112 protein-coding genes, 1 tRNA gene and 1 riboswitch (2 of these 114 cut by a window edge) are annotated in these 112220 nt (G+C 65.4%); of the genes, 50 read left to right on the top strand and 63 right to left on the bottom strand.

Annotated elements, in window-relative coordinates:
- The 3 genes from VCS63_RS05415 to serA all read left to right on the top strand — a co-directional run.
- A protein-coding gene (locus tag VCS63_RS05415; protein WP_323878793.1) for a heavy metal sensor histidine kinase crosses the window boundary here: on the top strand, positions 1-447 show its 3' end. The gene continues 954 nt to the left of window position 1, outside the view; 447 of the gene's 1401 nt are visible here — the last part of the coding sequence; the start codon falls outside the window, past its left edge; the stop codon is at positions 445-447.
- A 74-nt stretch (positions 448-521) separates the two neighbouring features.
- A complete protein-coding gene (locus VCS63_RS05410) occupies positions 522-980 on the top strand; it encodes a DUF411 domain-containing protein (RefSeq protein ID WP_042795498.1) in 459 nt (152 codons plus the stop codon).
- Between the two features lie 169 nt (positions 981-1149).
- The gene (serA, locus tag VCS63_RS05405) at positions 1150-2349 is read left to right on the top strand and encodes a phosphoglycerate dehydrogenase (RefSeq protein ID WP_063639348.1); all 1200 of its coding nucleotides are present in this window, start codon (positions 1150-1152) and stop codon (positions 2347-2349) included.
- 52 nt (positions 2350-2401) lie between these two features.
- On the opposite strand, the gene VCS63_RS05400 is transcribed toward serA, so the two are convergent.
- Positions 2402-3268, bottom strand: coding sequence for a LysR family transcriptional regulator (locus VCS63_RS05400; RefSeq protein WP_323878789.1), 867 nt, complete (start codon positions 3266-3268; stop codon positions 2402-2404).
- A gap of 149 nt (positions 3269-3417) precedes the next feature.
- On the opposite strand from VCS63_RS05400, the gene VCS63_RS05395 reads away from it, so the two are divergent.
- From VCS63_RS05395 to VCS63_RS05380, 4 genes are read left to right on the top strand one after another with little or no spacing between them, the layout of a single operon-like run.
- Positions 3418-3849, top strand: coding sequence for a VOC family protein (locus tag VCS63_RS05395; RefSeq protein ID WP_006386852.1), 432 nt, complete (start codon positions 3418-3420; stop codon positions 3847-3849).
- A 24-nt stretch (positions 3850-3873) separates the two neighbouring features.
- The gene (pxpB, locus tag VCS63_RS05390; RefSeq protein ID WP_063639347.1) at positions 3874-4605 is read left to right on the top strand and encodes a 5-oxoprolinase subunit PxpB; all 732 of its coding nucleotides are present in this window, start codon (positions 3874-3876) and stop codon (positions 4603-4605) included.
- On the top strand, positions 4602-5597 hold the full coding sequence (locus VCS63_RS05385; protein WP_238913054.1) for a biotin-dependent carboxyltransferase family protein: 996 nt from the start codon (positions 4602-4604) through the stop codon (positions 5595-5597). The genes pxpB and VCS63_RS05385 overlap by 4 nt, the downstream gene beginning before the upstream one ends.
- A gap of 13 nt (positions 5598-5610) precedes the next feature.
- On the top strand, positions 5611-6378 hold the full coding sequence (locus VCS63_RS05380; RefSeq protein ID WP_301881277.1) for a LamB/YcsF family protein: 768 nt from the start codon (positions 5611-5613) through the stop codon (positions 6376-6378).
- A gap of 21 nt (positions 6379-6399) precedes the next feature.
- Here the strand turns inward: VCS63_RS05380 and VCS63_RS05375 are convergent, their stop codons facing one another.
- Together VCS63_RS05375 and VCS63_RS05370 are read right to left on the bottom strand one after the other, a co-directional pair.
- Positions 6400-7101, bottom strand: a complete 702-nt coding sequence (locus VCS63_RS05375; RefSeq protein WP_042795502.1) for a GntR family transcriptional regulator — start codon at positions 7099-7101, stop codon at positions 6400-6402.
- Positions 7102-7211: 110 nt separating this feature from the next.
- A complete protein-coding gene (locus VCS63_RS05370; RefSeq protein WP_042795503.1) occupies positions 7212-7850 on the bottom strand; it encodes a trimeric intracellular cation channel family protein in 639 nt (212 codons plus the stop codon).
- A gap of 222 nt (positions 7851-8072) precedes the next feature.
- Here VCS63_RS05370 and VCS63_RS05365 point away from each other — a divergent pair, with 222 nt between their 5' ends.
- Entirely contained in the window at positions 8073-8942 is an 870-nt protein-coding gene (locus tag VCS63_RS05365) for a universal stress protein (protein ID WP_042795504.1), read from the top strand.
- A 57-nt stretch (positions 8943-8999) separates the two neighbouring features.
- Here VCS63_RS05365 and VCS63_RS05360 read toward each other — a convergent pair whose 3' ends face one another.
- The 4 genes from VCS63_RS05360 to VCS63_RS05345 all read right to left on the bottom strand — a co-directional run bounded on the left by VCS63_RS05360 (position 9000) and on the right by VCS63_RS05345 (position 13102).
- Positions 9000-10304, bottom strand: a complete 1305-nt coding sequence (locus VCS63_RS05360; protein ID WP_076817201.1) for a muropeptide transporter — start codon at positions 10302-10304, stop codon at positions 9000-9002.
- 47 nt (positions 10305-10351) lie between these two features.
- Positions 10352-10966 carry a methionine biosynthesis protein MetW gene (metW, locus tag VCS63_RS05355; RefSeq protein ID WP_042795505.1) on the bottom strand — a complete coding sequence of 205 codons (615 nt, stop codon included), beginning with the start codon at positions 10964-10966 and terminating at the stop codon, positions 10352-10354.
- Complete coding sequence (gene metX / locus VCS63_RS05350; RefSeq protein WP_063639345.1) at positions 10963-12222, bottom strand: homoserine O-succinyltransferase MetX; 1260 nt, start codon at positions 12220-12222, stop codon at positions 10963-10965. The genes metW and metX overlap by 4 nt, the downstream gene beginning before the upstream one ends.
- Positions 12212-12293, bottom strand: a riboswitch (SAM riboswitch). It overlaps the preceding gene by 11 nt.
- Positions 12294-12346: 53 nt before the next feature.
- Positions 12347-13102: a GntR family transcriptional regulator gene (locus VCS63_RS05345; protein WP_042795506.1), complete on the bottom strand. Its 756-nt coding sequence runs from the start codon at positions 13100-13102 to the stop codon at positions 12347-12349.
- Between the two features lie 184 nt (positions 13103-13286).
- Here VCS63_RS05345 and VCS63_RS05340 point away from each other — a divergent pair, with 184 nt between their 5' ends.
- The 5 genes from VCS63_RS05340 to VCS63_RS05320 all read left to right on the top strand — a co-directional run bounded on the left by VCS63_RS05340 (position 13287) and on the right by VCS63_RS05320 (position 17962).
- Entirely contained in the window at positions 13287-13568 is a 282-nt protein-coding gene (locus tag VCS63_RS05340; protein WP_042795507.1) for a UxaA family hydrolase, read from the top strand.
- Positions 13569-13595: 27 nt separating this feature from the next.
- Positions 13596-14771 (top strand): UxaA family hydrolase, encoded by a 1176-nt coding sequence (locus tag VCS63_RS05335; RefSeq protein ID WP_042795508.1) that lies wholly within the window; start codon positions 13596-13598, stop codon positions 14769-14771.
- A gap of 188 nt (positions 14772-14959) precedes the next feature.
- Complete coding sequence (locus VCS63_RS05330; RefSeq protein WP_063639344.1) at positions 14960-15970, top strand: Bug family tripartite tricarboxylate transporter substrate binding protein; 1011 nt, start codon at positions 14960-14962, stop codon at positions 15968-15970.
- Positions 15971-15987: 17 nt separating this feature from the next.
- On the top strand, positions 15988-16944 hold the full coding sequence (locus VCS63_RS05325; protein ID WP_323878784.1) for a hydroxyacid dehydrogenase: 957 nt from the start codon (positions 15988-15990) through the stop codon (positions 16942-16944).
- Positions 16945-16954: 10 nt separating this feature from the next.
- Positions 16955-17962 (top strand): Ldh family oxidoreductase, encoded by a 1008-nt coding sequence (locus VCS63_RS05320; RefSeq protein ID WP_063639342.1) that lies wholly within the window; start codon positions 16955-16957, stop codon positions 17960-17962.
- 11 nt (positions 17963-17973) lie between these two features.
- Here VCS63_RS05320 and VCS63_RS05315 read toward each other — a convergent pair whose 3' ends face one another.
- Positions 17974-18870 (bottom strand): AEC family transporter, encoded by an 897-nt coding sequence (locus VCS63_RS05315; RefSeq protein WP_042795511.1) that lies wholly within the window; start codon positions 18868-18870, stop codon positions 17974-17976.
- Between the two features lie 135 nt (positions 18871-19005).
- Between VCS63_RS05315 and VCS63_RS05310 the strand changes: the two genes are divergently transcribed.
- Entirely contained in the window at positions 19006-19305 is a 300-nt protein-coding gene (locus tag VCS63_RS05310; protein WP_082884474.1) for a helix-turn-helix domain-containing protein, read from the top strand.
- On the opposite strand, the gene VCS63_RS05305 is transcribed toward VCS63_RS05310, so the two are convergent.
- Positions 19295-19834 (bottom strand): hypothetical protein, encoded by a 540-nt coding sequence (locus tag VCS63_RS05305; RefSeq protein ID WP_042795512.1) that lies wholly within the window; start codon positions 19832-19834, stop codon positions 19295-19297. The two genes, VCS63_RS05310 and VCS63_RS05305, sit on opposite strands and share 11 nt — an antisense overlap.
- 60 nt (positions 19835-19894) lie before the next feature.
- Between VCS63_RS05305 and VCS63_RS05300 the strand changes: the two genes are divergently transcribed.
- The 3 genes from VCS63_RS05300 (at position 19895) to VCS63_RS05290 (ending at position 22994) form a co-directional block, all read left to right on the top strand.
- The gene (locus VCS63_RS05300) at positions 19895-20788 is read left to right on the top strand and encodes an alpha/beta hydrolase (RefSeq protein WP_174564774.1); all 894 of its coding nucleotides are present in this window, start codon (positions 19895-19897) and stop codon (positions 20786-20788) included.
- 32 nt (positions 20789-20820) lie between these two features.
- Positions 20821-22392 (top strand): glutamate--cysteine ligase, encoded by a 1572-nt coding sequence (gene gshA / locus VCS63_RS05295; RefSeq protein WP_063960451.1) that lies wholly within the window; start codon positions 20821-20823, stop codon positions 22390-22392.
- 80 nt (positions 22393-22472) lie between these two features.
- Positions 22473-22994 (top strand): lipocalin family protein, encoded by a 522-nt coding sequence (locus VCS63_RS05290; RefSeq protein WP_042795514.1) that lies wholly within the window; start codon positions 22473-22475, stop codon positions 22992-22994.
- 1 nt (position 22995) lies between these two features.
- Here the strand turns inward: VCS63_RS05290 and VCS63_RS05285 are convergent, their stop codons facing one another.
- The 12 genes from VCS63_RS05285 to VCS63_RS05230 form a co-directional block, all read right to left on the bottom strand.
- Positions 22996-23940, bottom strand: a complete 945-nt coding sequence (locus tag VCS63_RS05285) for a succinylglutamate desuccinylase/aspartoacylase domain-containing protein (protein WP_063639340.1) — start codon at positions 23938-23940, stop codon at positions 22996-22998.
- A gap of 50 nt (positions 23941-23990) precedes the next feature.
- Positions 23991-24980 (bottom strand): tripartite tricarboxylate transporter substrate binding protein, encoded by a 990-nt coding sequence (locus VCS63_RS05280; protein WP_323878778.1) that lies wholly within the window; start codon positions 24978-24980, stop codon positions 23991-23993.
- Between the two features lie 150 nt (positions 24981-25130).
- Complete coding sequence (locus tag VCS63_RS05275) at positions 25131-26045, bottom strand: LysR family transcriptional regulator (RefSeq protein ID WP_042795517.1); 915 nt, start codon at positions 26043-26045, stop codon at positions 25131-25133.
- Positions 26046-26076: 31 nt separating this feature from the next.
- Complete coding sequence (locus tag VCS63_RS05270; protein WP_042795518.1) at positions 26077-26961, bottom strand: alpha/beta hydrolase; 885 nt, start codon at positions 26959-26961, stop codon at positions 26077-26079.
- Positions 26954-27727 (bottom strand): GntR family transcriptional regulator, encoded by a 774-nt coding sequence (locus VCS63_RS05265; RefSeq protein ID WP_063639339.1) that lies wholly within the window; start codon positions 27725-27727, stop codon positions 26954-26956. Before VCS63_RS05265 ends, VCS63_RS05270 begins: the two co-directional genes overlap by 8 nt.
- A gap of 77 nt (positions 27728-27804) precedes the next feature.
- Entirely contained in the window at positions 27805-28497 is a 693-nt protein-coding gene (locus VCS63_RS05260) for an ABC transporter ATP-binding protein (RefSeq protein WP_042795520.1), read from the bottom strand.
- Positions 28484-29254, bottom strand: a complete 771-nt coding sequence (locus VCS63_RS05255; protein ID WP_042795521.1) for an ABC transporter ATP-binding protein — start codon at positions 29252-29254, stop codon at positions 28484-28486. The genes VCS63_RS05260 and VCS63_RS05255 overlap by 14 nt, the downstream gene beginning before the upstream one ends.
- Positions 29244-30230, bottom strand: a complete 987-nt coding sequence (locus VCS63_RS05250) for a branched-chain amino acid ABC transporter permease (protein WP_063639338.1) — start codon at positions 30228-30230, stop codon at positions 29244-29246. The genes VCS63_RS05255 and VCS63_RS05250 overlap by 11 nt, the downstream gene beginning before the upstream one ends.
- On the bottom strand, positions 30227-31141 hold the full coding sequence (locus VCS63_RS05245) for a branched-chain amino acid ABC transporter permease (RefSeq protein ID WP_042795523.1): 915 nt from the start codon (positions 31139-31141) through the stop codon (positions 30227-30229). Before VCS63_RS05245 ends, VCS63_RS05250 begins: the two co-directional genes overlap by 4 nt.
- Entirely contained in the window at positions 31138-32331 is a 1194-nt protein-coding gene (locus VCS63_RS05240) for an ABC transporter substrate-binding protein (protein WP_042795524.1), read from the bottom strand. Before VCS63_RS05240 ends, VCS63_RS05245 begins: the two co-directional genes overlap by 4 nt.
- A gap of 47 nt (positions 32332-32378) precedes the next feature.
- Positions 32379-33290 (bottom strand): fumarylacetoacetate hydrolase family protein, encoded by a 912-nt coding sequence (locus VCS63_RS05235; RefSeq protein ID WP_042795525.1) that lies wholly within the window; start codon positions 33288-33290, stop codon positions 32379-32381.
- Between the two features lie 87 nt (positions 33291-33377).
- On the bottom strand, positions 33378-34502 hold the full coding sequence (locus VCS63_RS05230; protein WP_042795526.1) for a cupin domain-containing protein: 1125 nt from the start codon (positions 34500-34502) through the stop codon (positions 33378-33380).
- A 197-nt stretch (positions 34503-34699) separates the two neighbouring features.
- Here VCS63_RS05230 and VCS63_RS05225 point away from each other — a divergent pair, with 197 nt between their 5' ends.
- The 6 genes from VCS63_RS05225 (at position 34700) to VCS63_RS05200 (ending at position 39533) form a co-directional block, all read left to right on the top strand.
- Complete coding sequence (locus tag VCS63_RS05225) at positions 34700-34945, top strand: hypothetical protein (RefSeq protein WP_042795528.1); 246 nt, start codon at positions 34700-34702, stop codon at positions 34943-34945.
- Positions 34946-35062: 117 nt separating this feature from the next.
- Positions 35063-35251 (top strand): hypothetical protein, encoded by a 189-nt coding sequence (locus VCS63_RS05220; protein WP_323878771.1) that lies wholly within the window; start codon positions 35063-35065, stop codon positions 35249-35251.
- A 29-nt stretch (positions 35252-35280) separates the two neighbouring features.
- On the top strand, positions 35281-35553 hold the full coding sequence (locus VCS63_RS05215) for a hypothetical protein (RefSeq protein WP_063639335.1): 273 nt from the start codon (positions 35281-35283) through the stop codon (positions 35551-35553).
- Between the two features lie 509 nt (positions 35554-36062).
- A complete protein-coding gene (locus VCS63_RS05210; protein ID WP_323878768.1) occupies positions 36063-36875 on the top strand; it encodes a gluconate 2-dehydrogenase subunit 3 family protein in 813 nt (270 codons plus the stop codon).
- Entirely contained in the window at positions 36868-38637 is a 1770-nt protein-coding gene (locus VCS63_RS05205; protein WP_323878766.1) for a GMC family oxidoreductase, read from the top strand. The genes VCS63_RS05210 and VCS63_RS05205 overlap by 8 nt, the downstream gene beginning before the upstream one ends.
- A gap of 23 nt (positions 38638-38660) precedes the next feature.
- A complete protein-coding gene (locus VCS63_RS05200; protein WP_323878764.1) occupies positions 38661-39533 on the top strand; it encodes a c-type cytochrome in 873 nt (290 codons plus the stop codon).
- Between the two features lie 54 nt (positions 39534-39587).
- Here VCS63_RS05200 and nadE read toward each other — a convergent pair whose 3' ends face one another.
- Positions 39588-40448: an ammonia-dependent NAD(+) synthetase gene (gene nadE / locus VCS63_RS05195; protein WP_104653881.1), complete on the bottom strand. Its 861-nt coding sequence runs from the start codon at positions 40446-40448 to the stop codon at positions 39588-39590.
- Positions 40449-40919: 471 nt separating this feature from the next.
- Between nadE and VCS63_RS05190 the strand changes: the two genes are divergently transcribed.
- Positions 40920-42089, top strand: a complete 1170-nt coding sequence (locus VCS63_RS05190) for a zinc-dependent alcohol dehydrogenase (RefSeq protein WP_323878761.1) — start codon at positions 40920-40922, stop codon at positions 42087-42089.
- A gap of 81 nt (positions 42090-42170) precedes the next feature.
- Here VCS63_RS05190 and VCS63_RS05185 read toward each other — a convergent pair whose 3' ends face one another.
- On the bottom strand, positions 42171-43070 hold the full coding sequence (locus tag VCS63_RS05185) for an MBL fold metallo-hydrolase (protein ID WP_164794186.1): 900 nt from the start codon (positions 43068-43070) through the stop codon (positions 42171-42173).
- A 25-nt stretch (positions 43071-43095) separates the two neighbouring features.
- Positions 43096-43929: an alpha/beta hydrolase gene (locus tag VCS63_RS05180; protein ID WP_323878758.1), complete on the bottom strand. Its 834-nt coding sequence runs from the start codon at positions 43927-43929 to the stop codon at positions 43096-43098.
- A gap of 372 nt (positions 43930-44301) precedes the next feature.
- On the opposite strand from VCS63_RS05180, the gene VCS63_RS05175 reads away from it, so the two are divergent.
- The 3 genes from VCS63_RS05175 (at position 44302) to VCS63_RS05165 (ending at position 46879) form a co-directional block, all read left to right on the top strand.
- Positions 44302-45180 carry an RNA polymerase sigma-70 factor gene (locus tag VCS63_RS05175; RefSeq protein ID WP_063639332.1) on the top strand — a complete coding sequence of 293 codons (879 nt, stop codon included), beginning with the start codon at positions 44302-44304 and terminating at the stop codon, positions 45178-45180.
- A gap of 120 nt (positions 45181-45300) precedes the next feature.
- Positions 45301-45735, top strand: a complete 435-nt coding sequence (locus VCS63_RS05170; RefSeq protein ID WP_323878755.1) for a cupin domain-containing protein — start codon at positions 45301-45303, stop codon at positions 45733-45735.
- A 139-nt stretch (positions 45736-45874) separates the two neighbouring features.
- The gene (locus VCS63_RS05165; protein WP_063639330.1) at positions 45875-46879 is read left to right on the top strand and encodes a LysR family transcriptional regulator; all 1005 of its coding nucleotides are present in this window, start codon (positions 45875-45877) and stop codon (positions 46877-46879) included.
- A 3-nt stretch (positions 46880-46882) separates the two neighbouring features.
- Here the strand turns inward: VCS63_RS05165 and VCS63_RS05160 are convergent, their stop codons facing one another.
- The 5 genes from VCS63_RS05160 to VCS63_RS05140 form a co-directional block, all read right to left on the bottom strand.
- Entirely contained in the window at positions 46883-47377 is a 495-nt protein-coding gene (locus VCS63_RS05160; RefSeq protein ID WP_175199959.1) for an Ohr family peroxiredoxin, read from the bottom strand.
- 20 nt (positions 47378-47397) lie between these two features.
- A complete protein-coding gene (locus VCS63_RS05155) occupies positions 47398-48153 on the bottom strand; it encodes an SDR family oxidoreductase (protein WP_063639328.1) in 756 nt (251 codons plus the stop codon).
- Positions 48154-48162: 9 nt separating this feature from the next.
- Entirely contained in the window at positions 48163-48642 is a 480-nt protein-coding gene (locus VCS63_RS05150) for a carboxymuconolactone decarboxylase family protein (protein ID WP_063639327.1), read from the bottom strand.
- A 187-nt stretch (positions 48643-48829) separates the two neighbouring features.
- Positions 48830-51352 carry a DNA ligase D gene (gene ligD / locus VCS63_RS05145; RefSeq protein WP_323878752.1) on the bottom strand — a complete coding sequence of 841 codons (2523 nt, stop codon included), beginning with the start codon at positions 51350-51352 and terminating at the stop codon, positions 48830-48832.
- A 2-nt stretch (positions 51353-51354) separates the two neighbouring features.
- Positions 51355-52260: a Ku protein gene (locus VCS63_RS05140; RefSeq protein ID WP_323878749.1), complete on the bottom strand. Its 906-nt coding sequence runs from the start codon at positions 52258-52260 to the stop codon at positions 51355-51357.
- A 141-nt stretch (positions 52261-52401) separates the two neighbouring features.
- Here VCS63_RS05140 and VCS63_RS05135 point away from each other — a divergent pair, with 141 nt between their 5' ends.
- Together VCS63_RS05135 and VCS63_RS05130 are read left to right on the top strand one after the other, a co-directional pair.
- The gene (locus VCS63_RS05135; protein WP_323878747.1) at positions 52402-53535 is read left to right on the top strand and encodes a DUF3182 family protein; all 1134 of its coding nucleotides are present in this window, start codon (positions 52402-52404) and stop codon (positions 53533-53535) included.
- Positions 53522-54280, top strand: coding sequence for an alpha/beta hydrolase family protein (locus VCS63_RS05130; protein WP_042795541.1), 759 nt, complete (start codon positions 53522-53524; stop codon positions 54278-54280). Before VCS63_RS05135 ends, VCS63_RS05130 begins: the two co-directional genes overlap by 14 nt.
- A 19-nt stretch (positions 54281-54299) precedes the next feature.
- Here the strand turns inward: VCS63_RS05130 and VCS63_RS05125 are convergent, their stop codons facing one another.
- The 5 genes from VCS63_RS05125 to VCS63_RS05105 all read right to left on the bottom strand — a co-directional run bounded on the left by VCS63_RS05125 (position 54300) and on the right by VCS63_RS05105 (position 57867).
- Positions 54300-54464 (bottom strand): hypothetical protein, encoded by a 165-nt coding sequence (locus tag VCS63_RS05125; protein ID WP_165609275.1) that lies wholly within the window; start codon positions 54462-54464, stop codon positions 54300-54302.
- Positions 54465-54524: 60 nt separating this feature from the next.
- Positions 54525-54788, bottom strand: coding sequence for a DUF1488 family protein (locus tag VCS63_RS05120; RefSeq protein ID WP_042795542.1), 264 nt, complete (start codon positions 54786-54788; stop codon positions 54525-54527).
- A gap of 305 nt (positions 54789-55093) precedes the next feature.
- Positions 55094-55729 carry a response regulator transcription factor gene (locus VCS63_RS05115; RefSeq protein WP_323878744.1) on the bottom strand — a complete coding sequence of 212 codons (636 nt, stop codon included), beginning with the start codon at positions 55727-55729 and terminating at the stop codon, positions 55094-55096.
- Complete coding sequence (locus VCS63_RS05110) at positions 55726-57555, bottom strand: hybrid sensor histidine kinase/response regulator (protein ID WP_323878742.1); 1830 nt, start codon at positions 57553-57555, stop codon at positions 55726-55728. The genes VCS63_RS05115 and VCS63_RS05110 overlap by 4 nt, the downstream gene beginning before the upstream one ends.
- 237 nt (positions 57556-57792) lie before the next feature.
- Positions 57793-57867, bottom strand: a tRNA-Arg gene (locus VCS63_RS05105).
- A gap of 232 nt (positions 57868-58099) precedes the next feature.
- Here VCS63_RS05105 and VCS63_RS05100 point away from each other — a divergent pair.
- A complete protein-coding gene (locus VCS63_RS05100) occupies positions 58100-59020 on the top strand; it encodes a c-type cytochrome (protein ID WP_042795545.1) in 921 nt (306 codons plus the stop codon).
- Between the two features lie 69 nt (positions 59021-59089).
- Here VCS63_RS05100 and VCS63_RS05095 read toward each other — a convergent pair whose 3' ends face one another.
- Genes VCS63_RS05095 through VCS63_RS05080 form a run of 4 tightly spaced genes read right to left on the bottom strand, consistent with a single transcriptional unit; the run spans position 59090 to position 62268 of the window.
- The gene (locus VCS63_RS05095; RefSeq protein ID WP_323878739.1) at positions 59090-60055 is read right to left on the bottom strand and encodes a tripartite tricarboxylate transporter substrate binding protein; all 966 of its coding nucleotides are present in this window, start codon (positions 60053-60055) and stop codon (positions 59090-59092) included.
- Positions 60056-60100: 45 nt separating this feature from the next.
- Positions 60101-60613 carry a carboxymuconolactone decarboxylase family protein gene (locus VCS63_RS05090; RefSeq protein ID WP_063639323.1) on the bottom strand — a complete coding sequence of 171 codons (513 nt, stop codon included), beginning with the start codon at positions 60611-60613 and terminating at the stop codon, positions 60101-60103.
- A 22-nt stretch (positions 60614-60635) separates the two neighbouring features.
- Entirely contained in the window at positions 60636-61457 is an 822-nt protein-coding gene (locus VCS63_RS05085; protein WP_301881240.1) for an SDR family NAD(P)-dependent oxidoreductase, read from the bottom strand.
- A 16-nt stretch (positions 61458-61473) separates the two neighbouring features.
- A complete protein-coding gene (locus VCS63_RS05080) occupies positions 61474-62268 on the bottom strand; it encodes an SDR family NAD(P)-dependent oxidoreductase (RefSeq protein ID WP_323878737.1) in 795 nt (264 codons plus the stop codon).
- A 91-nt stretch (positions 62269-62359) separates the two neighbouring features.
- Here VCS63_RS05080 and VCS63_RS05075 point away from each other — a divergent pair, with 91 nt between their 5' ends.
- Entirely contained in the window at positions 62360-63265 is a 906-nt protein-coding gene (locus tag VCS63_RS05075) for a LysR family transcriptional regulator (protein ID WP_063960469.1), read from the top strand.
- 16 nt (positions 63266-63281) lie between these two features.
- On the opposite strand, the gene VCS63_RS05070 is transcribed toward VCS63_RS05075, so the two are convergent.
- On the bottom strand, positions 63282-64106 hold the full coding sequence (locus tag VCS63_RS05070; RefSeq protein ID WP_063639319.1) for an IclR family transcriptional regulator: 825 nt from the start codon (positions 64104-64106) through the stop codon (positions 63282-63284).
- Between the two features lie 162 nt (positions 64107-64268).
- Here VCS63_RS05070 and VCS63_RS05065 point away from each other — a divergent pair, with 162 nt between their 5' ends.
- Genes VCS63_RS05065 through VCS63_RS05055 form a run of 3 tightly spaced genes read left to right on the top strand, consistent with a single transcriptional unit; the run spans position 64269 to position 67748 of the window.
- Positions 64269-65327 carry a GTP-binding protein gene (locus VCS63_RS05065; RefSeq protein WP_323878735.1) on the top strand — a complete coding sequence of 353 codons (1059 nt, stop codon included), beginning with the start codon at positions 64269-64271 and terminating at the stop codon, positions 65325-65327.
- Positions 65308-66741 (top strand): dihydroorotase family protein, encoded by a 1434-nt coding sequence (locus VCS63_RS05060; RefSeq protein WP_323879047.1) that lies wholly within the window; start codon positions 65308-65310, stop codon positions 66739-66741. Before VCS63_RS05065 ends, VCS63_RS05060 begins: the two co-directional genes overlap by 20 nt.
- 41 nt (positions 66742-66782) lie before the next feature.
- Positions 66783-67748: a Bug family tripartite tricarboxylate transporter substrate binding protein gene (locus tag VCS63_RS05055; protein WP_063639316.1), complete on the top strand. Its 966-nt coding sequence runs from the start codon at positions 66783-66785 to the stop codon at positions 67746-67748.
- Between the two features lie 98 nt (positions 67749-67846).
- On the opposite strand, the gene VCS63_RS05050 is transcribed toward VCS63_RS05055, so the two are convergent.
- From VCS63_RS05050 to VCS63_RS05035, 4 genes are all read right to left on the bottom strand, one after another.
- The gene (locus VCS63_RS05050) at positions 67847-69373 is read right to left on the bottom strand and encodes a 3-hydroxyacyl-CoA dehydrogenase (protein WP_175200519.1); all 1527 of its coding nucleotides are present in this window, start codon (positions 69371-69373) and stop codon (positions 67847-67849) included.
- 30 nt (positions 69374-69403) lie between these two features.
- The gene (locus VCS63_RS05045; protein WP_042795547.1) at positions 69404-70633 is read right to left on the bottom strand and encodes a CaiB/BaiF CoA transferase family protein; all 1230 of its coding nucleotides are present in this window, start codon (positions 70631-70633) and stop codon (positions 69404-69406) included.
- Between the two features lie 184 nt (positions 70634-70817).
- A complete protein-coding gene (locus VCS63_RS05040; RefSeq protein WP_042795548.1) occupies positions 70818-71966 on the bottom strand; it encodes an acyl-CoA dehydrogenase family protein in 1149 nt (382 codons plus the stop codon).
- Positions 71967-72011: 45 nt separating this feature from the next.
- On the bottom strand, positions 72012-72635 hold the full coding sequence (locus tag VCS63_RS05035; protein ID WP_042795549.1) for a TetR/AcrR family transcriptional regulator: 624 nt from the start codon (positions 72633-72635) through the stop codon (positions 72012-72014).
- Positions 72636-72815: 180 nt separating this feature from the next.
- Here VCS63_RS05035 and VCS63_RS05030 point away from each other — a divergent pair, with 180 nt between their 5' ends.
- Both VCS63_RS05030 and VCS63_RS05025 read left to right on the top strand, forming a co-directional pair.
- The gene (locus VCS63_RS05030) at positions 72816-73787 is read left to right on the top strand and encodes a nitronate monooxygenase family protein (protein ID WP_323878731.1); all 972 of its coding nucleotides are present in this window, start codon (positions 72816-72818) and stop codon (positions 73785-73787) included.
- A complete protein-coding gene (locus VCS63_RS05025; RefSeq protein ID WP_323878728.1) occupies positions 73784-74524 on the top strand; it encodes an enoyl-CoA hydratase-related protein in 741 nt (246 codons plus the stop codon). The genes VCS63_RS05030 and VCS63_RS05025 overlap by 4 nt, the downstream gene beginning before the upstream one ends.
- Positions 74525-74534: 10 nt before the next feature.
- Here the strand turns inward: VCS63_RS05025 and VCS63_RS05020 are convergent, their stop codons facing one another.
- Positions 74535-75368 carry an enoyl-CoA hydratase/isomerase family protein gene (locus tag VCS63_RS05020; RefSeq protein ID WP_013391155.1) on the bottom strand — a complete coding sequence of 278 codons (834 nt, stop codon included), beginning with the start codon at positions 75366-75368 and terminating at the stop codon, positions 74535-74537.
- 113 nt (positions 75369-75481) lie between these two features.
- Between VCS63_RS05020 and VCS63_RS05015 the strand changes: the two genes are divergently transcribed.
- From VCS63_RS05015 to VCS63_RS05005, 3 genes are all read left to right on the top strand, one after another.
- Positions 75482-76342, top strand: a complete 861-nt coding sequence (locus VCS63_RS05015) for an NAD(P)H-hydrate dehydratase (protein ID WP_323878726.1) — start codon at positions 75482-75484, stop codon at positions 76340-76342.
- Positions 76343-76462: 120 nt separating this feature from the next.
- Positions 76463-76696, top strand: a complete 234-nt coding sequence (locus VCS63_RS05010; RefSeq protein WP_323878723.1) for a hypothetical protein — start codon at positions 76463-76465, stop codon at positions 76694-76696.
- Positions 76697-77081: 385 nt separating this feature from the next.
- Positions 77082-78695 (top strand): ABC transporter substrate-binding protein, encoded by a 1614-nt coding sequence (locus VCS63_RS05005; protein ID WP_063639311.1) that lies wholly within the window; start codon positions 77082-77084, stop codon positions 78693-78695.
- 75 nt (positions 78696-78770) lie between these two features.
- On the opposite strand, the gene VCS63_RS05000 is transcribed toward VCS63_RS05005, so the two are convergent.
- Positions 78771-79721, bottom strand: coding sequence for a LysR family transcriptional regulator (locus VCS63_RS05000; RefSeq protein ID WP_233461699.1), 951 nt, complete (start codon positions 79719-79721; stop codon positions 78771-78773).
- Between the two features lie 240 nt (positions 79722-79961).
- Here VCS63_RS05000 and VCS63_RS04995 point away from each other — a divergent pair, with 240 nt between their 5' ends.
- The 10 genes from VCS63_RS04995 to dapD all read left to right on the top strand — a co-directional run bounded on the left by VCS63_RS04995 (position 79962) and on the right by dapD (position 90409).
- Positions 79962-80933: a succinylglutamate desuccinylase/aspartoacylase domain-containing protein gene (locus VCS63_RS04995; RefSeq protein ID WP_323878721.1), complete on the top strand. Its 972-nt coding sequence runs from the start codon at positions 79962-79964 to the stop codon at positions 80931-80933.
- 58 nt (positions 80934-80991) lie between these two features.
- On the top strand, positions 80992-82623 hold the full coding sequence (locus tag VCS63_RS04990) for an ABC transporter substrate-binding protein (RefSeq protein WP_175199966.1): 1632 nt from the start codon (positions 80992-80994) through the stop codon (positions 82621-82623).
- Positions 82624-82672: 49 nt separating this feature from the next.
- Positions 82673-83650 (top strand): ABC transporter permease, encoded by a 978-nt coding sequence (locus tag VCS63_RS04985; protein WP_042795555.1) that lies wholly within the window; start codon positions 82673-82675, stop codon positions 83648-83650.
- A gap of 6 nt (positions 83651-83656) precedes the next feature.
- Positions 83657-84574 carry an ABC transporter permease gene (locus VCS63_RS04980; RefSeq protein ID WP_042795556.1) on the top strand — a complete coding sequence of 306 codons (918 nt, stop codon included), beginning with the start codon at positions 83657-83659 and terminating at the stop codon, positions 84572-84574.
- Between the two features lie 298 nt (positions 84575-84872).
- Positions 84873-85856: an ABC transporter ATP-binding protein gene (locus VCS63_RS04975; RefSeq protein ID WP_042795558.1), complete on the top strand. Its 984-nt coding sequence runs from the start codon at positions 84873-84875 to the stop codon at positions 85854-85856.
- Positions 85853-86863, top strand: a complete 1011-nt coding sequence (locus VCS63_RS04970) for an ABC transporter ATP-binding protein (RefSeq protein ID WP_042795559.1) — start codon at positions 85853-85855, stop codon at positions 86861-86863. The genes VCS63_RS04975 and VCS63_RS04970 overlap by 4 nt, the downstream gene beginning before the upstream one ends.
- Complete coding sequence (locus tag VCS63_RS04965) at positions 86863-87768, top strand: prolyl oligopeptidase family serine peptidase (protein ID WP_042795560.1); 906 nt, start codon at positions 86863-86865, stop codon at positions 87766-87768. Before VCS63_RS04970 ends, VCS63_RS04965 begins: the two co-directional genes overlap by 1 nt.
- A gap of 38 nt (positions 87769-87806) precedes the next feature.
- Positions 87807-88937 carry a M20 family metallopeptidase gene (locus VCS63_RS04960; protein WP_063639560.1) on the top strand — a complete coding sequence of 377 codons (1131 nt, stop codon included), beginning with the start codon at positions 87807-87809 and terminating at the stop codon, positions 88935-88937.
- A 19-nt stretch (positions 88938-88956) separates the two neighbouring features.
- On the top strand, positions 88957-89325 hold the full coding sequence (locus VCS63_RS04955; protein ID WP_187639843.1) for a hypothetical protein: 369 nt from the start codon (positions 88957-88959) through the stop codon (positions 89323-89325).
- 100 nt (positions 89326-89425) lie between these two features.
- Positions 89426-90409: a 2,3,4,5-tetrahydropyridine-2,6-dicarboxylate N-succinyltransferase gene (gene dapD / locus VCS63_RS04950; RefSeq protein WP_042795562.1), complete on the top strand. Its 984-nt coding sequence runs from the start codon at positions 89426-89428 to the stop codon at positions 90407-90409.
- A 25-nt stretch (positions 90410-90434) separates the two neighbouring features.
- On the opposite strand, the gene VCS63_RS04945 is transcribed toward dapD, so the two are convergent.
- The 17 genes from VCS63_RS04945 to VCS63_RS04865 all read right to left on the bottom strand — a co-directional run bounded on the left by VCS63_RS04945 (position 90435) and on the right by VCS63_RS04865 (position 109527).
- The gene (locus VCS63_RS04945) at positions 90435-91055 is read right to left on the bottom strand and encodes a hypothetical protein (RefSeq protein ID WP_149063520.1); all 621 of its coding nucleotides are present in this window, start codon (positions 91053-91055) and stop codon (positions 90435-90437) included.
- Between the two features lie 136 nt (positions 91056-91191).
- A complete protein-coding gene (locus tag VCS63_RS04940) occupies positions 91192-92046 on the bottom strand; it encodes a class II glutamine amidotransferase (protein ID WP_042795564.1) in 855 nt (284 codons plus the stop codon).
- 107 nt (positions 92047-92153) lie between these two features.
- A complete protein-coding gene (locus VCS63_RS04935; protein ID WP_042795565.1) occupies positions 92154-94217 on the bottom strand; it encodes a UvrD-helicase domain-containing protein in 2064 nt (687 codons plus the stop codon).
- 207 nt (positions 94218-94424) lie between these two features.
- The gene (locus VCS63_RS04930; RefSeq protein WP_323878716.1) at positions 94425-96512 is read right to left on the bottom strand and encodes a primosomal protein N'; all 2088 of its coding nucleotides are present in this window, start codon (positions 96510-96512) and stop codon (positions 94425-94427) included.
- Between the two features lie 304 nt (positions 96513-96816).
- Positions 96817-97890: a uroporphyrinogen decarboxylase gene (gene hemE, locus VCS63_RS04925; RefSeq protein ID WP_323878713.1), complete on the bottom strand. Its 1074-nt coding sequence runs from the start codon at positions 97888-97890 to the stop codon at positions 96817-96819.
- A 175-nt stretch (positions 97891-98065) separates the two neighbouring features.
- Positions 98066-98932, bottom strand: a complete 867-nt coding sequence (locus VCS63_RS04920; RefSeq protein WP_323878710.1) for a hypothetical protein — start codon at positions 98930-98932, stop codon at positions 98066-98068.
- A 186-nt stretch (positions 98933-99118) separates the two neighbouring features.
- A complete protein-coding gene (locus tag VCS63_RS04915; protein WP_013391134.1) occupies positions 99119-99544 on the bottom strand; it encodes a F0F1 ATP synthase subunit epsilon in 426 nt (141 codons plus the stop codon).
- Positions 99545-99553: 9 nt separating this feature from the next.
- Complete coding sequence (atpD, locus tag VCS63_RS04910; RefSeq protein ID WP_042795567.1) at positions 99554-100954, bottom strand: F0F1 ATP synthase subunit beta; 1401 nt, start codon at positions 100952-100954, stop codon at positions 99554-99556.
- A 41-nt stretch (positions 100955-100995) separates the two neighbouring features.
- The gene (gene atpG, locus VCS63_RS04905; protein WP_042795568.1) at positions 100996-101901 is read right to left on the bottom strand and encodes a F0F1 ATP synthase subunit gamma; all 906 of its coding nucleotides are present in this window, start codon (positions 101899-101901) and stop codon (positions 100996-100998) included.
- 98 nt (positions 101902-101999) lie between these two features.
- Positions 102000-103541: a F0F1 ATP synthase subunit alpha gene (gene atpA, locus VCS63_RS04900; protein WP_042795569.1), complete on the bottom strand. Its 1542-nt coding sequence runs from the start codon at positions 103539-103541 to the stop codon at positions 102000-102002.
- A gap of 28 nt (positions 103542-103569) precedes the next feature.
- Positions 103570-104109, bottom strand: a complete 540-nt coding sequence (locus VCS63_RS04895; RefSeq protein WP_063639303.1) for a F0F1 ATP synthase subunit delta — start codon at positions 104107-104109, stop codon at positions 103570-103572.
- A gap of 12 nt (positions 104110-104121) precedes the next feature.
- Positions 104122-104592, bottom strand: a complete 471-nt coding sequence (locus VCS63_RS04890; protein WP_013391129.1) for a F0F1 ATP synthase subunit B — start codon at positions 104590-104592, stop codon at positions 104122-104124.
- A gap of 144 nt (positions 104593-104736) precedes the next feature.
- Positions 104737-104979 carry a F0F1 ATP synthase subunit C gene (gene atpE / locus VCS63_RS04885; RefSeq protein WP_003815363.1) on the bottom strand — a complete coding sequence of 81 codons (243 nt, stop codon included), beginning with the start codon at positions 104977-104979 and terminating at the stop codon, positions 104737-104739.
- 118 nt (positions 104980-105097) lie between these two features.
- Positions 105098-105979, bottom strand: a complete 882-nt coding sequence (atpB, locus tag VCS63_RS04880) for a F0F1 ATP synthase subunit A (RefSeq protein ID WP_042795571.1) — start codon at positions 105977-105979, stop codon at positions 105098-105100.
- Between the two features lie 84 nt (positions 105980-106063).
- A complete protein-coding gene (locus tag VCS63_RS04875) occupies positions 106064-106480 on the bottom strand; it encodes an ATP synthase subunit I (RefSeq protein ID WP_042797433.1) in 417 nt (138 codons plus the stop codon).
- A gap of 467 nt (positions 106481-106947) precedes the next feature.
- Complete coding sequence (locus VCS63_RS04870) at positions 106948-108498, bottom strand: DUF1254 domain-containing protein (protein WP_063961368.1); 1551 nt, start codon at positions 108496-108498, stop codon at positions 106948-106950.
- Positions 108499-108750: 252 nt separating this feature from the next.
- On the bottom strand, positions 108751-109527 hold the full coding sequence (locus tag VCS63_RS04865) for an enoyl-CoA hydratase (protein ID WP_006386761.1): 777 nt from the start codon (positions 109525-109527) through the stop codon (positions 108751-108753).
- A 31-nt stretch (positions 109528-109558) separates the two neighbouring features.
- On the opposite strand from VCS63_RS04865, the gene VCS63_RS04860 reads away from it, so the two are divergent.
- A complete protein-coding gene (locus tag VCS63_RS04860) occupies positions 109559-111337 on the top strand; it encodes a M61 family metallopeptidase (RefSeq protein WP_416379179.1) in 1779 nt (592 codons plus the stop codon).
- Positions 111338-111720: 383 nt separating this feature from the next.
- Here the strand turns inward: VCS63_RS04860 and VCS63_RS04855 are convergent, their stop codons facing one another.
- Positions 111721-112220 carry the 3' portion of a LysR substrate-binding domain-containing protein gene (locus VCS63_RS04855; RefSeq protein WP_063639300.1) on the bottom strand. 382 nt of this gene lie beyond the right edge of the window, so only the last 500 of its 882 coding nucleotides appear in the window; its start codon lies beyond the right edge, outside the window; the stop codon is at positions 111721-111723.

Here is a 112220-nt window from a genome sequence, read left to right as displayed (position 1 = left end):
GTGGCCGAATATTACGAAGCCACGTTGGAAGAAAGCGGCGTGCACTTGCGCTGCATGGGCGACGCCACCGTGGCCGCCAATGCTGGCCTGGTGAGACGCGCGCTGGCCAACCTGATCTCCAACGCCATCAAGGCCACGCCTCGCGGCGGCGAAATCGTCTTGGCCTGCTCGGCCTCGCCGGCGGGCGCCCGGGTCGAAGTGCGCAACCCCGGCCCGCCCATCCCGTCCGCCGACCTGCCCCGCATCTTCGACCGCTTCTTCCGTGCCAGCCAGGCGCGCGCGCCACGCAGCGAAGGCCATGGCCTGGGCCTGGCGATCGTACGCGCCATCGCGCGCATGCATGGCGGCGAGGTGGACGCGGCCTCGGGCGCGCACGGCACCGTGGTCGGCATCACGCTGCGCGCGCCGGAAGGCCATGCATCGGCCGAGATCATTACAAAAACGTAATGTGCAAGACAGAATCGGGTCACCCCGGTTCTTCTACAGTACGCTGGGATCCACTATTTCCGTTACGGAGCATCATGAACCTTCCCCGTCTCACGCGCCGCCTGGCTCTTGCCGCTGCCCTGTGCGCACCCGCCTTCGCCACCGCCCAGACGCCCGTCAAGGTCGAGGTCTGGAAGACCCCGACCTGCGGCTGCTGTGAAGATTGGGTCAAGCACATGCGCGACAACGGCTTCGCCGTCACCACCCACGACGTCCAGGACACTGGCCCCATCCGCCGCAACGCCGGCATGGCCAACTACGGCTCCTGCCACACCGCGGCCGTCGAAGGCTACGCGATCGAGGGCCATGTGCCCGCCAGCGACGTGCGCCGCCTGCTGCTGGAAAAGCCCGACGCCGCGGGCCTGGCCGCGCCCGGCATGCCGCTCGGCTCTCCCGGCATGGACGGCCCCGAATATGGCGGCCGCAAGACGCCGCACGACGTGGTCCTGGTGGACAAGCAAGGCGGCGCCAAGGTCTTCCAGGCTTATCGATAGCGCGCAATCCTCAACGTCCCATCCGGGCATCGTTCCTCCACGGACGATGCCCGATCCATTTGGACGCTTGAAACAATTCATCCACACCGCCTCAATGGCTACTCCTTGCACTGCAGCAAAAATGGGCCACAATCAATAAAACGGATTCCTCACCCACCCCCAGGCAGTCATGGCACAAATCGTCCTGTTCGAGAACATCCACCCGAGCGCCCGCGCTGTTTTTGAAGCCGCCGGCTACTCCGACATCGTCACGCATGCGGCCGCCTTGCCGGCGTCGCAACTGAGCGAAGCCCTGCGCGGCGCTCAGGTGGCGGGGATTCGTTCTCGCACGCACCTGGATGCCGCCCTGCTTTCCGGCAACCCCGACCTGCGCGTCGTAGGGTGCTTCTGCATCGGCACCAACCAGGTCGACCTGGACGCCGCCATGCAGCGCGGCATCCCGGTGTTCAACGCGCCGTTCTCGAACACCCGCTCGGTCGCCGAACTGGTTCTGGGCGAAGCCATCCTGCTGCTGCGCCGCATTCCTGAAAAAAATGCCCGCGTGCATCTGGGCCACTGGGACAAGAGCGCCGCGGGCGCCTTCGAGACCCGCGGCAAGACCTTGGGCATCGTGGGCTACGGCAATATCGGCTCGCAGATCAGCACGCTTGCCGAAGGACTGGGCATGCGCGTGGTCTACCACGACGTCGAAGCCAAGCTCCCGCTGGGCAATGCCCGGCCGGCCGCCACGCTGAACGACCTGCTGGAACAGGCCGATGTGGTGACCCTGCACGTGCCGGGCGGCAAGTCCACCCAAAACATCATGAACGCGGAAACCATCGGGCGCATGCGCCGCGGCGCCATCCTCATCAACGCCTCGCGCGGAACGGTGGTGGATATCGACGCGCTGCACGCGGCGCTGAAGTCCGGCCATCTGGCAGGAGCCGCGCTGGACGTGTTCCCGACCGAGCCCAAGGGCGCGGACGAGCCGCTGGCCAGCCCGCTGATCGGCCTGCCCAACGTGATCCTGACCCCGCACATCGGCGGCAGCACGCAGGAATCGCAAGAGAACATCGGCCGCGAAGTGGCCGAGAAACTGGTGCGCTTCCTGCAGGCCGGCACCACCAAGGGCGCGGTCAATTTCCCCGAACTTCCCTACCTGGAACCGGCCGGCGGCACGCGCATCCTGCACGTCCACCGCAACGCGCCGGGCGCGCTGGGCACGCTGGACAACCTGATGGCGCAGCACGGCCTGAACATCGTCAGCCAGACCCTGCAGACCCGCGGCCAGATCGGCTACGTGATCACCGACGTGGAAGGTGAAGTGAACGACGTGGTGATGTCCACGCTGCGCAGCCACCCCATTACGGTCCGCTGCGACCGCCTGTAAGACACGCTGTCGCGATACCACCGCGGGCGCTCTCAGGGGCGCCCGCGCCGCTTCAAGGCACCGCGGCCGCCGCCGCCAGGCATTCCGCCATTTTTTCGTGCACGCTGCCCGCATCGAAAGGCAGGCGCCCGATAAGCCCTATCTCGCGGTGGAAGGCCGCCTCGCCCAGCGGCAGGAGCCGCAGGCCCGACGTATCCAACCGCCGCAATTGCGGCAACAGCGCCACCCCCAATCCCAGTCTCACCATATTGGCGATGGCGTCGATCTCGTCCAGTTCCACGGCTTCGCGCACCGTAATGCGCTGTTTCTTCAGGAACAGGTCCACCACGCGCCCGCCGAACGAGGCGCGGTCGTAGCGGATGAAGGGTTGTTCCGCCAGCAGCTCGCGCCAGGGCGCGACCGGCATGGATTCGGGTATTGCCAGCATCACGGGCTCGCGCAGCAGAGGCTGCCAGCCAAGCTCGGGCGGCAGTGCAAAAGGCGGTTTGATCAGCATGGCCATGTCCACCTCGCCCGCGTCCACCTGACCCAGCAGCGCCAGCGACACGCCAGGCACGATACGCACGCGTACGTCCGGGTAGACCGCGCGGAACCCGCCCAACGCGCGCGCCAGCAGGTCCTGCTGCACAGACGCAATAGCGCCGATGCGCAGCAACCCGCTGACGTGGCCCGGCCCGCCGGCAGTGACCATGCGCTCGGCCATGGCAACCAGCTCTTCGGCCTGCGGCAGCACTTCGCGGCCATGGGCGTTGAGCACGGCGGCGCGCGCGCTGCGGTCGAACAGCGGCCCGCCCAGGTAGTCTTCCAACCGCCGGATCTGGGCGCTGACCGCGGACTGGGTCAATCCGAGCCGTGTGCCGGCGCCGGTAAAGGTGCCGTCGCGCGCCACGGCGATGAAGGTCTTAAACTCTTTGATCACAATCAAATTTTTCGATGCTAAGTAGCAAAAAATATCGTTTTCCAATCAAAAAAACAATACCTAAACTATGCATCGATGCTAGGCCATCCGATCTTGCGACGGCCCGCAATCTGATTGATCATTTTCCTTTGCCTGACCCGGAGCCTTCCATGACCGCTCAAACCAACCTGCCGCCGTTCCACCTCGCCTTCCCGGTCCGCGACCTGGCCGAAGCCCGCGCCTTCTATGGCGAAAAGCTGGGCTGTCCGGAGGGCCGCAGCTCGCCCGAATGGATCGACTTCAACTTCTACGGCCACCAGATCGTCGCCCACCTGGCGCCCAGCGAATGCGGCCACAAGGCCACCAGCGCCGTGGATTCGCACAATGTGCCGGTGCGCCATTTCGGCGCCGTGCTTTCCATGGAACAATGGGAAGCAATGGCGAAGCGGCTGACCGACGCCGGCACCGAATTCGTCATCGAGCCCTACATCCGCTTCAAGGGTGAAGTGGGCGAACAAGCCACCATGTTTTTCCTGGATCCGTCGGGCAACGCGCTGGAATTCAAGGCGTTCAAGAATCTGGATTCCCTGTTCGCCAAGTAATCCGCTTCTACAGGTTTCGTGTCGTTGAACGCAATATCAGAACCTCCTTCTCCGGCCGAAACCACTTGGCGCATCCTGCCCCAGGGTGATCGCTGCCTGATCGTCTCCTTTGGCGACCAGATCGATGCCGCCGTGGGCAGGACCTGTCTGGCCGCGGCCAACAAGCTGCGCGACGCGCAGCTTGTTGGCGTGACCGACGTGGTGCCCTCGTTCGTTGCAGTGGCGGTGCACTACCGCCCCGGCGCCAGCGGCGGCCCCACCTATGCGCAACTGGCCGAACGCATCGGCGAGCTGCTGTCCGAAGGCATCGCCGCGGACGCGCTCGGCGGACGCGAGGTCGACATCCCGGTCTGTTACGGCGGCGAGCACGGCCCCGATCTGGCCGAAGTCGCCGAAGCCGCCGGCCTCACGCCCGAAGGCGTCATCCAGCTGCACAGCCAGCCGCGCAGCATGGTCTTCATGCTGGGGTTTGCGCCCGGCCACGCCTATCTGGGTGTGCACGACGAGAAACTGAATATCCCGCGCCGCGCCTCGCCGCGAACCGCGGTGCCCCGCGGCGCTGTGGCGGTAGCCAACCGCCAGACCGTGATCTACCCGAACCGGCTGCCCGGCGGATGGAACATCATCGGCGCCACGCCACTCAACATGTTCGATCCGGCCCGCGAACCCGCTGCCTTGCTGCAACCCGGCGACTCGGTCCGTTTCGTGCCCATCAGCCCCGAGGAATTCGACCGCATCCGGGAGGCCAGGCCATGAGCGTGACCGTTCTGAAGCCCGGCATGCTGTCCAGCTTCCAGGACCGCGGCCGCGAGGGCTACCAGCATCAGGGCATCCCGGCCGCGGGCGCCATGGACGAACGCGCGCACCGGCTGGCCAACGCGCTGGCCGGCAATCTGGACGAACACGCCACGCTTGAAATGACCCTGACCGGTCCGACCCTGCGCTTTGACGCGGCGACCTGTTTCGCGCTGGCCGGCGCCGACCTCGGCGCCACCCTCAATGGCCAGGACATCCCGATCCATCGTCCCCTGGTGGCGCGGGCCGGCGACACGCTGGCCTTCGGCGCCAAACCGGCCGCCGGCGTGCGCGCTTATCTTGCAGTGCACGGCGGCTTTGCGCTGCCGCGCGTCATGGGCAGCGAAAGCACCTATCTGCGCAGCGGTTTCGGCGGCTTCCAGGGACGCGCGCTGGCCAAGGGCGATCAGGTGCCGCTGCATGCTCCGCTCCCCCCGGACCGCGACCTGGACGCCCTGCAGGAAGCGCTGTGGAATCAGCGGGTCTATCTGCCGGCTTCTCTGGGGGCCAAGCGCCGCGAGCACATCCGCTTCCTGCCCGGCATGCATTGGGACGAATTCTCCGAGGCTACCCGCGAGGCCTTTGACGGCGGCGCGGAATTCCGCATCAGCCCGCAGTCCGACCGCATGGGCTACCGTCTGCTCGGCCCGGCGCTGTCCATGAGCCAGCCGCGCCAGATGCTATCGGAGGCCGCCTGCTTCGGCACCGTGCAGGTGCCTTCGGGCGGCGAGGCCATCATCCTCATGGCCGATCGCCAGACCACCGGCGGCTATCCCAAGATCGCGCAGGTCGCCTCGGTGGATTTGCCCGTCCTGGCGCAGTGCGCTCCCGGCCAGACCCTGCGCTTCCAGCTGATCGCGCTGGAAGACGCGCAGCGGCTAGACAGCGAGCGCGAACGCGCCTTCACGCAATTGCAGGACGCGCTGGCGCCATTGCGCGCGCTCCTCGCCTAGAAAGGAATTTGCCATGACCACCCGCATCGACATGAATTGCGACATGGGCGAAAGCTATGGCGCCTGGACCATGGGCAACGATGCGGCGGTGCTGCAGTTCGTCAGCTCCGCCAACATCGCCTGCGGCTTCCATGGCGGCGACCCCGCCACCATGCGCAAGACCGTGGCGGCCGCGCTGGCGCGCGGCGTGGCGCTGGGCGCCCATCCCAGCCTGCAGGATCTGGCTGGCTTCGGCCGCCGCGTCATCCAGATCAACCCTGACGAGGCCTACGACATCGTGGTCTATCAGATAGGCGCGCTGGCCGGCGTGGCCGCCTCGCAGGGCGCGCGCCTGCATCACGTCAAGGCGCATGGCGCGCTCTACAACATGGCTGCCAAGGACGAAGGCCTGGCGCGCGCGATCTGCCAGGCGGTCAAAGACGTGGACCCCTCGCTGATCCTGTACGGGCTGGCGGGCAGCAAACTGATCGACGCTGCCCGCGCCATCGGCCTGGCCGCCGCCAACGAAGTCTTTGCCGACCGCTCCTACCAGGACGACGGCTCGCTTACGCCGCGCTCGCGCGCGGGCGCGATGATTGAAGATTTGGATCAGGCGGTCGCGCAAGTGGTGCGCATGGTGCGCGAAGGCAAAGTGCGGTCGGTCGACGGCAAGGACGTGCCGGTCCAGGCGGACACACTCTGCATCCATGGCGACCAACCGAACGCGCTGCTCTTCGCGGATGGCATCCGCCGGGCGCTGGAACACGCGGGCATTGAAGTGCGCACGCCTCCGAGGGGCTAGCGTGCGCCGCCAGCGGCCGGCTCAGGCGCGGCCGTAGCGCGGCGCGGGCTCTTCTTCGTCCTGCAGCGAAGCGTAGCGGTACGCTTCCAGTACGCCCGGCAACACATCCGCCAGGTAGCTGCGCGTCATGCCGGCCGCGCGCTCGACATCGCGAACGGCCAGCGCCTCGATGACGCCGCGAGTGCAGACCTGGATCCCGGTGAACGGCATCGCCTGCCTGGCCAGCAGATAGCGCAGGGGCTCGATCTGTTCGTAAAGCTTGCTTAGCATGCTGGCCAGCGGGGTATTGCCCGTGCTGCGGGCCGCAGCCAGATAGAACTCGCACGCCGCCGCGATTGCGCCTTGCGCATCCCCCGCAGCCAACGCGGTCCCGATGGCTGCGTCGTGGCCACGCTGCTCGGCCAGCAAGGGCGTCAGGTCATCGACCTCCGCCGCCTGGCGCAGGCAATAGGATTCCAGCTCCGCGCGCAGCAGGTACAGATGGCGGATCTGCGCTTCGGTGTAGAGGGTGACACGGAAGCCCTTGCGCTGGATATGCGTGACCAGGCCGCTCAGTTCCAGCAGGCGCAGCGCCTCGCGGATCGGGCTGCGGCTGGTGCCGAAACGTTGCTCCAGTTCCTGCTCACGCAACGGCTGGCCGGGCCGGATCGTGCCGTCCACGATCAGTTCACGAATCTGTTCCTGTAGGAAATACGGAATCGTGGCGGGCGCTTTGACGTCCAATCGGCTCCCCTTGTACTGCGCGATGCATGGTATGAGACATGCTGAAGATACTAGAAATTTCTTGAAACATAAATAAGAAAATTGTTGCAGAGCGCCCTGCCGCCCTGCCTTCAGTCCCAATCGTCGCGGTACACGAACTTCGGCATCTGCCAGTTGAACCGCAGGGCCAGCAGGCGAACCGCCAGGCCCGCCGCCAGTGCGATCGGCACGGCGGCGTTGGCGGACAGCCCCAGGGCCTGCCCGCCCAGGTACAGGCCGCCTGTGACGAAGGACACGCTGGCGTAGAGTTCCTTGCGGAACAGCAGCGGCACCTCGTTGCACAACACGTCGCGCAGCACCCCGCCCGCGCAGCCAGTGATCATGCCGCTGATCAGCACCACCGTGACCGGCAGCTGCATCAGCTGCGCCACCTGGCAGCCGATGACGGTAAAGGCCACCAGGCCCAGCGCGTCGGCCAGCAGGAATAGGCTGCGCAGGCGCCGCATGACCGGTGCGATCAAGGCAGTGAAGATCGCGGCGCCGGCGGTCATCCAAAGATATTCGGGATGCACCACCCAGGTCAGGGGATAGTGCCCGAGCAGGACGTCCCGCAGCGAGCCGCCGCCCAGCGCCGTCACGCAGGCGATGATGCAGACCCCCATCCAGTCCATGTCGCGCCTGCCGGCCGAAAGCGCCGCGGTCATCGCTTCCGCCACGATGGCGACGAGATACAGCGTGTGCAGCAGAGCGGGCGACAGATCCGGGAACATGGGAAGGCGGGCAGTTGAACTGGCCCCATTGTATTAAGCCGGCGCCGCGGCGGGCGGCCATTGCCTGCGCGCGCGCCATCCCTTACCCTCGACTTTGCGTTGATATCTATCAAGTCCCCCTCCGCAAGGCCGCGGGACAATGGGGATGTGCCCGCGAGGGCGGAACGGCTGGAACGCACGCACGCGGGAGTCGGCGCTCTGGTCACAACCGGGAGAGAACGTATGACACAGCAAACTGGCCCCATCCTTCTAGCGACCGATCTGAGCGCGCGCGGCGACCGCGCCCTGGACCGCGCGCTGCAACTGGCCAAGGAACTCAATACCAAGCTCATCGTCCTGCATGTCATGGAATCCCATGCCACGCCGGCCCGCCTGACCACGCCCGTATGGCGACGCCTGTCGACGGACCACAAGGCCGTGGCCGAGCGCGAGCTGGCCGAAGACCTGGCGGCGGCCGACGTGCCGACAGAAGTCGTGGTGGTCAGCGGCGATCCGCTGGCCCGCATCATGGAAACCGCCGACAGCTACGGTTGTTCGCTGATCGTGACCGGCACCGCGCGCGATGAAACGCTGGGCCGCCTGCTGCTGGGAACCACGGTGGAAAAGCTGGCCCGCCAGGCGCGCCACCCCGTGCTGGTCGTCAAGACCCGCCCGCGCCGGCCGTACCGCGACGTTCTGGTTGCGACCGACTTCTCCGCGGGTTCGCGCCAGGCCCTGCGCGCCGCGCTGCAACTCGTGCCGAACGCGGACCTGACCCTGTTCCACTCCTACGACGTCCCATTCCAGGGCAAGAACGTGCCGGACGATGCGGTCACGCGCAACTTCTACAAGGCCGCGGAACAGAGCGCCCGCGAGTTCATCGCCGAAACGCCCGAACTGGCCCAGGTCCCCGCCCCCAAGGTGGTTCTGGAATGCGGGCAGCCGGAAACCGTGCTGTCGGAGTATTCGTTCAACCACCGTTCCGACCTGGTCGTGACCGGCACGCACGGTCGCACGGGCATCCTGCGCACCGCCATCGGCAGCGTCGCCGAACGCCTGCTGGAATCGCTGCCCAGCGACGTGCTGATCGTCAGGCTGCTCGGCGAGGAATAATCCCTTGCGGGCATGAAAAACGGCGCCTCGGCGCCGTTTTTTTATGGGATCCGCATCCTAGGCTTCGTCGCCCTGCTTCTCCATGGTTTCTATCGTGCCCCGCAACAAGTGCAGCAGCACCAGGCCGGGCAGCGCGATCACTACGGTCAACAGGAAGAAACCGGGCCAGCCCATGGCATTGACCAGCGGCGGCGTGAGCGGGCCGGCCAGATACGTGCGGCCCACGGCCGACAACGCCGACAGCAGGGCGAACTGGGTGGCCGAGAACCGCTGGCGGCATAGCGCCATCAACAGGCCGACAAAGGACGCCGTGCCCAGGCCGCCACACAGGTTTTCTATGCCCACCCCTGCCGCCATCAGCCAAAGATTCTTGGGGCTGACGGCGATCAGCCAATACGCCAGGTTCGACACCGCTTGCAGCAGCCCGAATGCCATCAGCGACCGGTACAGGCCCCAGCGCGACATGATCGATCCGCCGGCCAGCGCGCCGACAATGGTGGCGGCCAGTCCCAGCACCTTGTTCACCGTACCCACTTCCGTCGGCGTGAAGCCCGCGCCGCGGATCAGGAATGTAGTGGACAAGGCGCCCGCGAACGCATCGCCCAGCTTGTACAGCACGATCAGCAGCAGCACGGCCAACGCGCCACGCCGGGTGAAGAATTCGCGCAATGGCTCGCCCACGGCCTCGCGCAACGTGCGCGGCGGATTGGCGACGTTCTCGGGCTCGGGCGCCCAGAACGTGGCCAGCGTGCATAACAGCATCAGCCCGCCCATCAGCACGTAGGTATTGCCCCAGCCTATCCATTGGTCCGCGAGGATCAGCGCCAGCCCGCCGGACACGATCATCGCCAGCCGGTAGCCCATGACCTTGATGGCCGCGCCCGCGCCGCGCTCCTCCTTGCGCAGCACGTCCGTGCAATACGCGTCGAAAGCGATGTCCTGCGTGGCCGACAGAAAGGCCACCAGCACGGCCAGCAGCGCCAGGGTCTGCAACGCAGACGACGGCGACAATGCGCCCATGACCATGATGGCCACGGCCAGCAGCAACTGGGTCAGCAGCATCCAGCCGCGGCGCCGGCCCAGCAACGGCGGCGCATAGCGGTCCACCAGCGGGGCCCAGAGAAACTTGAGGGTATAGGCGCTGCCCACCAGGGTCAGGAAACCGATCTGCTGCAGCGGTACGTTTTCCACCGTGGCCCAGGCCTGCAAGGTCCCGCTGGTCAGGGCCAGCGGCAATCCGCTGGCAAAGCCCAGGACCAGCAAAGGGGCCACGCGGGGGCTGGTATAGACGTTGGATGCAACGGTAATGACGGTCTCCTGAAACACGCCGGCGCGCCGCTGGCGGCCACAGGCTTGCGGCATTTTAGGGCCTACCGGCCCGCGCTGCAGACAGGATGCGTGTCGGAATGTCAGGGCGACGCGAAACGGTACACCGCCAGCGTGCTGCGCCAGCTGGGCAACACCTTCACTTCACGCCCTTCGTTGAAGGTGGCGCGCTCGAGAATGCTGAGCTTCAATTCGCCGGCCAGCTGTTCGAAGTCACGCAGCGTGCACAGGTGGATGTTCGGCGTGTTGTACCACTGGTAGGGCATCTGGCCCGTCACTGGCATGCGACCGCGCAGGATGGCCCAGCCATGCGGCCAGTAGCCAAAGTTGGGAAACGACACGACGCCAAAGCGCGCCACCCGCGCCATTTCGCGCAGGATGTGTTCGGTCCGGTGCATGGATTGCAGGGTCTGCGACAGCACCACGGTGTCGAACTGCTTGTCGTCGAACAGCGCCAGTCCGTCTTCCAGGTTCTGCTGGATCACTTCGACCCCGCGTCGCACGCAGGCGATGACGCAGTTGTCATCGAGCTCGACGCCCGCGCCCCGCACCTGCCTGTGGTCGCGCAGATGCGCCAGCAGCGCGCCGTCGCCGCAACCCAGGTCCAGGACGCGGCTGCCGGGCTCGATCCAGCTGGCGATACGCGCCAGGTCGGGCCGCAGGACGCTGTGCGCGGGGCGGGGAGTCACGGGAGTCATGCGGAACGTCCTTCGGTCTGGGCGGCATCGCCGAGGCCGAGCTCGCGCGCGATGCGTTCGTAATAGCCGCGAACCACGGCGTGGTAGCGGGCGTCTTCCAGGAGGAACGCGTCGTGGCCATGCGGCGCGTCGATCTCCGCGTAGGTCACGGGGCTGGCATTCTTGAGCAGGGCGCGCACGATTTCGCGCGAGCGTTCCGGCGGGAAGCGCCAGTCGGTCGAGAACGACACCAGCAGGAAATCGGCCTTGGCCGGGGCCAACGCGCGGGACAGGTCGCCGCCGGTGGTACGCGCCGGATCGAAGTAGTCCAGCGCGCGCGTGATCAGCAGATAGGTGTTGGCGTCGAAATAGCGGGTGAACTTCTCGCCCTGGTAGCGCAGGTACGACTCCACCTCGAACTCGACGTCGTAGCCGTAGTGGTAAGCCCCGTTTTCGGCCGGCGAGCGCTGGGCGCGGCCGAATTTCTCGGCCATGTCGTCATCGGACAGATAGGTGATATGCCCGATCATGCGCGCCACCGACAGGCCGCGCCGCGGCACGGTGTCCTGGGCGTAATAATCGCCGCCGTGGAAATCCGGATCGGTGATGATGGCGCGGCGCGCCACCTCGTTAAAGCCGATATTCTGAGCCGACAGGCGCGGCGTGCTGGCGATGACCACGCAATTGGCTACCCGATCCGGCAGGGTGATGGCCCAGCTGAGCGCCTGCATGCCGCCCAGCGATCCGCCCATCACCGCCGCGAAACGGTCGATTCCAAAATGATCCGCGACCCGCGCCTGCGCGCGCACCCAGTCCTCGACGGTCAACACAGGGAAAGCGGCGCCCCAGGGCTTGCCGGTTTCTGGATTGATGCTGGCCGGACCGGTCGAGCCGAAGCAGGAGCCCAGGTTATTGACGCCGATCACGAAGAAGATATTGGTGTCCACGGGCTTGCCCGGGCCCACCATGTTGTCCCACCAGCCCACGTCGCTGGGGTTGTCCGCCGCCTGTCCCGCCACGTGGTGCGACGCATTCAGCGCGTGGCAGATCAGGACCGCGTTGCTGCGCTGGGCATTGAGCGTGCCGTAGGTTTCGACCGCCAGTTCATAGGCGGCCAGCGACTGGCCGCTCTGCAAGGACAGGGGCTCATCGAATCGGATGAAGGTGGGAGCGACGAGGCCGACCGAACCGGGATCAACGGAATCGGAAGTCGTGACGGGTGCGGGTACGAACCCGCTGGCCGAATCACCGGCCAAATTCTGGGCAGGAGTGGTCATACGGACCTCTTTAGCTGGATTTATTGGAAGGCGCCCGCAAGCGGATCAGGCAAATCGGCGCCGAAAAATTTTGTACTGCGGCAGGAATTCTAGCACTGCTTGAGCGGGACGCAGCGTCGGGCGCTCAGGCTCCAGCCTCCCAGGGCTCCTGTCCCAGGTACTCGTACCGCTCGGTGTTCACCCGCGATATGCGCCATTCCACGGCCTGCCGTTTATAGGAAAACGCCACACGGCGGATCTCCAGCAAGGGGCTGCCTTCGGCCACGCCGAGCGCCCGCGCCTGCATGCGCTCGGCCACGCAGGTGCGCAGCCGCTCGTCGGTGGCGATCACGTTCACGCCGAAGACGTCCTGGTACAGCGCATACAGCGTGCTGGCGCGGTCGCGCAGGTGCGCTTCGGTCATGCCCGGAAAGCACGATTCCGGCAGGCAGATTTCATCCATCATCACCACGTCCCCGTTGAGCGACAGCAGGTTGAGGAACTCGAACACCATGGCGCCGGCGGGCAGATTGAGTTTCTCGCGCGCGATGGCCGATGCCCGCACGCGGCGAAAACGCAGCAGTTCGGTCGCGGGATAGGACTTGTCGCCATCCTGGCGCACGATGCGGAAGAACTTGAAGAAATGATGGTTGCGCGTATGCACGGCCACATAGGTGCCGCGGCCCTGATGGCGCACCAGGATGTTCTCCGCCGCCAATTCGTCAATGGCCTTGCGCAAGGTGCCGATGGATACGCCGAAGCGCTCCGCCAGCAGTTTCTCGGGCGGTATCGCCTCGCCCTGCTTCCATTCGCCCTGCGCCAGCGCGGCCAGCACGGCCTGCTTGACCTGCGCATACAAGGGACTGCCCAAAGGCACAGTCGAGGACAGACTGGTATTCATGGATGCATCGCAAAAATCTGGAGTCCACAGTGTAGCGGCGGGGACGGAACCTGCTCAAGTCATACAATTCATATATATGATTTAGTTGACATGCACGAAACCGGGTCCTAAGATTTCCTGGCCGTAGTGATCCGCGCCCGCCGCCGTATCTGCCGGGCGCCCCCAGCCCAAGAGAGGAAGACAAATGATTCACGCCGTATTGCACGATGCCAAGGACACAGTGGCGGTCGCCGTGGTGGAAGGCGTCACCGCCGGAACGGAGCTCAACGCCTGGATCATGGATGAAGACAAGATCATCCATGTGCGCGCCTCGCAGGACATACCCATCGGTCACAAGGTGGCGATGAAGGACATGGCCGTGGGCGACACCGTCTTCAAGTACGGCGTCGACATCGGCCGCGTGGTGGAGCCCATCAAGGCCGGCCAGCACGCCCATGTGCACAACATCAAGACCAAGCGCTGGTAAGCCCTCCATCCCGCACAGGAATCCACCATGTCCATCATCAATTCCTCGACCACCTTCCAGGGCTACCGCCGCGACAATGGCCGCGTCGGCGTCCGCAACCACGTCATCGTCCTGCCCGTGGACGACATTTCCAATGCCGCGGCCGAAGCCGTCGCGAACAACATCAAGGGCACGATGGCCCTGCCTCATCCCTACGGCCGGCTGCAATTCGGCGAAGACCTGGAACTGCATTTCCGCACCCTGATCGGCACCGGCTGCAATCCCAACGTCGCCGCGGTGGTGGTGATCGGCATCGAAGAAGGCTGGACCAAGCGCGTGGTGGACGGCATCGCCGCCACCGGCAAACCCGTCATGGGCTTCAGCATCGAATTGCACGGCGACCACGACACCATCATGCGCGCCTCGCGTTGCGCCAAGGAATTCGTCCACTACGCCACGGCGCTGACGCGCAGCGAATGCCCAATCGCCGATTTGTGGGTGTCCACCAAATGCGGAGAATCCGACACGACGTCCGGCTGTGGCGCCAACCCTACCGTGGGCAATGCGTTCGACAAGCTGTATGCGTTGGGCTCCACCCTGGTCTTCGGCGAGACCTCGGAACTGACCGGCGGCGAACACATCGTGGCCGAACGTTGCGCCAACGACGCCGTGCGCGAGCGCTTCATGTTCATGTTCAACCGCTACCAGGCCATGATCGACCGCTGGAAAACCAGCGACCTGTCTGAATCCCAACCCACCAAGGGCAATATCGCGGGCGGCCTGACCACCATCGAGGAAAAGGCGCTGGGTAACATCCAAAAGATCGGCAAGCAATGCCGGGTGGACGGCGTGATCGACAAAGCCGAAATCCCCGATGGCCCCGGCCTCTGGTTCATGGACTCGTCTTCCGCCGCGGCCGAAATGGTCACCCTGTGCGCGGCTTCGGGCTATGCAGTGCACTTCTTCCCCACGGGCCAGGGCAACGTCATTGGCAATCCCATCCTGCCTGTCATCAAGATCTGCGCCAATCCGCGCACGGTGCGCACCATGTCCGAGCACATCGACGTGGATACCAGCGGTCTGCTGCAACGCGAAATCGACCTGAACCAGGCGGGCGACAAGCTGCTGGAATGCATGCTGGCCACCGCCAACGGCCGCTGGACCGCGGCCGAAGCGCTGGGCCACCGCGAATTCGTCCTGACCCGCATCTTCGAAAGCGCCTGATCGCGCCTGCCGTCCCCGGCGACGGCGCGTCCGCAATAACGCTCGCGGACGCGCCGCCCCGTCGTCAGCATCATCCCGCATCCCCCGCAGCATCGTCTCAAAACCACACCAGCAGACCTGGGCGATTTCCGCCGCGGCAGCACAGGCGGTTGCATTCCTACCCGGGCGCCACCCAAGGAGGAAGACAGATGAGTAGCGAACACGATCACCACCCCGACGCCGCGCAACGCCGGCGCCTGCTCGGCGCCCTGGGCGCCGCCGGACTCTGTGCGCTGGCGCCGTGGCAGCGCGCGCTGGCGCAGAAAGGCTGGCCCGAGCGGCCGATCAATTACGTCGTGCCTTTTCCGCCCGGCGGCCTGACGGACGTGGCCGCACGGCAGGTGGGCAAGGCCCTGAGCGACGCCGAGCGCTGGAACGTGGTGGTGGAAAACAAGCCCGGCGGCAGCGCCAACATCGGCGCGGCACATGTCTCGCATGCCGCGCCCGACGGCTATACCTGGCTGGCGATCACGCTTTCGCATGCCGCCAACGCCACACTCTTCGCCGGCAAGGCGGGCTACGACCTGACGCGCGACCTCACCCCGCTTGCGGGACTGGCATCCTCGCCCATCATGGTGGTGGTCAATTCCAAGAGTGACATCAAGACCATGGCCGATCTGGCGAAGGCCGCCCGCTCCAGATCGCTGTCGGCCGGATCCAGCGGCAACGGCACGCCGCCACACCTCACGTTGGCGCTTTATCAGAAGCTCACCGGGCTGCCGATGATGCACATCCCCTACAAAGGCGGCGCGCCCTCGCTTACCGACCTGATAGGCGGCCATCTGGACGTCGTGTTCTCCAACTATCCGGAATCGCTCGCGCATGTGAAGAATGGTTCGTTGCGCGCCCTGGCCATCACGACCCGCGAGCGCAGCGCGGACCTGCCCGACGTGCCGACCGTGAAGGAGGCTGGGCTCCCCGACCTGATCGTCGAGAACTTTACCGGTGTGCTGGCGCCGGCAGGCACGCCGCCCGAACTGGTGCAGCGCATTGGCGACGCCATCGTGCGCCAGATATCGCAGCCCGCCATGAAGCAGGCGCTGCTGCAGCTGGGCTTCGTGCCGCAGCCGCGCGGCCCGGCCGAGTTCGGCGCATACCTCAAATCCGAGGTGGATCGCTGGGCCAAGATCATCCGCGACGCCAACATCCAGATCGCCTGACGGAGGAGTTCCCGCCCATGCATATCCTTATCTCCGAGTTCATGGACGCGCCCGCAGTGGACGCGCTGCGCCAGCGGTTCGACGTGCGGTATGCGCCCGACCTGGTGGAGCAGCGCGATGCGCTGCTGGCGGCAGCGGGCGAGGCCGACGGCCTCATCGTCCGCAACCGCAGCCGGGTGGACGCCGCGCTGCTTCAGGCTGCCCCGCGACTGCGGGCGGTGGGCCGCCTGGGCGTGGGGCTGGACAACATCGACCTGGCCGCCTGCGCGGCCCGCGGCATCGCAGTCATACCCGCTACCGGCGCGAATGCGCGCGCAGTCGCCGAATACGTCGTCGGCACGGTGCTGATGCTGTTGCGTGGCGCCTATGGCTCGTCGGCCGAAGTCGCGGCAGGCGCGTGGCCTCGCGCGGCGCTTTCGCAAGGCCTGGAAGCGCAGGGCCGCACGCTCGGCATCGTGGGTTTTGGCGGCATCGGCCGGCTGACCGCGCGCCTCGCGCAAGGGCTGGACATGCGCGTGGCGGGCTGCGATGCGGCCCTGCCGCCGGACCACCCCACCTGGCGAGAATGCGGCGTCGCCGCCATGTCCCTGGATGATCTGCTGACCCATTCCGATGCCGTTACCTTGCACCTTCCGCTCACGCCCGGCACGCGGCGGCTGCTGGACGCCAACCGCATTGCCCGCATGCGGCCGGGCGCGGTGCTGATCAATACCTCGCGCGGCGGCATCGTGGATGAAGCAGCCTTGGCCAACGCCCTGCGAACGGGGCATTTACGCGGCGCCGCGCTGGATGTTTTTGACCAGGAACCGCTGCCCGCCGGGACCCCGCTGGCCGGTGCGCCCAATCTGATCCTGACGCCGCATATCGCCGGACTGACGCAAGAAGCCAACACCCGGGTTTCCGACATGGTGGCCGCCGGTGTGACAATGGCACTTACCGGCGGCGACGCGGTATGCGCGGCGCGCGCCTCCTGACGGGAAGGACATGGCTCACATCTATCTGGACGAATTGCAACTCCTGGCCGCGGCCGGCCTGGCCGCGGCGGGCGCCAATCCGGCAATGGCGGCCAGCACCGCCCGGGCGCTGGTCTACGCCGAAAGCCAGGGCCTGGGCTCACACGGCGTATCGCGCGTACCTTTCTATGCCGGCCACTTGCGCGCCGGACGCGCCATCGGCTCGGCCGTGCCGAGCATCGTGCACGAGCGCGGCGGCGCAGCCCTGATCGACGCGGGGTCGGGCCTGGCGTTCCCCGCTTGCGCGCTGGCCGCGGAACAGGCGACAGCACGCGCTCGCGAACACGGCGTATCCTTCGTCGGCGTCACCAACAGCCACCATTTCGGCGCGGCGGCCTATCACCTGGAAGCCCTGGCGGACGCCGGCCTGGTCGCGCTGGCGCTCAGCAATTCACCTGCGGCCATGCCCGCCTGGGGCGGCAAGCGCCCGCTGTTCGGCACCAACCCCATCGCCGCCGTATTCCCCCGCCGCGGCGGCGCGCGTCTCGTGATCGACCTGTCACTATCGCAGGTGGCGCGCGGCAAGCTCATGATCGCCGCCCGCGACAAGCAACCCATTCCGCTGGGTTGGGCGCTGGATGCCGATGGCCAGCCCACGACCGACCCCAAGGCGGGGCTGGAGGGCAGCATGCTGCCCGCGGGCGGCGTCAAGGGCGCGATGCTGGCGCTCATCGTCGAACTGCTGGTGTGCGCGCTGACCGGCGCGCACTTCGGCTTTGAAACGGAATCCTTTTTCGTCGACGAAGGCGGCCCGGCGCGCCTGGGCCAGGCATTCCTGGCCATCGATCCGGGCGCGCTGGCGGGCAACGGCGCCTATCTGGATCGCGTCGAAGCCCTGGTCGAGGCCATGCTGGAAGATGAGGACGTGCGCCTGCCCGGCGATCGCCGCCGCAAGCTGCGCGACGAGGCGCTCAAACACGGCGTGGACATTCCTGACGCATTGATGGCGCAATTGCGCGCCATGTCAGGCGCGGCCTAGCCGGCCCATGGTCAGATCCCGCGGCTGAACCACAGGATCACGGGCGCCAGCAATAGGAACGCCACCGTCGACACCAGCACGGCGCCGGCAGCCGTATCCCCGAGCGTGGTGTAGCGCTTGACGTACATGTAGCTGACCACCGCGCAGGGCATGGCCATCTGCAGACTGAGCGCGCCGGCCAGCACCGGCTCGAGATCCAGCGCCCACACCACTGCCAGCCCCGCCGCCAGGCCCACGGCCAGGCGGATGGCGGCGACCTTCGCGCCGTCGCGCAAGCCATTGGCGGGAATCAGGGCCAAGGCGTGGCCCAGGCTCAGCAGCATCAGCGGCACGGTCACCGCGCCCAGCATCCGAGTCGTCTCGATCAGCCACTCGGGCACCGGCACGTGCAGGACGCGCATGGCCACGGCGATCAGGGAAGCCAGCAAAATGGGACTCTTCCAACTGCCCTTGGTATTCACCCCGGGCAGCAGCCGCACCGCGATGGTGTGCATGACAAAAGAGCTCACCGCGAAAAACGCGACCGCCACCGATAGGCCCGCGTCGCCAAACGCCATCTGCGAAATCGGCAGTCCCAGGTTGCCGGCGTTGGGAAGGAAGGCGGTAGGCAGCAGCGTGCGCACGGGCAGTTTCCAAGCCTTGAGCAACAGCGCGCATACCAGCGCGCACAGCAGCAGTGCAAGCAAGGTGGCCACCGCCACGTCGGCCAGCGCCCGGTCGTCCAGATGTGTGGTGACGAAGGTGTGGAACACCAGGGCCGGCGTGGTCACCGACGTTACCAGCAATGTGATGAAGGAGCCCCCGAACGGAAGATCCCGCTTGCCCCAGTACACCCCTATGCCGACGCAAAACAGCAGGGGCAACATCAGGACTATCGCCGAAAAATAAAACTGCACGACAGCGGGCATGCGCGTATTCCGTTAAAGATATTCCGTGAGAGATAAGGGGACCGATGCGCCAAAGCATCATCGCTTGCCGGACGGCTGGCGCGAGCGGCAGCATCAGGCAACCTGTCAATCGCCCGGCTCTCGCCTTCAATCGCCATGTCAGCCACTGCACTACCTGCCACGCCTCCGCCCACCAACTCGGCGCTGAACCCAAACGGGAATCCGGCGCCGGGCCCCGTCCGCACCATCAAGCCGCTGTCGAAGCGCCAAGTGAGTTGCCTGCAATGGGCTGCCGTGGGCAAGACCAGCTGGGAAACCGCCCGCATCCTGGGCATAAGCGAAAGCACCGTGAATTTCCATCTGTCCAATGCCTGCGCCAAACTGGGCGTGCGGGGCCGGCGCGCCGCGGTGGTCATGGCCCTGCGGCTGGGCCTGATCGTGCATCTCACGGCTTGATCACGACCGAACGCAGGAATTCTTGCGCCCGTTCGGCCGGCAGGCTCTCCACGGTACCGGCCGCCACGGCTTCGATCAGCATGGTGTCGGTCACCCAGACCCGGGCCCGCAACCACCCTGGCTTGCCCATGGCCTTGCCCTGCACCTCGATGTCCTGTCCGTAAGGCGGCCATTCGTTGGGTGGCGGCGCCTGCATGTTGGCATAGAGCGAATGCATCAGCGCCATGCCCAGCGCCTGCTTGGCGGCCGGATCCTTCGCGATGTCGGGCGGCAGCGGCGCGGACCCCACGGCAAAGACCGCCTCGCCCACGGTGGCGCTGGTCAGGGTAAAACGCAAGGTATGGGTGTCCAGCCTGAGGTCGCGGGTGTCTGTCGTTACCCGATCCGGGAATGCCGCGCGCGCGTGGCCGTCCGCCACGTCCACTTCGCGCCAGTTGTAACTGGGCGAGCAGGCAGTGACCACCAGGGCCAGCGCGGCAATCGCGCCGGCTTTCTTGAACATGAAACGAAACAGCGATGAAATCGTCATTACCCGAGGACCTGGACTGTCTATTCATTTCGAGGAAGCCCGAAATTGTCGCCGATTTCGATGACCCCCGCGCCAGACGGCACGCCGCTGGCCAATTATGTCTGGCCCGCCGCCCCCAACGTAGCCCCGCCGATCGCCGGCCCGGGCACTCCCAGTATCTACCTGCTGCACGGACTTAGCGAGCATGCCGGGCGCTATGACCGGCTGGCGCGCTGGCTGGCGGCCCGAGGATGGGCCGTGGGCGCTCACGACCACCGGGGCCATGGCCGCTCCGGCGGGCGGCCGGCGACCCTGAGCCGCGAAGACGACCTAGTGATGGACGCCGTCGACCGCCTGCACGCCTGGACCCGCCAGCACGGCCGTCCGCCCATCTTGCTGGGCCACAGCCTGGGTGCCCTGGTCGCCGTGCGAATCGCCCTACGCCGCATGGCCGACATCGACGGCCTGGTGCTCAGTTCGCCTCCTTTTGTGGTGCACGTGCCCCCCTGGGTGCGGCGCACGTTGACCTGGATGTCCCTGCATGCGCCGGACCTGCGCGTGCCCCACGGATTGGCGCCAGCCCGCATCTCCCACGATCCGGCCGTGGTGAAGGCGTACCGCAGCGATCCGCTCGTGCGCCGCCATATGACCGGGCGCCTGGCCCGCTTCGTGGACGAAGGCGGCCGGGAATCCCTGCGCGAGGCCCCGCTGCTGGCCTGCCGCACCCTGTTGATGGTGGCGGGCGACGACTCCATTGTCGCTGCCGAAGGCAGCCGCCAATTCGCCCAGCGGGCGCCCGCGGAACTGCTGACCCTGCGTTGGTACGACACCGCCTGGCACGAGATTTTCAATGAAACCGCCCCCATCGCCGACCCGGTCTACGCAGACCTGGACGAGTGGCTGGCGCGCACCGCGCAGGCATTGTCCCTGTCCCCAGTATTGGCTCCCTCGGCACAGGAGGCCGGCACCCCGTAAAATCCGGCGACAGACCCAAACGAGAAGAACCCGTGACCGATACCGCCGCCAACCGCCTCTCCCGCCTGGAGGCCAACCGATCGCTGCTGACCCAAACCCTGCGGGGCATCGAAAAGGAAGGCCTGCGCGTGGACGAACAAGGCGTCCTGTCCCGCAAGCCGCACCCTGCCGGCCTGGGATCGGCGCTGACCAACGAACACGTCACCACCGATTATTCCGAATCCCTGCTCGAACTGATCACGGGCACCCACAAGGACGTGGATGCGCTGCTGGCTGAACTGACCAACACCCACCGCCACGTCTACAGCGTGCTGGACCATGAACTGATCTGGAATCAGTCCATGCCCGCCACGCTCCCGGACGAAGCCGACATTCCCATCGCCTGGTACGGCAAGTCCAACACCGGCATGCTCAAGCACGTTTACCGACGCGGCCTGGCCGTGCGTTACGGCAAGACGATGCAGTGCATCGCCGGCGTGCACTACAACTTCTCGCTGGCCGAAGACCTGTGGTCCGTGCTAGACACGCAGCCCGGCAGCGCGCAGGACCGCCGCTCGCGGGGCTACATCAGCCTGATCCGCAACTTCACGCGCTATTCCTGGCTGCTGATGTATCTGTTCGGCGCCGCCCCCGCGGTATCCAGCGACTTCCTGCGCGGTCGCGAGCATCCGCTGCAAAAGCTGGACGGCAGCACGCTCTATCTTCCCCACGCCACCAGCCTGCGCATGAGCGACCTGGGCTACCAGAACAAGGCGCAGTCGCAGCTCAAGCTCTGCTACAACGACCTGGACACGTTCCTGGGCCGCCTGTATGACGCCGTGACCCAGCCCTGGCCCGACTACCAGAAGATTGGCACCCATCGCGACGGCGAATGGATCCAGCTGAACACCAACGTGCTGCAGATCGAAAACGAGTACTACTCGAGCATCCGCCCCAAGCGCGCCACCGGCCGCTGCGAACGCCCGATCACGGCACTGGCCGAGCGCGGCGTGCAATATGTGGAAGTCCGATGCCTGGACATCGATCCGAACTCGCCGGTCGGCATCGACGCGCGCACCAGCCGCTTCGTCGATGCTTTCCTGCTGTTCTGCACCGCGTCCGACAGCCCCTTCTTCCCCGCCAACGGCTACTGCCAGCGCAGCGCCGACAACTTCTCGACCGTGGTCAAGGAAGGCCGCAAGCCTGGCCTGATGCTGGACCGCGAAGGCCAACCCATCGGCCTGACGCAATGGGGCCACGAACTGCTCGACCAGATCGCCCCCTACGCCGCGCTGTATGACTCGGCCCTGGGCGGCAGCGCCTATGCCGAGGCCCTGCAAGCACAACGCGCCAAGCTGGACCAGCCTGAATCCACGCCTTCGGCCCGTCTGCTGGCCTCGCTTTCCGACAGCGGCCTGTCATTCCACGACTATTCGCTCGAGCTCAGCCGCAAGCACGCCGACGCCCTGCGCGCGCAAGCCTTGCCCGCGGACCTGGCGGCCGCCTACCAGCAAGCCGCCGCGCAATCGACGGCGGAACAGCAACGCCTGGAGCAATCGGACACCGAGGATTTCGATACCTATGTGGCCCGCTATCACGCGGCGTTGAAGGCCCCGCGCAAATAAGGCGTATCGTTAGGGTTTTGATCCGCGCCGGCCGCCAGCGGGCGGCGTGGACCGCTCTGTCACATCAGGAGGTTTTCCCCATGCGCCGCACCGCAACATTCCTGTTGGCCTTGGCCACCAGCGTGGCGGGGATAGTCCATGCCGCGCCGCCGCCCATGCAGACCGTGGAATCGGTGGACTTGAAGCGCTACGCCGGCATGTGGTACGAGATCGCGAATTTCCCCATGTTCTTCCAACGCGACTGCGTGGGAGACACCACCGCCGAATACACCGCGCATCCCGACGGCACGGTCGGCGTGAACAATCGCTGCCGCACCAAGGACGGCGACATCGACTCCGCGTCCGGCACCGCCACGGTGGTGGAAGGCAGCAACAACGCCAAGCTCGAAGTCTCGTTCTTCAAGCCGTTCAAGGGCGATTACTGGGTGATCGGCCTGGATCCCGAATACCGTTGGTCGGTGGTCGGCACGCCGGACAGGAAATACTTGTGGATCCTGTCCCGCTCGCCGCAACTGCCCAAGGAAGAACTCGACAAAGCCCTGGACGCCGCCAAAGCCCAGGGCTACCAGCTGGACGAGCTGCGGTTTACCCCGCAGAAGTAACTCAGCCGGCGTAGTCCCGCGCCAGCCGCACCACCGTCACGCCCGGCTTCAACTGCCGCAGCGACGGCATGACCAGCGTGCACCGATCGTAAGGCGTCACGATGGGCTGGCCATCCGCCCAGCCCAGCGTGGAACCGGCTTTTTCGAGCGTCTCCAGCCCGGTCCAGGGCTCGGAGAAGCGCAAATCCATGGATGGCGCGACCACCGCGTCCGTGACTTCCAGCACGCGCTGGTCCACCGCGTCCGGCAACAGCCAGCCTGCCGGCACATCCGCGGCGTCGATCACGCCCGACTCCACCAGCATGCGCGCCACCATGTCCCGCGCCACGTCACGCGCAGCCAATTCGCCATGGAAGCCGCATTCGATCAACAGGGCACAAGCGTCTTCCCGCGCCGGATCGCCGAATTGGCCGAAATCCCGCATGCGCACGCCGTCCTTGTGCCCCGCGTCCACGATCACATGCTGCGGCGCTTTCAAGCGGCGCGCCAGCGCGATGTTGCGCGGCAGGATGCCCGTGAGCAGCAGGGGCGCGCCGGGCTCATGCATGGAATGCAGGTCCAGCAGCCAGTCCGCGCGCTCCACCCAGGGACGCAGCTCCGCGCCGCGCCGGCGGTCCGGCGTCGTGGGGTTATCCAGGCGTTCGGCGCTCCAGACGCGGTTCATGTCCTCGGCAACGAAGCGCGACGCATCGTGATTGGCGTGGTCGAAGCGGTCGAATGCATCCAGGTTGCAGAATGCCAGCGTCAGGCTGCCGCGACGCGGCCGCAGCCCCGCCGCCAGCAGGTCCTTCAACGCCCAGGCACCGCAAAGCTCATTGCCATGCACCAGCGCGGATACCATCAGTGCGCGCCCCGGAAGGCCTGAATCGAAATGCCACACGCCAGGAGTGCCGGTATTGCCGGCGCGTTCGGCGCTCAGGTCGGGAACGGGGAGCTTGAATTCCATGAATAGTTATCCGCTGTGATGCTGGGGTGTTGCGATGGTTGGGCTTCGCGTTACTGGGCTTCGATCTTGGCGGCCTTGACCAGCGCGCCGTACTTCTTGGTTTCCTCTGCCTGGTAGGCGGCCGGGTCCAGGCCCGGCTGCGACAGCACGCCACCGGCTTCCTGCATCTTGGCGCGGAACTGCTCCGACTTCAGCGTGTCGGCCAGCGCGCTGCGCAGCTTGGCGGCCACAGGCTCCGGCAAGCCGGCCGGACCATAGAGCGCGAACCAGACGCTGATGTCCACGGATTCGAATCCCGGTGTTTCCGCCAGGGCGGGCAGGTCCGGCGCCACCGGCGAACGCTTTTTCTCGGTAACGCCCAGCGCCACGATCTTGTCGGCGCGCACTTGCGGCAAGCCCGAGGACAGCACCAGCATGCCGTAGTCCAATTGGCCGCTCATCAGGTCGGTCACCAGCGGCGCCACGCCGCGGTACGGCACATGTTCGGCGCGCGTGCCCGTCGACTGATTGATCATCTCGCCCGCCAGGTGCAGCGTGGTGCCCACGCCGGAGGAGCCATAGTTGAAGCTTCCGGGCGCGGACGCGCGCAGTTTCTGCAGGTACTCCGCGGCGGTCTTCACGCCGGAGTTCTTGCTGGCGGCCAGCAGCATCGGCTGCGAGGCAATCACGCCCAGTGGCGAGAAATCTTTGACGCTGTCGTACTTGACCGCGTTGTTGATCATGCTGGCGATCACCATTTCATTGGTGGAGCCCAGCAGCAAGGTGTAGCCGTCCGGCGCGGCGCGGGCCACGCGCTGCGCGCCGATGGTGCCGCCGGCGCCGCCCACGTTCTCGACCACCACGCTTTGGCCCAGGCGCTTGGCCAGCTCCTCGCCAAACAGGCGCGCCGTCAGGTCCACGCTGCCGCCTGCCGGGTAGCCAACCACCAGCGAGACGGCGCGTTCGGGATACTCGGCGTGCGCGGAAGGCGCCGCGGCAAGCGTGGAAAAGGCACAGAGCGCGGCTAGCGCGCCACGCAACGGATGCAGGACGGATTTCATGGTTTCTCCCTGGGGTGCTGTGGTGGACGGCGGCGCCGTCTCATTCGAGGTTTCGGGAGCTATTCTCGAACGTACACCAGGGATATCTCGTGCTGAATCGACACATTACGGTGCTGATTCAGCACGGATGAGCCCCCTACCAGCCGGATCTCACGCCTTCCGGCTGGCGGTGGCTTCCCAGGCCGCTTCAGCCAGGTCGGCCAGGCGCGCCCGCGACCGGTACAAACGCACCTCGAAGGCAATTTCCTCGCTGCGGCCGCCCAGCGCAGCCAGCGAGCCCCGCCGGCAATCCGCCGCCACCATGGACCAGGGCAGCCAGGCCACCCCCAGGCCCTTGGCGACCGCGCCGTGCGCGGCATCCAGCGAGTCGCTGCGCAGGAACGGCGTCAAGGCGTAGGGCGTGGCTTCCAGGCGATCTCCCACGATACGCTCCATAGCCAAACCGCCCGCGTAGGTAATCAATGGCACGGATGCACCGCCTTCCTGCAACACATAGCGGGGACGCCCACGCGAATCTGCCTGGCTGACGGGCACCAGCTTGTCCGTGCCCAAGGTCATATAGCGGTAGCGCCCGGGGCTCAGCTGGACGGACAGGGCCGGGTGCTCGTAGCAGCACAGCAAATCCACCCGCCCTTGCTCCAGGCGAGCCGCCATGTCCTGCATCATGCCGGTGGACAGCTCGACCTGCGTGCCCTCGGTCAAGACCTTTGGAGCCCGGTGGCGCAAACGCGCGATCCAGTCCGCCACCAGCGTGCGGGCAAGGCTGCGGCCGGTGGCAATGCGCAGCACGGCCTCGCCGCCCGCGCCGAAGCTGCGGATGCGGTGGCGCACCTGCCCCATCTGCTCCACCACCTGCGTAGCGGTCTTCAGCAGGGCTTCGCCTTCGGCGGTCAACACCACGGGCAGGCGCTGGCGCTCGATCAGCGGCGCTCCTGCCCACGCCTCCAGCGCGCGGATGCGCCGGCCGAAAGCAGGATGCGTGACATGGCGCAGTTCGGCAGCACGCACGAAGCTGCCGGTCTGCGCCAGGGCAATCAGGTCTTCTAGGAGTTTCAGGTCGGCCATGGACGTAAAGCTTACGCCATCGGCCGGCCGTTCACTTGGCGCCCAGCCCCATCATCGCCAGGGTGGCGCGAGTCAGCTCGCTATCCGGGTCTTCCAGTTCGTTGACCAGATCGAAGTGGTTGCAGTGCGGCGTGGGAATGCGGGTGGACGTCAGTCCGGCAGCGTTCCACGCGGCCTCGTACGCAGCGGTCTGGTTCTTGAAACCCTGGGTCTCCAACCCACCCACCGCCAGCAACATGGGGCCGGCGCGCTCGGGCAGGTGGAAGATCGGGCTTTGGTGCGCCGCCTGTTCGGGCGTCAGTTGCAGCCAGGTATTCGGCAGGATGTCGCACAAGGGCCGCAGATCGAACAGCCCGCTGAGCGCCAAGGTGCCCTTGATTACATCGTCGGGCACGCCATAGCGCGCCGTCCAGCCGGGCGCGACCAGCATGCCCGCCAGGTGCCCGCCCGCGGAGCTGCCGCTGACGTAGATCCGGTTGGGATCCACGCCATAGGCCGCCACGTTGCGGTATAGCCAGGCCACGGCGGAGCGCACTTCCCGCACAACCTCGCCCAGCGTCGCTTCGGGCACGAGCGTGTATTCCAGGGTGGCAACGGCAGCGCCCGCGGCGTTGAAGGCCTCGGCCATGACGGGCGCGTCTTCCTTACGCTGTGCGCGCCAGTAGCCCCCGTGGATGAAAACGAACAGCGGCGCCGGCGCCTGCGAGGCCGCCGGCAGGAACAGGTCCAGTCTTTCGTCCTGCCCCATGCCGTAGCGCAGGTCCAGCACGCCGGGACGGCGCGTGCGCACGCGAGCAGACGACTCGGCATAGCGGCGCACGCAGGCATCGAAATCAGGCACCGATTCGCGCGCGTTGTACTGCACCTCGCGCTCGGCGATGGTGGGGAAGAAAAGGTCGATGTCGTGGTTATGCATGCCGGGCCTGCGATTTGGGCTGCGATTGGGGCTGGGAAATGATGCGTTCGATGAACTGCGCGGTCTTGCGGTAGTGCGCCGCCAGCATGGCGACCGAGCCTTCGACGTCCCGCGAAATCGCGGCGTCCAGCAGCTGGCGGTGCTCGTCGTCGACGTTGCGCTCCGGCCCGTACGCAGTGGCGCCGGCCCGCGCGGGGCGGCGATAGCGTTCGGTCTGCGCGTAGAGCTGGGTGGAAAGATCCAACAACCAGTTGGAGCGGCACGCGCCTATCAGCGCATGGTGGAACTCCAGGTGGCGCGCCTCCAGCAGTTCTTCCAGTTCTTCCGAAGGTTCGGCGGCCTGGTCGGCGCGCTGCGCGGCCAGGGTCAGCGCGTGGTATGCGCCCACCAGGCGCGTTTCCCAGGCGTCATCCGCATTGGCGAGCGAACGGCGCAAGGCGTCACAGTCGATCAGGATGCGCGTTTCACAGGCGTCCCACATTTCCTCGACCGATAAGGGCGCGATGCTGAAGCCGCGCGAGGTGGTGCTGATGACCATGCGTTCGCTGCGCAGCCGGTTGAGCGCCTCGCGGATAGGCGAAAAACTGCTGCCGTAGCGCTGCTTCAGCAATTCCAGCCGCAGGGACTGGCCCGGCGCAAAAGCGCCGCGCATGATGTCGCGCCGCAGCAGGCGGTAGACCTGCTCGGACAGCGTGATTTCTTCCACGCCGGCGCTCCCGTCCGATCCGGGATCGTCCTGGCGGGAAGCTTTTATTCTAGGCTTCAAGATGGTCTCCAGATGTCAGCGGCCAAGGCGCCGATCCGCGCGCAGGCGGCCCATTCTACTCGCGCCCTCCTGCCCGCTCATATGCCCAGGTAGCGCTGCGCCAGCTCAGGCTGGGCGGACAGCTCGCCGGGCTGCCCCGACCAGGCTACCCGGCCTTTGTCGACGATGTAGTGGCGGTCCACCAGCGTCGCCATTTCAGGCAGGTTCTTGTCGATGACAAGTATGGTCTGGCCCTCGGCTTTCAGCGCCCGCAGGCAGCGCCAGATTTCCTGGCGGATCAACGGCGCAAGCCCTTCGGTCGCTTCGTCCAGGATCAGGAGCTTGGGATTGGTCATGAGCGCGCGGCCCACGACCAGCATCTGCTGCTCGCCGCCGGACAGCGTCCGCGAAGATTGCCCCCTGCGTTCCTTTAACCGTGGAAACAGGGCGTAGACGCGCTCCAGATCCCACCCGCCCGGCGCGGCGCGCGCGGTCGCCACCAGGTTCTCTTGTACCGTCAGGGAACCGAACACGCGCCGGCCTTCGGGCACCAACCCCACGCCCAGCCGCGCCACGCCGCTGGGCGCGGACCGGCCCAGCGTCCGCCCGCGGAACTGCATTGCACCTCCGGTGGCGGGCAACATGCCCATCAGGGTCTTGATCGTGGTGGTCTTGCCCATGCCGTTGCGCCCGATCAGCGAGATCACCTCGCCTTCATTCGCCTCGAACGACATGCCGAACAGGACCTTGCTGGAGCCGTAACCGCCGGTCAGCCCTTCAACCTTCAACATGCTCTTCTCCCAGATAGGCCGCGCGCACCTCCGGATGCCGGCGCACTTCTTCGGGCGATCCGCTGAACACCACGCGGCCGTACACCAGCACGCTGATGCGGTCGGCCAGCGCGAATACCGCGTCCATGTCGTGTTCCACGAGCAGGATGCCGTAGTCGCCCTTCATGCCTTGCAAGAGCCGCGTCATGCGCGCCGATTCCTCGGGCCCCATGCCGGCCATGGGCTCATCCAGCAGCAACAGCTGCGGCGAACGCGCAAGTGCCACCGCCAGTTCCAGCTGCCGCTTTTCGCCATGCGCCAGGTCCGCCGAGCGCACGTGACGTCGGTCTTCCAAACCCACGTGCGCCAACCAGCGCATGGCCTCGGTCTTCAGCGCCGCGTCATGGCGCGGGTTGGACCAGGCCTGAAAGGCGCGGCCGCCCTTGAGCATGCGCGAAAGGATCACGTTTTCCAGGGCCGTGTATTCCTGGCAGAGCTCAGTGATCTGGAATGAGCGGCCCAGCCCCAGGCGCGCGCGCTCGAATGCGCGCAGTGCCGTCACGTCCTGTCCGTTCAGGTGGATGGTGCCGGAATCCGGGCGGATCTCGCCGCAGATCTGCGCGATCAAGGTGGACTTGCCCGCGCCATTGGGGCCGATGATGGCGTGGATCTCACCCGCGCGCACATCCAGGTCCACGCCATTGGTCGCCACCACCGCGTCAAAGGCCTTGCGCAGTTGCGTCAGGCGCAGCAGGCTGGCGCCGGCATCAATCGGCATGGCGTGTCTCCAGCAGTTTTCCAAAGAGCCCCTTCTGGCCCCACAGCACCACCAGCACCAGGATGGGGCCCATATACAGCAGCCAGTGCTCGGTCAGCGACGACAGCATCTGTTCCAGGCCCAGGAACACAGCCGCGCCCGCGATCGGCCCGAGCAGAGTGCCCACGCCCCCGAGGATCACGATGGCCATGAGTTCCCCGGACTTGGTCCAGGCCGCCATGTCGGGCGTCACCAGCCCGGCGTAATTGGCCCACAGCACACCGGCAAGACCCGTGCCTACCGCTGACAGCACAAAGGCGCTGAGCCGATACGGCGTGGGAGCCACACCCAGATTCACCGCGCGCCGTTCGCTCTGGCGCAGCGCCTGCAGCACCATGCCAAAACGCGAATTGGTCACGCGAATGCACAACAGCGTCCACAACGTCAGCACGGCCAGGCAAAGGTAGTAGAAGACCATGGGGCTTTCCAGGTTGACGCCGGGCAACTCGTTGCGCTGCGGAATCATCAAGCCGTCGTCGCCGCCATAGAACTGCAGCGATACCAGCACGAAGTACACCATCTGCCCAAACGCCAGGGTGATCATGATGAACTGCACGCCCCGCGTGCGCAGCGCCAGATAACCGAACAACCAGCCGGCCAGCGCGCATACCGCCAGTGCGATGGGCCAGACCACCAGCGCCGCATTGCTGCCCGCCCAGCCGAAGATCGGACCGGCCTCGGCCGTGTGGAAGGCGATGATGCCGACCGCATAGCCGCCCAGTCCGAAGAACATGGCGTGCCCGAAACTGACCATGGCGCCATAGCCGATCACCAGGTCCAGGCTGACTGCCGCCAGCCCGTAGATCAGGAAGCGCGTCACCACGCCGATCAGGAACGGCGAGCCCGAAGCCAGCGCCGCGGCCGGCAGCAGGATCAGCACCGCCAGCCCGCCGAGCCCCCAGCGGGCGCGGTTTGTAAGTGTGTATGCCATCTTCATCCTCGCGCCGGAAACAAGCCGCCCGGCTTGGCGATCAGGACAATCGCCATCAACACGTAGATACTGGCCGAAGCCAGGCCCGCCGCCAGCGGGTCGGCCGTTGCCGGCGAGAACATCGTCGACAGCAGCTGCGGCAGAAAGGCGCGCCCAAGGCTGTCCACCATGCCTACCAGCAATGCGCCGGCCAACGCGCCGCGCACCGATCCCACTCCGCCGATCACGATGACCACGAAGGTGGTGATCAGAATGCGTTCGCCCATGCCGATTTCCACCGCCAGCAGCGGCGCCGCCATGACGCCAGCCAGCCCGCACAGCAGGGCGCCCAGGCCGAACACCAGCGTGTAGAGCTTGCGAATGTCCACGCCCAGCGCATCGACCATTTCGCGGTCGTCGGCGCCCGCCCGGATCAGCATGCCGATACGCGTGCGGTTGACCAGCCACCACAAGCCCACGGCAACCAGCGCGCCGATGGCGATGAAGGACAGACGGATCAACGGATACTGGAATCCTGGCGCCAGCGTGACCGCGCCCTCCAGGAACGTGGGGATGCCCACGAGCGGCGGACGCCGGCCGAATATCAGGCTGACCGCCTCGTTGGAAAACAACAGCAAACCGAAGGTGGCAAGGACCTGGTAAAGATGGTCCCGCTTGTACAGCTTGCGTATCACCACCACTTCTACCGATATGCCGTACAGGCCGGCGCCCAGCAGCGCCGCCAGCACGCCGGCCAGGAATGAACCGGTGGTGCCGATGGCATAGGCCGCGCAGTAGGCCCCCACCATGTAGAAGGAGCCGTGCGTCAGGTTGACCACGCCCATGATGCCGAAGATCAGCGTCAGTCCGGCAGCCAGCATGAATAGCATGGCGCCGAACTGCAGCCCATTGAGCAACTGTTCAAACAGGAGCGTCATGACGGCATCTTGCAGAGTTGCGCGTACGCGTCCTTGTCATCGGACACCAGTTTGCGGACCAGGTGCGGCGACAGGCCGCCGTCGCTGTCCTTCTCGATGCGCATCAGGTACAGGTCCTGGATCGGATGCTGGTTGGTGTTCATGCTGAACTTGCCGCGCAGCGATGCGAATTCCGGCTTGCGCAGCGCGGCACGAAACTCCGCCGCCTTGGACAGGTCGCCGCCGGTGGCCTTCAGGCCAGCCCCGATCAGCTGCGCGGTGTCGTAGGCCTGCATCGCGTAATCCGTCGGGACGCGGCCGTAGGCATCCTTGAACGCCTGCACGAAGGCCTTGGATTGCGCATTGTCGAAGTCCTGCGACCAGATGCCGGTGATGTAGGCGCCCGCCGAGGCGTCGCCCGTGGCCTTGATCATGCGCGCGTCCATCGAGAAGCTGGGCATCAGCATCGGAATGCTCTTGTTCAGTCCGGCCGCCGCGTACTGCTTGACGAAGTTGATGCCGGTCCCGCCCGGATGGAACTGGTAGATGGCGTCGGGCGCCAGCGAGCGCAGGCGCGCCAGTTCCACCGAGAAGTCCGATTGATCGAGCTTGGTGTAGATCTCAGCCACCACCTCGCCCTTGTAGGTGCGCTTGAATCCTTCGATGGCGTCGCGGCCGGCCTGGTAGTTGGGCGCCAGCAGCACGACACGCTTGTAGCCCAGTTCATTGGCCGCCACGCCGCCGGCCGTATGGAAGGCGTCGTTCTGGTAGGACGCCACGAAGTAATTGGGATCGCATTTTTCACCCGCGAAGTTCGACGGGCCGGGATTCAGGCTGACATAGAACGCGCCCGACTTCACCACGCTGGGCACGACCGCCGCCAGCACGTTGGAGAAATTCACGCCGGTATAGAGCTTGACGCCCGATTGCAGCAAACGGTCGGCCGCCTGCTTGGCGTTGGCGGGTTTCAGGCCGTCATCCTCGATTACCAGCTGCACGGGCACGCCGCCCAACTTGCCGCCTCCCTGCTTGATGGCAAGGTTGAACGCATCGCGCTCGTCTTCGCCGATGTAGCCGGCCGGCGTGGACAAGGTGGCGATGAAGCCGATCTTGACCGGTTCCGCGGCATGCGCCGCTCCCATCGACGCCGCGGCGCCCAGCGCGACGGACAACGCGGCGGCCACGCCGCCCAGTATCTGTTTCTTGATCATGTTTTCCCCTTGAGACTGCGTTGCCCGCCGCTGTGCGGCCGGGCGCGTTAAACGGCCACCACCGGATGGCGCAGCGTGCCGATGCCTTCCACGCAGGCCACCACCACGTCGCCCGGCCACAGCCATTCCTGCGGCTTGCGGCCCGCGCCCACGCCTTCCGGCGTGCCGGTGGCGATGATGTCGCCCGGTTCCAGCGTGATGCCCGCGCTGATGTCCGAGATCAGGAACGGCACCTTGAACAGCATGTGGCGCGTATTGGAGCCCTGCTTCTTCTCGCCGTTGACCGTCAGCCACAGGTCCAGCACCTGCGGATCGGGGATCTCGTCCGCTGTCACGATGCACGGGCCGAACGGCGCGTAGGTATCCTGGCCCTTGGAATAGATCCATTGGCCGGCGCGGCGGCAATCGCGCGCGCTCATGTCCAGCATGACGCTGTAGCCGAACACATAGGACAATGCATCGGCCTCGGCCACGCGCGAGGCGCGGCGGCCCATGATCACCGCCAGTTCCACTTCCCAGTCCAGCTGCTGCGTGATCTTGGCGTTGTGCTCGATGGCATCGCCCGGCCCGATGACGGTGGTGGGCGGCTTGGAGAAGATCACGGGCTGCTTGGGCAGATCGGCGGAAGTATCCAGCGTGCGGCTGGATTCCGCCACGTGCTCCACGTAGTTCAGGCCGATACCGAAGATGTTCTTGCGCGGGCGCGGAATCGGCGCCAGCAGTTTGACGTTTTCCTGCGGCAACGCAGTACCCACGGGCCAGGCCCCGCGATAGGCCTCCATCAGCTTGCTCGCCTGCGCCACGGCCACGGGACCCAGGTCGATGAAAGCCAGCATGTCGTCAGGCAGGTCTACGCCGCCAGCGCGGCCCAGCAGGGCCAGATCGATTACATAGCCTTCGGCCAGCGCGCCCAGACGGGCGGCGGCGGTGGGATGAGCGCGAAAAGTCACCAAGCGCATAGGAACTCCATAAATTCAGGACGAGTTGAGTCAGGCGCGCGAACGAGGTCCGCGCGGCGGAAAAGATTCAATAGGGACCGGGCGGCGCTAGATCAGCACTTGGTGGCCGTCGTTTTCCTTGACCGCTTCTTCGCGGTAAAGCGCCAGCGCACGCATCACGGGCAGGTCGTTGAAACTGAACAGGCAGGCATCGTCGTTGGACGAAAGATTGACGTGTTCGTGGATCGCCCAGGAAGGCACGCAGAAGATGTCGCGCTCGGTCCAGTCATAGCGCTTGCCGTCGATGATGGAATAGCCGCTGCCCTTGGCCACCTGGTAGATGAAGCTGCCGGTATGGCGGTGGGCCTTGGTATGTTCGCCGGGCCGCAGCAGTTGCATGCTGGCGCCGATGGTAGGCATGACCGGGCCGCCCGTCGCAGGATTGACGTATTCGAGCAGGATGCCGTCATAGGGACTGCCGGCGGTGGTGCGTGCATAGCGGCGCAGCGCTTCGTAGGTGGGCTCCCACTCGTACTTGAACAGGGGCGAGTACGGCTTGGTCCATCCGGATACCTGCGGCTTGAGGGCCGCATTGCCCCAGGCGGCGCTGGTGTCGTCCACGGGATAGGTCACGGTCTGGTTCAAGTCAGGATGCACGGCGTAAAAGCCCGCCTCCATCGCGTTGACCAGCGGAATGTCCAGGCCGTCCTGCCAGATACAGGTGGTGCCGTCTTCCGCCACGCCGTGCTCATGCCAGGTGCCATTGGGCGTCAACACGAAATCGTTCGCGCCCAGCGTCATCTTGTGGCCGTCCACCACGGTGTATGCGCCCCGCCCTTCCATGATGAAGCGCAGCGCAGAGTGCGAATGCTTGTGGGCGGAAGCCAGCTCGCCGGGTTTCATCACCTGCAGGCCCGAATACAGCCAGCCCACGGCGGCGGCCACGTCGCGCCGGCCGGGGTTGTTCAGGTAAATGACGCGCCGGCCCGCTTCTTCCGGAGAAACCAGTTCGGCGGACCGCAACACGTGGCCGCGCAGATCCTGGTAGCGCCATACCACCGGCACCGAGACCGAACGGGGCGCCCAAGGCTCGATCTTGTTCGCCACCGTCCAGAGGGCGCCGGTTTCCAGGCGCGCCAGCTCCTTGTAGTAGGCAACCAGCTCGGGCGAGTCGGCCACATTGGCTCGGCCTAAGGTTTCCTCGCGGTACGCGTCGTAGCGGTTCGCTTCCATCCCTTGCCTCTTTTTATAAAAATTTAAATATTTTCGAAAATAATAGAGGCGAGCTGAAAATCGGGCAACGAGCGCGTCCTAGGGGTTTTCCCAGGCCGCCTGAAAATTATTGGCGCAGCGTCGAACAATACTGTACAAAAACACAGTACAGCGTGATACATTTCGCTCGCCCAAAAACTGTCGTCCAGGAGAACCCTGTGTCAGAAGCTGCTCATCTCGTCCAATACATCGTCGTTCCCTACCGCGCTGCCGCCAATGGCGTCGCCCCCGGTGAAATCCGCCCCGCCAGCAGCGAGTTCGGCGCCATTCGCATCGCCAACTCCATGGCCTCCAAGTTCGCCGGCGTCGCGGCCTATGAAGTGCTGGTGGACAAGGAAACCGGCGACATGGAATCGCCGCGCATCCTGATGCAGATCGGCACCGTGCCCGCCCTGGACGACTGAAGCCGTCCCTGCGGTCGCCATGAGGCGCCGCAGCTGCGGCACGGCAATTGCTGCCCACCCGAGGAACGACGCTGCCCAGGCGCCAGCCTGCGCGTCCAACCTGAACGGGCCCGCCAGATGATCGTAGAAGTCTTCCAACGCCCTGACCTCTCCTGGGCGTTTCGCCGCATCGCCATGCTGGGCGTCCAGGAGGACGGCCAACGCTACGCATCCCGGGACGATGCCGCGGCGGCCGCGCAGGCGGCATATCCGGACGTGGCGATAACCCTGCGCGAGCCCGACACCGACGGCACGACACTTGCTTGACCGCATCTCCGTCACTAACGAGGGCCGCCATGCAAACCAGAGATCCAGTTCCCACCCCGACCGACGCCCGTGAACCTCTGTGGGAAAGACTGCGCCGTATCGATGACGCGCGCCCCGACTTTCCGGGCGAGCACGTCATCGTCTTCGGCGCCGGCGCCTGGCTGATGTTTACGGGCATGCGCAGCGGTCCCGGCTGGAAGGGCGTCATCCTCACGGCGTTGGGCACCGCGCTGGTCGGTCGCGCGGCCAGCGGCACGGGCGGCATTGCCAAGGCTGCCCGGATATTGAAGCGGCTGAGTTGAACCCCTGAGTACGAACCCTCACGGGTCGGTCGCGACCAGAATGTTCAACGCTGATCTGCGGTACCGCCGGACCCGGAAGATGCGCCCGAGCCCGGCGCCCCACCCTGCCCGGTCGAGCCCGTGGTCGCCCCGGTGGGGCCTTGGCTGCCGCGAGCGTCGGTTCCTCCCTGTTCTCCTCGGTCCCGCCCCTGCGCAGGGTTCGGGGAGTCGGCCGCCGGTAAATTTTTCCGCTCCTGTTCCGATTTCCCTTCCTTCCTCTGATGATGGGCGGCAGCGCCATCATCGGCGGGCCCCGCGCGCGAACCGGACTGCTTGTCCTGGGGCGGGGAATCCGGAGGAGCCGCCAGCGAGAGCGACGCTCCTCCTAGCAAAACAATGGCGATCGCGCGTAAAGTGACGGACATGGCTGACATGGGAGCTCCTTCAGGAGAATGGAGTGTTGCCCATGCAAACGCCGTGCCGGGCTCAACGCTTGCTGTAGCCGCCGCGAGTCCAACAAGGAGAACGGTATGAACGAGCAGCAGCCTGTCGTTCCACCCGCCAGTGAAGACGCGGGCGAAACCCCTCCGGCGCCGGGACGCCGCCACGTCCTCAAGGCCCTCGCGCTCGGCGTTCCGGGCGCGCTGGCAGTATCCGCGACGCCCGCCATGGCGCAGGGCTCGGCCTCCCCGCCACAAACTCCCGCCGCCGCGCCCGCGCCCTTGCGCTTCTTCAATGCGCAGGAGGCCGCGCTCATGGACGCCATCGCGTCCCGCCTCATTCCTGCAGACGAACTAGGCCCGGGCGCCAAGGAAGCAGGGGTCACTTTTTTCCTGGACGGCCAATTGGCGGGCGCCTGGGGCGCAGGCGACCACCTGTACCGCCAGGGCCCTTTCCAGACCGGCACGCCGGAGCAAGGCTACCAACTTTCCTTCACGCCGGCCGAGATGTATCGGCGCGGGCTGGCCGCTTTCGACGACGCGGTGCGCAAGAAGGAGGGCAAGCCCTATGACCAGCTTGCCCCAGACGTGCAAGACGCGTGGCTTGCGTCGATGCAGAAGGGCGAACTCGATTTCGACCCATTGCCCGCGGAAGTGTTTTTCCAGGCCTTGCTGGAAGGCACCATGGAAGGCTTCTTCAGCGACCCGCTGTATGGCGGCAACAAGGATATGGTCGGTTGGAAACTCGTGGGCTTTCCGGGTGCGTATGCCAGTTTCTCCAACGACATCGAACGGCATGGCGTGATCTGGCGGGGAACGCCCGTGTCCATCGCGCAGGCTCGCGGGCACCACCATGCGCCGGGCGGCGAAATGCCCCATAAACAAGGAGGTGGCCATGGCTAAGACGATGCCCGCGGTGGACGTGGCCATCATCGGGGCGGGCTGGACCGGCTCGATCATCGGCAAGGAACTGGCCGCCGCCGGCCAGCGGGTGCTGGTCCTGGAACGTGGCGAACCGCGCTGGCCATCTCCCGACTTCCAGGGACCCAATGTCCATGACGAACTCAAGTACACGCGCAGACATGCCCTGCACCAGAACACGGCCAGCGAAACCTTCACCTTCCGCAACCACGACGGGCAGACCGCCTTGCCGATGCGGCGCTGGCAATTCGCCTATCCCGGAACGCACCTGGGCGGCGCGGGCAATCATTGGTCGGGCGCGTACTACCGCTTCGATCCCACCGACTTCAACATGCGCAGCCATTACACGGAACGTTACGGCGCGCGGATCTTCGACAAAGACCTCACGTGCCAGGACTGGCCGCTGAGCTACGACGAACTCGAGCCGTACTTCGACCGCTTCGACTATCTGATCGGCGCGTCGGGACAGGCAGGAAACATCAAGGGCCAGAAGCAGGAAGGCGGCAATCCCTTCGAACCGTGGAGGTCGCGTCCCTACCCCAATCCGCCCATGAAGGTTCCGTACGCACCCGCTCTGTTTGGAGAAGCGGCGCGCAGCCTGGGCTACCACCCGTATGTGCAGCCGTCCGCACTCTGTACCCGGCCCTATGTAAACACCGAAGGCCTGCAAATGAGCGCCTGTGTGTATTGCGGCTTCTGCTCGAACTTCGGCTGTGAGCACTACGCCAAGGCGTCGCCCCAGGTATGTGTGTTGCCGGTGGCGCTCAAAATGCCGAATTTCGAACTGCGCACCGGGGCCCATGTGCTGCGCGTGGAACTGACACAAGACAAGAAGCGCGCCAGGGGGGTGACTTACGTGGACGGCGCCGGCACTGAAGTTTTCCAGCCGGCCGAGGTTGTCGTGCTTTGCGCGTTTGGCATAAATAATGTCCGCCTGCTGCTGCTATCCGGCATTGGCGAACCTTACGATCCGCAACGCGACACGGGCGTGGTGGGACGCAACTACACGCACCAGACCACGTCGGGCGTCAATCTCTTCTTCGACGAATCGTTCAACATCAACCCCTTCATGGGCGCGGGCGCCGTGGCGGTCACGATGGACGACTTCAGCGCGGACAATTTCGATCATGGGCCGCTGGGATTCGTCGGCGGCGGCTACCTGCAGATCCAGGTAGTCAGCGGAGCTCCCATCGGCTACCACCCCGTGCCCAAGGGCTCCGCCGCCTGGGGCAGCGCCTGGAAGCAGGCCGTCAAGCGCTATTACAACCATTCGGCGTCGATCACCATTACCGGCTCCGCGCAGCCCACGCGCGGCAGCTATCTGAGCCTGGATCCCACCTACCGGGACGCGTGGGGCTTGCCCCTGCTGCGCGTCACCTATGATCTCCCGGACAACGACATCCGCATGTCGGCCTTTCTAACCGAACGCGGCGACGAAATCGGCCGCGCGATGAAGGGCGTGCAGCGCACGGAGCCGGGTCCGCGCAAACGCCCCTTTACCGCCGCGGCATACCAATCGACGCATCTGACCGGCGGAGCAGCCATGGGAGCCGACCCGCGCACCAGTGTGGTGAATCGCTATGGCCAGACCTGGGACGTTCCCAATGTGTTCGTCACTGGCGCGGCGCTGTTTCCCCAAAACTCCGGCTACAACCCCACGGGCACCGTCGGCGCGACGACCTACTGGATCGTGGAAAAGATCAAATCCGATTATCTGAAGTCGCCAGGCCCCCTCGTGACCTGAGCGACGTAGCCGGGGTGACCATCATGGGCATGCCTGTACGCAGCTATGTAACCTTAGGCCTGATCGTGGCCGCACCGCTGATCACGCTTGTCGCCACGTTCTATCAGATGTACGGCCAGGGTGGCGACGGCTCGATCGCGCCATCTCGAGTGGAGCAACCGCCCGCTCCCCCGCCCGTGCAAAGTGCTGCGCCTGCCGCCGCCCCGGCGGCGGCGCCAGCTGCGGCCTTGCCTGCCGTTGTGCCTCCCAAGCCGAGCACGCCGGTTCCCGGCCGCAGTGCCTTGGACTTTTCCGTGCATCGCCCGGCATGGGAAGCCGCTCTGCAGCGCGCCAATGTCGACGCCGGCAAGCAGCTGGCCCAGGCAGGCAAGGCGGGCGTGCAGGCTTGTGTCGCCTGTCACGGACCGGCCGGCATCACGCCATTGGGCGGGGCCGTCCCCAATCTCGCGGGACTGAGTTCCGATTACCTGGCAAAACAGCTATGGGACTTCCGCGACGGTAGCCGCGAGCATCCATTGATGAGCGGAATCGCCAAAGGCCTGTCGGACGAAGAAATCGCGCACCTGGCGCGCTACTACGGCGGACTTCCAACGAGCGGCCTGGGCCCGGCCCAACCCGACACGGGCCAACATGAGGCCGCCCTGCGCCTGGATACGCTGGGCGACGGTCCGCGCGCGCTCCCTGCCTGCGCCAATTGCCATGGCCTGCAGGGACGCGGCGAAGGGCCTTTGCTGCCTCGCCTGGCGGGCCAGCCCGCGCCTTACTTCGTGGATCAGATGAACGCGTTTCGGTCCGGGCTGCGCAAAAACGATGACGTAGGCGCCATGCGAGCCTTTGCGCAGCGCCTTACGCCGGACGAAATCGGCCAACTGGCCCGCTATTACCAAAGCCGCTAGGCACGGAATAAACCCGCCCGCCATGCCCAAAGACGCAGGACGGCACGCCACACGTCAAACGCGCGCGCTTGGCGCCTGCGGCGTCGGGGCAGGCTGGCGCTTGTGCGCCGAGGCGTCGAATAGACGGATCAGGTGCTCAGCCACCGCCTGCTCCACGGGCCGGCCCTCCAGAAAGTCGTCTATCTCCTGGTAGGTCACGCCCAATGCCTCTTCGTCGGAACGCAAGGGGCGCAGCGTTTCCAGGTCAGCGGTCGGTGTCTTCATGACGAGACTCGATGGTGCTCCGAGCGCGGCGGCCATCTCCCGCACGCACCGTTTGGTCAAGCCGCTCAGCGGCATAACGTCGGCCGCGCCGTCGCCGTGTTTAGTGAAAAAGCCGGTCAGCATCTCCGCGGCATTGTCGGTCCCGACCACCAGGCCGCGACCCGCGCCTGCAATCGCGTACAGCGCCATCATTCGTTGCCGCGCCTTCATGTTGCCCACAATGAAGTCTTCGGCCTGCTCGCCCCCATATTCGATGGCCGCAGCCTCCAACGCCATGCGCAGCGCATCCACGGCCGGCTGGATATTGATGGTCAGGCGCCGGCCTGGCGCTATGAAATCCATTGCTTGCCTGGCGTCCTGCTCGTCGCTCTGCGTACCATAAGGAAGACGCGCCGCGACTAGCGTGCAAACGTGCCCGGATGAGCGCAGCCGCTGCACGGCGAGTTGCGCGATCCGCCCCGCTACTAATGAGTCCACCCCTCCGCTGACGCCGATCACATAGGCATCCTTGCGGGCCGCGAGCAAGCAATCGGCCAGGAACACTGTCCTGCGCTCCAACTCTGCATCGATATCGCAGTCGGGGTTCACCCCCAGGTAGCGCGCGATCTCGTCCCGGCGCGCCTCGGTTTCCGCCAGCATGGCTTGCTTCATATGGGATCTCCCCTGCTGCCTGTACCGTCTCCTGCGCCTCGCGGCGCTGGTCCCAATTGCAATTCCCAGCCTGAACGCGGCCTCTGCGGAACGCATCTTGTTGCGCGTTGCGCTCGACCGCGCCCGATGCCGGACACCCGCTGATTTGCCCGGTGCGCACTGCCTCCGCCCGCGAACTCGCGCTCCAAGGCGCAAGATTCATGCCCGCGGACTTCGCCCGGCTTGGCCAAAATGCCTACTGGGCGCCCGTGCTTGATGACGTACGGCGGGTCGTCAACAGGGCGGGGACGCCCCAGGCTGCGACGGGATTCCACCTGGGCAAGCGGGCGCCTGACGACGTCTTGCGCGCGCTAAGAACTCCCGCCTGCATTGTCCAGCCCTGCCTTGTTTATGGACCGGGCGGTCGGCCAGCGACGGCACGATAGTTGCTGCCTGATGCGCACCGTCAATACCTGACCACGGGAGCCTCCCATGAAAGCACTTTGCTGGCACGGCAAGCATGATGTCCGCTTCAACACTGTTCCGGATCCCATCCTGGAACACCCGCGCGATGCCATTATCAAGGTGAGCGCCTGCGCCATTTGCGGATCGGACCTGCATCTGTTCGACGGGTTCATGCCCGAGATGAAGTCCGGCGACATTCTCGGACACGAATTCATGGGTGAAGTGGTTGAAGCAGGCGCACAGGCCGGCAACCTCAAACCCGGCGACCGGGTCGTCGTTCCGTTCACCATTACTTGCGGCGAGTGCGAGCAGTGCAGAAATGGCAATTTCTCGGTGTGTGAACGCACGAACCGCAACGCCGACAAAGCCGCCAAGATGTTCGGCCACACGACGGCGGGCCTCTTCGGGTACACCCATCTCACAGGCGGGTATGCTGGCGGCCAGGCCGAGTATGTCCGGGTTCCGTATGCGGACTCCACGCACATCGCCGTTCCCGAACAGCTGTCCGACGAACAAGTCCTGTTCCTTGGCGACATTCTCCCCACGGGTTGGCAGGCTGCGAAGCAATGCGACATCGAGCCCTCGGATACCGTGGCGGTCTGGGGTGGCGGTCCCGTGGGGCAAATGGCTATCCGCAGCGCGCTGCTGTTGGGAGCCAGGCAGGTGGTCTGTATCGAGACGGTTCCCGAGCGGCTCGCCATGGCTCGCGAAACAGGCGCGGTGACCATCGACTTCTCCAGCGAAAGCGTGGTCGACCGCCTGCGGGACCTTACCAGCGGCAAAGGGCCGGAAAAGTGCATCGACGCCGTGGGCATGGAATCGCACGGGGGCAGCTCAATGGAGTTTCTCTACGACCGCGTCAAACAGGCAGTCGGCGCGGAAACGGACAGGCCGCATGTACTGAGGGAGATGATCTATGTGTGCCGGCCAGCGGGCGTCCTTTCCGTTCCTGGCGTATACGGCGGACTGATAGACAAGATTCCATTCGGCGCGTCGATGAACAAGGGCCTGACGTGGCGCATGGGCCAAACACACGTCCGCCGGTGGACGGATGAACTGCTGCGCCTGATCGGCGAAAGGAAGATTGATCCCTCCTTCGTCATCACGCATCGTGCCCGGCTGGAAGCCGGCGCGGATATGTATAAGACCTTCCGGGACAAGGCGGATGGATGCATCAAGGTGGTGCTGACCCCCTGATGCGGGTTCGCGCCTGGATGCAGCGCGATGTGCGGGTAGACGCTGCGTCGACGCGCGCCAGGTCCACCCGCAACGACGCGGTCAAAAATCCCAGATCACGGGCACCCAACGAAAGGCGTCGCCATCGACCGCGACCCGGCCCACGGATGGGAACGGCAGATGGGCCGCGACCAGCAGCCCGCGATTTCGGGCCAGCTCCTGGAACAGGCCGATGCGCACGCGGGCAGATTCCTCGGGATCGTGTTCGAATCCGTTGTGCCATTCGGGATGGTCGAATGCGACGGGGAACATGGCGTCGCCGGCAAAGGTCAGGCGTTCACCTCCCGAGATCAGGTCCACCACGCTGTGCCCCGGAGTGTGCCCGCCAGTCAGGCGGACAATGACGCCCGGCGCCACCTCATGCCGGTCCTCGAAGAGGCGCAGCCGATCGCGGTATTCGTTGTAGAAGCTGGTGGCCGTGGACCTGAGCACTGCAGGCACGGGCTTGGGCATGACGGTGTGCGAAAAGTCCGGCGAAGTCCAGAATGCCACTTCGGTGGCGGACACATGGATGCGCACGTCCGGACGCAGACGTTCCTTCACGCCCGGCACCAGCAATCCACCCACGTGGTCCATATGCATGTGCGTGATGATCACATCGGTCACGGACTCCAGCGCAATCCCCGCGGACTCCAGCCGTTGGGGAAACAGCCCGGCGCGCGGAAAGCCCGCGAACTGTCCTCCCAGCCCCGCGTCGATAAGAATGGTCTGGTCTGCGCTGCGAGCCACCATCACGTTCAGCGGCCAGTCGAAAGCGTCGGGGGGCATGAACATGTGCTCCAGCCAAGCCGCGAGGTCGGAGGGGTCGGCGTTGGTGGCCATCGTCGCGGTCGGCAGGGGCAGCACGCCGTCGCTGACGACCAGCGCGTCGATGTCGCCGATCTGCAGCGCGTAGCGCGAGGGAACCAGATCGATGGATTCGGTGTTTTCAATGGCAAGCATGGCGATATCTCCAGGAAGGCGCCCGTCAGGCGGTGGCGCGGATGAAGGCAAGCAGGTCGGCATTGATACGGTCCTGCATGGTGGCGGTGAGCCCGTGCGGCGCGCCCGGGTAGTAGATTTCCTTGGCGTTCGTTACCAGGCGCGCGGCCTTCTTCGCCGAATCGTGCACCGGCACGATCTGATCGTCCTCCCCATGCATGAACAGGGTCGGGACGTCGATCTTTTTCAGATCCTCGGTAAAGTCGGTTTCCGAAAATGCCTTGATGCATTCGTAGGCGTTCTTCTGACCGCTTTGCATGCTCCACAGCCAGAACTGGTCCAGCATGCCTTGCGAGACCTTGGCGTCGGGACGGTTGGCGCCATAGAAGGGAATGGCCAATTCCTTGTAGAACTGCGAACGGTCTCCCGCCACTCCCGCACGGATGCCATCGAAGACCTCGATCGGCAGGCCCTCCGGATTAGCGGCGGATTTCAGCATCACCGGCGGGACTGCGCCGATGAGCACCGCCCTGGCCACGCGCTTGCTGCCGTGGCGGCCGATGTAGCGCGCCACCTCGCCGCCGCCCGTGGAATGCCCGATCATGGTGATGTGCTTCAGGTCCAACGCCTCGATCAGTTGCGCCAGATCGTCGACGTAGCCGTTCATGTCATTGCCGGTTGACGGCTGGGAGGAACGGCCGTGGCCACGGCGATCGTGCGCAATGACCCGAAAGCCGTTGCTTGCCAGATAGTGCATCTGCCCATCCCAGGCGTCCGCATTCAGCGGCCAGCCATGCGAGAAGGTGACGACGGGGCCGTCGCCCCAGTCCTTGTAGTAGATCTGCGTACCGTCATTGGTGGTGTAGGTATTGCTGGTCATGGTCGTGCTCCGGTTGGGTTAGGCGCTGCGTCGGGGAAGCAAGTGAGGCCATGGTAGGGGCGGGGTTTCATGGCCGGTAGGCATGCAGCGGGAAGCACGCTGTTGTGCGACGCGCACCAATGCGCATCGATGCGCGCCAGCAGGGCAGCCCCCCACGCGCGCTCTGCCGATGACCCGCCGACCTTGCACACCGGACCGCGCAAAATCCGATTGTTGTCACGCAGACAACACCATGCGTCCTTACGCAGCCCCCGCGCCGCCACCCGCCGGGTGCTCTGGCGGCCGGCGCTTTACACGCTTGTCCTGCCCGGAGCGCTGCGGCAAAATAGCCTGCCCTCCCCGCCCCCTTTCCCCTAGGCGTTGGCCCATTCCATGACCGGCTCCGTGACCCTTTTCGACCGCCACCGCCCTCGCCTCTACGCGATCGCCTACCGCATGTTGGGCTCGGTGGCCGAAGCGGAAGACATCGTGCAGGACGCGTGGCTGCGCTGGCATGGCGCCGACACCGCCGAGATTGAGAACCCCGAGGCCTGGCTGGTCACCGTGACGACCCGCCTGTCCATCGACCGTCTTCGCGCCGCCAAGGCCGAACGGGAGAACTACGTGGGGGTCTGGCTGCCAGAACCAATGTTGATGGCGACGCCCTCCACCCCCGAACAGATCCACGAACTTGCCGATGACGTTTCCGTGGCGTTTCTGTTCATGCTGGAGCGCCTGTCGCCGGATGCCCGCGCAGCCTTCCTGATGCGCGAGGTATTCGACGCTGAGTACGAGGACATCGCGCACACCCTGGACAAGACCCAGGCAGCCGTGCGGCAACTGGTGCGGCGAGCCAGGCAGCAATTGCGCCAAGGCACCCCGCGCGAGGCGGTGCCGCGCGCGACGCTGCACCGGCTGCTACTGGCCTTCGCAGACGCGATGCAGCGCAGTGATTTCCACGGCCTGCACGCATTGCTGAGCGACGACGCCGAACTCATCGGCGATGGCGGCGACAAGGTCACGAGCTTTGCCAGCCTGGTGGGCGGCAAACGTCTGGCGCAACTGTTCTACGCCGGCAAGAGGCGCTACCGCGATGCGCTGAGCACCGAAGTGGTCGAGGTGAATGGGCAATGGACGCTGCTGCGTTTCATCAACGGCGATCTTGAATCCGTGCAGTCCTATGAAACGGACGGCGAGCGCCTGACCCGGGTCCTGGTGCAACGCAATCCGGACAAGCTGGCACGCGTTGCGGCCGCCCTGGCGCAACGTTGACGCCGTCCCTGCGCCGGCTTTGGTGCATGGCGGGCAACATGGTGGTCCCTTGCGCGGGTCTACCGCCGCGCCACCGCCACTTCTACGATGGACCTGTCACCACTCTTGCCAGGACAGGCCATGTCGACACTCACCAAACTTGCTTTGTCATTGATCGCCGCCGGCGCGCTGTTCGACCAGCCTGCCCATGCTGCGTCGCATCACGGAACGCCCGCCGGCAAGCCGGCCGACCCGATCGTTACGGAACTAATGAACAAGGACTTGCCGGATATTCCCGGCAAGGACGCCCTGATGCTCGTCGTCGACTATCCGCCTGGAGCGGCCGACCCCTTGCATCGCCACGATGCCTCGGCCTTTGTCTACGTACTTGAAGGCAGCATCGTCATGCAGGTCAAGGGCGGCAAGGAAGTGACCCTGACCCCGGGCCAGACCTTCTATGAAGGCCCCGACGACATCCATACCGTGGGCCGCAACGCCAGCCAGACCAAGCCCGCCAAGTTCGTGGTCGTGCTGATCAAGAACAAGGGCGCGCCCGCCCTGATCCCCGTCAAATAAGGGACAGCCCTACCCTGTATTGGCCAGCCTCGGGCGCCCTATGCCCGCGCTGGCCAGATTTTTTTTGAGGGCAGCGTCACAAAATCGAACGATCCAACGTCTTAGGAGGAGGATCAACCAACTCGCGGCACTGCCTACCATGCCCACACCCATTCCAGCACCCTCGGTTATCGCTCCCGCAAACGGGCCGGACTCCCTGGCCGACAGTTTCGCCACCAGCTACGCAGGCGTCATGGCCTTCATGGCGGTCGCCGCCGAAGGTAACTTCGCCAAGGCAGGCGACCGTCTGGGCATAGGCCGCTCCGCGGTGAGCCGCAGCGTGCAGAAGCTCGAAGACCAGCTAGGAACCCGGCTTTTCGTGCGCACCACACGCAGCACTTCGCTCACCGCGGAAGGCAAGCGCTTCTATGAGCAATGCCATCCCGGCGTGGAGCGGATCATCCAGGCGCTGGACGACATGCGCGACCTGCGTGAAGGCCCGCCCACCGGCCAGCTGCGCGTCTGCTCTACCGTGGGCTTCGGCCGCAAGGTCGTCGCGCCCCTGCTGCGGGAATTCCGGCAGGCCAATCCGAACATTTCCGTGGAACTGCTGCTGGACGACGGCCCGACCGACTTCACCACGGACCGTGTCGATGTGTCGTTCCGCAATGGCCGCATGGAAGACAGCCAGGTGATCGCCAAGAAAGTCATTCCGATGCAGATGATGCTCTGCGCCTCGCCCGCCTATGTCGCCAGGCACGGACTGCCGGATAGCGTGGACGCGCTCTCGGGCCACGGTTGCGTGAATTTCCTGCTGGCATCCGGGCGCGTGTACGAATGGGAATTCAAGGTTGGCGGCCAGCTGCGCAAGTTTGCGCCACCCGCCATGCTCACCTTCAACGATGCCGATCTCGTCCTGCAGGCCGTGCTGGACGGCCATGGCCTGGCGCAGATGGCCGGTTACCAGGTCTGCGAACATCTGCGCGCCGGCACCTTGGTGCCGTGCCTGCCCCAGTACGCGCCCGACGACCGGGGACACTATCTGTGCTTTCTCAGCCGCCAGCATCTGCCGGCGCGCATGAGGGTGTTCATCGACTTCATGACGGAACGCATCCGCGCACAGGATCTTCAGATCATCGACAGCCTGCTGCTGAAGCAGGCCTGAGCGCTATTGGGTCAGCGCCACTACGCTGGCGATCCCGCCCTGGGTCATCTTGGAGTACGGACACAGGCGTTCCGTATTGCGGACCAGCTCCTCGGCAATGGGGGTGGGCACGCCTGGCAGATGGATATTGATATCCGCTGTCAGCGCGAACAAACCGTCGACGGGGTCACGCCCGAACGAGATCGTGGCCGTTACCGAGGCATCCGGGATAGCCACGCCGGCGCGCTCCGCGAGCATGGCGAGCGCGCCGTGGAAGCACGCCGCATAGCCGGCGGCGAACAATTGCTCCGGATTCGTGCCCCCGCCCGTGCCGCCCAGTTCCACCGGCAGGCGCAGGTCCACGATCAGTTCGCCGTCGTCAGAGATCGCCATGCCAGACGCTCGTCCGTGCGCCGCCTCCCCGCCACGCACCGTCACGCTGGTCGTGTACAGAGGATGGAAATCCTCGCCCCGGTACTTTTCCAGGAGGCTCTGGGGAGGTGGCCGCAGTTTGCTCATGTGGGTCCCGGTGCCTGCCGCTACTTGCTTGCGCCCGAACGGCTGAACCAGGTTTCGAAGTCAATCTTTCCCAGGCGCGGACCGGGTCCCGGCACCAGCGTTTCGTCGTCGAGCAGCGCGCCGAAATAGCGCGCGCCGGCGTCCGCCCGCACGGTGCGTGTGTCGCCGGTTCTTTCCATGTAGCGTTGCGCCAGCTGCGCCAGACGCACCCGCTCCGGACCGGCGATTTCCACAATACCGTTCACCGGTGGAGCCAGCGTGGCGTCGGCCATTGCCTGCGCGACGTCATCGGACGCGATCGGCTGGACGTAGGCCGGCGACAGCCGCACCTCCGCGCCCTCCGTTCCCGACTGCACTATGCCGCCGAGGAACTCGAAGAACTGAGTGCTGTGCACGATGGTGTAGGGAATTCCAGCCGCCACGATCAGCTCTTCCTGCGCGATCTTGCCGCGGAAGTAGCCGCTTTCAGCCAGGCGGTGCGTGCCGACCACCGACAGCGCGACGTGGTGGCGCACGCCGGCGCGCGCCTCTGCGGCCAGCAGGTTGCGCCCCGAAGTCTGGAAGAATTCCAGCACGGCCCGGTCTTCGAACGAAGGAGAATTTGCGACGTCGACCACCGTATCGACGCCGGCCAGCGCGGTGGCCAGGCCTTCGCCGGTGAGCGTATTGACGCCAGTGGCGGGCGACGCGGCAATCGCTTCGTGGCCACGCTCATTGAGCAGTTTCACGAGTTTGGAGCCGATCAGCCCCGTGCCGCCTATAACCAGGATTTTCATGACGGTTCCTTAGTTGAACTTGGCTTTGTCCAGGCCGTACGCCTTGTCGGCCGATCCCGGCACGGTGCGGAAACCCACGTTCAAGCGGTTCCAGCCATTGATCGCCATGACCGCGAAGCTGAGGTCGGAAATCTCCTTCTCGGACAACTGCGCGCGCACGCGCTCGTAGACGTCATCGGGCACCCCGTGCGCGCCCAGCGTGGTCAACGCTTCGGTCCAGGCCAGGCAGGCGCGCTCACGCGGCGAAAATTCCGTGGATTCGCGCCAGATGGCCACATGGTGCAGGCGCAGCTCGCGCTCGCCGCGGATCTTGGCCTCTTTCACGTGCATGTCCAGGCAGAAGCCGCAGCCGTTGATCTGGGAAGCCCGGATCTCGATCAGGGACAGGATTGATTGCTCGATCGACCCCGACTTCAACAGCATGCCGAATTCGACGAATTTCTTGAACAGCTCAGGCGATTGCGCGTACGCATTCAGACGTTGACTCATGGTGACTCCCTCGATTGGTTGACATGTGCAGGCTGTGTTGAACCGGGTTCGGTGCATGCCTGAACTACAACCAAATCGTAGGGCTGCGTGCAAAGCGGCAGAAGCCCCGGGCAAGGGATCATGATGTTGCCTCAATGGCACCAATCCGCGGCTGACGGCATGCCGTCGCGCGCCGCCAGACTCGTCATCAGGCTTTGACGCCCAGCTGCTTCATGGCCTTTCCGATCGCCTGGGGCGCGTAGTCATCCCACGGATCATTTCCCACATCGAGGCGGGTGTGGATATTGGCTATGGTCCATTGCGCCGACCCTTTGAGTCCGTCCAGCTCGGTCCAACGGACAGGAACCGATACCCCCAGCCCCGGCCGGGCGCGGGCAGACCAAGCTGCCACCGTCGTAGCGCCGAAGCCGTTGCGCAGATAATCGGCGAATATCTTGCCCACGCGGTTCTTGGGACCGCTTTTCGCGACGAACAGCTTCGGCAGCGTTTGCGCCAGATGGCGCACCATGGCTTCCGAGAAGTCCTTGACGGCGTCCCAGCCGTACTGCTTGCGGATGGGCACGACAACATGCAGGCCCTTGCCGCCGCTGGTCTTCAACCAACCGCGCAGGCCGAGTTCCTGCAGCAACACGCGCACCAGCTCCGCGCCCTGCTGGACGGCCGGCCAGTCCACCCCTTCTCCGGGATCCAGATCAAACAGCATCCTGTCCGGCTTGCCGATCGAACTCTTGACCGCGTTCCACGTGTGGAACTCCACGACGTTCAGCTGGGCGGCGGCGAGTATTGCCGCTTCGTTCGAAATCTCCATCAAGGAGGGATGCCCCGGATAAAGGCGCTCCGGCAACGCAATCACCCCGGGAATGGGGGACTCCGAATGACGCTGGAAGAAGTGCTCGCCCTGGATGCCCGCGGGTGCCCTGACAAAGGACACGGGACGGTTGCGCAGATGCTCCATCATCAGCGGGGCCACCAGTCCGTAGTAGCGAGCCAGATCGAGCTTGGTGGCTCCGGAGGAAGGATCGATCACGCGATCGGGATTCGAGAGCTTCATTCCCTTCGGCGCTTTTGCCGCGCCCTCTTTCCTGTTTTTCTCCGGATCTTTGCGCGCGGAAAGCTTGTCGGCTGGCATGGGCACCTCGCGAGTGATCTTCTTTGGTGGTTTATCGGTTCTCAGGCCCCGGAAGGTCGCGTGGCGCACGTGGCCGTCGCTGGTCCACTCTCCGAAGGAGACCTCGCCCACCAGCGTGGGGCGTACCCAATGAACCTGCCGCAGGGCCCGCGGCTTTCCTTTGGTCAGCGCGCTGGCCGGCTGCTCGATGCCGGCCAGCTTGCGATGGAGTTCGAGCAGCGCCTTGTCATCGAACCCGGTGCCGACGTTGCCCGCGTAGCGCAGCCCCCCGTCAGGCTCATGCACCGCCAGCAGCAAAGCGCCAAAGCCCTTGCGGCTGCCCTTGGGATCGGTATAGCCGACGATGACGAACTCCTGCCGCTGGGTGCATTTGAGCTTGATCCAGTCGTCCGTGCGTCGGGACACATAGGGCGCGGACAGGCGCTTGCCGATGATGCCTTCCAGGCCCAACCTGCATGCCGAGGCGACGAGGTCTCCCACCGGCTTGTCGAAGGCCTCGCTGAACTTCACGTGCTTGCCCTTGCTTCTTGCGACGACCTGCCGCAGAAGTTCGCGCCGTAGCTTGAGCGGCTCGGCCCGGATATCGCGCCCCGCAACGTAGGGCAGGTCAAAGGCGTAGTAGACGATATCCGCGGTGCCTGCGGCATCGAACGCGTTCTGCAAGGCCTGGAAGCTGGGCACGCCTTCATGCGTCAGCACCACGATCTCGCCATCGATCCAGGCGGTGGCGATCTCCAACGCCGCCAGCTCCTGGGCCAGGCGGGGCATCTTGGCGGTCCAATCGTGGCCGTTCCGGGTGAACAACGCGGCCTTTCCGTCCTCGATCCTTGCCAGGATCCGGTAGCCGTCGAACTTCATTTCATATGACCAGTCTTCGCCACCGCGCGGCGCACCTTCGACCAGGGTCGCCAGCTGAGGCTTGAGCGTTGCAGGCAGGGCAGCTGCCTTGCCGGGCAAGGCAGCAACGGGTTCCACCTTCTCGGAACTGCGGGCCTTGGGCTTGCCAGGCGCCCGCGTTCCCGTGTTTTTGGCACGCAAAGGCACGACACTATCCGGCAGCTCGTCCACCACACTGAAATCCTGGTCCGGCCGCGCGTACTCGTCGCTCTCCTTGATCAACAGCCAGGGCGGCTGCCGGTCACTCTCTTTGCCCTTCATGCGGATCAGCGCCCAGCGCCCGCGCAGCTTCACGCCATCCAGCGTGAACTTCAGATGACCTGCCTTGTATCCCTTCCTGGGGTCGCCTATCGGCGTCCAGCGGCCCTCGTCCCAGATGATTACCTTGCCGGCCCCATATTGGCCCTTGGGGATGGTGCCTTCGAACTGGTTGTAGGCGATGGGGTGGTCTTCGACCTGCACTGCCATGCGTTTGATCGCGGGATCGAACGACGGCCCTTTCGGCACCGCCCAGCTTTTCATCGCCCCATCCAGCTCCAGCCGGAAATCATAGTGAAGGCGGCTTGCCCAATGCTTCTGAATGACAAAAACCAGGCCGGCGTCGCCGGATTCCCCGCCTCCGGCGGGTTCCGGCGTGACCGAGAAATTGCGCTTCTCGCGGTATTTTTTAAGGCTGTCCACCATCGCTAGGCCGCCTTCTTCGCCTGCCTGGCGGTCTTGGCGGCCTTCTTGGCGGGCGCCTTCCGGGATGAGGTGCTGCGCGGGGCGGCCTTCTTCGACGCGCGTCCCTTGGTGGCGCCGCCTCGCAGGCTGCGTTGCAGCAGATCGGTCAGATCGATCACGTTATCCGCATACGCCGGCGCTTCTTCTTGAGGCTCGATCACCGTTTCCGTCTTGCCCGCCTTGACCTTCTGTTCCACCAGTTCCATGATGGCCGCCTTGAATTCGTCCTGGTATTGAGCCGGATCCCAAGCGGCCGACATCTCGTCGACCAGCATCTTCGCCATCTTCAATTCCGACGCGGTGGGCGACATGCTCTTCGCGCCGGCCTTGGGCAGATCCAGGCCTTCCACGGACTTGACCTCGTCCCCCCAGCGCATCAGGTTCAGGACAAGCGCGTCCCCTACCGGAATCAGGGCCGCCAGATGCTGCTTCGTCTGGATCACGACCTTGGCAATGCCGATCTTTCCGCTTTTCACCAGCGTGTCGCGCAGCAGCGCGTAAACCTTTTGCCCCTTGTTGATCGGCGCAACATAGTAGGGGCGCTCCAGATAGACGAACGAGACCTCCGCGGCCTCGACGAATTGCTGGATTTCGATGGTTTGCGTCGTACGCGGATAGGCCTCCGATATTTCCTCAGGAGAAATGAGGACGTATTGCCCGTCCTCGTACTCGACGCCTTTGACGATGTCCTTGGATTCGATTTCCTTGCCCGTGCGCTTGTTGATGCGCTTGTAGCCGACGGGATCCATCGACCTGCGGTCCAGCCAGTCGAAATCCACCCCCGATTCGGTCGTGGCGGTGTGCAAGCCGACGGGGATGTGAACCAGGCCGAAGGTAATCGCGCCTTTCCAGATGGTTCGCATGGCCATGAGCATTCCTCCCTGGTGATGCGCGCCGCGGCTTGCCTGCAAAGCAGGTGCGCCACGGCGCTGCGGCGGGACAGACAACGCAGCAATTACCGTGCCCGGATCGAACTCCTGCCGGGCACGCCGCTTGCTGGGCTGCCTGCCATGACTTCCTTACCCAATCCCCGCGCGGAAGGCATCGTGGCCGCCTTCCCCAGGCGCGCGCAGGCATCCGAACACGACGTGGCCTCCCAGGACGCCCTGGCGTCCCGCTTGGCAGCGCTGCTGGGCCGCAGCTACGTGCCCGGCTACCGCCCCAGCCGCCATCGCGGTGGGCCAACGCCTTATTATGTGCCCGATCGCAGCATTGTCGGCGCGGCCCGCGCTGCCGTGCTGGGCATCAATAGCAGCGCGGATCTCTATGGCGGCGTAGTGCCACACGCCTTCGTTGCCACCAAATCCATCAGCCACGGCTTGGTGACGCCCCGCGCCCGCTGCCCTGCAGGCTGGGCGTCGGCGCTGCCGGACGCGCTGCACGATGTCGTCCTGGAAGGCTATACGGCTTTTTGTCCCGAGGACGCGCTGGCGGCAGGCCAGCGCCTGCTCTCGCGTGGCGCGGTGCGTGTAAAGCCCGCGGATGCCACCGCCGGGCGCGGACAGGTGGTGGCCAAGGACCTGGAGGGGCTGCGGGCCGCCGTCGCCGCGCAATCCGCGCGGCTGATGGAGCGGCTGGGCCTGGTGCTTGAGGAAGACCTGGAAGAAATCGAGACCTACAGCGTGGGCTGGTCGAAGGTGGGCAAGCGGGAAATCGCCTATGTCGGCACCCAGTCGCTCACCGACGACAACCAGGGGAACCAGGTATATGGAGGTTCCACGCTGCGCGTGGCACGCGGGGGCTTTGACGCTTTGCGCGCGCTGGATCTCGGCGATGACGAGTATCGCGCCATTGATCTCGCATGCCGTTACGACGCGGCGGTTTCTGCGGCATACCCGCAACTGATCGCCTCACGGCGCAACTACGACGTGGCGATCGGGCGCACCGCCAATGGCAACGCCCGCGCCGGCGTGCTGGAACAATCCTGGCGCGCCGGCGGCGCAAGTATCGCCGAGCTTGCCGCCATGCAGGCATTCGCCCTGTCGCCGGCTTTGATGGAGGTACGCGCCGAGACCCGGGAACGCTACGGCGCAGGAGAACCCGTGCCCATAGCGCAGCGGTTGGTGTTCCATGGAATCGACAGCGCCGTCGGCCAGATCAGCAAATCGGGAGGCATCGTGGAGGCGGAAAATGGCGGCGCATAGCACTCCGACCTCCCTCGAGGTGGACGACGTTTCCCTGGAGGCCACCTTCCTCACCCCGGAAGACAAGGTGCCCGGCGTGCTGTTCATCCACGGCTGGGGCGGCAGCCAGGAATTCGACCTGTCCCGTGCCAAGGGCATAGCGGCGCTGGGCTGCGTCTGCCTGACTTTCGACCTGCGCGGCCACGCTGGCACACGAGCCCAGCAACTCCAGGTGACCCGCGAAGACAATCTGCGCGATGTCGTGGCGGCCTACGACAGGCTGTCCCGGCACCCTTCGCTGGATTCCGGCTCGATCGCCGTCGTCGGCAGCAGCTATGGCGGCTACCTGGCCGCCCTGCTCTCCACGATGCGACGCGTGCGTTGGCTGGCGCTGCATGTCCCCGCGCTGTATCGCGACGATGAGTGGCTGGTGCCCAAGAACCAACTGAACCGCGACACGCTGCGCGCCTACCGCAGCGCCTATGTGCCGCCGGAAGAAAACCGCGCATTGAAGGCGTGCACCGATTTCTCCGGCGATGTGCTGCTGGTGGAAGCCGAGAACGACATCTACATCCCGCATTCCACCATCATGAGCTATCGCTCCGCCTTCCGCCGCTCGCACTCCTTGACCCATCGGATCATCGACGGCGCCGATCACGCCCTGACGGAAAAGCCGGCGCAACGCGCGTACACCTCGATCCTGGTCAACTGGGTAACGGAGATGGTGACGGGCGCGCGGGTGGGCGAGCGCCAGCGCGAGTTCTAGGCAGGGGCACACCTGGCCGCTACTGTAGCCAGCGCGACACCACGCCGACCAGGAACAGAATGGCGACGACAAGAATCCAGAAAGCAAGCAGGTGCCAGGGGCCGCGTTTGCTACGCGGCGTCCGGATCGTCTGGGTTTCGGCCTGACCGGCTTCCGGCGGACGGGGATCTTCTGACGAATTCATGGCTATTCCTTAACGCCCGACGGCGCGGTTGAATTGCATGCACAAGCGAGTGGCCTGGGTTCAGCGCTCCTCGAAATCGCCTGCCCCCAGCTCGATTCGTTCTTCGGAGGGTACCCATTGCGCCCGGTGTGCAACGTCCCTCACCGCCTGGGCCGCGCCTTCGAACGCTTGCAGCAGCTCTGGTGCGCTGTCATCCTTCGCGCCGAAACGGCGTCTGAGGACATCCCCCGAAATTTCGAACGGCCGCGTGACGCCCGCCGTTTCCAACTCGAAGAGAATGGCGTCGCCCTGCACGCGCGCCTTGGTTTCCTTGGTGAATTTCATTGCAAGCTCTCCTAGGTAACGCCATGGGCCTGGGATAGGTGAACACCTCGATACAGCCGACGGCGCTAGCGGACCTGCAGCAGGTGGCATTCCCGAGCCGCTGCCCTCCCCCGAGAGCCGCGGGGCCTAGCGCCATCCTCTCCCGCCTGGCGCCGCGCCATGACCTACGACTAAAGACCGATGCGCGCGTACCGGTACGCTGCTGGAATACCCCGATCAGCGCGCCGATGCGGAACCTCGGATCCAGGCCCTGAGCGATGAGGAAATCAAGGTGGGTAGCGGTGGCGTGGGGAACCAGCCCAAGCCTACTTCCCGGCCACGCCGCCGCGTCGCGCCACTAGCGTCGCCTGCGTGCGATTGAGCACGCCCAAAGTGCCGAGAATGGCCGACACATGCGTCTTGACCGTTTTCTCGGTCATGTTCAGCCGCTCTGAGATCTCCTTGTTGCGCAGTCCCTCGCACATCAGGCGCAACACCTCGCTCTGGCGTGGCGTCAGGGCGCGCAACAGGGCGGCGTCGTCCGACGCGCCCACGGCCGGCGCCGCCGCTGATACCACGCGCGACAAAGGAGCCGCCGCATCGTTGACGGCATTCAGCGCAGCGGCCAGCTCCTGGCAACTGGCGGACTTGTTCAGGAAGCCTTGTGCTCCGGCTTCCATCGCCTGGCGCATGTCCTCGGGGTCTTGGGAAGCCGACAACACCAGGATGCGCAATCGCGCCCGACGCTGGCGCAAGCGCTTGAGCAGGTCGGCGCCAGCCATATCGGGCAGATAGAAGTCCATGATGACGTGCTGGATCGACGCGTGCTGCTCCAGCACCTCCAGCGCTTCCTGGCCGTTGGCCGCAGAATGGATCGCCAGGCCGGGCACGGCGTGGCCCAACGCCATGACCAGCGCTTCGCGGAACATGGCGTGGTCGTCGACCAACAGGACCGCCATCATTCGACGCCTCCCGCCAGGGACGCCGCTTCCTTGGCATGCAGCAAGCTGGTCACGTGCTCGCGCAGCGCCTGCACCTGCACCGGCTTGTGCAACAACGGCACGCCACGGGCGGCGGCCTCGGTCAGCCGCGCCGGATCGGTGTCGCCGCTGACCAGCAAAGCGGGCAGGTCCGGATCGTTGTATTCCTCTCGCAGCCGTTCGATCACGTGGATACCGGTCTCGTGCTCGCGCAGCCGGTAATCCGTCACGATCAGCTCAGGACGCTCGGCCAGCGGCAGCACACGCTCGAACAGCGCATTGCCGCTGGTGGCTGCGACGACGCGGCAGCCCCAGCTCTCGAATAGCATGGACAGGCCCGCCAGATTCTGCGCGTCGTCGTCCACCAGCAGCACCAGTTTTCCGCGCAGGTTGTCTTCGGACGCGGGCGCGGGCGCCGGTCTGGCGCCCGCAAGCGTGGCCGACAGCGCCGCCCCGGCCGATTCCGAAGCCGGAACCGCCACCGAGAACACGGTGTAGCGGCCCTCTTCCGAGCGCAGCATCAGTTCATGGTTAAGCAGCCGGGCGGTACGGCGCACGATGGCCAGCCCCAGCCCCAACCCCTTACTGCGGTCTCGCTCGGGATTGGCCAGTTGATGGAATTCCCAGAAGACCCGTTCCTGCTCGGACTTCGGAATGCCCGGGCCGTTGTCCCAGACTTCCATGCGCAAGCGATTCCCGATCCGCCGGCAACCGACCAGCACGCGACCGCCCTCGGTGTGCACGATGGCGTTGCTGATCAGGTTGCGCAACAGGCGCTCCAGCAGCACCGGATCCGACCGCACGCTGGCCGCGCAGGGACGCACACGCAGCCTTATTCCCTTTTCGCTGGCTTGCGGCGCGTACTCCGCCTTCAGTTGGTCCAGCAGCGGCTGCACCTTGAACGTCTCGAAGCGGGGTTCGATGACGCCCGCGTCCAGTCGCGACAGATTCAGCAAAGCGTCGAACAGATGCCCCATCGCGGACAACGCGCTGGTGATGTTGTCGACCAGGTAGCGCCCGTGCCGGGACAAAGGCTCGTTCGCCAGCAGCCCCAGAAACAGATTGACCGCATGCACCGGCTGACGCAGGTCATGGCTGGCCGCGGCAAGAAAGCGCGACTTCTCCAGGTCACTGCGTTCGGCGGCGGCCTTTTCCTGGCGCACCTGCTCCAGCAGCGCCAGGTTTTCATAACCCAGGCGCAGCGCGTCCAGATGGGTGCGGTTCATGCGGTGGATAAAGGCCAGGGTCGCAACCAGGTACGCGAGGCCGCCCGTCACGAGCGCAAGATGGATGGCGGACGGCTGCGCCGCCAGCGCGATGAACATGGGCGCAAAAGCCGGCACCTCGAACGCATACATGACGGGCAGCAGCATGTAGTTCGAATAGATGGCGCCCGTGCCCAGCCCGAACAGGATGACGATGAAGAACAGCTGGTATTCCAGCGGCACAAAAAACGTCCAGTAGGCAAAGGGCAGCCCCCACAGAATGCCGGAGACCAGGTTGCCGATCAGCATCCGGCGCACCCAGCGCTGGGCCGCAGAGGGATCGGCGCGGTGGCGGTCATAGGCCACCACCGACGCCCACCGCAGGGCGCCCACTACCAGCGTCGCACCCAGCCACAGCAGGATTTCCAGTCCCGGCAGCACGCCGAACAACGCGAATGCGGAAAAGCTGGCGCTGATCAGCGACCCCGACAGCGCGAACGGAAAGCTTCGGCGCAAGGCATCGACCTGCACCTGGCGGATGCGGGCGGCATACGCCGAACCTGGCGGCGTGGAAGGGGATGTCGAGCCGGTGGCGGGCAGCAAGAGGGTGAGATGCTAGGGCCGAGGGAACCTCCCAAGCGGGGAGGCGCGGGTCGAAAGCGTGTGCGGATTTTAGTCCCATGCCCCCGCTCGGTGCGCGGCGGATCAACAGGAAAAAAAGTACGCAATTTGTGGTTCAGCGCACGGGCAACAGAGGGGAGATGGCCGGATTTGGCAGCCTGAACAGGCTCGGCCTGGGTCACGCAACGGGCATACGCCGCGCGCAACGCCTTGCATTGATGGCGCGCCCGACAGGAATCGAACCTGTATCAAGAGCTTCGGAAACTCTCATTCTATCCATTGAACTACGGGCGCAGCGCAAGGAGGCGGTATTGTACCCAGTTTTCGCGGAGTTGCATGAACAGGATCAAATCTTCCGGCAAACTCATCGAAAACCCGGTCAGTTGCATTGGACGGGTGTCTATGACACCGTTATATAATCCAGCGTTTGCTTGCAAGGCGGGCCGTCCATGCCGCCGACTTGTGCAGTACTGATTTTCTGTTGCCGCCGCCAGGCGCCCCCGGTACCCGTTAGCAGGATTTGGTCATGAGCAACGAGCAGGAACACATAGAAGAGCACTCCTCCCCCATCAAGACCCCGAAGCAACTGATCGTCACGATCGTCCTGTCTTTCGTGATCCCGATCGCCATCATCATCCTATTGGTGAACATGGTGGCTTCGGGCACCAAGGTGGGAGCCGGTTCGGATTCGCTGTCCAACGAAGCCGTCGCCAAGCGCATTGCCCCAGTCGCGGGTTTCGAGCTGGTTGACGCAAATGCCCCCAAGGTCTTCAAGACCGGCGAACAGGTCTTCGCCGCCGTCTGTACGGCCTGTCACACCGCTGGCGTCGCCGGCGCGCCCAAGGTCGGCGATAACGCTGCGTGGGCGCCCTTCATCACCGCCGGCTACGACGCCATGTTGAACGTGGCCCTGCACGGCAAGGGCGGCATGCCCGCCAAGGGCGGCAACCCCACGCTGTCCGACTACGAAGTCGCGCGCGCCGTGGTCTACATGGCCAACAAGTCGGGCGGCTCGCTGCCCGAACCCGCCGCCCCGGCTGCGGAAGGCGACAAAAAGGAAGCGGCAGCCGCTCCCGCCGCCGCAGCACCGGCAGCAGCCGCTACGGCCCCCGCCGCTCCAGCAGCGGCAGCACCGGCTGCCGCCGCGCCCGCGCCTGCTCCGGCCCCGGCCGCCCAGGCCGCCGCGCCGCAGGCCGCCACGGTCAATCCGGCCGGCGAAAAGCTGTACAAGAGCGTCTGCTTTGCCTGCCATGCCACCGGCGTGGCCAACGCCCCCAAGTTCGGCGACAAGGCCGCCTGGGAGCCCTACATCAAGACCGGCATGGACGCCATGGTGAAGGTCGCCATGCAAGGCAAGCCGCCAATGCCCCCGAAGGGCGGCGCGGCCAACGCCTCGGAAGACGATATCCGTGCAGCGGTGCAGTACATGGTGGATGCGGCAAAGTAAGATCCACCGCCCACGAAAAAAGCCCCTTGAGTTGCTCAAGGGGCTTTTTTTATATCGGGAACGCGCCGCTTACTCCCGGATCAAACCGATCGCTTTGGAAAACAGCGCCCGCTGCTCCTGCAAATAAGCGCCGTACTCCTGCGGGCTCAGCACGCTGACTTCCGCGCCTATCGAACCCAAGGACTTGCTCACTTCGCCGCCCTGCTCGGCGACGACCTTGCGCGCGGCCTGGTACAGGGCATCGACCACCTGGAGCGGTGTGCCCTTGGGCGCCATGAGGCCGTAGATGGTGGGACTGCCCACGTCATAGCCCAGTTCGCGCAGGGTCGGCACGTCCGGATAGGCCGCCAGCCGCTTGCTGCTGAAGACGGCCAAGGGCCGCAAACCGCCGGACTGGATATGCGCCTGGGCCGGACCCACCGCCGACACGGCGATGTCAGTGTGTCCGCCCAGCAAGGCAGTGACCGCAGGCGTGCTGCCCTGGAAGGGAATGTGGCGCAATTTGACCTTGGCTTCGGAAGCGAAGGTTTCGCCCAGCAAATGGCTGATGCCCATGGCGCCCGAGGTGCCATAGGAGATGGCATCGGGACGCGCCTTGGCGTCGGTCACCACGTCGGCCAAAGTCTTGTACTTGGACTTTCCGGACGCGACGATCATCATGCCACCCAGGGAAATTGCGGCCACCGGAGCGAAGGATTCTGTCGTGTACTTGATTTCCTTGTTGGCCAACGGGACCACGACCAGCGCCCCTGGCGAGCTGCCCACGATGGTATAGCCGTCGGGCGCCGCCGAGGCCGTGTACGCCGCGCCGATGCCGCCTCCCGCGCCCGGCTTGTAGTTCATCACGATAGGCTGCCCCAGGTACTGCCCCATCTTCTCGGTGATGGGCCGCAGCATCTGGTCGGTATCGCCCGGCGCGAACGGAATGATCAACTGCACCGGTTTTGCCGGGAAGCCGGCATGGGCCGGGGCGTTCAGGGCCAAGCCCAATGCAAGGAATGCGAACGCGCCGCTCATTCGTTTGAAGCTATGCATGCATGTCTCCTGGTTTTTTTATTTACCGCCTGTGCAACGAGCCGTTCATTCGTGGTCGATCTGTATGGCCTCCAGAAAACGCGACACCATGTTGTACGCAGCCACCGTGGCCGTGATCTCCACGATCGCGCGGGCATCGAAGGCGTCGCGGACGGCCGCGAACGTGGCGTCCCGGACCCGTATCTCACGCGTCATCTCATCGCAATACGCCATTGCCGCGCGTTCACCCGGGTCCAGCGCGCCGAAGTCGCCGCGTTTCAAGCCCTGCACCTGATCCTCATTGCAGCCCGCCTTCAAGGCGATCGGCAGATGTTGATCGAACTCATAATCGGCCTGGTTCAGAACCGCGACGCGCAGGATGAGCATCTCGCGCAGCTTGGGCGCAAGCCCGCTGTGCTGGCGTATTGCCGTGAGATAGGCCAGCCAGCCCTGCGCCACGGGCGGACTGTTGAGCAGCATCCGATAGAGATTCGGCAAGCCGGCCCGCTCCCGTTCGATGCGTTCGACCAGCGGCCGGATTTCTGGCCTGGTGATATCCGCATATTCAATTCGCGCCATCGTGTTTCTCCTCAGCTTGGTTTCAGTCGCAGCGGGCGCTCATGCCCCCGTCCACGATCAGCTCGGTCCCGGTGATGAAACGCGCCTCGTCCGAGGCGAGAAACAGCACGGCATTGGCCGTGTCCCGGCCATCCCCGGAAAGCGGTAACGGGATGCGGCGGCGACGCCGCTCCAGTAGGGCGTCGATATCGCCCTGGCTCTGCTGGCCGGCTAGGAAAGCATCGACCAGCGGCGTATGCAACTGGCCCGGCAGGACCGTATTGATGCGCACCCCCTTCTTGGCGTACTCCACACCAGCCACGCGACCGAACTGCATCACGCCCGCCTTGGCGGCCGCATAGCCGACCTGCGGCGCGCCGGTCCAGCGTATGGCCGAGGTCGAGGACACGTTGACCACGGCGCCGGCGCCCTGCGCCTCCATGATGGGCAGGACGTGATGGCACGTCGTGTACACCGAGGTCAGGTTCAGGTCGAGCTGCCTGTGCCAATCCGCTTGGGCAAGCGTCCCCGGACCGCCGGGAATGGGGCCTCCCACGTTGTTCACCAGTATGTCGATACGCCCATGCCGCCGCGTCACGGTTTCGACCAACGCGGCGACCTGCGCAGCGTCTCCCACGTCGCAGATGTGGGTTTCGATGCGGGACCTGTAGCGTCCAGCCAACTCCAGGGTCTCGGGCAAGGACTCGGGCCGCATATCCACCGCGACCACCACGGCTCCCTCCTGGGCAAACCGCACGGCGATCGCTCGTCCGTTGCCCCAGCCCGGTCCAACGCAACCTGCGCCGAAGATCAAGGCCACCTTGCCCACCAGGCGGCCGGCGTCCGCTTGTTCATGCATGTTCATCACGACTGTCCCTCGCTCAACGCGTCGCCATGGTGATGCCGCCGTCCACCACGATCTGCTGCCCCGTGATGTAGCGGCTCTCATCGCTGGCCAGGAAAGCCACGGCATGGGCCACGTCCCAGGCGTCGCCCATGCGGCCAGCTGGTACCTGGGCATGGCGATGCGCCACGAAACCCTCGTAGTCGCCCTTGGCATACTTCTGCGCCAGGCGCTCCACCAGAGGCGTGAACATCAGTCCCGGGACCACCGAGTTCAGCCGCACGCCGTCTTGCGCATAGATGACCGCCGTGGTTGCCGTCATCTGCATCAGGGCGGCCTTGGCGGCCGCGTAGCCGACCTGGGGTTTGCCCGCATAACGCAGCCCGGCGATGGATGAAATGTTGATAATCGATCCTCCACCGGCGCTCTTCATGAAGGGGATAACGTGCTTGCAGCACAGGAAGGCGGAGGTCAGGTTCACCTGGATCTGATCGTGCCAAAGATCCTCGGACATGGAGACCGGATCACCGGGTTCCGAGCGGCCCACGTTGTTGACCAGTACGTCGATGCGGCCGTAAGTGTCGAGGCACGCCCGTACGAGTTCCGCGACATGGCCTCCGTCCGTCACATCGCACTGCCGGACGGTGATCCTGCCGCCCTCGGCGGAGACGGCCTGAGCAGACTGGCGCGCCGCGTCGATGTTCAGATCGCAACCGAAAATCGCCGCGCCCTGCCTGGCAAGCGCCGCCGCGGTGGCCTTGCCGTTGCCCCATCCCTCGCCCAGCGTGCCGCAGCCGGTCACCAAGGCTACCTTCCCATCAAGACGAAACATCCCAGCTCCAGAGAAAGATCGTGAAGCAAGGCTAAGGCAGTCGGGGTCTGGGGTTAAGTTCCGATTTGAACGGCATTGATAGACAAAAAGAATGAATCTGACGACGAGACAATTGCGCATCTTCGTGCTGCTGGCCGAGACCTTGAGTTTCCAGAAAACGGCCGAAAGGCTGCATGTCACCCAGCCCACGCTGAGCAAACTGCTGAAGGAAACGGAAGAGACGCTGGGCGTCAAACTCTTCGAGCGCACCACCCGCATGGTGCGCCTGTCGCGCGAAGGCCAGGACATCCTGGAGATCGCGCGCAAGATTACCGCGCTGCACGAAAAGGGCATGCTGGAACTGGATCAACGGCTGCGCGACCGCAACAACCGCGTCGCCGTCGCAGCCTTGCCCACGCTGGCGGCGTCCCTCATCCCGCTCTTGATCCAGAGCCTCGCGCGCAAGCACCCACGGGTCCGCGTAGAGGTCTACGATCCCATCGCCAGCGAGGCCCTGCAATTGCTGCGCGAACGGCGAGTAGACATCGCCGTGACCACGATGAACGAGGAAGGCGCTTCCGACCTGGTCTATCAGGAATTGTTCACCGAGCCCTTCGTGCTGTTCCACAGCGCCCAGATCAAACCGGACGTCACGTGCTGGATGCCCGCGGAACTCGCCCGCCTGCCCTTGATCAGCATGCCGCCCGGCACCAGCGTGCGCGGGCTTACCGAACGCGCCTTCCAGGCCGCGTCGCAACCCTTCAATCCGCTCTATTCCTTGCGGGACCTGAACACCATCGCACGCTTCGTGCAGCACAACTGCGGCATCGCGCTATTGCCGGAGTCGTCGCTGGACAACGCGACGCAGCGCGGTGTGCGCAAGACCCGCCTGCGGCAGGGTCTAACGCGCTCGGTAGGCATGTACATCCGACGCGAGACCGAGCCCTCGCGGCTGCTGCGCCACACGCTGGATGAATTGCGCCGCCTGGGTCAGGACCGCCAGTTGCGATCCGATTGACCAGCCACGTCGGCGCTCAGGCGCGGGCGACCCAGGCGCCTTCTACCTCGGCCAACTGGCTGCTGATCTGGCTGGCGGCGTCGATGACCGCCGCGCGGAAAGGCTCGAGACGGCAATGCTCGGCGCGCACGATCAAGCTCAGTCCTGCCACCACGCGCTGCTCCAGAAAAATGGGCGCTGCAATGCCTATGGTCCCGGGCGTGATCTCGGAGTCGCTGACGGCGACACCCGCCTCGCGGATGGCATCGAGTTCCAGGCACAGGTCCTTCAGGCTCTTCCAGTGCGAAATGGCGCGCACTTCCTCTTCATGGGCCAGGTACATGCGCTCCAGGGCGCGGCGGCTCTGGTGCGCCAGGATAACTTTGGAGGTCGCGCCGCGGAACATCGGCATGGTGGCGCCACGTTCGTAGCGTCCGATACGGGCGGCCGGATCGCCGATTTCCTGGTGGATGCACATGACCTTGTCCTGGTAGCTGCGCGTGAGCACCGATGCCGACGAAGGCGTGGTCGCCTCGATCAGGCGCCGCATCAGCGGCTCCGCCACCTTGAGCAGGGGGTCCCCATGACGCATCAGCAGATCGAAATGGGCAAACGTGGGTCCCAGCACGTAGCGCGCGCCCATCACCGGGGTCAGGAAATCCGCGCGCACCAGTTCCTGCACGTCGCGATAGGCCGAACTGACGGACACATCCATTTCAACGGCGATTTCCTCCACCGACCATGCGGCGCTCCTGTCATAGAGCTGCAGGATGTGCAGTATCCGGTTGCGCGTCCTGATTTCACCCGCCACGTCACCCTCTCCCTGTCGTTTCGCCTTTACGGCGTGCAATTTCGCATTCATTGCGAAATTCAATTTCTCCGCGATTCTAGCAGCGTCACCCTTCCCTCTGCGCCGGGGGCCAGTGGCGCGAAATCCCAGGGGGCTTGCCAAAGCTTGAGCTCGATGCAAAAATTCATTTAATCGCATTGGTTGCGAATTTAAAGTTTTTTGCAAAGGCGCATCATGGCAATCGATGAAACCTCCGAAACGCGCATTCCCGTCACCTTGCTGACGGGCTTCCTGGGCAGCGGCAAGACCACCCTGCTGAATCACTGGCTGCGCGACCCGGCACTGGCCGATGCGGCGGTCATCGTCAACGAGTTTGGCGAGATCGGCATCGACCACGCGCTAATCGCCAGCAGCAACGACAACACCATCGAACTGAGCACGGGATGCTTGTGCTGCACCGTGCAGGGCGATCTGGTCGAAACGCTGCGCGATTTACGCGCCAAGCGCAGCGCCGGTCGGATCCCAGCCTTCGACCGCATCCTGATCGAGACCACAGGCATGGCCGACGTGGTGCCGGTCATCCAGGCCTTGATGACGTTTCCGGTGGCGCGCTCGTTTCGCCTGAACCGCGTGCTGACCGTGGTGGATGCCGTCAACGGGTCGGGAACCCTGGCCGCACACCCGGAGGCAGTCAAACAAGTGGCTGTCGCCGATGCCTTGATCGTCACCAAGAGCGACCTGCCCGGCGCGCGCGTCGCGGCGCTGGCGGACACGCTTGCGCGCGTCAACCCTGGCGCCGCGCGCGTGGTCTGCAGCCTCGCGGCCCGGCCGGATGCCTCCATGCTGGACGGGCCTGACGTCTATGACATGAACGTGCGCCCGGAGCAGGCCCGCCAATGGCTCAACGCCGCCCCTTACGCGGACGGGCACGGGCATCACCACGAACACACGCATGCCCACGACCATGCACGCATCGACAGCTTCTGCCTGGATTTCGCCGCCCCCTTGCATTGGTCCCAGGTCAGCGCCTGGCTGGATGCACTGGTCATGGCGCATCCCGACGAGCTGCTGCGCGTCAAGGGCATCCTGCACATAGTGGGCCACGAACGGCCCATCGTCTTGCAAGCCGTGCAGCGCCTGTTCCATCCGCCTGTCGAGTTGCCGCAATGGCCCGACACGGACCGGCATTCCCACATGGTTTTCATCACCAAAGGCCTGAGCAAGGACTACGTCATGCAGGTCTGGGACACGGTACGGCAGCGCGCCCTCCCTCCTGCCGCCCGCGCGGCCTGATCGTTTTGGAATTCCCCATCAAAAGGAAAACAGCATGGACACTTTGATCAAGAACGGCCTGGTGGTCACGCCGCAAGGTTGCGTGCGCGCCTCCATCGGCATCCGCGATAGCAAGATCGCTGGCTTATACGAGGCCGGTAGCGAACCCGAAGCGCGGAACGTCATCGATGCCAGCGGCCTGGCCGTATTGCCAGGCGCGATCGACATGCACTCGCACCACCGCCAGGGCTCGCAGAAGGGCTTCGAGTACAAGGACACCATCCTCACCGCCACGCAGCAGTGCGCGGCCGGCGGGGTCACGACCAGCGTGGGCATGCCCAACGTCAATCCGCCGCCCAATTCGCTGGACTTGCTGGAGAAGCAGTTCGCCATCTACCGCAGCGATGCGGTGGTCGACTGGAACTTCAATCCGGCGCCGACGATAGAGTCGGAGATGGAAGCCATGACTGCCACGGGCATCGCGGCCTTCAAGATCTTCATGGTGGTGGACACGGGACGAGACTACCCGCACATGCCCGGCATCGGCGTGCATGACCACGGCAAGCTGCTGCGCATCATGCAGCGCTGCGCCGAACTGGACGTGCCCTTGATGGTGCATCCCCACGACCAGGCCCTGATGGACGTGATCGAACAGACCTATTGGGACCGGGGCGAGCGCGACGCTCTCGCTTACGCACGAGCCTACGCCGCCCATGATGGCGTGATCTGGGAAACCGCCATTGCCACGCTGCTGCGGTTGCAAAAGGCGGCCGGCTGCCACCTGCACATCCTGCACACCCAGACCGCAGGCAGCGTGCAACTCATTCGCGAGGCCAAGGCAGCGGGCCAGAAGGTCACCTGCGAAATCAATCCCTGGGCTCTTTTCCTGGGTTGCGAATGGTCGGCCATCCAGCGCCTGGGCTCGTATGCGCTGTCGTACTGGGTGCCGGAGAAGAACGTGCCCGGCTTGTGGGAAGGCCTTAACGACGGAACGATCGACATCATCGCCACCGACCATGCGCCGCACACCCGCGAAGAAAAAGAAGTGGGCTGGACCGACGGCTGGAAAGCCCATACCGGCACGCCGTCGACGCAGTTCTACCTGAGCATGTTCCTGACAGCGGCCCAGGAAGGCAAGATCAGCCTGGAACGCGTCGCTGAAGCATGTTCGGCCAAGCCCGCCGAGTTGTTCCGGCTGCGCAACAAGGGGGAAATCCGTGCTGGCCTGGACGCCGACCTGGTGCTGGTCGATCTGGAGACGGAATACGAAGTGCGCGACGAGGACGTGCTCAGCCTTGTGGGCTGGAGCCCCTATGCCGGCCGCCGCCTCAAGGGTAAGCCGGTGCACACGATGGTGCGCGGCACCACGGTGTATGCGGACGGTAAAGTGGTCGGCGCCAAGGGCGGCGGCCAGATGGCTGCCGCGGTCCGCTGAAGCCCAGGCCGCGTACCACTACGACACAAGGGGAAATCATCATGAATCGTCGTCAGTTCTCGCGGCTGCTGGCTTGCGCGCCGTTGCTGCTGCCCGCGCTGGTCCGCGCCCAGGACGGGACCGCCATCACGTTGATCGTGCCATATCCACCTGGCGGCAACACCGACTATGTGGCGCGCATTACCTCCGACTCGCTGCGCCGTACCCTGGGTTCATCGGTAGTGGTGAAGAACCAGGCCGGCGCAGGCGGCACGATTGCCACCGATGCGTTGATACGCTCGCGCAACGACGGCAACACGCTGATGGTGGGCTCCATCGGCCAGGTTTCGCTGGTGCGCTTTCTATTCAATGTGCGTTACGACCCGTTGAACGATCTGGTGCCGGTCGCCAACATCGCCAGCAATCCGCTGGTGCTCACGGTGCCGTCCACTTCGCGCTTCCAGAACCTGGCCCAACTAATCGAGTATGGCCGGTCCAAACCGGGCGCGTTGACCGTCGCACACGGCGGCGAAGGGTCGATGTCGCATATGTCGGTGCTGGTGTTTCTCAAGCGCGCGGGTATCGACGCGACGCTGATCGGCTATCGCGGTGGCGCGCCTGCCCTGCTGGACACCATGGGCGGCACGACCGATCTTTACTCAGCCAACATCTCCGAAATCCTGCCGTACAAGGACAGCGGCCGCATCCGCTTCCTGGGCGTGTCCAGCCGCCAGCCCGTGCCTCAGCTGCCCGGTGTGCCTGCCATCGCCGACACTATCTCCGGACACGAGATCGAAACCTGGAACGGCCTGTTCGCGCCTCCTGGCACGCCCGCCGACGTGGTGGACAGGCTTGCCGACGCCGTACAGGTCATGCTGCGCGACCCGGACGTGCTGAGCAAGTTCGACGCTTCCGGCAGCCAGCCGCGGGCAGGCGAAGTGAAGGAGAAGTTTGCGCGCCGCATCCGCGACGACATCGCGCTGTGGACGCCCCTGGTGTCCCTGATCGGCGTCAAACCGGCGAACTGAGGCGGCCAGCGTCGCAAAAAAAGCCCGCGAGACACGAAGTCTTGCGGGCTTTTCGCATGCCAGGGCAACGCCTGCCATGCTCATCACATCACATCACATCACTGTTCCCCTGCCGCCTTGGTCAGCGACATGCCAAGCTGAACGCGGCGCTGCAGCCACAGGCTCGGGCGGTAGCGGGGATCGCCGGTCACGCGTTGCATGCTCTTGAGGATTTCCAGGATTCGGTCGGCGCCGAGCTTATCGCCCAGGGCGAGCGGCCCCACCGGATATCCCAGGCCCAGCGTCACCGCCAGGTCGATGTCCTTGGGCGTGGCGATCTGCTGCTGCGCGATGTCGCTGGCGATATTGACGATGGTGGCCACGATGCGCTGGGCGATGAAGCCCGGAGAGTCCTCGATCACCGTGACGGGCACACCGTCGGCAGCCAGCAGCGCGTGGGCGGCATCGCGCCACTTGGCTTCGGTGGCGGGCGACACCATGATGGTGCGGCGCTTGGCGGTATCGAAGGGGTAGAGCGTGTCCAGGCCGACCGTGCGGGCCGCGTTCAAGCCTTGCGCGGACACGGTGGTGGAGACGTCCTCGCCAAAGGGGGTGACGAGAATGAGCGCATCGGCGTCGGGCGCGGATCCGGTCACCAGCGTGGCGCCCAGCTTTTCGACCAGCGCTGCGGCGCGGGCATAGCCTTCGGCATGCTTGGGACTGACCCAGACCTTCAGGTTCTCAGGCAACGCCGGCACGGGCGGCTCTGCGGGGACCTGCTTCTGGCCGTCGGCATAGACGTAGAAGCCTTCACCGGCCTTGCGGCCGATCAAGCCGCCCGCCAGGCGCACGGTCGTGATGGGAGACGGACGGAAGCGCGGCTCATCGAAGAACTGGCGGTAGATGGATTCCATCACCGGGTGGGACACGTCCAGCGCCGTCAGGTCCAGCAGTTCGAAGGGGCCCATGCGGAAGCCGGCCTGCTCGCGCATGACGGCGTCGACCTGCGCGAAGGTCGCCACGGCTTCCTGCGCCACGCGCAGGCCTTCGGTATTCATGCCGCGACCGGCATGGTTGACGATGAAGCCCGGCATGTCCTTGGCGCGCACGGGCGTGTGGCCCATGCGGCGAGCCAGTTCAGCCAAGGCATCGCCGACTTCAGGCGCGCTGCGCAGGCCGTCGATGACTTCAACCACCTTCATCAGCGCGACCGGGTTGAAGAAGTGGTAGCCGGCCACGCGCTGCGGCCGCTTGCAGGCGGCGGCGATGGCGGTGATCGACAGCGACGAGGTGTTCGACGCCAGGATGCAGTCTTCGGCCACCACGCCTTCGAGCGCGGCGAACAGGTCGCGCTTGACGTCCAGGCGTTCCACGATGGCTTCCACCACCAGCTGGCAGTTCGACATGTCGGTCAGCGCGGTGGCGGACTCCACGCGTTCCAGCGCCGCTTGCGCGTCGGCAGCGCTCATCTTGCCCTTCTGGGCCAGTTTTTCCCAGGTTTGCTGCAGTGACTCGCGCGCTGCCGCCACGGCATCGGCGCTGGTGTCGTACAGGCGCACGCGCAGCCCGGCTTGCGCCGCGATCTGCGCGATGCCGCGCCCCATGGCCCCGGCGCCAACGACGCCGATGGTTTGAATCTCCTTCATCAACACTCTCCTGCTTTTATTGAATGGGGCTCAGGGCCGGCTTTGCGCCAGCGCCAGGATTTCTTCGGCCGACAGGCCCAGCTTCTCGGACAGCACCTGCTCGGTGTGCTCGCCTAGCAAGGGCGGCGGACGGCGGTACTCGACCGGGCTGCCCGAGAACTTCAGCGGGCTGGAGGCAACGGGCACCTTGCCCGCGGTCGGATGCGGCAGTTCACGCTTCATGCCGCGCGCCAGCACCTGCGGGTCTTCGTAGACCTGGTCCAGCGTATTGATGGGGCCGGCTGGAACGCCCACACCTTCCAGCGCGGCGAGCCAGTGGTCGCGCGCGCCGGTGGCCATGCGTTCGGCCAGAAGCGGCACCAGTTCCGCGCGGTTCTTCACGCGTTGCGGGTTGGTGGAGAAACGCGGGTCGGCCGACAGCTCCGGCAGGCCGATCACGCCGCAGTAGTTGCGGAACTGGCTGTCGTTGCCAACCGCCACGATCAGGTGGCCGTCGCTGGCCGCGAACACCTGGTACGGCACCAGGTTCTGGTGCGCGTTGCCGGCACGCTTGGGCGCCACGCCGGAGGTCATGTAGTTCAGGTTCTGGTTGGCCAACATGCTGACCTGGCAGTCCAGCAGCGCCATGTCGATGTGCTGGCCCAGGCCGCTGCGCGAGCGCTCGTGCAGCGCGGCCAGGATGCCCACCGTGGAATACATGCCCGTCATCAGGTCGGTCACCGCCACGCCGGCTTTCTGGGGACCGCCGCCAGGCAGGTCGTCGCGTTCGCCGGTGATGCTCATCAGGCCGCCCATGCCCTGGATCATGAAGTCGTAGCCGGGACGGCTGGCGTAGGGACCGGTCTGGCCGAAACCAGTGATGGAGCAGTAGATCAGGCGCGGGTTGAGTTCCTTCAGGCTCTCGTAGTCCAGTCCGTACTTGGAAAGTCCACCCACTTTGAAATTTTCGACCAGGATGTCGCTTTGCAATGCCAGTTCGCGCACCAGCTCCGCGCCGCGCGGCGAGGCAATGTCCAGCGCCACCGACAGCTTGTTACGGTTGGCGGACAGGTAGTAGGCGGCTTCGGTGGTGTCGTTGCCCGCCTCGTCCTTGAGGTACGGAGGCCCCCAGGCCCGCGTGTCGTCACCCGCGCCGGGCCGTTCGATCTTGATCACCTCGGCGCCTAGATCGGCGAGGTTCTGGGTGCACCAGGGACCCGCCAGGACGCGGGTGAGATCCAGCACGCGTATGCCGGTAAGGGGAGCGGGACGTTGCGACATTAGTAATCTTTTCGTCAGAAGAGAAATGAAAACGTCCGGCCTGCGGCTGCACGCAGGCCAGACTGGAATTCCGCCATGCCGGCGGCGCCGGGCCGCTGGCGCGTCATACTCCGGCGCGGCGCGAAGCCGCGGCCGGATCACCGTCAGTCATGCAGGATATTAGCCTCTTGCGCCGGATCCGCGCTCACGAATGCGCCTTGATGGTCTCGCGGGCGATCACCAGCTGCTGGATCTGCGAGGTGCCCTCAAAGATGCGGAACAGGCGCACGTCGCGGTAGAACCGTTCGACCGCATACTCGGACATGTAGCCCGCGCCGCCGTGGATCTGCACAGCACGGTCGGCCACGCGGCCCACCATCTCGGTGGCGTACAGCTTGCAGCAGGCGGCCTGCATCGTGGTGTTCTCGCCACGGTCGCGCATGCGGGCGGCGTCCAGCACCATGCAGCGCGCGGCGTAGAGTTCGGCCTGGCTGTCGGCGATCATGGCCTGGATCAGCTGGAATTCCGCAATGGGCTGGCCGAATTGCTTACGCTCAATGGCGTACTTCACAGCGTCGCGCAGCAGTCGGTCGGCAATGCCCACGCACAGGGCGGAAATATGCAGGCGGCCTTTGTCCAGCACTCGCATCGACGTGCGGAACCCGTTGCCCTCTTCCCCGCCCAGGAGCGCGCTGGCCGGCACGCGGCAGTTGTCGAATACCACATCGCTGGTCAGGGCGCCGGCCTGGCCCATCTTCTTGTCCGGCTTGCCGATGGTCAGGCCTGGCGTGCCGGCCTCGACCAGGAAGCAGGATATGGAATTGGCGCGGCGCTCCGGCGCGGTGCGCGCCATGACCGAGAACAACCCGGCGATGGGCGCGTTGGTGATGTAGCGCTTGGTGCCATTGAGCACGTAGCTGTCGCCGTCGCGCACGGCGGACAGGCGCAGCGCCATGGCGTCGGATCCGGCATCGGGCTCGGTCAGCGCGAACGAACCTATCAGTTCGCCGCTGGCCAGCTTCGGCAGGTAGTGGGAGCGCTGCGCTTCGGTGCCGGCCAGCACGATGGCTTGCGACCCGATGCCGATATTGGTGCCGGCCAGCGAGCGGAACGCAGGCGAGGTCTGTCCCAGTTCGAAGACCACGCGCACTTCCTCTTCCATTGTCAGGCCCAGGCCGCCGTGGTCGGGCGAGATGGACAGGCCGAACAGGCCCAGATCGCGCATCTCGTTGACGATGTCAGGCGGCACCTGGCCGCTTTCGGCCAGCGCGTCTTCCGCGGGGATCAGGCGTTCGTGCACGAAGCGGCGCACGGCTTCCAGCAACAGGTTCAGGGTTTCGGTATCGAGGGCCATGACGGGGAGTCTCACAAAGAAAGGCAGGGCAAGCGGGGCAGCGCCTTACGCGCGCATGCCTCCGACCAGTAGATCGAAATATCCGGCGGCAATGGTTTCGGCGCTGTCGCGCTGGCCGGGCTTGTACCAGCGCACCATCCAGTTCAGCATCGACAGCACGGCGCGGCCCGCCGCGGCCACGTCCAGCGCGCGGAACTCGCCGGTGGCGACACCCTGCGCGATCAATTCACGCAGACGCTTTTCGTAGCCGTCGCGCAGGCGCGCGGCATCTTCGCGCTCGGTCAGGGCCATGCCGGAATAGCCGATGAGCATGGTGACGAATTCGGCGTGGTGCTGCTCGAAGTAGCGGGCATGGCCCACCATGAACGCGCGCAGCTGGGCCGTGGCGCCTTCCACCCGCGCGACCTCCTGGGCCACGGCCTGCGTCAGGCCACTCAGGACGGCCAGGATGATGGCGTCGTAGATGTCCTGTTTGGTGGTGTAGTAGTGATAGATGGCCGCCTTGGACACGCCCAGCGCCGCGGCCAGATCGGATACCGAACTGCCGTCGTAGCCGCTCTGGGCGAACAGCTTGGCGGCTTCTTCCAGGATGCGTTCGCGCGGGGCCGCCACAGTGGGCGGACGGCCGGCCCGGGCGCGTTTCTGGGCGGGAGGAGCGGAGGTCGCCATGGCAGCCTTTGAAGGGGCTGCGCCGACGCTGCCGGAGGCGCTCGCGCGCCTCCATTGACAGCGCTTTGGCGCATGCCGTTTAATATGGATTAATTAATTACCGGACGGTCGGTAGGTAATTATAGGCACACCCGCCAACGATGCTCAAGTCCTCTTGTGACCTTTTTCCGCGACGACGCCATGCCCCACTCTCTTGTGACTGATTTGTACGGCCAGATGTCCCTGCCGGTCATCTGCGCCCCCATGTTCATCGTGTCCAACCCCAAGCTGGTGGTGGCGCAATGCACCAGCGGCATCGTGGGTTCGTTCCCCGCGCTGAACGCGCGCCCGCAGAGCCTGCTGACCGACTGGCTGGACGAAGTCCAGGCCGGCCTGGCCGCGCACCGCGAGGCCAACCCCGGAGCGACCGTGGCGCCGTTCGCGGTCAACCAGATCATCCACCAGTCCAACGACCGCCTGGAACAGGACCTGGCCGTATGCGCCAGCCACCGCGTGCCGCTCATCATCACCAGCCTGCGCGCGCCGGGCGACCTGGTCGAAGGCATACATGACTGGGGCGGCAAGGTATTCCACGACGTGACCACGATCCGCCACGCTGAAAAGGCGCTGGAAGCCGGCGTGGACGGCCTGATCCTGGTGTGCGCCGGGGCCGGCGGCCACGCCGGCACGCTCAGCCCCTTCGCACTCGTATCCGAAGTACGCCGCTTCTACGACGGTCCCTTGATCCTGTCTGGCGCGATCACCTCGGGCGCGCACGTGCTGGCCGCGCAAGCCATGGGCGCGGACTTCGCCTACATGGGCACGCGCTTCATCGCCAGCGAAGAAGCCAACGCCAGCGAAGGCTACAAATCCGCCATCGTCGAGGCCAGCGCCTCGGACATCCTCTACACGCCGTTCTTCACGGGCATTCCGGGCAACTACCTGAAGGCCAGCATCGCCGCCGCCGGGCTGGATCCGGCCAATCTGCCGCAGCCCGACAGCGGCGCGTCCAATTTCGGCTCTACCCGCGTCAAGCCCTGGAAGGACATCTGGGGCGCGGGCCAGGGCGTGGGCGGCATTGCCAGTGTGCTGCCCACCCGCCAGATCGTGGACACGCTGCGCCGCGAGTACGCGGACGCCAAGACGCGCCTGGCCAACGGGTTCGGCGCATGAGCGCCGGGCTGCAGGTCAGCCGCGACGGCGCGGTGCTGACGCTGACAATCAACCGCCCCGATCGCCGCAACGCCCTGGACACGGCCACCTATGCCGCGCTGACCGAACAGATTGCGCTCGCCTCCGCCGACACCGCGGTGGCCGCAGTGATCCTTACCGGCGCAGGCGAACACTTCACCGCCGGCAACGATCTGCGCGACTTCCAGGCAGAGCGCGGCGCGGGCGACAGCGCCGGCCTGACCTTCCTGCGCGCGTTGACCATGGCCGACGTGCCCGTCATTGCCGCGGTCGAAGGCTATGCCATCGGCATCGGCGTGACCCTTTTGCAGCACTGTGATTTTGTCTACATCGGAGATGGCGCCACCTTGCGCATGCCATTCGTGGCGCTGGGACTGTGCCCCGAAGGTGCTTCCAGCCTGCTGATGCCGCGTTTGGCCGGCGCCCGCCGCGCCGCTGAATGGCTGCTGCAGGGCAAGGCATTCACGGCGCAGGAAGCCTGCGACGCAGGACTGGCCACCGCAGCCGTGCCCAAAGGTCAGGCACTGGCCGCGGCGCAAGCCGCCGCCGCCGACCTGGCGCGCCAACCGCCCACCGCCCTGCGCCTGACAAAGGCCATGCTGCGCCGTCCGGACCGCCAGTCCATCCAGGACACGCTGGATTACGAGGCCCAGCAGTTCCGCATCCGCCTGCAATCAGAAGAGGCGCAGGCGGCCTTCGCGAAGTTCTTCAAGAAATAGGCCGGGAACCTCAAAACGGCGAGTCGGGCCGGAAGTTCGGCGCCCGGCGTTCGCGCAGGGACTGAATCCCTTCGCGCACGTCCGGGCCGCCAAACCCCATGAACTCCAGCGCCAGCGAGGTATCGAAACTGGGGCCGGCCATGCGTAGCCAGTTGTTCAGCGAATACTTGGTCCAGCGGATGGCGGTCTGGGAACCCGCGGCCAGTTTGTTGGCGACCTCGAAAGCGCGGCCGATCAACTCGGCCTCGTCCACGCACAGGGACACCAGGCCGATGCGCTCGGCTTCTTCGCCGGTGACGGTTTCGCACAGCATCAAGTAGTACTTGGCGCGCGCCATGCCGCAAAGCAGCGGCCAGACGATGGCTGCGTGGTCGCCCGCCGTCACGCCCAGCCGGGTATGGCCGTCGATGATGCGCGCATCGCGCGCCGCGATGGAGATGTCGGCCAACAGGCCGGCTACCAGCCCCGCCCCCACGGCCGCGCCGTGCATGGCGGACACAATGGGCTTGTTGCAGTTAATGATGTTGTAGACCAGGTCGCGGGCTTCGCGCCAGACGCGGGTGCGGACGTCGAAATCGTCGGCCATCTGCTGCACCAGGTCCAGGTCGCCTCCGCCCGAAAAGCCCTTGCCCTCGCCACGGATCACGACGACCCGGGTGTCCGGGTCGGTATCGATGTCGCGCCAGATGTCGGCCAGCTCGCGGTGCATGCGGTCGTCGGCGGTGGACAGCTTGCCCGGTTTGCCACCCTTGGCGCCCATGATCACCTCCAGCACCCCGCCAGGATGGCGGCGCAATTTCAAGGACTCATAGGCGGAATAGTGTTCCAGCGTGATGTCGCTCATGTTTGTCTCCACGTCGTCTCGTCTTTGGGCCTGGCCGGATGCCGGCCGGTTTGGGCGCACTATAGTAGATAGACGTCATCGCGCCACGCCGATTTCCCCTGGAGCCTCAGCCCATGAACACTACCGTCCCGCCCGTCGGCGACGCCATCGACCGCGCTTTCCTGCCCGCTCTGTTCGCGCCGCGCGCCCAGGATACGCACAAAGGCAGTTTCGGCACGGTGGGAGTGGTGGGCGGCGGCCCCGGCATGACGGGCGCCGCCCTGCTGGCCGCACGCGCCGCCTTGAAGACCGGCGCCGGCAAGGTGCTGGTCGGTTTTGCCCAGGAAGCCGCACCGCTCGCCTGCGACCTGCTGCAGCCGGAACTGATGCTGCGCGACGCCCGCTCGCTGCTGGAGGAAGACTGGGGCGTTACCGCCTGGGTGGCGGGATGCGGCATTGGCACGGGCGCGCTCGCGGCCAACTCGCTGTCCGAATTGTTCGTGCTGCGCCGCGAGGCCCCGCTGGTGCTGGATGCGGACGGCCTGAACCTGCTTGCCCGCGGCGACATCCGGCCCAACTGGGGCGACGGTCCCGTGGTGCTTACGCCTCATCCGGCGGAAGCCGGCCGGTTGCTGGGCATGGACACGGCCGCGGTGCAGGCCGACCGGCCAAGTGCCGCCAGGCAATTGGCGCTGCGCTACCGGGCGTGGGTCGTACTGAAGGGCGCGGGCACCCTGGTCTGCTCCCCCGGCGGCGGCTTGCGGGTCAATACCAGCGGCAATCCAGGGCTTGCCACCGCTGGAACCGGGGACGTATTGGCCGGCATGCTGGGCTCGCTGATCGCCCAGAGGCTGCCTCTGGACCAAGCCGTGGCCGGGGCGGTCTGGCTGCACGGCGCGGCGGCGGACGCGCTGGTCGCCCAGGGTGTCGGCCCCATCGGACTGACCGCCGGAGAGTTGGCGGACGCTGCTCGCGCCCTGCGAAACGCCGGCTAAGTCCCTGTGGAATAAACATTTTTACAACATATAGGGGTTTACCCTAAAAATAGCATTGCATCGAACTTAGGGTTATCCCTATAATGGTTTACACCAAGACGAAACGGACTGGAGCAAACCATGAGCGAACTGACCCTGAACCACACTGCCCGCCTGACCGACGCGCTGGAGCGCGATCTGCTCCGCGGCGCCCTCGAGAACCAACCGAATTCCCATCCGCTGACCAACCTGAAGAAGGCTGGCCAAGCCGTAATTGCAGCTGTTGCCGCCGTGTTTTCCTTCATCGACGAAGTGAACGATTCGATGAACAAGGCCCGCGCCGCCAGCTCGCGCTTCTCCGGCTCGCAGTGGTAAGCCCTGCCGCGCCGGCCTGAGTCGCGATCGATCTCCCGCGATTCAGCCTGGCGCGCCCCGCCGCAACGCCCGCCGGCTTCCCGGCGCCCTTTGCGGCGGTTTTTCGGCGCCCCGTCCCTCACCCGGGCGCCATCGCGCCGCGCAGGCCTCCAGACGAGGCAGCGCGGCGCCCTCTTTCCCCTCCCTCTCCGCGTTTTCCCTAGCGCCGCGCTTGCCTTTGCGCATTGACAGTGCGCGAACGCCCTACCGATAATCGGCCCCTTGCCGTCGTGCCCGGCGCCAAACCCCCCTGAGCCCCCTTCCAGGCGACGCCGCAAGCGCGGCTGGCGCAGGCTGGTTTACACGCAGGCGCGATCCGGTTCGTTCCCCATCCGGAGTTGTCACCATGAAGTTGCGCACTACCCTGGCCCTTGCGGCCGCCGCCATTCCCCTGGCCGCCGCCCAAGCCCAGACGCTGAAGATCGGCCTGTCGGCCGAACCCACTTCGGCGGATCCCCACTACCACAAGATGACGCAGAACGACGCGTTCTCCGCGCACGTTTACAGTTCGCTGGTGGGCCGCAGCGCCGACATGAAGCTGGTGCCCGCCCTGGCCACCTCCTGGAAGACTCTGGATGACCAGACCTGGGAATTCAAGCTGCGCGACGACGTCAAGTTCTCCAACGGCAAGCCCTTCACGTCCGAGGATGTGCTGTTCACGATCTGCCGCACGCTGAACAACGAAACCAACGTGTCGCAGTCCTACATGGACATGACCAAGCGCATTACCGACGTGCAAACTCCGGACGCGCACACGGTGATCATCAAGACCGGTGAACCCTTCCCCCTGATGCCCGCCGAACTGGCGCGCTCGCTGCCCATCGTCTGGAACGGCATCGTCGAGCACGGCAAGCTCACGTTCGATCCCAAGAACGGTTGCGGCGTGACCGGCGCCTGGCCCACCGTGGCCGACTTCAACAACGGCAAGGATGCTATCGGCACCGGCCCTTACACCCTGAAGTCCTACGTCAAGGGCACCGGCATCGAGCTGGTCCGCAACGAGAACTATTGGGGCCCCAAGCCGTACTGGAAGGAAGTGAAGTTCGTGCCGGTGCCCGCCGCGGGCCCGCGCCTGACCGGCCTGCTGTCCGGCGACTTCGACATGATCGAAAACCCCGCCGCGCGCGACCTGCCGCGCCTGAAGGACAATCCCAAGTTCGGCTTCGTGGCCACCCCGTCGACCCGCCTGGTGTTCTTCCAGCCGGACGTGGGCCGCAACCCGAGCCCCTTCGTCAAGAGCGCCGACGGCAAGAACCCGCTGCAGGACCTGCGCGTGCGCCGCGCGATTTCGATGGCCATCGACCGCAAGACCATCACCGCCCGCATCATGGACGGCATGGCTACCCCGGCCTACCAATACATGCCCGACGGCATGTTCGGTGCGCTGCCCAAGGCCCCGGAAATCAAGTTCGACCCGGAAGGCGCCAAGAAGCTGCTGGCCGAAGCCGGCTACCCGAACGGCTTTGAGCTGACGTTGTCGTCCACCAATGACCGCTATGTGAACGACGGCCAGGTGGCGCAAGCCGTGGCCCAGTATCTGGCCCGCGTCGGCATCAAGACCAACGTGGACGCCATGACGGCTTCCATCTACTTCCCCAAGCGCGCCAAGCGTGAATTCAGCTTCTCCATGGGCGGCTGGCCGGCGGAAACGGGTGAAGCCTCGGCGCTGTTCCAGCTGTGGGTGGCGTCCCTGGACTCCCCCAAGAGCCTGGGCACCAGCAACTACGGCGGCTTCAGCAATGCTGACTTCGACAAGGTCTACAAGGAAGCCATTGTGACGGTGGACGCGCCCAAGCGCGAAAAGCTGCTGCAGGAATCCACCCAGATCGCGCTGGACAACGTGCCGCTGATCCCGCTGCATTTCGAAAGCAGCATCTGGGCCTTCCGCAAGGGCATCACCTACGAAGGCCGCCGCGACCAGTACACGCTGGCCACCTCGGTTACGCCGGAAAAGCAGTAATCAGGTCCGCCTGAATGAAAAGCGGCTGCCTCGCGCAGCCGCTTTTTTTTTGTCCCCGGGGCCCCGTTTCACGCACTAGGCAGCCGCCTTGCCTTGCAACGCGCTATCCAGTTCGCTTACCAGCATTTCAGCGAACGCTTCCGCCGCGGGCGGGAGCACCCGGCCCGGCATGACCTGGATCTGCAACGTGCGCGACTGCAGTTCCGCATTGGAAATCGGCACGGCGATGAGCTCGTCGCGCCGCAGGCTCCAGGCCACGGAAATGTAGCCGCTGAGCATGATGGCATCCGAACCGAAGACAAAGCCATGCAGCGGCGAGGAGTCATTGCAGGTCAACGCCGGTTCCAGCTGCACCGACTCCAGCGCGCAGCCCATCTCGAAGAGCTGCCGCGTGGTGGTGCCGGGTCCGGTGAGGGCAAGAGGATATTGGCTCAGGTCCTGCAGGCTGACACTGGCCCGGCCCGCCAGGGGATGGTCGGCTGCCATCACCGCATGCACCGGCGCGCGGCGCGAATAGCGCGGACTGACCCCGCCGATGCGCTCGGCAATGAACACCATGCCCAGCTCGACGCTGCCTTCCGCCACGCGGCGGCTGACTTCGGCGGGAGACCCCACAAACAGATCGAAGCGGATATTGGGCCAATCGCGGCGAAAGCGCGCCATCACCGAGGGCAGGAAAATCCGCGCCACGCCCTCCACCGAAGCCACCCGGATCTCGTTGCGCGCGGTGCCCTTCATGGCGGCAATTTCCTGCAGCACCGAATCGGCTTCGAGCATGGTGCGCCGGGCGTGCGCCAGCAAAAGCTGGCCCGCTTCGCTCAGGACCATGCCCCGCGCGGCGCGCTCGAATAGCGGCGCTCCCGCCTCCTCTTCCAACTTGGCGATCTGCCGGCTGATGGCCGACACCGCCACGTGCAGACGCTCGGAGGCGCCGCTCAGGCTGCCCGCCTGGGCAACCTCCAGAAAGTACTTCAACGCTATGCCGTGCACGTGGCCCCCAATGAGCTGCAAGCTTGGATGTCGCAAGCTTTGCTTTTTCTGCAAAGCTTTAGATAAATATTCTAATTGTAGAGAAAGCAGCCAAGCTCCTAGAATTCGCCCAATACACGAAGGCGGCGCGTGCCTGACGCGCCCCATATATAAGGGAAAACCCGTGCTAGCAGCCCTTTTCAGCGCCCGCCGCGCCGCGACGCGCGCCCTTGCCGGCTCCTAGCCGCCACCCCAACGCCATCGCCTATACAATCCCGTCGCCTCATCGGAGTTCCCATGCCTACGCCCGCCCCCGCGTCCCTACCGCGCCCGTTTCTTCTTGCCTGTCCGGACTTGTCCGCGGAGCGAGTGGGCAACACGGACACGCCGGGGGTCTGGCATTTCGATTCGGGCGTGCCGGGCAAGAGCGTCATGTTGAGCGCGCTGATCCACGGCAATGAACTCTGCGGCGCCTGGGCGCTGAAGGAGGCTCTGGCAGCGGGCCTGCGGCCGCGCCGCGGTTCGTTGACGCTGGCCTTTTGCAATCTGGCCGCATTCGACCGCTTCGACCCCGCCAACTACGCGCCGGCGCGCTTCGTGGACGAAGACATGAACCGCGTCTGGAGCGACGACAAGCTCAGCGCCCCCACCAGCCAGGAACGCCGCCGGGCGGCCGAACTCCGCCCCTGGGTGGAACAAGCCGACTGGCTGCTCGACTTCCATTCGATGAGCAATTCCGACGTGCCGCTGCAGCTGACCGGCATGGAACAGCGCAATATCGACCTGGCGCTGGCGCTGGGCAACCCCGCCACCATCATTGCGGATGCCGGGCATGCTGCCGGCGTGCGCATGCGCGACTTCGGCCGCTTCGGCGAAGCCGGCGACAACGGCACCCGGTCGCTGCTGATCGAATGCGGCTTCCATGGCGCGCCCGAGGCGCGCGGCGTCGCCGTGGACCAGATGGCGCGCTTCCTGATCGAGGCGGGCTCCGTGGATCGCGGCGACCTGCCCGAAGCCTGGTTCGCCCCCGCAGCCTCGACGCAGCGCGCACTGCGCGTGACGCACGCCATCGCCGCCAAGAGCGCCGATTTTCGCTTCGCCCAGCCCTGGAAAGGCCTGGAAACGCTGGAAGCCGCCGGCACCCTGATCGGCTGGTCCGAGGGCGAGCCTATCGTCACTCCCTACGACGATTGCGTCCTGATCATGCCGTCCACCGCCAACCTGCGGCCGGGCGTTACCGTGGTGCGGCTGGCGCAGCCCATCGCCTGAAAGCCCTGGCGGCGCGCCGCCACGCAATACAAGACCAATACAAGAAAGGGACAAATCCGTGTCTGCCCAGACGTTCTATCGCAGCATACTCACGGCCTGTGCAATGGCCGCCTGTACGACCGCGGCCATCGCGCAGGATGCCGCCGGCACACTGAAAATCGGCCTGTCGTCCGAGCCGACATCCATGGATCCGCACTACCACCAGGCGACGCCGAACGACGCGATGACCTCGCACATGTTCGAGACGCTGGTTGGTCAGGACGCCAGGATGAACCTGATCCCCCGCCTGGCGAAGGCCTGGAAGCCGGTGGACGACACGACCTGGGAATTCACGCTGCGCGACGGCGTCAAGTTCTCCAACGGCCAGCCCTTCACCGCCCAGGACGTGCTGTTTACGTTCTGCCGCGTGGTCAACAACGAACAATCCATCAGCAGCTCGTACCCGTCCATCGTCCAGAAGTTCGCCGACGTGCAGGTGCGCGACGGCAACACGTTGGTGATCAAGACGCGCCAGCCCTATCCGCTGTTGCCCAATGACCTGACCCGCATGGGCATGCTGTGGAACGGCATCGCCGAACACGGCCCGATCAGCTTCGACCTGAAGAACAAGTGCGGCGTCACCGGCGCCTGGCCCACCGTGGCCGACTTCAACACCGGCCGCTCGGTGATCGGCACCGGGCCATACACCTTGAAGAGCTACGTCAAAGGCACCGCCATCGAGCTGGCGCGCAATGACGCCTACTGGGGCGACAAGCCGGCCTGGGCGAACGTCAAGCTGGTGCCCGTGCCGGCTGCCGGCCCGCGCCTGACGGGCCTGCTGGCAGGCGACTTCGACCTGATCGAAAATCCCGCCGCGCGCGACGTGAAGCGCATTTCGGAAACGCCGGGTTTTGGCCACGTCATCACGCCGTCGGTGCGCGTGGTGTACTTCCAGCCCGACGTGGGCCGCAACCCCAGCCCCCTAGTGAAAGCCGCGGACGGCAAGAATCCGTTGCGGGACGCGCGGGTGCGCCGCGCGATTTCGCTGGCCATCGACCGTAAGACCATCGCCGCGCGCATCATGGACGGCGCCGCCACCCCGGCCAACCAGTTCCTGCCCGACGGCATGTTCGGCACCCTGCCCAACCCGCCTGAACTCAAGTACGACCCCGCCGCCGCCAAGAAGCTGCTGGCCGAGGCGGGCTACCCGGACGGCTTCGAGCTGACCGTGTCGTCCACCAACGACCGCTACATCAACGACGCGCAGATTTCGCAGGCCGTGGCGCAATACCTGTCCCGCGTGGGCATCAAGACCACCGTCGACACCATGACGCGCTCGGTGTACTTCCCCAAGCGCGCCAAGCGCGAGTTCAGCTTCGCCATGGGCGGCTGGTCGTCCGAAACGGGAGAGGCCTCGTCCTTCCTGCAGTATTGGGTCAGCGCGTTCGACAAGGAGCACGGCCTGGGCACCAGCAACTACGGCGGCTATGACAACCCCGAGTTCGACCGCGTGTTCAAGCGCGCCCTGGTCACCGTAGACCCCGCCGCGCGGGAAAAGCTGCTGCAGGAATCGCTGACGCTTGCACTGGCCGACCTGCCCAGCATCCCCCTGCATTTCGAAAGCAGCATCTGGGCGTTCCGCAAGGGACTGACCTACGAAGGCCGCGCCGACCAGTACACCCTGGCCATGTCGGCCAAGCCCGCCAAGTAAGTCGATACGCGGCGCCCGCAAACCCTGAGCCCACCAAGGAAATAATCTCGTGGCCTTGTTCATCCTACGCAGACTGATACAGAGTCTGTTCGTGCTGCTGGCCGTATCGGTCGTGGTCTTCTTCGCGGTCTATGCCGTGGGCGACCCGATAGAACTGCTGGTCAGCCCCGAAGCCAGCCAGGCCGCCCGCGAGGCGATGATCGCCCGCCTGGGCCTGGACCTGCCGGTATGGCAGCAATACACAGGATTCCTGTGGCGCGCCCTGCACGGCGACCTGGGCACCTCCTTCGTCCACGGCATTCCCGCGATCGAACTGATCGTGCAGCGCATCCCGGCCACGTTCGAGCTGGTGGTCGTGGCCATCATGCTGACCTGTGTGTTCGGCATTCCGCTGGGACTGATCGCGGGCCTGTACCGCGACCAGCCGCTGGGCCGCGGCATCATGGCTTCCTCGGTGCTGGGCTTTTCCCTGCCGAACTTCTGGCAGGGCATGATGCTGATCCTGCTGTTCGCGGTGTGGCTGGGCTGGCTGCCGGCCACGGGCCGCGGCGATACCGTCACCGTGCTGGGAGTGCGTCTGTCGATCCTGACGGCCGATGGCTGGTCGCACCTGATCATGCCCGCCATCAACCTGGCGCTGGCCAACATCGCGCTGGTGCTGCGCCTGACCGCGTCCGGCGTAGTCGAGGCACGCAGCCAGGACTACGTGAAGTTCGCGCGCGCCAAGGGCGTGAAACCCGGCCGCATCGTGCGCCGCCACATCCTGCGCAATATCCTTATCCCCGTGGTCACCGTGATCGGCATGGAGTTCGGCACCCTCATCGCCTACTCCACCATCACCGAAACCGTGTTCGCGTGGCCAGGCATGGGCAAGCTGCTCATCGACAGCGTCTACCAGCTGGACCGTCCTGTCGTCGTGGCCTACGTGATGCTGGTCACCCTGATCTTCGTGATCATCAACCTGGTTGTGGACATCCTGTACGCCACGCTCGACCCGCGCGTGCAGCTCGTGACTCCCGCTCAATAATCCGCCATGGCTCAATCTCCCAATCCCGGCCGCACCCGCACCGTCCAGCCCCTGGCTGACACGCCCCAGCGCGCCTCCATCCTGAAGAAACTGCACGCGCGCCCCACGGTGCGCGGCTCCGTCATCGCGCTGGCCATCCTGATCATCCTGGTGGTCTTCGCGCCCTACTTCGCGCCGCAGAACCCTTACGACCTGGCCAATCTCTCGCTCATGGACGGCCGCCTGGCACCGCGCCAGGCCCTGATGGATGGCAGCATCGCCTGGCTGGGCACCGATGACCAGGGCCGCGACATGCTCAGCGCCATCCTGTATGGCCTGCGCATCAGCCTGATGGTGGGCCTGTCCGCCGTGGTGCTGGCCACCGCCGTGGGTGGCGCAATCGGCCTGGTGGCCGCCTATATCGGCGGCGTGGTCGATACCGTGCTCATGCGCATCGTCGACTTCATCCTGGGCTTTCCGACCATCCTGGTGGCGCTGGTGCTGCTGGTGGTGCTGGGGCGCGGGGTCGACAAGGTGATCCTGGCCCTGGTGCTGGTGCAATGGGGCCACTATGCGCGCATCATGCGCAGCCGCGCCCTGCAGGAACGCCGCAAGGAATACGTGGAAGCCGCCGCCAACCTGGGCTTCCCGGCCTGGCGCATCATGCTCTTTCACCTGCTGCCCAACTGCCTGGGCCCGGTCATGGTGTTCGCGACCATCCAGATCGCGACCGCGATCGCCCTGGAAGCCACGCTGTCCTTCCTGGGCGTGGGCGTGCCCATCACCGAGCCTTCGCTGGGCCTGCTGATTTCCAATGGCTTCCAGTACCTGCTGTCGGGCGACTACTGGATCAGCCTGTTCCCGGGCATCGCCCTGCTGCTGCTGATCCTTTCCATCAACATCGTGGGCGACCGCCTGCGCGAAAGCCTGGACCCGAAGAGATGAGGCCCACCCCCGAAGCGCTGCGCGCTTCCCCCTCAAGGGGGCATGCCTGCGGACCGGCAAAGCCGGCTCCGCGCGGAGAAACCCACCCCCGAAGCGCTACGCGCTTCCCCCTCAAGGGGGCATGCCTGCGGACCGGCAAAGCCGGCTCCGCGCGCGGAGAAACCCACCCCCGAAGCGCTGCGCGCTTCCCCCTCAAGGGGGCATGCCTGCGGACCGGCAAAGCCGGCTCCGCGGCATTCCAACCGGGTGACACCTGCTGCACGCGCAGCGGATGGGCTTGCCTCTGTGGACAACTGATATGAGCGAAAACATTCTTGAAGTGCGCGGCCTGCGCACCGCATTCCATACCGAAGCTGGCGCCTGGCTGGCGGTCGATGGCGTCGACCTTAGCGTGCGCCGCGGCGAGATCGTCGGCCTGGTCGGCGAATCGGGCTCCGGCAAATCCGTTACCGGCTTCTCGCTGCTGGGCTTGATCGACCCGCCCGGAGAAGTCGTGGACGGCGAGGTGAAGTTCAAGGGCACGGACCTGCGCAAGCTCAGCGAAGAGCAGATGCGCCAGCTGCGCGGCAACCGCATCGCGATGATCTTCCAGGATCCCCTGATGACGCTGAATCCGGTGCTGCGCATCGGCGAGCAGATGATGGAGGCCATCCTCACCCATGAAGACGTGCCGCGCGCCGAAGCCGAAGAGCGTTGCCGCGATGCGCTGGCCATGGTCGGCATTCCCTCGCCCGAAAAACGGCTGAAGAGCTATCCGCACGAATTCTCCGGCGGCATGCGCCAGCGCGTGGCGATTGCGATCGCCATGTTGAACAAGCCCGACCTGATCATCTGCGACGAGCCGACCACCGCGCTGGACGTCACCATCCAGGGCCAGATCCTGTACCGCATGCAGGAGATCTGCCGCGAACACAACACGGCGCTGATCTGGATCACCCATGATCTGGGCGTGGTGGCCGAACTGGCCGACCGCGTGGCCGTGATGTACGCCGGCCGCATCGTCGAAAGCGGCCCGGTCGAACAGGTGCTGGATTCACCCCGCCACCCCTACACCAAGGGCCTGCTGGATTCGATGCCCGGCGCCACCCAGCCGGGTGCGCGCCTGCACCAGATCAACGGCATGGCGCCCAGCCTCGCCGGCCGTCCCTCGGGCTGTCCGTTCCGTCCGCGCTGCAGCAGCGCTGTCACGCGCTGCACGGAGCAGGCGCCCACCGTCACCACCGAAGGTTCGCGCAGCTATCGCTGCTACGTGCCGATTACCCGCGAGGCCCAGTCGGTATGAGTACCGCCGATACCCCTGTCATCGAGCTCAAGAACGTCCACAAACGCTTTGAGCAGCGGCCCGACCTGGCCCAACGCATCCTGGCCCTGACGGGCCGCCCCATTGACCGCCGCACGGTGTACGCCGTCAATGGCGTGGACCTGTCCATTCAGCGCGGCGAAGTCGTGGGCCTGGTGGGCGAGTCCGGCTGCGGCAAGTCCACGCTGGGCCGCGTCGTCGCCGGCCTGCATGGCCAGACTGAGGGCGAACTGCTGTACCAGGGCCAGGAAGCCCGCCGCCTGCGCGGTGCCGACAAGCTGGCCTATACGCTGGGCGTGCAGATGATCTTCCAGGATCCGCAGGCCTCGTTGAACCCCCGCCAGCGCCTGCGCCAGATCCTGGGCGAAGCGCTCAAGGTCCACAAGCTGGCGCCTGCGGCCGAGATCCCCGCGCGCATCGACCAGGCGCTGAAGGAAGTGGGCCTGGACCCCGAATACCGCGACCGCTTCCCGCACCAGATCTCGGGTGGCCAACGCCAGCGCATCGGCATCGCCCGCGCGCTGATGGTGGCGCCGAAGTTCCTGGTCTGCGATGAGCCCGTGGCCGCGCTGGACGTTTCCATCCAGGCGCAGGTGATCAACCTGTTCATGGACCTGCGCGAACAGCATGGCTTCACCTATCTGTTCATCAGCCACGACCTGGGCGTGGTCAAACACATCTCCGATCGAGTGGCGATCATGTATCTGGGCAAGATTGTGGAAATCTCCACGTCGGCCGAGATCTTCGCGCATGCCAACCACCCCTACACCCAGGCCCTGATGGCGGAAGTGCCGGACGTGGCCCGCCGCGGCCGCAAGTTCACGCCGATCAAGGGCGAGATCCCGTCGCCGCTGAACCCGCCCCCGGGCTGCACCTTCAATCCCCGCTGCCCCCACGCCATGCCGCGCTGCCGCGAGCAGGCGCCGGTCCTGAAAGAAATCTCGGCAGGCCACTGGTCGGCCTGTCACCTGAATGAGGCGAACGCCTGATGAAACCCTCTGAGATGTCCAACGTCGACCGCATCGCCATCGAACTGGGGCATGCCGGCCGCAATGCCATCCTGTATGTGGACGAGGACCGCAATTCCGACCGTCCGTTCAAGCTCCAGACCTACCGTCCTTACGGCTACACGCCCGATTGCCCGGTCGTCATCGTGCAGCACGGCGTGCTGCGCAATGGCGATGAATACCGAGACTTCTGGGTGGAAGCCGCCGACAAGCACAAGCTGCTGATCGTGGCGCTGACCTTCTCCAACGAGATCTGGCCCGGCGTGGAAAGCTATAACAACGGCCGCGTGTTCTCGGCTGGCGGCAATCCGCGCCATATCGATGGCTGGACCTACGCGTTGGTGGGCAACGTCATCAAGGACCTGATCGCCGCCGAGATCACCGACGGCCAGAACGTCTATCTGTTCGGGCACTCCGCTGGCGGCCAGTTCGTGCATCGCCTGATGAGCAGCCAGTCGCATGCTCCCTTCAAAGCGGTGGCCGCCGGCAATCCCGGTTGGTACACGCTGCCGACCTTCGACCATCCCTTCCCCGAGGGCATGGACGGCGTCGGCCTGACCGAAGACCACCTGGTGAAGCTGCTGGCCTACCCGATGACCATCCTGGCGGGCGACCAGGACATCGCCACCGACGATCCCAACCTGCCGTCCGAACCCGCCGCCATGCGCCAGGGTCCGCACCGTTATGCGCGCGCGCAGAACTACTTCGAGTTTGGCCGCAAGGAAGCCGAGCGCCGCGGCGTGCCATTTGGCTGGAAGCTGCAGGTCGTGCCCGGCATCGGCCACGACGGCCGCGCCATGTCCGCCGTATGCGCCAGCATCTGGTTCGACGGCAAGATGCCCGACGCCGCCGAACTGGCCCGCCTGGCCGGCCAGCAGGTCGCTTGAACGCCCCCATTTTTACGCTGCAGAAATCCGCTATCGCCATGTCCAACATCCAGAGCACTGAACAGATCGTCGCCGGCATCAAGAGCTGGCTGCAATGCGAATCGCCTTCGAACTTCCCCGAAGGCATCGCCGCCATGGCGCGCATCATCGCCGACTACGCCGCAGCGGCCGGCCTGACGGTGGAGCTGTCGTCGCTGGGCCCGACCACGGGCCCGCTGCTGTACGCGACCAACCGCGCCCCCGGCGACACCCGCCCCGGCATCCTGATCCTGGCGCACATGGACACGGTGCACCCAGTGGGCACGCTGCTGGAGAACCCGGTGCGCATCGAAGGCGACCGCCTCTATGGGCCGGGCGGCTACGACATGAAGGCCGGCATCTACCTGGCGCTGACCGCGCTGTCCGGCCTGGCACGCCCCGGCGCGACCCAGCTGCCGGTGGACTTCCTGGTGGTGCCCGACGAAGAAACCGGCAGCCACGCCTCGCGCGCGCATATCGAACGCTTCGCGGCCAATGCCAAATATGCGCTGGTCTGCGAGCCGGCCCGCCCCAATGGCGGCAAATGCGTCACCGCCCGCAAAGGCACCGGCATGCTGAACCTGAACGTCAAGGGCCGCCCGGCCCACGCCGGCATGCAGCATGAGAAGGGGCGCAGCGCCATCCGCGAAATGGCCCACCAAGTGCTGGCGCTCGAAGCCATGACCGACTATGAGCGCGGCATCACCGTCAGCGTCGGCACCATCGCCGGCGGCACCGTGACCAACACGGTGCCGGCGCTGTGCCGTTGCGTGGTCGACTTCCGCGTGCCCGACATGGGCGCCGCCGAAGACGTGCTGCGCCGCATGCGCGAACTGTGCGCCGTGGGCCCGGACGTCGAACTGGACATCGACGTGGAACTGAACCGCCCGCCCATGGTGAAAACCGAAGCCGCCGCCGAACTGCTGGCGCTGGTGCAGGGCTACGCCGAACGCGCGGGCTTCCTGCTGGAAGACGCGCCCATGACGGGCGGCGGCAGTGACGCCAACTTCACGTCCGCCATGGGCATTCCCACGCTGGACGGCCTGGGCGCCGATGGCGACGGGGCGCATACCCTGAACGAGTACATCCTGATTTCGACGCTGGAACAGCGCATGAAATTCTGGGAACTGCTGTTGAAAGAACTGGCGTAAGCAAGCCTTGCCGCCACCGATGGCCGTCCGCCGGCGGCTGCTGGCGCGGGCGTTCGCCACGCATGCCGCGATCGCGGCGGGCGCGGCGAACTCGCATGCCGGACAGACCGCGCCGGCCCCGGATCTGCTCGCCAACCGGCCCTCCAGCCCGGCGCCGGCCCAACCCGGTTGGATCGTCGCCGTCGACAACTGGCAGACGCTGGAAGGCGGCGCCAGCCTGGCCCGGATCAAGCAGCGCACCACCGGCATCTATGGCGGCGGCGAACTCGACGCGGGCGCCGGCTGGCTGGCGCGGGCCTGGAAGTCGCCGTATCCCGCTCAGCCGTCGTCGGCCTGGCCTACCGCGGCCAATATGGCGGCGGCAATCGCGAGCACACAGGCTCGCTGAGCCTGCGATGGGCCTTTGGCAGCCTCTGAAAACACCTGCCTGCGTTCCGTCCCTTTCGCCTTAGAATTACTCCCTCAGACTGCGCACTTCCCCTTTCATCATGGCCGACTCCCCCACGCCCCTCAGCGCCATCGCCTATGGCGTCGCCACGCTGGCCGCCGACGGCGCCATCCTGGACACCTGGTATCCGCGCCCCTCGTTGGCCGACAATTCGCCTGCCACCGGCACGCGCCACCTGTCGCCAGAGGAAGCCCGCGCCGCGCTGGGCGAACACGTTTCCACCGCCCTGATCCGCGATACACGCCGCAAGGTAGACATCGTCGCGGTGCGCACCGCGATCTCATCGCTGGACGAACCGCCAGTCGATGCCCACGACGCCTATCTGCGCCTGCACCTGCTCAGTCATCGTCTGATCCGTCCGCATGATGCCAACCTGGACGGGCTGTTCAATGTGCTGGCCAATGTGGCCTGGACCTCGGCCGGACCATGCGCGGTGGATCAGGTGGACGCGCTGCGCTGGCACCTGCGCGCCTCCGGCCAGATCCTGGAGATCCGCGGCGTCGACAAAATTCCCCGCATGACCGACTACGTCATGCCGGGCGGCGTACGCATCGCCGATACGGCGCGCGTGCGGCTGGGCGCGCATCTATCGCCCGGCACCACGGTGCTGCACGAGGGCTTCTGCAACTTCAATGCCGGCACGCTTGGCGCGTCGATGGTCGAGGGCCGCATCAGCGCGGGCGTCATCGTCGATGACGGCAGCGATATCGGCGGCGGCGCGTCCATCATGGGCACCATGTCTGGCGGCGGCAAGCAGGTGGTGTCGATCGGAAAGCGCTGCCTGCTGGGCGCCAATTCAGGCATCGGCATTTCGCTGGGCGACGATTGCGTGGTGGAGGCCGGCTGCTACATCACCGCGGGCACGCGCGTGCTGACGCCAGAGGGAGCCGTGGTGAAGGCAACCTCGCTGGCGGGCCAGCAAGGCCTGCTGTTCCGCCGCAATTCGCAGACCGGCGCCGTTGAATGCCTGGTACGCACCGCCGCCTGGGGCACCTTGAACCCGGACCTGCACACGGGACATTGACCCCGCGCTGCGGCGGCTACCTTGCTCAGGCGTATTCCGCCGTCCGCCCCAATTGGTCGTAGACCAGGTTCACGAACAGGTCCGAGCTGAGTACACGCACGGCAGGGCACGCAAAAACGGTCTTGCCATCTTCGTCCTCCAGGCTGATCGTCTCGGTCCACTGGTTCAGGTCGATGCGCTTGAGCGATTCGTACGGCCAGGTGGCGTCGCCCATATGCAGGCCCTCGGCCGACAGGGAAATTTCCTGCGTATCCAGGTCCGGGAAGTGGCCGCTGCGGATATAGCGGAACGCGACTCGCGCGCCGCCCGCGATGGCCTCTTCCAGCACAGGCAAGCGCTGCGCGACATAGCGCGAGCGGAAGGCGTCCATCAATTTGTTGAATTCGCCTACTTCGGCGGGCACGCGAGTCCAGCCATGCGCCGGATGGGTGCGGTAGGCAAAACTATTGATCAGGCCCGAGGCCGCATCCGGCCCGGAGGCGAACAGGCAAAGGTCCTGGATGTCCGCAAATGCGGCGTAAGTACGCGAGTCGCCTTGTCGGCAAACAACGCCATGCTCGTGCAACTCAAAGCAATCCGGGGTGCTCCCCGTATGGTTAAACACCGCCAGCGCGATAGAGGCCTGCGGGGTTTTGCTATCGGTCATGCAACTTCCTTACTGGAATTAGGGTGCTTTCGCGGCCCAGGACGTCGCAAAGTCATGCGATCCGTATTCTCCCTTATATGGGAGATACGCGCTTGATGACCCTATTTCCCCCGTCTTTCCGCCTTGCAGGGCAGACTCAGCCCCCTGGCGGCACCGGCGCGAACGGATAATGCGTAACCTGGCCATGCCCTGCGATGATGGCGGTGGCTTCGGGCACTTCCTCCCAGGCGCCAGGCATCTCGGTCAAGGGTTCCGACAGCAACAGAAAGGCGTCGTCATCCAGCGCCGCGATCTGAGGATTGTCGGGATACAGCTGGCGCAAATGGCGCACGCAGGTATTGTGGAACAGCGTGCGCGAATCCGCCTCGCTCGAATAGCGCACCGCGATCAGGCGCTTGCCGTCCAGCGCGCAGACCGTCATGTTGATGGGCTGGGCCACGCCATGCCGCCTGCCCGTTTCTTCCACCGCGCCCACCATGCGGGCGAGCGCCCCGAGGGGGTCTTCCTCCAGGCCGAAACTCAACGCCAGTAGGAACATCACCTCGGAATCCGTCGATCCTTCCAGCGAGCCGAAATACGCTGGCGCGATCATCAGCATCAAGTCGCGCCTGAGCAGCGGATAGTCCCGGATGACGCCGTTGTGCACGAACAGCCATTGGCCGTGACGGAACGGATGGCAATTGGTCTCCTGCGCGGGCGTGTCGGTAGCGGCGCGGATGTGCGCCACGAACAAGGGCGCATGGATGGCGCGCGCCGCCTCGCGCAGATTGCGGTCGTTCCAGGCAGGATGCACGCTGCGGTAACGGAACGGCGGCTCCAGCGGCTGGCCTTCATGCTGGCGGCCGTACCAGCCCAAGCCGAAGCCATCGCCGTTGGTAGTCGTGGGGCCCAGCCGCGCGTGCAGGCTCTGGTCGATCAGGGAGTGCTTGGCCTTGAACAGCACGCTCTCCATCTGTATGGGACTACCGGTATAAGCCAGCCAGCGACACATGGCGCGCTCCTTCGATCTGCGAGGTTGCCGCGCCCCGACGAACCACGGGACGGGCGCAACCCAGTGTAGGAGCAGCCCGCGGCTTTCCACAAGCCGCCGCCCCGCCCCTATTTCTTCAGCAGCGCCTTCAGCATGGCCATGCGCTCCTTGGGATTCATCGCCGCAGTGGCTTCGTCTTCCTGCATGCGCACGTCGCCCAGGCCCATTTCCTCGATGAAGCGCGACGGCTCGCGCACCAGATCCTCGCGGGCCCGGCGCCGGCGCTTGCACCAGCTCAGGTTCAAGCTGCGCTGCGCGCGCGTGATGCCCACGTACATCAGCCGCCGCTCTTCCTGGATGCGTGTGGCCAGGTTCTCGGCGGCGCGCGCCGGGTCCCCGACCTCGTCGTCCTTGCCCAGGTGGGGCAGCAGGCCTTCTTCGACGCCCGCCAGGTACACATGCGGGTACTCCAGGCCCTTGGATGCATGCAGGGTGGACATCTTCACCGCGTCGGGCTCTTCTTCTTCGCCGCGCTCCAGCATGGTGACCAGCGCCACGTGCTGCACGAGGTCAAAGAGCGTCATGTTGTCTTCTTCCGCCTTGCGCTTGAGCCAGCCGGTCAGCTCCTGCACGTTCTGCCAGCGCGTCTGGGCGGGCCGCTCCTCGAACAGCTCGTACAGATGGCGCTCGTATTGGATGGCTTCCAGCAGATCGTCCAGCAGCACGCCCGCGGGTTCGGCGGCTGGAGCGTTCTTGCCATCGGCCGCGCCGCGTCCAGCCCGCCATTGCATGCGGCGGATGAACTCGGTGAAAGTGCGCAGGGGTTCCAGCTGGCGAGGCGCCAACAGGCTTTCCAGGCCGGTTTCGGCCACCGCCGCCAGCAGAGAGAGTTCGCGGCTGGCGGCATACTGGCCCAGCGTCTGCAGCGTCGCTTGGCCGATGCCGCGCTTGGGCGTGGTGGCCGCGCGGATGAATGCGGGGTCGTCATCGTCGTTGGCCAGCAGGCGCAGATAAGCCAGCACGTCGCGCACTTCGGCCTTGTCGAAAAAGCTCTGGCCGCCAGAGATGGTGTACGGAATCTTCAGGTTGCGCAGCGCCTGCTCAAGGATGCGCGACTGATGGTTGCTGCGATACAGGATGGCGAAATCCTTCCATTGCGCCTGGCGCTCGAAACGCGAGGCCGACACCTTCATGGCGATCGATTCCGCTTCCTGCTCCTCGCCATCCATGGCCGACACCAGTATCGGTTCGCCCACGCCCAGATCCGACCAGAGCTTCTTGTCGAACAGCTTCGGGTTCTTTTCAATGACCTGGTTGGCGGCAGCGAGGATGCGCTGCACCGAACGGTAGTTCTGTTCCAGCTTGATGAGCTTGATATTGGGATAGTCGGTGGTCAGTTTGGCCAGGTTCTCGATGGTGGCGCCGCGCCACGCATAGATCGCCTGGTCGTCATCGCCCACCGCCGTGAACATGGCGCGCGAGCCCGTCAACAACTGCACCAGGCGGTACTGGCACACGTTGGTGTCCTGGTATTCGTCGACCAGCAGGTAACGCACGCGGTTCTGCCAGCGGGTGCGCACCTCTTCGTTATTGGCCAGCAGCAGCGCGGGAATGCGGATCAGGTCGTCGAAATCCACCGCTTGGTAGGCGGCCAGCGTGGCGGCATAGCTGCGGTAGACGTTGGCCGCTTCCACGTCGCCCGGCGTGATGGCTTCGCGCGCGGCGTCGTCCGGTTCCATCAGCGCGTTCTTCCACAGCGAGATGATCCCCTGCACATGACGCAGTCGGGCCTTGTCGGTGGTGTTCAGCAGTTCCTGGATGATCGCCATGGCGTCGTCGGCATCCAGGATGGAAAACGTGGGCTTCAGGCCCGCGTTGCGCGCTTCCTCGCGCAGCATTTTCACGCCCAGCGAATGGAAGGTACTGATGATCAGGCCCTTTGAGAGCTTGCGGTCCACCAGGGTCTTCACGCGCTCGTCCATTTCGCGCGCGGCCTTGTTGGTGAAGGTCAGGGCCACCACGTTGCGCCCCATGTAGCCGCACTCGCGCAGCAGGTAGGCGATCTTCTGCGTGATCACGCGCGTCTTGCCGCTGCCAGCGCCGGCCAGGACCAGACAGGGGCCGTCCAGGTACAGCACCGCTTCGCGTTGAGCGGGGTTCATGCCATGGCCGATGGGTTCGCTTGCGGACATTTGAGTCAGGTGATCGAGCATCGCGGCAGCCGCATTGAAGATGCAGCCCGCAAGCGCAGGGCTTGCGGCCGCCCGTCAGCGGGCCGGTACGACGCGAGAAAAAGGGGACGGGCGCAGCCGGCGCAGCAGGCCTGCCGCGCCGGCGCGATAGAGGAGAAAGATCATAGAACAATCAGGTCGAGGGCGCATCGGCCCTTGCCGCAGAGATCAGATTTCCAGCGGATCGACTTCCAGCTGCCAACGCACGCGCGCCTCGTTGGCCAGGTATGGCAAATGGTGCGACCAGGACGCCAGGAACGCCTGCAGCGCGGGGCGACAGCTGCTTTCCGCAAGCAACTGCGCGCGTTCGATGTTGGCCACGCGCACCACGCGCAGGGGCACCGGGTCGTACAGCATGATGGCGTCCAGGCCCGGAAAATCGGCCGACCACTCGCCCTCGGGCAACGCCCGCGCCCGCTCCAGGAACTCCAGCGCCACCTTCAGTTCGCGCGCCTCGGCGGTCAGCAGCGCCTGATAGACGAAAGGCGGCAGGCCGGTACTTTCGCGCTCGTGCAAGGCATGGCGGGCAAAGCCGGCGTAATCGTGCCGCAACAGGGCTTGGTAGACCGGCTGCTCCGGGTATCCGGTCTGTATCAGCACCTCGCCGTTGCCCTGGTGACGGCCGGCCCGCCCCGCCACCTGCATCAGTTGCGCGAACAGGCGTTCCGGCGCCCGGAAATCGTGCGCGAACAGCATCGAGTCCGCATTGAGCACTCCCACCAGCCCCAGGCGCGCGAAATCGTGGCCCTTGGCCACCATCTGCGTACCGACCAGGATGTCCACCTCGCCGGCATGCACCGACGCAAACAACGCCTCGGCGCTGCCTTTCTTGCGCGTGCTGTCGGCGTCGATGCGCAGGATGCGAGCCTCGGGAAACAGTTCTGCCAAGTGTTCTTCGACGCGCTGCGTGCCACGCCCCATGGGCGCCAGATCCTGGTCGCCGCACTCGGGGCAGGCGCGCGGCACCGGGGCTTGATAACCGCAGTGATGGCATTGCAGGCGGTGGCCGCGGCCGTCAGTGCGATGCAGGACGGTGAACGCCGTGCAACGCGGACAATTGCTGACCCAAGCGCAGGACTGGCAATGCAGCACCGGCGAATAGCCGCGCCGATTCAGAAAAATGAGCGACTGCTCCTTGCGCTCCAGCCGCTGCGCGATGGCGTCTAGCAACTGCGGCGACATGCCTTGCTTGAGCTGCAGGCGGCGCGTGTCCACCAAGCGCATCGACGGCAGGCTGCTGGCGCGCGCCCGGCCCGGCAGGGTCAGGCGCAAGTAGCGACCGCGCTCGGCGTGCTGCCAGGTTTCCAGCGACGGCGTGGCCGATCCCAACACCACCGGAATACCCAGGTCATGGGCGCGCCACACGGCCAGGTCGCGCGCCGAATAGCGCAGGCCGTCCTGCTGCTTGTAGGACGCATCGTGCTCCTCGTCCACCACGATCAGGCCCAGCTGGCTCAGGGGTGCGAACACCGACATGCGCGTGCCCAGCAGCATGCGCGCCTCACCGCGTTGGGCGCGAGCCCAGGCCTGCAGCCGTTCACCGTCGGACAGGCCGCTATGCATGACCGCCAGTCCCTCGGGTCCGACCAAGGCCTCCAGGCGAGCGCGTAGCGCGTTTTCCAGCTGCGGCGTCAGATTGATTTCGGGCACCATCAACAACACCTGGCGCCCGGCCGCCAGCACCTTCTCTGCCGCCCGCAGGTACACCTCGGTCTTGCCGCTGCCGGTCACGCCGTGCAACAGGACGGGCTTGAATCCTTCCAGGGCGCCGATGGTGTCCACCGCCTCGCGCTGGGCATCGTTGAGCTCCGGCGGCTGGTCAGCCTGGGCTGGCGTCCTCGCGGCTTTGCGCTTGCGCGAGTCCAGCCTCGCCACCGGCCCGCCAGCGGAACGCTTGCCCTGGTAGGCCGTGGGCTTGCGCAACGGCGGCGGCAGCGTCGGCAGCATCACCTCGCCCAGTGGCCGCTGATAGTAGTCCGCCGCGAAGCGCGCCAGACGCAGCCAGTCCTCGTCGAAAGGCGGCAAGTCATCCAGCACCTCTTCTATCGGCCGGATTTGCTTGGGATCGAAAGACGGCTCGGCCGGGTTATCCACCACTACGCCAATCAACTTGCGGCGACCGAAAGGCACGATGACCCGCAGGCCCACCGTCACCGGCGCCTCGCTGCGATAGTCGAAGGGGCCTGGCAGCGGCACGTCCAGCGCCACCCGCACCCAGCAAACCGCGGAGGGCGTATTCGGCAAGGCGTCAGACATGGGTGCTAGGACGGAGCATGTAGAAGGATGATCCCGGATGATGCCGGCGTGCTCCGTCCCTGGCCTGTGGATAACTTTGGGGAAAAGGCTGGAGCAACATCGGAAATTGGAATTTGACAAGATTGCGCAAACTTGCGAAATCTTGTGGAAAACCACCTTTTCATTATTAAAAACAATAACTTATGGCGGCTTCCAAGATTGTAAACTAGCTTCTAAAGGGTTTTCCCCGAGAGCAATCCTGCTGTGCACAAGTGTCTAACGGGGCCCTCCCGCTTCGGCCCTCGGGACCGAAGCGTCCACTCACTTACCCCCGCAGCGAACGGCTGTGCCGGTGGACTTCATCCACCAATTCGGCTACTGCTTCTGGCGGAGTAAAGCGGGAAATGCCATGACCCAGATTGAACACATGGCCGCCCTTGCCCACCGGTCCAAAGGCGTCCAGCACCCCCCGCGCCTCGGCGCGGATGGCGGCGGCACCGCCGAAAAGCGCCATGGGATCCAGGTTGCCCTGGAACGCCACCGAATCCCCTGTGCGACGGCGCGCTGCGGCCAAGTCCACCGTCCAATCCAGGCCTACGGCGTCCGCGCCGCAAGCGGCGATCTCTTCCACCCACTGGCCGCCGCCCTTGGTAAAGACGATGGCTGGCACGCGGCGGCCTTCATGTTCTCGGGTCAGGCCGGCCACCACCTTCCGGGTGTAGGCCAGCGAAAACTGCTGGAACAAGCCGTCCGCCAGGACTCCGCCCCAACTGTCGAACAGCATCACGGCTTGAGCACCCGCGGCGATCTGCGCATTCAGATACTGCAGCGTGGCTTCGGCGTTGATTTCGAGGATCCGATGCAGCAGGTCGGGCCGGGAGTACAGCATGGTCTTGATCAGGCGGTAGTCATCGCTGCCCTGGCCTTCCACCATGTAGCAGGCAATGGTCCACGGGCTGCCGGCAAAGCCGATCAGCGGCACTTTGCCGTCCAGGTCGCGCCGGATCGTGCGCACGGCGTCGAAGACATAGCGCAGCTTGTCCATATCAGGCACTTCCAGGCGCATCACGTCTTCCTCGGTGCGCACCGGCCGGGCGAAACGCGGCCCCTCGCCTTCTGCGAAGTCCAGGCCCAGACCCATGGCATGGGGCACCGTCAGGATGTCCGAGAACAGGATCGCGGCGTCCAGGTCGAAGCGCTCCAGCGGCTGCAACGTGACTTCCGAGGCGTAGTCCGGGTTCTGAGCAAGGCCCATGAAGGAACCCGCGCGGGCACGCGTCTGGCGGTACTCGGGCAGGTAGCGGCCGGCCTGGCGCATCAGCCAGATCGGGGTGTAGGGCACGGGCTCGCGCAGCAGCGAGCGCAAGAACACATCGTTCTTCAGTACGGAAGCAGACACGACTATCCTCGATGATCGGAAGCCGTGATTTTACTTCCCCTGGCTGACAAGTCGTGGGAAGCCTTAGCGCGGGACTTGCCCGCGCGCAAGCGAGGCGCTTTCAATGTGCGAGGGCGGGCCCCAAGCCAAGAATAGCGCCCTGCCGTGCCGGGGAATCGCGACGCCTGCCCATGTGTCAGGCTTCCCGCTCCTGCGCCGCCTGGCGGTATGGCGCCGCCTCGATGCCGTGCTTGCGCATCAGCGCCCAGAACGCCCGACGGTGCTTGCAGCAAGCCCTTGCCGCCTGCGCCACGTTGCCGCCGTGGCGAGACAACGCGAGCCGGATGTAATCGCGCTCGAAGCCGTCCACCACCCGCGCCTTCGCCGTTCTGAAGGATTCATGCGCGGCGCGCAGATGCTGATGGCGCCAGCCGGCCAGAGTCTGCTCGACCAGATCAGGCGACACCCGGGCACGCAAGGCCCCGGGGCGCTGCGCTCCCGCCGTACCCGGCCGTGGCGCAGCCTCTCGGTAGGCGGCCGCCGGCTCGCGTATGCCTGCGTGCGGCACGCCACGCCGATGCGCGTGGCTGGCCAGGCGACCAAGGCGCACCCGCAAGCTTTCAAGGCAGACCGGCTGCGCCACGAAATCTGAAGCGCCAAGGTTCAACAGGTCTTCGATAGCGGGGGCCTTTACGTCCGAAATCAGCAGCAGCACCGGCGTGGCCAGCGCGGGCTGCGCTTGCTGCAAGGCCGTTCGCGCCCAGGACAACGAGGCCGGCGCGACCGGCAGGATGCAGCAGTCATAGCGCTTGAGCGCCACCGCCAACCGGGCCAGCGCCTGCACATCCGCGCCCGCGGCTGGGCTGTCCACCGGAGCCTCGACACCCGCCGCGGCAGCATCCCCCTCAGGCGCCTGACCGGCAGCCGCGTAACGAATCGGACTCAGCGACACCAGGTGCAGCCGCACACGCGTCTGTCTGGCCGGATGCCTCGCGACCAGGTCGCGCATCGCCCCTTCGTGACCAGGCGCCAACAGGACTCCGCAATCCAGGACTTCTCGCACGCTTTCCTCCTCTGCTTGACCAGGAAAGCTGAAGGCTACTGTTGCGACTGTCGCCTTGCCATTCGTAGTGGTCGCATTGCGGCTAGCGCAAGCGTGCCCGCAATGCCGGGCGGCGGGCATGAAAAAAGCGGCCCGGGGGCCGCCTTTTTCGAATCCGGGGCGAACCCCGGGGCACAGCTTCGCCGCTTAGTGCGAACGGCCGCCTTGGCGCAGCTTGCGCGCCGCGATGGCTTGCGCAGCCAGCATGGCGAGTTCGGCTTCGACCACGGCGATGTCGGCCTTGTCCTTGGCGTTCGCCAGGGCCTGTTCGGCCTTCTGGCGCGCTTCCAGGGCGCGGGCTTCGTCCAGGTCGGCGGCACGGATGGCCGTGTCCGCCAGAACCGTCACGCTGCCCGGCTGCACTTCCAGAATGCCCCCGGCGACGAAGATGTTCTCCTCGCCTTGGTCGGCACGAACGATCTTGACCGTCCCGGGGCGTATGCGCGAGATCAGCGGGGTGTGGCCGGGCAGAATGCCCAGTTCACCCGCTTCGCCGGGCAGCACCACGAACTTCGCCTCACCGGAGAAGATCGCTTCCTCTGCGCTGACGACATCCACATGCAGGGTAGCCATATCGGTTCCTTATTGCAGTTTCTTGGCCTTCTCGAAGGCCTCGTCGATCGAGCCGACCATGTAGAAGGCCTGTTCCGGCAGCGCATCGCACTCGCCGTTCACGATCATCTTGAAACCACGGATGGTTTCGGCCAGCGGGACGTACTTGCCGGGCGAGCCGGTGAACACTTCCGCAACGTGGAACGGCTGCGACAGGAAGCGCTGGATCTTACGGGCGCGGGCCACGGCCTGCTTGTCTTCCGGCGACAGTTCGTCCATGCCCAGAATCGCGATGATGTCGCGCAGTTCCTTGTAGCGCTGCAGCGTTTGCTGCACGCCACGGGCAACGGCGTAGTGCTCTTCGCCCACGACTTGCGGGTCGAGCTGGCGGCTGGACGAATCCAGCGGATCCACGGCCGGGTAGATACCCAGGGCGGCGATGTCACGCGACAGCACGACGGTCGAGTCCAAGTGCTGGAAGGTCGTGGCAGGCGACGGGTCGGTCAAGTCGTCCGCAGGGACGTACACGGCCTGGATCGAGGTGATCGAGCCGGTCTTGGTCGACGTGATGCGCTCTTGCAGCTTACCCATTTCTTCGGCCAGCGTGGGCTGGTAACCCACCGCCGACGGCATACGGCCCAGCAGTGCGGACACTTCGGTACCGGCCAGGGTGTAGCGGTAGATGTTATCCACGAAGAACAGGATGTCGCGGCCTTCGTCGCGGAACTTCTCGGCCATGGTCAGGCCGGTCAGCGCCACGCGCAGACGGTTGCCCGGGGGTTCGTTCATCTGACCGAACACCATCGCAACCTTGTCCAGAACGTTCGACTCTTCCATTTCGTGGTAGAAGTCGTTGCCTTCACGGGTACGCTCACCCACGCCGGCGAACACCGACAAGCCGCTGTGCTGCTTGGCGATGTTGTTGATCAGTTCCATCATGTTGACGGTCTTGCCCACGCCGGCGCCGCCGAACAGGCCGACCTTACCGCCCTTGGCGAACGGGCAGACCAGGTCAATAACCTTGATGCCGGTTTCCAGCAGTTCCACCGACGGCGACAGTTCGTCGAAACGGGGAGCCGGCTGGTGAATGCCACGCTTCTCGTCGTGCTGGATCGGGCCAGCTTCGTCGATGGGACGGCCCAGCACGTCCATGATGCGGCCGAGCGTGCCGGTGCCGACGGGCACCGAGATCGGGGCGCCCGTGCCGGTGACTTTCATGCCGCGACGCAGACCGTCGCTGGAGCCCAGCGCAATGGTACGCACCACGCCGTCGCCCAGCTGCTGCTGCACTTCCAGCGTCAGACCCTTTTCGGCGAACGAGGAACCCTCGTCGGCCAGAGTAAGCGCTTCGTAGATCTTGGGCATTTGATCGCGGGGGAACTGAATATCCACCACGGCGCCGATGCACTGAACGATGGTTCCGTTGCTCATGTCGATTCCTTGCTTGATAGCTTTTGACGGGATGCCGCGCCTCAAACGGCGGCGGCGCCCCCTACGATTTCCGAAATTTCTTTGGTGATCGCGGCCTGACGGGTCTTGTTGTAGACCAGTTGCAGATCGCCGATGACCTTCTTGGCGTTGTCCGACGCCGCCTTCATGGCGACCATCCGGGCCGACTGCTCCGAAGCCATGTTCTCGGCCACGGCTTGGTACAGCAGGCCTTCAACGTAACGCTGCAGCAGGTCGTCGATCACGCTACGGGCGTCGGGTTCGTAGATGTAATCCCAGCTGTATTCCGACTTCACTTCCGAGGTCTTGGCCAGGTTCTCAGCACCCGTCTGGTACGGATCATCCAAACCGCTGGCCAACGGCAGCAGGCGCAAGAACATCGGCTCCTGCTTCATCGTGTTGACGAAGCGGGTCGAAGCGACGTACAGCGCGTCGATGCGGCCTTCCAGGTAGGCGTCCAGCTGCACCTTGATCGCGCCCAGCAGGCGGTCGAGTTGCGGCTTGTCGCCCAGTTGCACTTCCTGGGAAACCAGTTTGGCGCCGATGCGGGTCAGCACGCCCACGCCCTTGTTGCCGAAGGCGGTCGCTTGCACGGCGATGCCGTTCTTCTCGAACTCTTTCAGCTTGGCCAACGTCACGCGGGTGATGTTGGTGTTCAAGCCGCCGCACAGGCCCTTGTCGGTCGTGACCATGATCACGCCGACCGCCTTGACGTCGCGCTCGACCAGGTACGGGTGGCTGTATTCGGGGTTGGCCTGCATCAGGTGCGCAGCAATCTCGCGCACCTTGGTGGCGTACGGACGGCCAGCACGCATCCGTTCCTGCGCCTTGCGCATCTTGGATGCGGCGACCATTTCCATCGCCTTGGTGATCTTGCGCGTGTTTTGCACGCTCTTGATCTTGGTTCGGATTTCCTTAATTCCGGGCATTGCGCTTTCCTGTGAAGACTGGCCGATGGGTTCCGCTGGCGCCTCATCCATCCGGGAAGGATGGGTGAGGCGTCGCGGACGCCTAACCCATCACTTTCTTAAAAAGCACCGTGCTTCTTGAATTCCTGGATGGCGGCGGCCAATTCGGCTTCGTCATCCTTGGACAGTTCCTTGGTGTCTTCGATGCGCTGGATCAGGGCCGCATGCTTGGCCTTCAGTTGATCCTTCAGCGACTTCTCGAACGACAGCACTTGGGCCACGTCCACTTCATCCAGGTAGCCGTTGTTGACCGTATACAGCGTGACGGCCAGTTCCCACACTTGCAGCGGCTGGTACTGAGGCTGCTTGAGCAGTTCCACCACGCGCTTGCCGCGTTCCAGCTGGCGACGGGTCGCGTCGTCCAGGTCGGAAGCGAACTGCGCGAAGGCGGCCAGTTCACGGTACTGCGCCAAGTCGGTACGGATACCGCCGGACAGCTTCTTGACGACCTTGGTCTGAGCAGCGCCACCCACACGCGACACCGAGATACCGGCGTTGATAGCGGGACGGACACCGGCGTTGAACAGGTCGGTTTCCAGGAAGATCTGGCCGTCGGTGATCGAGATCACGTTGGTCGGAACGAAGGCCGAGACGTCGCCAGCCTGGGTTTCGATGATCGGCAGCGCGGTCAGCGAGCCGGTCTTGCCCTTGACGGCGCCTTCGGTGAACTTCTCGACGTACTCTTCGTTCACGCGGGCAGCGCGTTCCAGCAGGCGCGAGTGCAGGTAGAACACGTCGCCCGGGTAGGCTTCGCGGCCCGGCGGACGGCGCAGCAGCAGCGAGACCTGGCGGTAGGCCCAGGCTTGCTTGGTCAGGTCGTCATAGACGATCAGGGCGTCTTCGCCACGATCGCGGAAGTATTCGCCCATCGTGCAGCCGGCGTAGGCGGCCAGGTACTGCATGGCGGCCGAGTCGGAGGCCGAAGCGGCCACGACGATGGTGTATTCCATCGCGCCGTGCTCTTCCAGCTTGCGGACCACGTTGTTGATCGTGGAAGCCTTCTGGCCGATAGCGACGTACACGCAGGTGACGCCCTTGCCCTTCTGGCTGATGATGGTGTCGACAGCGACGGCGGTCTTGCCGGTCTGGCGGTCGCCAATGATCAGTTCGCGCTGGCCACGGCCGATGGGAACCATCGAGTCGATAGCCTTGATGCCGGTTTGCAGCGGCTGCGACACCGAGCGGCGGGCGATAACGCCAGGCGCCACTTTTTCGATGATGTCGGTAGCCTTGGCATTGACCGGGCCCTTGCCGTCGATCGGCTCGCCCAGGGTGTTGACCACGCGGCCCTTCAGTTCCGGACCGACCGGGACTTCCAGAATGCGGCCGGTCGTCTTGACCTGGTCGCCTTCGGAAACGCCCGTGTAGTCGCCGAGAATAACGGCGCCGACGGAATCACGCTCGAGGTTGAGCGCCAGACCGAAAACGTTGTTGGGGAATTCGAGCATTTCGCCCTGCATCACGTCGGACAAGCCGTGGATGCGGGTAATACCGTCGGTCACGGACACGACGGTGCCCTGAGTACGGACATCAGCCGAAGCGCCCAGGCCCTCGATGCGGCTCTTGAGCAGTTCGCTGATCTCGGAGGGATTGAGTTGCATATTGACTCCTGGAATCCTGTTAGTTGCCTTAAGCGGCGAGCTGATCGCGCATGCGGGCCAATTGGGCTTGTACGGAAGTATCGAGCACCTGGTCACCGACGGCCACGCGCACGCCGCCGATCAGCGACGGATCAACGGTGACGCTGGGCTTGAGCTTGAGGCCGAATTTTTGTTCGAGCGCGGTAACCAGCTCTTTGACCTGGGCATCGCTCAACTCGAACGCGCTGGTGATTTCCGCCTGCGCCGTGCCGTCGTGACGATTCCGCAGCGCCGCGAATTGCGTGGCGATGTCGGGCAGCAGCAGCAGCCGGTCGTTTTCGACCAGCAGCTCGATGAAATTGCGGGCGGCTTGAGGCAGTTCGGCCTTTACCAGGCCGGAGAACAGCTCGACGCGCTGCTTGTCGCCCAGACGCGGGTCGGCCATGGCCTCGCGCACATCGGGGTTGGAGGCGACCTGCGACAGTTCGCTGACCAGGTCGGACCAGGCCGGCAAGCCGGCCTTGTCGTCGCATGCCGCGCTGAAGAGCGCTTCAGCGTAGGGCCGGGCAACAGTGGAAAGTTCAGCCATGACGGTCCCGGATTAAAGCTGCGCGCGGAGCTGGTTCAGCAGCTCGGCGTGTGCGCGGGCGTCAACCTCGCGCTTGAGGATCTGTTCAGCACCCTTGACGGCCAGCGCAGCGACGTCGTCGCGCAGCAGGTCGCGGGCGCGCTGGACTTCCTGCGCGGCATCCTGGGCAGCCTGAGCCACGATACGGGCGCGCTCGGCTTCCGCTTCACGGCGGGCCTGCTCGATCAGGGAGGCGGCTTGCTTCTCGGCCTCGATGATGCGGGCGTGGTTTTCGGACTTGGCAGAAGCCTCGATCAGACTGACGCGCGCCTGGGCTTGAGCCAGATCGGCTTTGCCCTTCTCGGCGGCGGCCAGGCCGTCGGCGATTTTCTGGCGGCGCTCGTCCATCGCCTTCGTCAGGGGAGGCCACACGAATTTCATCGTGAACCAGCCCAGAACGAAGAACACGAGCATCTGGAAAATGATCGTCGCGTTCAGATTCACGGTCGTTCCTTTAACACCTTGCGGCTCCGACCGCACCCGGAAAGGGGCGTCACGGAGCACTCGATACTTTGCTTGGCGGCGACGGAGCTTGCACCCGCATCGCCGCCAGCGTCATGACCCGCCTTTTCGCCGGCGGGCGGTGCCTTAGCCGACGAACGGGTTGGCGAAGGCGAACAGCATGGCGATACCCACGCCGATCAGGAATGCCGCGTCGATCAGGCCAGCCAGCAGGAACATCTTCGTTTGCAGAGCGTTCATCAGTTCAGGCTGACGAGCCGAGGCTTCCAGATACTTGCCGCCCATCAGTGCGATGCCGATGCAAGCGCCGATAGCGCCCAGACCGATGATAAGACCGCAAGCGAGGGCAACGAAAGCGACGTTGGTCATGACAACTCCTTGGTTAGAAATCTGAAGTCAAAAATTAAAAAATAAGGGGTACTGCTCAATGCAAGATAATCTTGCTATCCCGTGCTGGCCGGGTGGCCAGCGCGGGAAATTCGGGGGATCAGTGGCCTTCGTGAGCCTGGCCGAGGTAAACCAGCGTCAGCATCATGAAGATGAAGGCCTGCAGCAGGACGATCAGGATGTGGAAGATCGCCCAGATGGAGCCGGCCAGGATGTGGCCGACGCCCAAGCCGATGCTGGAGGCGTTAAAGCCGGTCCAGGCGCCGCCCAGCAGGGCGATCAGCATGAAAATCAGTTCGCCGGCGAACATGTTGCCGAACAACCGCATGCCCAGCGACACGGACTTGGCGGCGTATTCGATCAGGTTCAGCAGCAGGTTGAACGGGGCCAGCACGATGGCGCCGATACCGTGCGCGTGGAACGGCGCGGTGAACAGTTCCTTGACGAAGCCGCCCGGGTGCTTGATCTTGATGCCGTAATAGAACATCAGCAGCAGCACGCCCAGCGACATGCCCATCGGCACGTTCAGGTCGGCGGTCGGCAGAATGCGGTGGTAGTAGAGCGGGTCGCCGTGCTCAGCGCCCAGGCCGGTGAGGCGCCAGATGGAGGGCAGCAGGTCGACAGGCAGCAGGTCCAGCGCGTTCATCAGGATGATCCAGAGGAACACGGTCAGGGCCAGCGGGGCGATGAAGAGGCGGCTCTTGGCATTGTGGACGATGCCCTTGGCCTGATCGTCGACCATGTCGACGATCATTTCCACGAAGGCCTGGAAACGGCCCGGAACGCCACTGGTGGCGCGGCGCGCGGCGCGCCACAGGAAGAAAATGACGATCAGACCCATCAGGCCCGACCAGAACAACGAGTCGTAGTTGATGATGTCGAACTGAGCGATAGCGCTCTGTTTCTCACCCGTATTGTTCAGATGCACCAGGTGGTGCTGAATATACGCGGACTGAGGCGACACGTCGCTGGCAGCAGCCATTTGAATCCTACCCTATTTGCTGTATGCCCGGCCCTTGCGAACCGGACGATTCCACGATTTCGTTTGCCGCAAACCTGCTCGGCGCTATGACAACTTGCGGAACATCATGAGCAGGAGATATCCCTTCAAGGTGAGTATCAGACCGAGCAGCACGGCAGGCCATACGAGGCTATCCTGCGCCACACGCGAAAGCAGCCACAACAGCAATGCCGTTGCGAACAACTTGATCAACTCACCAGAGAGAAAGGTAAAGGGACTGGCTTTACCGGTCCGTACGCTGACAGCAAGGCGCAATGCGAACAACGCATTGGGAATGAAATACGCTCCCGCCCCCGCCAGCGCCGACCAACCCGCCGCCGCCCCTCCGACAACCCCCGCAATCACTGCTGCTGCGAGCCCCATGGCACCTTGCGCTGCCAATGCCAACAGGAGCCCGCGGCTTGCTTGAGCATCCAGCGCCGCGCGATCCGCGTCACTGAGAACCAGAACTTTATCCGTCATGTCGTGGTCAAACACTGCTTGCCTATGACCGTGACCTTCAACCGGACCCTGCCGCACTTCCTGCTGCATGGAGTTCTGTTGCATCAAACTTCCTCGCTTTGCTTCTTGCCCCTATCAGAACCGGCGCTGCCTTGCTGCCTGTAGCTGCTGCCCGTAGCTGCCTCCCATAGCCGGCGTGCCGTGCTCTTGCACTGGCTTTCGCATTGATTCCAAAAGCATTTTCAATGCGCCACCCGCTACTTGTCAGCCGCTACGTGTTCTTATCCCGCAAGCGTCAAACCCGCAGAGTATAGCGTGATTCTTTTTACCCTAGCAAATGAACTTTCGGCCGTTTGTAAGGTGCAAACAACGCTTGGTTGGAACGAAATTAGGGACGCGAATCAGCTTGCGCGGCCTGCTGCGCAAACCCTGCGCGATGCAACGCGGCCTCCGCAATGGAGGCCGCGCTTTTTACCATCAAAACGGGATCAATCTTCCTTGACCGGCGGCGGCGCCCACTGGCCGTCCAGCGCCGTGTCCTGGGGCGAATACAGACGCATGCTGAGCAGGAATGGCGCATCGGCGGCAGGCGAGGCGATCCAGTTCGAGCGTTTGCGCTCGCCGGGATCGCGGCGCTGGATGTAGATATCTAGCGAACCGTCGGCGTTGTACTTCAGGCCGTCGGTGCTGCGCAGCACATAGCGGTTGGCCGGATTGTCGGCGAAGCCGTGCTTTTCGTCGTAGACGTGCAGCGACCAGAAAGCATTGGCCGGCGGCAGTTGCCCCTTGTCGAAATGCAGCACGTAGTCCTCATTGGAGTTCAGCGCGCGGCCCTTGGAATCCGACACGGTCACCGGATACAGCACATCCTCGGGCGTGGGCGCGCCCAGGCCTGCGTAGGCAATGGCGGCGCGGCGCGTGTAGTCCGTGCCATAGGTGCCGATCCCCGACAGGACCGTGCTCCAGCCGTTCATGGGCGTGCCCAGGCGCGACACTCCGTCGGCGATGCGCCGGCCCGCCAGCGGCTGCGCCTGCGTCAGGGCCTGCTGCACTGCCGGGCTCAGGCGGCCGTAGGAAAAAGGCTGCCGGCCATCCAGGCCGATGCGACGCATGCGGTCCAGGATCGGCGTGTCATTGGCGTGCGGCGGGTTGTTGCGCAGCACGTCGAAGAACAGCGTGAAGAACGAGGCTGCGTCCATGCCGGCGGCCTGTTCGGCCGGCGTGCCGTCGGGCACGGTCACGGGCATGGGCGGCGGCAGGTCGCTGCCGATCGGCGCCGAGCCGACGCCAGGCCCGGTCTGCGGATAGGCGCTACGGGAATTGCGCATGCCGGCGGGCCGGGTCGTGACGGTTGCAGCCAGCGGGCTGGCGGTCATGCCGGCCTGGATCTGGTTCACGGCCGCATAGTCCTGCGGACCGCCCGCCTGGGTCCAGCCGATCAGCCAGCCGGTGGCGGTGGGGCTATGGATCACGTCCATGCCGGGCGGCACGCTGCCCTGCCAGCCCGGACCGACGATCACGAACGACTGGGCGCCATTGCCATTGGTCCGCGTGCCGCGCGAGGCGAACACGTCGCTCCACATGTCCAGCGCCGACAACACTATATAGCGGTCGCCGGTCGCGGGCAGGTTCACGATCAGCGGCGCGCGCGACACGTCAAACCACAGACTGGAATACAACGCGTCGGCGCTGGGCCAGGGTGTGTCGCCCGCGCGCGGATCGGGGAAGGCGGCCTTGTGGCCGAACTGATTGACCGGCGCCTTGCCATCCAGTGGCGTCTGCACGGCCGTCGCCTTGCGGCGGGCCAATTCCATCAGGACCATCGGATAGGCGTAGACATAGGCGTCGATGGCGATATCGCGCAGCTCTTGCTCGCTCATCTGCGGCGCGGGCGCGGAGGCCGCCGGGTACGGCGTCTCGGACACCAGGCGCAGGGACGGACGCGGCGATTGCGCCTGGGCGGCGCTCAGGAAGCAGGCGCTCAGCGCACCGGCAAGGACCGCGGCGGACCACCGGCGGGTAGCGATAGATGTACGCATGCAAGGCTCCTTATTGATTTTGTCTGCAAGCGAGCCGCCGCGCCGGACTTGCCAGTTCGGGCAAGCCTCTCTGGCGCGGCACCTCGAGGTGACGCTTTTTCAGGATAGGACCGAACACTGCAACAAGGTGCTGCCGAACCGTTTCAAGGCGCAACGCCCGGGCGAGGAGTCGCGTAAAAGAAAACGCGCCCTGGCAGGGCGCGGGGGGCAAATCCAGAGTCGCCCGGGCAGCGGACCCGGGCGTAACAAGGATTAACGGTGTTTGAAGTCCGGTTTGCGCTTTTCAGTGAAAGCGGCCATCCCTTCCTTCTGGTCTTCCGTGGCGAACAGCGAATGGAACACGCGGCGCTCGAACAGCAGGCCCTCGTTCAGCGAACCCTCGAATGCGCGGTTGACGCATTCCTTGGCCATCATGACCGACGGCAGCGACATCGAGGCGATGACGGTGGCCGCGTCCATGGCCTCTTCCATGAGTTTGTCGGCCGCGACCACGCGCGACACGAGGCCGGCGCGTTCCGCTTCCTCGGCGCCCATCATGCGAGCGGTCAACGCCAGATCCATGGCCTTGGCCTTGCCCACCGCGCGCGGCAGGCGCTGGGTGCCGCCGGCGCCCGGGATCACGCCCAGCTTGATTTCGGGCTGGCCGAACTTGGCGGTATCGGCGGCGATGATGATGTCGCACATCATGGCCAGTTCGCAGCCGCCACCCAGGGCGTACCCGGCCACGGCGGCGATCACGGGCTTCCTGATGCGCTTGAGCGTTTCCCAGTTGCGCGTGATGTATTCGCTGCCATACACATCCATGTAGGACCAGTCTTTCATGGCGCCGATGTCGGCGCCGGCGGCGAAGGCCTTTTCGCTGCCGGTGATGACGACGGCGCCGATATCGGCGTCGGCTTCAAACGCCAGCAGCGCCGCGCCGAGCTCATTCATCAGTTGATCGTTCAAGGCGTTCAGGGCCTTGGGGCGGTTCAGCGTCAGCAGGCCGACGCGGCCCCGGGTTTCGACCAGCACAAACGACTCGCTCATTGATGTCTCCGAAGAAGTATGAAAGTAAGATATGGCCATGGAAAAAGACAACGCTCTGCCGCTACTTTACCGCCTTGCGCCCCACGATCCGGCCGGACACCGCTACCGGATAACCCTAAGCATCGCAGCCCCCTCCCCCGACGGTCAGCGCCTGTCGCTGCCGGCCTGGATTCCGGGCAGCTACCTGATCCGGGATTTCTCCCGCCAGATTGAATCGCTGACGGCCCATTCGGGCACGCGACGCGTGCCTGTCGACAAGCTCGACAACCACACCTGGCAAGCCGCGCCCTGCGAGGGTCCGCTGCGCGTGGAGTATGAGGTTTACGCCTGGGACCTGTCGGTGCGCGGCGCGCATCTGGATGAAACCCACGGCTTCTTCAACGGCACCAGCGTGTTCCTGCGCGTACACGGCCAGGACCATCTGCCCTGCCTGATAGACCTGGCACCGCCACGCTCGACTCCAGACTGGAAGGTCTACACCAGCCTGCCGGAAGCCCGCGGCCACAAGGGCGCCGCCCGCCGTCACGGCTTCGGGCTTTATCTGGCACCGGACTACGACGCGCTGATCGACCATCCGGTGGAAATGGGCACGCCCCAGGTGTCGCGCTTTGTGGCGCACGGCGCCGAGCACGAACTGGTGTTCACCGGGGTCGCGCCCAATCTGGACCTGGCCCGCATCACCGAAGACGTGCGCAAGATCTGCGAAACCCAGATCGCATTCTTCGAGCCGCGCAGCAAGCGCGCACCCTTCCTGGACAGTTCAGACCGCTACGTATTCATGACCATGGTCACGGGCGACGGCTATGGCGGACTGGAGCATCGTGCCAGCACGGCGCTGATGACCGCCCGCAAGGACTTGCCCGTAATCGGCCAACAGGGTCAGGGCGAAGGCTACCGCGGCTTTCTGGGCCTGGTGAGCCACGAGTATTTCCATACGTGGAACGTCAAGCGGATCAAGCCCGAAGCCTTTGTTCCCTACGATCTTTCGCAACCCGACCTGACGCGGCTGCTGTGGGTGTTCGAAGGATTCACGTCTTATTACGACGATCTGCTGCTGCTGCGTTCGGGCGCGATCACGCAACCCGACTACCTGCGCCTGCTCGCCAAGACCATCACCAGCGTCGCGCGCACGCCGGGCCGCAAGAAGCAATCGGTGGCGGAGAGTTCCTTCGACGCCTGGACTCGCTATTACAAGCAGGACGAAAACTCGCCGAACTCCCTGGTCAGCTATTACACCAAGGGCGCGCTGGTGGCGTTGGGACTGGATCTGCTGATCCGCCGGGAAACGGACGGCGCGCGCTCGCTGGACGACGTGATGCGTCTGCTGTGGAGCCGCTATGGGCGTGACTTCTACCAGGGCAAGCCGCAAGGGTTGCCGGAGGATGGACTGCCGGCGCTGATTCTGGAAGCCACGGGCGTGGACACGCGCCGCTTTATCGCGCGCCACGCCTACGGGACGGCGGATGTGCCTTTGGCGGAACTGCTGGAGCCCCAGGGCATCAAGCTGCAATGGAAGCCCACGGCCAATATTCCTTCACTGGATGTGCGTACGCGCAAGCAGGGAGAATCGCTGGTGCTGGCCACGGTGCTGGAAGGCGGTGCGGGGCACAAGGGTGGATTGTCGGCCGGGGATGTGCTGGTGGCGGTGGATGGCTTGCGGGTGGATGCGCCGGCCGGGCTGGAACTGCTGTTGGCGCAGTACCGGGCGGGAGATCGCGTGACCGTGCATGTGTTCCGGCGGGATGAGTTGCGGGAGTTCCGGGTGCGGTTGGGTGCGCCGGAGGCGTTGGATTGTGTGTTGACGAGTTGAGATTGCGGGTTTTTTGGGAGGGTCCGTCTTTGGGCGGCCCTTTTTTCTTGGTCCGTCCGGCACGGCGGCCCGCCCGGTGGCGCAGGGCAACGATTGCGGTCCGGAGCCTTCGCTCCGGACTGCCCCTGCGTCATCGTCCGCCTTCGGCTCCCTACGGATTCCCTTGGGCTTATCGACGCCCCGCGCCCCCGGGCGGGCCGCCGCGCCAGACTCGGTTGTTTGAATCTTCGCGAACGCCGGGACGTATCGTGTGCTTCGGGTTCTCGCCTCGGTCTGCTATGGCGGCGAAGATCTTGCGGGGCCCGCCCCCGGCCGGCCGCGCGGGCGGCCTTTGGGGGCTTACGCAAGGTCTTGCAGTTTCGGAGGACGCTGCGCGGTTGCCATCATGCCTCCTTCATTTGCGCGGCGGTTTGCAGGAACGTATCCAGCGCTCGTCTACGTCCTTGCCGACGGGTCACGGCGTAGACCATGGCGCGGGCGATGTCGGCGGGCAGCGTGCAGACGGCAATGCGGTCGGTAGCGTGGCGGCACGTGGAGCGCGGGACCAGGGCCACCCCCAAGCCTGCGGCAACCAAGGCCAGTTGCGCCGGGACTTCGGCGACCGTTTGCGCGACTGACAGGGTCACGCCAGCGCGGGCGCAGGTCTGGGCCAGAGCTCGGGCAAACGCGGAGGTGTCCTGGCGCAGCATGACGAAAGCGTCGCCCGCAAGGTCGCTCAGTTCCAGCCGCTTGCGTGTCGCCAGAGTATGGCCCTTGGGGAGCACGGCCACGACGGGATCGGGCCATAGGGGGATGGACTGCAGTTCCTCGTCGTCGACGGCGGTGCGGGAGATGCTGACGTCGATGCGGTGCCCACGCAGCGCGTCCAGTTGCGCGGCGGGGT

The sequence above is a fragment of the Achromobacter sp. D10 genome (genome assembly GCF_035282245.1).
GTDB classification, from domain to species: Bacteria; Pseudomonadota; Gammaproteobacteria; order Burkholderiales; family Burkholderiaceae_B; genus Achromobacter; species Achromobacter insolitus.
This window is presented reverse-complemented; position numbering and strand designations above follow the sequence as displayed.

Excerpts from the sequence above, each read along its gene's own strand:
- VCS63_RS04940 (WP_042795564.1), bottom strand. The coding sequence starts at position 92,046 with ATGTGTCGCTGGCTGGCTTATACCGGTAGTCCCATACAGATGGAGAGC.
- VCS63_RS04930 (WP_323878716.1), bottom strand. The coding sequence starts at position 96,512 with ATGTCTGACGCCTTGCCGAATACGCCCTCCGCGGTTTGCTGGGTGCGG.
- VCS63_RS04960 (WP_063639560.1), top strand. The coding sequence starts at position 87,807 with ATGTCCAACATCCAGAGCACTGAACAGATCGTCGCCGGCATCAAGAGC.
- VCS63_RS05170 (WP_323878755.1), top strand. The coding sequence starts at position 45,301 with ATGTCGACACTCACCAAACTTGCTTTGTCATTGATCGCCGCCGGCGCG.
- VCS63_RS05050 (WP_175200519.1), bottom strand. The coding sequence starts at position 69,373 with ATGAAGGAGATTCAAACCATCGGCGTCGTTGGCGCCGGGGCCATGGGG.
- atpD (WP_042795567.1), bottom strand. The coding sequence starts at position 100,954 with ATGAGCAACGGAACCATCGTTCAGTGCATCGGCGCCGTGGTGGATATT.
- metW (WP_042795505.1), bottom strand. The coding sequence starts at position 10,966 with ATGACTCCCGTGACTCCCCGCCCCGCGCACAGCGTCCTGCGGCCCGAC.
- VCS63_RS05275 (WP_042795517.1), bottom strand. The coding sequence starts at position 26,045 with ATGGCCGACCTGAAACTCCTAGAAGACCTGATTGCCCTGGCGCAGACC.
- VCS63_RS05215 (WP_063639335.1), top strand. The coding sequence starts at position 35,281 with ATGCAAACCAGAGATCCAGTTCCCACCCCGACCGACGCCCGTGAACCT.
- VCS63_RS05245 (WP_042795523.1), bottom strand. The coding sequence starts at position 31,141 with ATGACGCTCCTGTTTGAACAGTTGCTCAATGGGCTGCAGTTCGGCGCC.
- dapD (WP_042795562.1), top strand. The coding sequence starts at position 89,426 with ATGGCCGACTCCCCCACGCCCCTCAGCGCCATCGCCTATGGCGTCGCC.
- VCS63_RS05160 (WP_175199959.1), bottom strand. The coding sequence starts at position 47,377 with ATGAGCAAACTGCGGCCACCTCCCCAGAGCCTCCTGGAAAAGTACCGG.
- metX (WP_063639345.1), bottom strand. The coding sequence starts at position 12,222 with ATGACCACTCCTGCCCAGAATTTGGCCGGTGATTCGGCCAGCGGGTTC.
- VCS63_RS04895 (WP_063639303.1), bottom strand. The coding sequence starts at position 104,109 with ATGGCTGAACTTTCCACTGTTGCCCGGCCCTACGCTGAAGCGCTCTTC.
- VCS63_RS04935 (WP_042795565.1), bottom strand. The coding sequence starts at position 94,217 with ATGTCCGCAAGCGAACCCATCGGCCATGGCATGAACCCCGCTCAACGC.
- atpA (WP_042795569.1), bottom strand. The coding sequence starts at position 103,541 with ATGCAACTCAATCCCTCCGAGATCAGCGAACTGCTCAAGAGCCGCATC.
- VCS63_RS05345 (WP_042795506.1), bottom strand. The coding sequence starts at position 13,102 with ATGAATACCAGTCTGTCCTCGACTGTGCCTTTGGGCAGTCCCTTGTAT.
- VCS63_RS05125 (WP_165609275.1), bottom strand. The coding sequence starts at position 54,464 with ATGAATTCGTCAGAAGATCCCCGTCCGCCGGAAGCCGGTCAGGCCGAA.
- VCS63_RS04980 (WP_042795556.1), top strand. The coding sequence starts at position 83,657 with ATGGCTCAATCTCCCAATCCCGGCCGCACCCGCACCGTCCAGCCCCTG.
- VCS63_RS05380 (WP_301881277.1), top strand. The coding sequence starts at position 5,611 with ATGACCACCCGCATCGACATGAATTGCGACATGGGCGAAAGCTATGGC.
- VCS63_RS04975 (WP_042795558.1), top strand. The coding sequence starts at position 84,873 with ATGAGCGAAAACATTCTTGAAGTGCGCGGCCTGCGCACCGCATTCCAT.
- VCS63_RS05130 (WP_042795541.1), top strand. The coding sequence starts at position 53,522 with ATGGCGGCGCATAGCACTCCGACCTCCCTCGAGGTGGACGACGTTTCC.
- VCS63_RS05035 (WP_042795549.1), bottom strand. The coding sequence starts at position 72,635 with ATGGCGACCTCCGCTCCTCCCGCCCAGAAACGCGCCCGGGCCGGCCGT.
- VCS63_RS05250 (WP_063639338.1), bottom strand. The coding sequence starts at position 30,230 with ATGAAGATGGCATACACACTTACAAACCGCGCCCGCTGGGGGCTCGGC.
- VCS63_RS05190 (WP_323878761.1), top strand. The coding sequence starts at position 40,920 with ATGAAAGCACTTTGCTGGCACGGCAAGCATGATGTCCGCTTCAACACT.
- VCS63_RS05315 (WP_042795511.1), bottom strand. The coding sequence starts at position 18,870 with ATGCCCGCTGTCGTGCAGTTTTATTTTTCGGCGATAGTCCTGATGTTG.
- VCS63_RS05005 (WP_063639311.1), top strand. The coding sequence starts at position 77,082 with ATGAAGTTGCGCACTACCCTGGCCCTTGCGGCCGCCGCCATTCCCCTG.
- VCS63_RS05055 (WP_063639316.1), top strand. The coding sequence starts at position 66,783 with ATGAATCGTCGTCAGTTCTCGCGGCTGCTGGCTTGCGCGCCGTTGCTG.
- VCS63_RS04970 (WP_042795559.1), top strand. The coding sequence starts at position 85,853 with ATGAGTACCGCCGATACCCCTGTCATCGAGCTCAAGAACGTCCACAAA.
- VCS63_RS05165 (WP_063639330.1), top strand. The coding sequence starts at position 45,875 with ATGCCCACACCCATTCCAGCACCCTCGGTTATCGCTCCCGCAAACGGG.
- VCS63_RS05180 (WP_323878758.1), bottom strand. The coding sequence starts at position 43,929 with ATGACCAGCAATACCTACACCACCAATGACGGTACGCAGATCTACTAC.
- atpB (WP_042795571.1), bottom strand. The coding sequence starts at position 105,979 with ATGGCTGCTGCCAGCGACGTGTCGCCTCAGTCCGCGTATATTCAGCAC.
- VCS63_RS05090 (WP_063639323.1), bottom strand. The coding sequence starts at position 60,613 with ATGGCGCGAATTGAATATGCGGATATCACCAGGCCAGAAATCCGGCCG.
- VCS63_RS05280 (WP_323878778.1), bottom strand. The coding sequence starts at position 24,980 with ATGAAATCCGTCCTGCATCCGTTGCGTGGCGCGCTAGCCGCGCTCTGT.
- VCS63_RS05255 (WP_042795521.1), bottom strand. The coding sequence starts at position 29,254 with ATGCCGATTGATGCCGGCGCCAGCCTGCTGCGCCTGACGCAACTGCGC.
- VCS63_RS05070 (WP_063639319.1), bottom strand. The coding sequence starts at position 64,106 with ATGAATGCGAAATTGCACGCCGTAAAGGCGAAACGACAGGGAGAGGGT.
- VCS63_RS05030 (WP_323878731.1), top strand. The coding sequence starts at position 72,816 with ATGCCCCACTCTCTTGTGACTGATTTGTACGGCCAGATGTCCCTGCCG.
- VCS63_RS05395 (WP_006386852.1), top strand. The coding sequence starts at position 3,418 with ATGACCGCTCAAACCAACCTGCCGCCGTTCCACCTCGCCTTCCCGGTC.
- VCS63_RS05140 (WP_323878749.1), bottom strand. The coding sequence starts at position 52,260 with ATGGCCATGCGAACCATCTGGAAAGGCGCGATTACCTTCGGCCTGGTT.
- VCS63_RS05120 (WP_042795542.1), bottom strand. The coding sequence starts at position 54,788 with ATGAAATTCACCAAGGAAACCAAGGCGCGCGTGCAGGGCGACGCCATT.
- VCS63_RS05185 (WP_164794186.1), bottom strand. The coding sequence starts at position 43,070 with ATGCTTGCCATTGAAAACACCGAATCCATCGATCTGGTTCCCTCGCGC.
- VCS63_RS05085 (WP_301881240.1), bottom strand. The coding sequence starts at position 61,457 with ATGAACATGCATGAACAAGCGGACGCCGGCCGCCTGGTGGGCAAGGTG.
- VCS63_RS04875 (WP_042797433.1), bottom strand. The coding sequence starts at position 106,480 with ATGACGGATAAAGTTCTGGTTCTCAGTGACGCGGATCGCGCGGCGCTG.
- VCS63_RS05200 (WP_323878764.1), top strand. The coding sequence starts at position 38,661 with ATGGGCATGCCTGTACGCAGCTATGTAACCTTAGGCCTGATCGTGGCC.
- VCS63_RS05410 (WP_042795498.1), top strand. The coding sequence starts at position 522 with ATGAACCTTCCCCGTCTCACGCGCCGCCTGGCTCTTGCCGCTGCCCTG.
- VCS63_RS05305 (WP_042795512.1), bottom strand. The coding sequence starts at position 19,834 with ATGACGATTTCATCGCTGTTTCGTTTCATGTTCAAGAAAGCCGGCGCG.
- VCS63_RS05025 (WP_323878728.1), top strand. The coding sequence starts at position 73,784 with ATGAGCGCCGGGCTGCAGGTCAGCCGCGACGGCGCGGTGCTGACGCTG.
- VCS63_RS05285 (WP_063639340.1), bottom strand. The coding sequence starts at position 23,940 with ATGGAATTCAAGCTCCCCGTTCCCGACCTGAGCGCCGAACGCGCCGGC.
- VCS63_RS05385 (WP_238913054.1), top strand. The coding sequence starts at position 4,602 with ATGAGCGTGACCGTTCTGAAGCCCGGCATGCTGTCCAGCTTCCAGGAC.
- VCS63_RS05080 (WP_323878737.1), bottom strand. The coding sequence starts at position 62,268 with ATGTTTCGTCTTGATGGGAAGGTAGCCTTGGTGACCGGCTGCGGCACG.
- VCS63_RS05065 (WP_323878735.1), top strand. The coding sequence starts at position 64,269 with ATGGCAATCGATGAAACCTCCGAAACGCGCATTCCCGTCACCTTGCTG.
- VCS63_RS04870 (WP_063961368.1), bottom strand. The coding sequence starts at position 108,498 with ATGCGTACATCTATCGCTACCCGCCGGTGGTCCGCCGCGGTCCTTGCC.
- VCS63_RS05370 (WP_042795503.1), bottom strand. The coding sequence starts at position 7,850 with ATGTTCCCGGATCTGTCGCCCGCTCTGCTGCACACGCTGTATCTCGTC.
- VCS63_RS05205 (WP_323878766.1), top strand. The coding sequence starts at position 36,868 with ATGGCTAAGACGATGCCCGCGGTGGACGTGGCCATCATCGGGGCGGGC.
- VCS63_RS05335 (WP_042795508.1), top strand. The coding sequence starts at position 13,596 with ATGTCCATCATCAATTCCTCGACCACCTTCCAGGGCTACCGCCGCGAC.
- VCS63_RS05075 (WP_063960469.1), top strand. The coding sequence starts at position 62,360 with ATGAATCTGACGACGAGACAATTGCGCATCTTCGTGCTGCTGGCCGAG.
- VCS63_RS05175 (WP_063639332.1), top strand. The coding sequence starts at position 44,302 with ATGACCGGCTCCGTGACCCTTTTCGACCGCCACCGCCCTCGCCTCTAC.
- VCS63_RS05310 (WP_082884474.1), top strand. The coding sequence starts at position 19,006 with ATGTCAGCCACTGCACTACCTGCCACGCCTCCGCCCACCAACTCGGCG.
- atpE (WP_003815363.1), bottom strand. The coding sequence starts at position 104,979 with ATGACCAACGTCGCTTTCGTTGCCCTCGCTTGCGGTCTTATCATCGGT.
- VCS63_RS05330 (WP_063639344.1), top strand. The coding sequence starts at position 14,960 with ATGAGTAGCGAACACGATCACCACCCCGACGCCGCGCAACGCCGGCGC.
- VCS63_RS04945 (WP_149063520.1), bottom strand. The coding sequence starts at position 91,055 with ATGACCGATAGCAAAACCCCGCAGGCCTCTATCGCGCTGGCGGTGTTT.
- VCS63_RS05095 (WP_323878739.1), bottom strand. The coding sequence starts at position 60,055 with ATGCATAGCTTCAAACGAATGAGCGGCGCGTTCGCATTCCTTGCATTG.
- VCS63_RS05290 (WP_042795514.1), top strand. The coding sequence starts at position 22,473 with ATGCGCCGCACCGCAACATTCCTGTTGGCCTTGGCCACCAGCGTGGCG.
- VCS63_RS05040 (WP_042795548.1), bottom strand. The coding sequence starts at position 71,966 with ATGGCCCTCGATACCGAAACCCTGAACCTGTTGCTGGAAGCCGTGCGC.
- VCS63_RS05230 (WP_042795526.1), bottom strand. The coding sequence starts at position 34,502 with ATGGAAGCGAACCGCTACGACGCGTACCGCGAGGAAACCTTAGGCCGA.
- VCS63_RS05100 (WP_042795545.1), top strand. The coding sequence starts at position 58,100 with ATGAGCAACGAGCAGGAACACATAGAAGAGCACTCCTCCCCCATCAAG.
- VCS63_RS04860 (WP_416379179.1), top strand. The coding sequence starts at position 109,559 with ATGGCCATGGAAAAAGACAACGCTCTGCCGCTACTTTACCGCCTTGCG.
- VCS63_RS05260 (WP_042795520.1), bottom strand. The coding sequence starts at position 28,497 with ATGTTGAAGGTTGAAGGGCTGACCGGCGGTTACGGCTCCAGCAAGGTC.
- ligD (WP_323878752.1), bottom strand. The coding sequence starts at position 51,352 with ATGGTGGACAGCCTTAAAAAATACCGCGAGAAGCGCAATTTCTCGGTC.
- VCS63_RS04865 (WP_006386761.1), bottom strand. The coding sequence starts at position 109,527 with ATGAGCGAGTCGTTTGTGCTGGTCGAAACCCGGGGCCGCGTCGGCCTG.
- VCS63_RS05360 (WP_076817201.1), bottom strand. The coding sequence starts at position 10,304 with ATGCCGCAAGCCTGTGGCCGCCAGCGGCGCGCCGGCGTGTTTCAGGAG.
- VCS63_RS04995 (WP_323878721.1), top strand. The coding sequence starts at position 79,962 with ATGCCTACGCCCGCCCCCGCGTCCCTACCGCGCCCGTTTCTTCTTGCC.
- nadE (WP_104653881.1), bottom strand. The coding sequence starts at position 40,448 with ATGAAGCAAGCCATGCTGGCGGAAACCGAGGCGCGCCGGGACGAGATC.
- VCS63_RS05150 (WP_063639327.1), bottom strand. The coding sequence starts at position 48,642 with ATGAGTCAACGTCTGAATGCGTACGCGCAATCGCCTGAGCTGTTCAAG.
- VCS63_RS05320 (WP_063639342.1), top strand. The coding sequence starts at position 16,955 with ATGGCTCACATCTATCTGGACGAATTGCAACTCCTGGCCGCGGCCGGC.
- atpG (WP_042795568.1), bottom strand. The coding sequence starts at position 101,901 with ATGCCCGGAATTAAGGAAATCCGAACCAAGATCAAGAGCGTGCAAAAC.
- VCS63_RS05015 (WP_323878726.1), top strand. The coding sequence starts at position 75,482 with ATGAACACTACCGTCCCGCCCGTCGGCGACGCCATCGACCGCGCTTTC.
- VCS63_RS05020 (WP_013391155.1), bottom strand. The coding sequence starts at position 75,368 with ATGAGCGACATCACGCTGGAACACTATTCCGCCTATGAGTCCTTGAAA.
- VCS63_RS05235 (WP_042795525.1), bottom strand. The coding sequence starts at position 33,290 with ATGCGCTTGGTGACTTTTCGCGCTCATCCCACCGCCGCCGCCCGTCTG.
- VCS63_RS05270 (WP_042795518.1), bottom strand. The coding sequence starts at position 26,961 with ATGCATAACCACGACATCGACCTTTTCTTCCCCACCATCGCCGAGCGC.
- VCS63_RS05300 (WP_174564774.1), top strand. The coding sequence starts at position 19,895 with ATGACCCCCGCGCCAGACGGCACGCCGCTGGCCAATTATGTCTGGCCC.
- VCS63_RS05010 (WP_323878723.1), top strand. The coding sequence starts at position 76,463 with ATGAGCGAACTGACCCTGAACCACACTGCCCGCCTGACCGACGCGCTG.
- VCS63_RS05325 (WP_323878784.1), top strand. The coding sequence starts at position 15,988 with ATGCATATCCTTATCTCCGAGTTCATGGACGCGCCCGCAGTGGACGCG.
- VCS63_RS04915 (WP_013391134.1), bottom strand. The coding sequence starts at position 99,544 with ATGGCTACCCTGCATGTGGATGTCGTCAGCGCAGAGGAAGCGATCTTC.
- VCS63_RS05135 (WP_323878747.1), top strand. The coding sequence starts at position 52,402 with ATGACTTCCTTACCCAATCCCCGCGCGGAAGGCATCGTGGCCGCCTTC.
- VCS63_RS05045 (WP_042795547.1), bottom strand. The coding sequence starts at position 70,633 with ATGTCGCAACGTCCCGCTCCCCTTACCGGCATACGCGTGCTGGATCTC.
- VCS63_RS04965 (WP_042795560.1), top strand. The coding sequence starts at position 86,863 with ATGAAACCCTCTGAGATGTCCAACGTCGACCGCATCGCCATCGAACTG.
- VCS63_RS05340 (WP_042795507.1), top strand. The coding sequence starts at position 13,287 with ATGATTCACGCCGTATTGCACGATGCCAAGGACACAGTGGCGGTCGCC.
- VCS63_RS05155 (WP_063639328.1), bottom strand. The coding sequence starts at position 48,153 with ATGAAAATCCTGGTTATAGGCGGCACGGGGCTGATCGGCTCCAAACTC.
- serA (WP_063639348.1), top strand. The coding sequence starts at position 1,150 with ATGGCACAAATCGTCCTGTTCGAGAACATCCACCCGAGCGCCCGCGCT.
- VCS63_RS05240 (WP_042795524.1), bottom strand. The coding sequence starts at position 32,331 with ATGATCAAGAAACAGATACTGGGCGGCGTGGCCGCCGCGTTGTCCGTC.
- VCS63_RS04955 (WP_187639843.1), top strand. The coding sequence starts at position 88,957 with ATGGCCGTCCGCCGGCGGCTGCTGGCGCGGGCGTTCGCCACGCATGCC.
- VCS63_RS05115 (WP_323878744.1), bottom strand. The coding sequence starts at position 55,729 with ATGATGGCGGTCCTGTTGGTCGACGACCACGCCATGTTCCGCGAAGCG.
- VCS63_RS05210 (WP_323878768.1), top strand. The coding sequence starts at position 36,063 with ATGAACGAGCAGCAGCCTGTCGTTCCACCCGCCAGTGAAGACGCGGGC.
- VCS63_RS05365 (WP_042795504.1), top strand. The coding sequence starts at position 8,073 with ATGACACAGCAAACTGGCCCCATCCTTCTAGCGACCGATCTGAGCGCG.
- VCS63_RS05220 (WP_323878771.1), top strand. The coding sequence starts at position 35,063 with ATGATCGTAGAAGTCTTCCAACGCCCTGACCTCTCCTGGGCGTTTCGC.